This window comes from Pseudomonas sp. NPDC089758, from assembly GCF_044748705.1.
Classification (GTDB): domain Bacteria; phylum Pseudomonadota; class Gammaproteobacteria; order Pseudomonadales; family Pseudomonadaceae; genus Aquipseudomonas; species Aquipseudomonas putida_X.
Genome location: NZ_JBIVGN010000008.1, coordinates 1 through 113,848 on the forward strand (window position 1 = coordinate 1; position 113,848 = coordinate 113,848).

Sequence of the window (113,848 nt, forward strand, 5' to 3'; positions counted from 1 at the left end):
TATACGTGGCTGCGCCACGTACTTGAGCGCCTGCCGTATGCGTCGTCGGTCTCAGACTACGAAGCCTTGCTGCCATGGAACTGCTCGCCAGAGATACCACGGTAAGCTGAGGCCCTATCTTTTAGAAGGTGGGGTTCATGGATCGCACTCGATACAGATGCTCTTGATATCAATAGCAGCCGTCAAGTGTCCAATGACCAACTCAGCGCCGGGCGCGGGAAGGTGTGCAGCCGAAATTTGAACGGGTTCCTTTGTTGGGCCTCGGCGAGCTTCAGAGTATGCAGGTAGGCGTTGGCCAGATACTCATTGCCGGCAATCTACTTAAGACTACCTCAATGGCGGTTTCCGATCAGCTGCCTCCCCCGGAAGGCATCATTTTCCCGGGGGAGGTCTATCATTTAGGCTTTACTAAGTGCTTTCTGATCCTGGAGCTTACGGAAGCCGTACAGAACGACCGAGAGGAAGAGGATACCGATACCAATCAGCAATTCTTTGGTACCGCCGTAGCCAAGCAGTTCAGTGGAGGCTGCACCCACGAGTACGATCAAGCCGGTTAGCAGGCTAAGAGCCCACGCGATCGGGATCCATCCACGTCCCAATCGCACTGGCCTATCGACTCCTGATGCATCTTTTCTCAACCAAAGGAAGCCGCTCAATGCAAAGAAGATCGACACAACGTATCCGATGTTAGCTGTTACCAGGATCGCGAGGGGAGAGGAAAGGAGGAGAATCATCGCGATATTCAAAATCACAGCAACCATCATGCATCGACCTGGAACCTGATGCCTGTTCAGCACCCCCAGTTGACGAACTGTCAGACCGTCTAGCGCCATCCCATAAAGCGCACGCGAGCCATCAGCAAGCGAAGCGTTCAGGCCCATAAACAGCCCGACCAGCAGAGTTCCCACGAAGAAGCTGCTGTATTGACTTCCGAGAATGGCATTGAACGCGCCGATGAAGAAACCATTGGGGTTTTCAATTGCGGCTTGTTGGTCGGCCAATCCGCCAAGACTGAAGGCCACCGCAGCGAAGACTGCTACGGTGTAGAGGCCCGATGTCACCAGTGCTAGGCGCATGTCTTTTTTGCTTCGGTACTCAGGCCCAAAAGCGGCGCACATCTCAGTACCATATGCGCTCCAAGCGATGAGGAAAAGCCACATAAGCGCTGTGCGACCGGTACTCCAGTCGGCAGTTGGCGCAACCTCCCATGCTTTACGGAAGTGCTCAAAGTTCCAAGCGTCACTGTAGAGTGGAGCGAAAGCTAGAACTAGTATAGGTATCAGCAACAGCACCCCCATATATTTGGACACCGACGCTGCCATCTGCACCCCCAGGCGATTGAATTGCCAGAACAACACTATCAGCCCGATGCCTATAAATTGGGCGAGGCCAACGTTGACTGACCCTACTTGATAGCTCCAGGTTTGCTCGGAGAACCACTGTGCCTGGATCAACGAGCCAGCACTCACTCCGACGATTGCCAGAACGGCTGACCAGCCTAACCAATAGCCGAAGGAGGCAACAGGACCCACGATCGGGAGGCGGCGCTTCCAGCCTTCAGTAGCGATCATGGCGATTCCTCCAGGTTTATCTGGAAACATCGCGCTGACTTCTAGAAAAATCCAATTCTGGCAGGCGCCGATAGCAGCAGAGCCGACCCAGAGAAGTAGGGCACCTATGGGACCCAGTGCGCCCAATGCGAATCCAAACGATGCAAAGATTGAACCTGATACCGCCATCGAGAGCGCGAATGCGTCGGTCCAGCGGAGCGTTTGGGACAGATGGGAGGCATTATTTTCGTTGTTAGCCATCGAGGTTTGTCCTGAGGGGAAGAGATACAGATCTATTAAAGTCATTTTGGGGTGCGTCTGGAATGCCCTGCCGCGACTGTTATTTGAATTTGGGTGACAGCGGAAATTCTTGGGCGCGAATCAAAATTACTCAGCATTAAGGCGCTGAGCAATCAGTAAATGGACTAAGGTAGTCAGATCAGGAAGAGAGGGGTAAAACACACAGGAGGATGTATAAGTGTAGAAGGTTGGAGTGTGGCGGCGCCCAGTCGCAGCCACACTCACGGTGTTTCAGAAGGAGATTTCGCCCTCGGCGTACATATCAGCAATAAGGCGCCACTCGTTGAAAGTACGCTGCCAAATAAACAGAGATTTCATGTTGAATACATCACCATCCTTTGGAACGACCTCCCATGTGACCCAAGTGTAAGCTGCCGAATCGCCGAGAGGCTGTGTGTGGTCGATCCGAATTTTTGCTGCGCTGGCCCCTTCTACCAACGAAGAAACCAATTCGGTGAGCTGTTCTGTGCCCTGCACCACAGGATCAGACCCAGGCCCGGTGATTTGTGTATTAGCAGCGTAAAGCTGGTCTACGATCGAACGCGCATCACCCGCTGCCCAAAACTTTTCTAGTGTATCCAGCCGCTCGCGAAGGGCAGCGTTCAATTGCTCAGACATTGCATTTTCTCATTTTGGGAATTGATTGAATTTAGCGTCGGCCGTTTCCGTAGCCTTCAACTTGGTGTACGACTTTACCTAGAGTGCAGATCAGGTTTCGCCAGTTTTCCTTCCCAATGACTCGCTTCCGTGGAATCGAACTCATAACATCCCAATGCCGAGAACCATTTGTCATGCCCTCAGCGATCACTCTAGAAACAACATGGCTTGGGGTAACTCCAAACCCAGAATAACCCTGAACAAAGAAAGCATTAGGGCGACCAGGTAGAGTTCCGATTTGTGGGAATAGGTTGGCGGAACACTCCATCGGGCCACCCCAGGCGAGGTCGATCTTCACATCCTTCAAGTACGGGAAGATATTGAGCATGAGACCTCTATTCCACTCTTTTAGATTGTTAGGTATGTATTCAACTAGTTTTGTGGCGGAGCCAAAGAGTAGGCGGTTTTCATTTGTGACACGATAATATTCGATGACGGGGCGGATATCACTGAAAGCTCCACGAATAGGGCTGATCTGCTCAATCAGGCTATCGCTCAATGGCTCGGTTACTAACTGATAGGCATAGGTGTTAATAGTGGTTTTGTGCAGCTCGGGTTCGAGGCGGTCAAGGAAGGCGCCACAGGACCATAGGATCTTTTTAGCTTTAATCGATCCCTTTGCAGTTCTTATGGTAATAGTCTCACCATAGGTGACCTCTACTACAGGTGTATTTTCAAAAATTTTGCCGCCTAAGCTAGCTAGTGCCTTGGCTGAACCAAGCAACATATTGAGAGCATGAATGTGGCCGTTGCCCATATGTTTGAGAGCACAGGTATAGGCCTTTGAACCAACGATGTCACGTACTGCTGAGCCTTCAAGGTACTCAATTTCATCGTTTGGGTTAAGCTCACGGAATTCCTTTTCCCAAGTCTGTAGCAATTTGCCCTGACGCTTATTGAAACCTAGGTAGCCGTAGCCATGGCGAAAGTCGGCTTGGATATCATATTTTGCGATACGTTCGCGGATGATAGTTCCGCCAAGATCACTGATCTCGAAAATCGCTTTGAGGCCGTCCTCCCCAACACTTTTACGTATGCGCTCAAGATCATGGCCAATACCAGCCATTACATGGCCACCGTTTCGGCCAGAACCACCAAAGCCTAGGTAGCGAGCTTCAAGCAGTACAATGTCCTTCACACCGCGCTCGGCTAATTCTAGCGCTGTATTTACACCGGAAAATCCCCCGCCAATAACAACGACTTCTGCCTCGATGTCCCCCTCAAGATCGGGAAACTTTAGGTCATATTTTCGGGTGGCGGTATAGTAGGTAGTGGGGTTCTCAACGGAAAGCATGGAGTGACCTTCTTAGATTTATTGATCTATTCACTGAAGAGCTGAGGCTCTTGAGCGCCAACCTTGCCAGCAGGGACGAGCAGAGGGCTTGAGGTCTTACCTCCGGGCACCCGTGTCCACAGGCACGTTGGATGAGTTAATTGAAGCACAGCTTTACGGCTTGGTCTGTGCCCGCGCTGTCATCTGCATGACAAATCGTGCCAAGGGGGGCTTGGTAGGGAGGGGCTTGCGAGGGCAGAGCTGGCGCTTGTGCTCAAGGCGGGATCAACCTATGGAAGGTAGAGATCGTGCCCGTATATGCGGTTTGAGCGTAATGGCGCTAATCAGTATGCGAATGGAACAGGTAAGCAAATATATCATCAAAGGGTTATATAGGATATGTGGCAACTGGAAGGGATTTCGGTTTGCTGAGTTAAGTCCAGCGGTAGATGGCGCCTGAATCTGCTTTAGGTGCATGAGATGGGGAATTAGCTCTTCTTGGCGTGTCTGTATTCTGAAGAGCTAAGAGGATGGTGAGTCATTGCTTTTAAGATATTCATCAGGTCCTTGGCACCTCGGCTTGGCTGGCATTCGAAAGAATGTCAGCTTTTTTATTACCCCAAGGAGTATCTGCGATAGCGTGATTCTTAAGGCGTAAGCGTCTGAGGCAAGCGCCCCGATTTTGTGCAAAGGCTGAAAACTTTTTGCAGTGCTGATCAGAAAATTTGTTAAGATTTAATGTTCGCCGTGAGGGTTTCCTTTGCTCCGAAAGCATCGCGGTGACACGCCAAATCGAGTTTTAAATGCTCGCGAGAAATGACTTACATCATTGAATCCCCATGCGAACGCGACAGCGGATATTTTTTGGATGTCCGTTTCGGATTCAAACTCGGATGCACATCTGTCTAGCCTTCTGTCGAGGATGTAACGGCCAATTGACAACCCTTGCTGTGCAAATATTCTTTGCAAGGTTCTTTTGGATGTACCCAGCTCGCCTGCGATCATGTCAGGATTCAGTTCAAAGTTGGCAAGGCGTGCATCAATGTAGTGCAGTGCCTTTTCAAAGTATGTCTGTTGGACTTTGGCGCTGTAAGATAAGGGGGCGTTCTCAGAAGAGGCTACTGATGGCCGGATAAGGGAGATTAGAGCATCCATAAGTGCTTCAAGCTCTTTGTCTTCATCGCTCCTTTCAAAAAATTGATGGGTGATGAGACCTGCGACAACCCCCGTCCGAGAAGTGGCATTAATTTTATTGTTTAGTTTGAGCTTTTGGCCTTTGCCCTTAACCTCGATTCTATGTCGAGGAATAACAAGAGAGATTTGCTCTGACATACCCGAGAAATAAAAATCGCTTGGTCGCGAGCTATCCAATAGAACTAAGTCTCCTGGGTTCAATGTGCTTTGATTCTCGCAATGCACCATGGTCGAGTTTCCAGCCACTTGATGTACGAGATAAAAGAAATCATGACCGTCTCGCTTGATGTCCTTTATATCACGATGTATGTGTGGGCAGTTCGTACCGATTTTCGCACCGGCGTACCCAGGAATGGTCATCTGCGCGGGCATTATGGTGCCCTCAAAACTCTCAATGCCCTCGTTGAGCGGGGGCTCAGGATGAAATGCGCCGCATTGTTCCGCTAGGGTTGACTCCCATAGCTGGTAACCAGCAGAACCTTTAAGGCGTTCGTTGAGGGTAGGGTAGGTCATAAGGGTACCTCTCTTTTTATACAGATCTGCATCTTCGCGCAGGTGTATCGCTAGATAGCAATTTCGGTGCCATTTGGCTATGGCCTGCGTAAACCGTCGCGCCCGCTGGTGAAGGGGTGGTTCGAGTTCCAATGCCGCCCTGGCGTCGGTGTCTCGCCGTGGTATTTAGTAACATGTTAATAGATCGATTGTCACGTGAATGAACGAGAGGGGGGCTACTCGAATGCGCATGGGGCAGTTGGTGGATCAGCAAGGTGCCCAACGCCGAATGGGGTACGCCCGTACTCTGCTCTGTTTGTAGGGCTTATTGCTAACCTGCCTCGGATGTGTCGCCCTGCACGACTCCGTCTCGGTCGTCTCGGCTGTTCTGTCACCAGCACGCAGGTCAAATTTAGGTAGTCCCATGCCTGTCGTCGATGTACGAAAAGATTTCTTAGTAGCTCTTAAAGTAGCTCGTCCAAGGTCGCGGCACTTTCATCCAGATTTTCACAACGATGATGCAGCGATAAATGGGTGGTGTCCTATCCCTGCGCGAGTTCACTGACACGCTGTGCTGCTGCTTTAGCGCACAGGCCATCATTGGCTTCACTCGCTCCGGACACCCCGATGGCGCCAACGACTTCCTCATCTACGAGAAAGGGTTCGCCTCCGCCAAATAGAGCCATGCCTGGTTGAAGAGGCAGACCTGATTGCACAGCAGCAGAGCAGCTTTTTAGGCGATCAGTCCACTCTGACGTAGATCTCGCGAACCCGGAGGCGGTTATCGCTTTATTCAACGCGATTGCTTGGGATGGGCGTAAGCGTCCGGCGAACTCACCTTCCGAACTCCAGCATTAAGGGCGATGGTGTCCGCGTATTTTTAAGCGGACGCGATCACCCTTATCGCCAGGATTTCCATGCGCCAACGAAGCTCTTATCCGAAACCGTTCAAAGCCCAGGTCGTTCAGGAATGCCTGCAACCTGGCGCAACCGTGTCCAGTGTCGCCATCAACCACGGCATCAATGCCAACGTCATCCGCAAATGGCTGCCGCTCTATCGAGATCTGCCCGCAGCGGCTTCACTACCAGCTTTCGTCCCGCTAAAAGCCGCACCTAAACGGCCAGTCGAAGCGTCAGTGATCATCGAGTTGCCCGTGGCCGGGCAAGTGATCACGGTGAAATGGCCAGCCTCGGATCCCGAGGGTTGTGCGCAATTTATTCGGGCTTTCGCTCAATGATCCGCATCGATGCCATCTGGCTGGCCACCGAGCCGATGGACATGCGCGCTGGCACCGAGACAGCATTAGCCCGGGTGATTGCGGTGTTCGGTGCGGCGAAGCCGCACTGCGCTTATCTGTTCGCCAATCGCCGGGCTAACCGGATGAAAGTGCTGGTGCACGATGGCGTCGGTGTCTGGCTGGCAGCGCGTCGACTGAACCAAGGCAAGTTCCACTGGCCCGGCATTCGCCACGGCTGCGAGGTCGAACTCGACAGCGAACAACTCCAGGCGTTGGTGCTGGGCCTGCCGTGGCAGCGCGTCGGTGCAGGCGGTGTGATCAGCATGCTGTAAACGCCGGCCATTTGGCCGGTCTACTTGTCGTCGCCCCGCGCCTGCTCTGGCACAATCGGCGGCATGACTTTCTCGCCCAACCTCGACCAGATGACCCCGGAACAGCTTCGTGCCTTGGCGGCACAGGCGTTGCAATTGCAATCCCAGGTCGAGGCGATGAGCAGGAAGATTCAGAACGATGAAATCCTCATCGAACAGTTCAAGTTCGAAATCGCCCTGCTCAAACGGCACAAGTTTGCCAAGCGCAGCGAGCAAATCAGCCCGGCGCAAAGCAACTTGCTGGATGACCTGCTCGACACAGACCTTGAAGCTATCGAGGCCGAGCTAAAACAGCTTCTCCCAGATGCGCCACAGGCCGAACCACGACAATCCCCGAAACGTGCGCCTTTGCCGCCGCAGTTTCCACGCACGGTGATTCGTCACGAACCCGAAAACACCCAGTGCGTCTGTGGCTGCCAACTTCAAGGCATCGGCGAAGACGTCAGCGAGAAGCTGGATTACACGCCGGGCGTGTTTACCGTCGAGCAACATGTGCGGGGCAAATGGGCCTGTCGCCAGTGCGAAACCCTGATCCAGGCCCCGGTGCCAGCCCAGGTTATCGACAAAGGTATCCCGACCACAGGTTTGTTGGCCCACGTGATGGTGGCCAAGTTTGCCGATCACTTGCCGCTGTACCGGCAGGAGAAAATCTTTGGCCGTGCCGGGCTGGCAATTGCTCGCTCGACCCTGGCGCAGTGGGTCGGACAAACCGGCGTGCGGCTTCAGCCACTGGTCGATGCACTGCGTGAAGCCGTGCTGAATCCGGGCGTGATCCACGCTGATGAGACACCGGTGCAAATGCTTGCGCCAGGCGAGAAGAAAACCCACCGGGCCTATGTCTGGGCGTACAGCACGACGCCGTTTTCAGGGCTCAAAGCGGTGGTTTACGACTTCAGCCCAAGCCGTGCTGGCGAACATGCGCGCAACTTCCTGGGTGACTGGAACGGCAAGTTGGTCTGCGACGACTTCGCTGGCTACAAAGCCGGTTTCGAACAAGGCATCACTGAAATCGGCTGCATGGCCCACGCCCGGCGCAAGTTCTTTGATTTGCACGTGGCGAACAAAAGTCAGCTGGCTGAACAGGCCCTGCACTCGATCAGCGGCTTGTACGAGGTCGAACGTCAGGCGCGGGACATGAGTGATGAAGAGCGCTGGCGAATACGACAAGAATTGGCGGTGCCGATCCTCAAAAAACTGCATGACTGGATGTTGGCTCAGCGAGACCTGGTGCCCAATGGATCAGCCACGGCCAAAGCCCTCGATTACAGCCTGAAACGCTGGGTAGCGCTGACGCGCTACCTGGATGATGGGGCTGTGCCCATCGACAACAACCAGGTCGAAAACCAGATACGGCCATGGGCACTCGGGCGCTCGAACTGGTTATTTGCGGGATCCCTGCGCAGCGGTAAGCGGGCTGCGGCAATCATGAGTTTGATCCAGTCGGCGCGCATGAATGGGCATGATCCGTATGCCTATCTCAAAGATGTGCTGACGCGGCTGCCGACCCAACGGGCCAGTGAGATCGGACAGTTGCTGCCGCATCAGTGGGTGCCGGCCTGACTTACGCAAGGTGAGTTCGCCGGACGCTTACGGATGGGCGTGGGGCGCCGTCCATATGGGACATATGAACAGTCATGCCATCAGCGTCAACGATGACTAGGCTGACTTTAACGTTCAATAGTTGCGCTTGATCGATGGCAGCTTGCATCCCCTGGATGGCCAGGTCGAGCGTAATCGTCGGTTGTTGTCTCAACCAAACAGTCATTCTGTTGTACCTCGTTGACGAGTGAATACGTAATGGCGCTAACAAATGTCGCTGCGTCGGTGCCGTGGGAATGTGGGATCACTTGGCACATGAACCATTCGCGATCGCGAGTAGACGGTAGCTCTGAATGCGATCATCTAGGCTATGTGTCACGGTCACGATTCCAACTTCGTCGCTGCCGAAAGCACGAGCCAGTTCCTGGATTTTCTTATGGCAGTTTTCGGGTGATCCAACCACCATGTCGCCGAGCGTGGCATCGAATTCTAAGCGCTCTAGTTGGGTCATTTTCTGGTAACGCGTCCTTACCTCAGAAGGGGACAGAAGACGCTCCCGTGGAGCCCCCGCCGCCATCATTTTTCGGTACACAGCGGTACCGGCTATAAAACGCGCTTCTTCGTCTGTCGGCGCGCAAATTACCGCCAAGGCGAGGAGCCGAGGAGGGGACGCCCCATGGCCGGCCTTCTGGTAGACGTCGGCGTGATACTTGAAAATAGCGGGTGAGCAAAACCGGGGAGCAATGAACTTCGCTAGCGCCAACCCCATTCCCAGTTGACCGGCCAGATCCGAGCTTCCGCCACCAGATCCGAGCATCCACAGTGAGGGCATGGTTGACGCTTCAGATGGGATCGCCAGCGCTGAATATGGGTGTTCAGTTGGAAAGCTACTCCGGATGAAGGCGCAGAGTTCGGCCGCCTGCTGAGGAAAGTGATCCTGCTGAGTGAGAGTTCCTGGCGCCGCCAACGCCGCAGAGCTGAGGTGATTTCCTCCAGGTGCGCGTCCGATTCCTAGATCGATGCGGCCTGGAAACAATCCTCCTAGCAGAGAAAAGGTCTCGGCCACCTTGTAAGGGCTGTAGTGGGTTAGCATCACGCCACCACTACCGATTCGCATCCGACTGGTGGCGCTCGCAATTCTTGTCACCATGATTTCTGGAGCCGAGCCCGCGAACTGAATGCTGTTGTGATGCTCAGCCAGCCAGTAGCGGTGATAGCCCAGTTGCTCACATTCTATTGCGAGATCTACTGACGTCGCCGGCGCGGTTCCAAGGGTGCAATTTTCATGAATAGGTGTTTGATCGATTACGGTCAGTTGCAAGGTCACAGACGTGCTTCCGTCATACGGGAGGTTGTGCGCAGATTGCAGCACGCAGCCCGAATTTGACTGATCTGGCTTGGAGTCCGCGAATCTACTGCTTTGTTCAAATGTTAACGAAATGAGCGCAGAGCTGCGATGGGGTACAGCGAATTCCCATGGAAAGTACAATTTTCTGCTCGTAACGTGCATTTCGGACGCGGAGATGCCGTCACATACTGGAATGGTCATCGATTACAAGGCTGACTGATCAGACTAACGCAGGTAGTGCGAGGTGATCAGAAGCCTGGAACGAATTCTCCAATAATAAAGAGACCATCCATGAAAAAGCCCAACCCGCTGCTGGAAGATCTGAAATCTGTCCTGCCTGCCATCGCAGCCAATGCACCACAGGCGGAAAAAGATCGTAGCGTGCCGGCCGAGAACATTGCCTTGCTCAAGGGCATCGGTATGCACCGAGCCTTCTTGCCCAAAAAATTCGGCGGCATGGAAATTTCACTGCCTGAATTTGCCGAGTGCATTGCAGTGCTTGCGGGCTCCTGTGCAAGCACTGCCTGGGCAATGAGCCTGCTTTGCACCCACTCGCATCAGATGGCGATGTTCCCAGCCAAGCTCCAGGAAGAAGTATGGGGCAGCGATCCTGACGCGACAGCGAGTAGCAGCATCGCTCCCTTTGGGCGCACTGAAGAAGTCGAGGGCGGGGTGACCTTCAGCGGTGAAATGGGCTGGAGTTCGGGCTGTGATCACGCTGAGTGGGCGATTCTGGGATTCCGGCGTAAAAACGCCGAAGGGACCCAGGACTACTGCTTCGCGATCCTTCCTCGCAGCGATTATCAGATTCGTGACGACTGGTATGCGATCGGCATGCGCGGCAGTGGTAGCAAGACGCTAATCGTTGAAAATGCCTTTGTCCCGGAACACCGTATTCAGAAAGCAAAGGACATGATGGAGGGCAAATCCGCTGGCTTTGGTCTCTACCCGGACAGCAAGATTTTCTCTGCACCCTATCGCCCGTATTTTGCAAGCGGCTTCTCCACCATTAGCTTGGGTGTTGCTGAGCGCATGCTTGAAGTCTTCCGTGAGAAGACCAAAAACCGAGTTCGCGCCTACACCGGCGCGGCGGTTGGCGCTGCTACCCCTGCACTGATGCGTCTGGCTGAATCCACTCACCAGGTCGCCGCCGCGCGTGCCTTGCTTGAGAAGAGCTGGAACGAGATTGCAGAGTACAGTGAGCGTCATGAGTATCCATCCCGCGGCACGCTGGCCTTCTGGCGGACCAATCAGGGCTACGCAACCAAGATGTGCATCCAGGCGGTAGATCGGCTGATGGAAGCGGCTGGCGGCGGTGCATGGTTTGAAAGCAATGAGATGCAGCGCCTGTTCCGCGACTCTCACATGACCGGTGCACACGCTTACTCCGATTACGATGTGTGCGCACAAATTCTTGGTCGCGAGCTGATGGGCCTGGAGCCCGACCCTTCAATGGTCTGAAGACGCCCCAACGACCCAACTGACCCATAAAAACAATGAGAGCAAGCCTTGCGGGGCTTGCTTGGGAGTCTTGCATGTCTACCGAAACTACAGAACTTGAGTTCGACTCACGCGCATTCCGTCGCGCCCTGGGTAACTTCGCTACCGGTGTTACCGTGATTACTGCCCGGGATCCAAGTGGTCGCCAGGTAGGAGTGACTGCCAACAGTTTCAACTCAGTGTCGCTGGATCCACCTCTGATCCTGTGGAGCATCGACAAGCGTTCGAGCAGCCATGAGGTGTTCGAAGCAGCGTCCCATTTTGCAGTCAATGTGCTGGCAGCCGACCAGATCGACTTGTCCAACAATTTTGCCCGGCCGAAGGAAGACCGCTTCGCAGGCATTGCGTATGAAGCCGGCGTGGGTGGTGCACCTGTATTTGAAGACTGCTCCGCGCGCTTCCACTGCGAGAAGTATCAGCAGCTGGACGGTGGAGACCACTGGATCCTGGTGGGCAAGGTGTTGGCATTCGATGATCTCGGCCGTGCACCGCTGCTCTATCACCAAGGCGCCTACTCCATGGTGCTACCTCACACCCGCATGACCAAGCGTGAGGAAGGTCAGCCGCCTAGCAGCAATTTCCAAGGGCGCTTGAGCCATAACATCTATTACCTCATGACCCAGGCACTCCGAGCCTATCAGGCGAGCTACCAGCCTCGTCAGCTCTCGACAGGCCTGCGCACTAGCGAAGCACGGATGTTGATGGTTCTAGAGAACGACGCAGGCCTCAGCCTTCCAGATTTGCAGCGGGAAGTCGCGATGCCAGCCCGAGAGATCGAGGAAGCGGTCGCGAACCTTAAGCGCAAAGGTCTGGTTGAGGATACTGGGGAGTGCGTGAAGTTGACGGTCAAGGGCGTAGATGAGACCGAAGCGCTTTGGACTATCGCGGGTGAGCAGCAAGAGAAAGTATTTGGCCAGTTCAGCAAGGAGCAGGTTGATACTTTCAAAGAGGTGCTTAAGGCCGTAATCCGGAGCTGATGCCCTATGTACTAGGAAACGGCGCTTAGGCGCCGTTTTTTTGTTGGGTCCGTGCAGAACCCTTTAATTAGATGGACGCTTCCAATGATCAAATCCAGGCCATCGCTGACGCTCAACTTACTCCAAGCCAGGGAAGCTGCTATGCGTTTTTTTCGTCCATCTTTGAACGAGCATGGGTTGACTGAACAGCAGTGGAGAGTGGTACGAATTCTCCACGAGCAGGGGCCAACGGAAGTCCTCAAACTCGCCGCCTTGGCCTGCATTCTTCCTCCGAGCATGACGGGTGTCGTTTCACGTATGCAGAAGGCTGGGCTTGTGAAGAAGCAGAAGATTCTTCATGACCAGCGAATCGTCTTAGTTGATCTGACCGACGCAGGGTGTGCCTGTTTTGTGAGCATGAGCCAGTGTATGGAGGAGAGTTACCTACAGCTACAAGCGAGCCTGGGCGAAGCTAGGCTGCGCGAATTGATGGGGCTTTTACATGATTTAAAGCAGCTCCAGCGTTGAGCTAGACGCTCGGTAGACGCTCATTGGCTCCACTGATAGCATAGTGCCTCTTTTTCTGGGGTTTTTGACAAGGAGTTAGATGCGAGATGAAGAAGCTCGAAGAAGTATTTGGCGTCAGCAGTGAGGATGTACTCAGCTATGTTGAGAGAGAACATGTCGATGACAAATTTACCTCCGCGCTTGAGGCAGGGCATCAAATAATTGTTTATGGGGCCTCTAAGCAAGGTAAAACCGCCTTAGTAAAAAAACATTTGAACTACGATGATAATATCGTCATTAGTCTCTCTCCGAAAACAACCCTCAGGGATATATATCAGTCAATGCTGAGGAAGTCAGGCGTGACCCTGAAGACCTCTTACACGGAGGGTACCGGTGACGTTACAAAGGTAAAAGGCAAAGCATTCATTCAAGGTGCGATTGCCATGGTCTTGAAGGGGCGCGCAGAGCTGGCAGTTGAGGGGGAAAATAATTACAAGCTTGAGGATAAATATGAAGAGATCGAGTTTAACCTGGATCTCCCGGATGACGTAGCCAGCCTGATGGTGAGGCTTGGTGAGCGGAAGACAGTTATCTTAGAGAATTTCCATTATCTCCCGGAAAAAATCCAGCGTGATTTTGCCTTTGACTTAAGGACTTTCCATGATTTGAAGGTCAGATTTGTAATTCTTGGTGTATGGAAAGAAGCAAATCGCATGATTCAATTCAATGGTGAGTTGCAAGATCGAGTGGCTGAGGTTCCAGTCGAACCATGGCTTGAAGATGATTTCTTGAGAATCGTTGAAAGGGGATCTCCTGAGCTAAATATTCAATTCTCCCGAGTCTTGGTCCAAGAATGCATAGAGAATGCTTTTAAAAGTGTCGGTGTTTTCCAAGAGCTTTTGAAGGCAACTTGCCTTGAGGCGGGAGTAGTAGAGACTCAAGAAAACAATGCGTTTATCGATGATATGGAGGTCGTCGCTCGTGCAATATCCCGAAAGTCGGAGGACTACTCCGGTCGTCACTTGAAAAATTTAGAGGCGATCGCATCGGGCAATACTGCTGTTATTGATAAGACGAAACCGCTTCCGTATTTCTTGAACTACTATATCGTTATGCACATCCTCGAAGTCGGCTTTGCAGGCATCAATGGAGGTATCAGTAAAGAAGCTTTGTTGCATGCGATAAAACAAGTCCATCACCGGAAGGAGGATTTGAAGGGGTCGCAGCTAGTTTCCGTTTTGAATGGCCTAGCGGAGATTCAGTCAGGAAAAGGAATCAGTCCGCCGGTGCTAGCTTATGATTCGAACTCGCGACAGTTGAAAGTAGTCGATTCTACCTTTTATTTTTTCTTGAAAAACTCTGACCTGGCTCAGGTGCGGGATGAAATTCTCCATCCGCTGGATGGTTTGGATCTATAGCAAGTAAAATTAGTTACGGTTATATTGATGTTGAAAGGTAGAGGAGGCGCATAAGCGCCTCTTCTGTTCTTCGCGAAAATTAATACACACCACCACCGGTGTTGTTAGTCACGACACTTTCCTTAAAATTGCCCGCTAAGGTTTGCAGGCCCCGCATGAGCACCGTCGTGTCCACACCTACCGCCACGAAGGCAGCACCCAGCTCAATGTAGCGGCGAGCCAGCTTCTCTTCAGCACTTAGGATGCCGGCGGCTTTGCCTGCCTTCCCAATTCTCACAATCGCGTCTTCAATGATTGCTTGGACCTCGGGGTGGCCAGGATTGCCGCGGTGCCCAAGAGCAGCGCTCAGGTCGGCTGGACCAATGAACACACCATCGACACCTTCAACAGACAAGATTGCGTCCAGGTTTGCCAGACCTTCTTTGTTCTCGATCTGCACCAGTAAGCACATTTGCTCGTCCGCACGATCGAGATAGCCCGGAATGCTGTTCCAGCGCGAGGCACGAGCTAGTGCACTGCCAACGCCCCGAACACCAGCGGGTGGATAGTGCACGGCTTTCACCAATTGGCGGGCTTGTTCGGCACTCTCCACCATCGGCACAAGCAATGTCTGTGCACCGAGGTCCAAAACCTGTTTGATGAGAGCGGTGTCGCCGATAACCGGCCGAATAACAGCCTGGCTAGAGTAGGGGGCCACGGCCTGTAACTGCGCGAGCATGCCGCGCAGGTCGTTGGGCGCGTGCTCCCCGTCGATCAGCAGCCAGTCGAAACCGGCATTGGCTGCCAGTTCGGCGCAGTACGCATTGGCGAGGCCCAGCCAGAGGCCGATCTGTGGCTCCCCGCTGCGCAGGCGTTGCTTGAAGTGGTTGATGGGCATGTCCATGGGCAAATCCTCAAACGAAGCGGCAGGCAATCGAACCGAGCATGTCGTAGTCCACGTGGAAGGTGTCGCCGGCGCGTGCGGCCACCGGGCGGGTGAAGGAGCCGCCGAGGATGATCTGGCCTGGTTGCAACGTGACGTCATACGGCGCCAGTTTGTTGGCCAGCCAGGCAACGCCCTTGGCTGGGTGATTGAGCACGGCGGCGCTGACCCCGGACTCCTCGATCACGCCGTTGCGGTAGAGCACAGCGGGTACCTTGCGCAGATCAATCTCGTTGGGGCGTACGGCACGACCGCCCATGACAACGCCTGCATTGGCGGCGTTGTCGGAAATGGTATCGAAGACCTTGCGGGTAGCCTGGGTTTGCGGGTCGACTTGCTGGATGCGGGCGTCGATGATCTCCAGCGCCGGGATCACCCACTCAGTGGCGTCGAGTACATCGAAGACGGTGACGTTTGGGCCCTTCAGTGGCTTGCCGAGGATGAACGCCAGTTCCACCTCGACGCGCGGCACGATGAAGCGCTCGAAGGGGATGTCGCTGCCTTCGTCGAACAGCATGTCGTCGAGAAGGGCACCGTAGTCAGGTTCAGTGATGTTCGACGAAACTTGCATGGCGCGCGAGGTCAGGCCGATCTTGTGGCCAACCAGCTTGCGCCCCGCTGCGATTTTTTTCGCCACCCAGGCGCGCTGGATGGCGTAGGCGTCTTCGATGGTGATGGCGGGTTGTTCCAGGGAGAATTGGCCTACCTGCTCGCGGGAGCGCTCGGCCTGGTCGAGGCGTTCGGCAGCTTGTTGAATGAAAGCATTGTCTAGCATGGTAAAGGTCTCTTGATTCAAGGGTTGACGATGGAGGCCCGGGTGCGCAGCACCAGCAGGCCGCCCAAGGCGATGAACACGGCGAGGACGTACAACGCCAGGCTGGCGCTGTGGGTGGTGTCGCGGACCCAGCCGATGAAGTAGGGGGTGAAGAATGAGGCAATACTGCCCAGTGAGCTGATCAGGGCAATGCCGGGGGCCTGGGTACGGGTGTTGAGAAATGCCGGTGGCAGCTGCCAGAACATCGGCAGCGCGGCGCTGGCGCCCATGCCTGCCAGCACCAGGCCTGCCAGCACTGGCACTGCCTGTTCCGGGGCGATGGCAGCAATGGCGATACCGGCAGCGGCCATCAGCAGAGGCACGCACAGGTGCCAGCGGCGTTCGCGTTGGCGGTCGCTGGAACGCCCACAGGCTAGCATGAACACGCAGCCGGCCAGGTACGGCACGGCGCTGAGCAGGCCGACACTGGCGTCGCTGCCGACCCCGGCGCTGTGGATCAGGCTGGGCATCCAGAACGCCAGGGTGTTCACCGCCAGCATCACCGCGCAATACACCGCCACCAGCAGCCACAGCGCGCGGCTGGCGAAGATGGCGCCGAACGAGGTAACCGGCTTGCGCTGTTCCTCCTCACCGAACTGTTTACGCAGGGTGGCCTTCTGTTGCGCACTCAGCCAGCTGACGCGCTCGAAGTGTTCGGGCAGTACGGCCAGCACCACGAGGCCCAGTACCACCACCGGGGCGCCTTCGAGCAGGAACATCCACTGCCAGCCACGCAGCCCGCCGGTATCGTGCATGAACGCCAGGATCGCGCCTGACACTGGCCCGCCAACCACCCCGGCCAGTGGCACGGCAATGGCGAATAGCGCGGTTACCTGAGCGCGACGACCAGCCGGATACCAGCGATTGAGGTAGACCAGGATGCCGGGGAAGAACCCTGCCTCAGCCGCGCCCAGGGCAAAGCGCAGCAGGTAGAAGGCGCTGCTGCTTTCGATCAGCAGCATGCCGGTCGACAGCAGGCCCCATACCACCATCAAGCAGGCGATCCAGCGGCGTGGGCCGACCCGGTCGAGCATCAGGTTGCTGGGTACGCCGAACAGTGCATAGGCAATGAAGAACAGACCGGCACCCAGGCCGTAGACCGTGTCAGATAGTTGCAGGTCCTGACTCATCTGCATCTTGGCAAAGCCGATGTTGATGCGGTCCAGGTGGGCGAACAGATAGCACACCAGCAGCAGCGGCATCAGCCGCCAAGTGACTGCCCGGTGAGTACTGTCGGCGCTTTCAACTTGCGCCTCGCGCTGCGAGGCTTGATCGAGTGTGCTCATGTTTTTGTACTTGTTCTGTAATGAGTCAGTGAGCGTTTTGGGGGCTAGCGGTTGAACAATGGGTGTAAGGTGCTGTGCTTGGCGTCGTAGACCTGGGCGGTGCTGTGGTCGATCTGCATGGTGATGCCGACCGGGCGTTGTTGCAGCACTGGATCGAGGCGGGCCTTGAGCACTGCCAGCAGGCTGTCGCCGACTGCCTTGTGTACCTCGGCGCTGCGGCCGGTGCCCATGCGTAGGTTGGCGTACAAAAAGCCGTACTCGCCCTTGCCATCGGCGACCGCGCAATGGGCGGCGGGGTAGGCGAGCACCCGGGTGCCGCCGGTTGGGAACACGGCTTTACCATCGGCGTCGCGTTGCTCCAGCATGGTGTTGGCCAGGGCGCGGCACAGACCTGGGATGTCGGCGTCGGTTTCCAGGTCGGGGGTGTAGAGCAGAACCAGGTGTGGCATGAGGGCATCCTCAGCGAGCGGCGCCCGGCCATTGCAAGAACGACCAGGCGCAAGCGGGTGGATTACAAGCGGCTGGTGGAAACTACAGAGGCCGGATTGGCGGACTGTGCCGCAGGAATCGCCGAGCCGTCCTGGGGGGTGACCGGGAAGATCGCATTGATCTGGCCAGTGCCCGAAGAACCGAAGTAGGGGGTCACTACCTCAGCCTTGCCGTCATACTTCGACCAGCCCAAGGCGCCAAGAAGCATCGCCGTGTCATGCATGAAGCCTTCGCCATGTCCTTTGGCGGCGTACTCAGGGAGCATCCCGCAGAAGTCTTCCCATTCGGCGTTTTCCCACATCTTCACCACGCGGTGATCGAGGGTTTCCAGGAACGGGCTCCATACCTTGGTGGCGAAGTCCGGCGCCTGGCCGTTCTGGGCGAAGCGGTGCGACAGGGAACCGCTGGCAAGGAACGCTACGGTGCCGTCGTAATGCTCTTCCACTGCCTTGCGCATGGCCCAACCGAGACGGGCGCTGTCGGCCAGGTAGTGCGAGGTGCACAGCGCCGAGACCGATATCACCTTGAAGTGCTGGTCCTGGTTCATGTAGCGCATGGGCACCAGGGTGCCGTATTCCGGGCCGAGCGTTGTCGCATGGTGAGCCATGGTCTCGACGTTGAGGCGATTGCATTCCTCGGCCAGGATCAGCCCCAGTTCCTTGTTGCCCGGAAACTCGTATTCCATGTTGCTGATGAAGTGCGGCAGCTCGTTGGAGGTGTATACCCCTTTGAAATGCTCTCCACACAGAACGTGGTAGTTGGCGTTGACCAGCCAGTGGGTATCGAACACGACGATGGTGTCGACGCCAAGCTCACGGCATCGGCGGCTGATTTCGTAGTGCCCATCGATGGCAGCCTGGCGAAAGCCTTGACGAGGGCCAGGCAGCTCAGACAGGTACATGGAGGGTACGTGGGTGATTTTGGCTGCAAGTGCCACTTTTCCCATGATGAGACTCCTTATTGTTGTGAGTCCCGCGGCACCGGGCTGATCCAGCGGTCGTCAGAACAGCAGACCGCCCGGTGCGTTGGGAAAAGGTCACACGCCCCAGCGCGGGATGTGGTGGCTGCCCATGGAAATGCAGACGTTCTTGATCTCGGCGAACACTTCGAAGCTGTACTGCCCACCTTCACGGCCGGTACCGGAGCCTTTCACGCCGCCGAATGGCTGACGCAGGTCACGCACGTTCTGGCTGTTGATGAACACCATGCCGGCTTCGATGCCACGCGCCAGGCGGTGGGCCTTGCCGATGTCCTGGGTCCAGATGTACGAGGCCAGGCCGTACTCGGTGTCGTTGGCCAGTTGCAGCGCTTCTGCTTCGTCCTTGAACGGGATCAGGCACACCACCGGGCCGAAGATTTCTTCCTGGGCAATGCGCATCTTGTTGTTCACGTCGGCGAACACGGTGGGCTGGATGAACTGCCCCTTGGCCAGGTGCGCAGGCAGGTTTGCTGGGCGCTCAAGGCCGCCAGCAACCAGCCGTGCGCCTTCTTCCATGCCGATCTTGATGTAGCCGGTGACCTTGTCGTAGTGCGCTTGAGTGATCATCGAGCCAACCTGGGTTTTCGGGTCGGTCGGGTCACCAACGATCAAGCGCTTGGCGCGGGCGGCGAACTCGGCGACGAACTGCGGGTACACGCTCTCCTGGATGAAGATACGACTGCCGGCGGTGCAGCGCTCGCCGTTCAGCGAGAAGATGGTGAACAGCGCCGCGTCCAGCGCGCGCTCAAAGTCGGCGTCTTCAAAGATCAAGACCGGCGACTTTCCGCCCAGCTCCATCGAGTACTTTTTCAGGCCGGCGGTTTGCATGATCTTGCGCCCGGTGGCGGTGCCGCCGGTGAACGAGATGGCCCGCACATCCGGGTGGCGCACCAGCGCGTCACCGGCAGTGGCGCCGTAACCCTGGATCACGTTGAGCACGCCGTTGGGGATGCCGGCTTCCACGGCCAGGCGGCCCAGCTCGTTTGCCGTCAGCGGCGACAGTTCGCTCATCTTCAACACCGCGGTGTTGCCCAGCGCCAGGCACGGCGCGGTCTTCCAAGTAGCGGTCATGAACGGCACGTTCCACGGCGACACCAGGCCACATACACCGACCGGCTGGTACATCGTGTAGTTGAGCATCTGGTCGTCGACCGGGTAGGTGTGGCCGTCCATGCGCGTGCACACTTCGGCGAAGAAGTCGAAGTTGTGCGAAGCACGCGGGATCAGCACGTTGCGGGTCTGGTGGATCGGCAAACCGGTGTCGAGGGTTTCCAGTTCGGCCAGCTTCGGCACGTTCTGGTCGATCAGCTCACCCAGCTTGCGCATCAGCCGCGCACGTTCCTTGGCCGGGGTATTGGCCCATTTCGGGAAGGCTTCTTTCGCCGCGGCCACGGCCTGGGCCACTTCTTCGGCACCGCCACTGGCCACTTCGCAGATGGCGTCGCCGGTGGCCGGGTTGTAGTTGACGAAGGTGTCTTTGCTTTCGACCTCACGGCCGTTGATCCAGTGCTTGATCATGCTGCTCATGCCTTGTTGTTCTTGAAGAAGTCAGCTTCGCTGACGATACGGTTGACCAGGCGACCGACGCCTTCGACTTCCACCACAACTTCATCGCCCGGTACCACATCGGCCAGGCCTTCCGGCGTGCCGGTGGCGATCATGTCGCCTGGTTGCAGGGTCATGAAGCTGGAGAAGTATTCGATCAGGTGCGGGATGTCGAAGATCATGTCCGCGGTGGTGCCTTCCTGCTTCAGCTCACCGTTGATCCAGGTGCGCAGCTTCAGGTTGCTGACATCCGGCACGTCGGCGGCATCGACGATCCACGGGCCGACCGGGGTGGTGGCGTCGCGGTTTTTCACCCGCAGGTTGGGGCGGTAGTAGTTTTCCAGGTAGTCGCGAATGGCGTAGTCGTTGCACACGGTGTAGCCGGCGACATAGTCCAGGGCGTCTTCGCGCTTGACGTTCTTTGCTGGCTTGCCGATGACCGCGACCAGTTCGCACTCGTAGTGCATGTATTCGACGTTGTCCGGGCGCCAAGTAACCTGGTTGTGGCCGGTGTAAGTGCCCGGCGACTTGATGAAAGCCAGGGGCTCGGTAGGTGGAGCGAAAGCCAGTTCCCGAGCGTGGTCGGCGTAGTTCAGGCCCAAGGCAAACATGCTGCCGTTGGCAGGTGGAAGCCACTCGACTTGTTCTGCGGCGATAAGTCGCCCGTCTTCCAGGCGAACGGCACTGTTGTCCTCGACGGTGACAGCATGAACGCTGCCCTCATAGCGAATGCGCGCGTGTTTCATGCTTGGCCCTCTGTGTCAGCCACGATGGTATTTGCCAACCGCCCAAGGCCGGTGATCTCGACCTCGACGAAGTCGCCAGGCTGCACATCCACACGGCCCTCGGGGGTACCTGTGATCAGTACGTCACCGGCGTGCAGCGTCATGAATTCGCTCAGCTCGGCAATCAGTTGGGGAATGCTGCGCACAAAGTTGGCCGAGGTGTTTTCCTGCACGACGTTGCCATTGACGTAGAGCTTCAAGGTCAACTGATGAGGGTCTTTCACCGCATCGGCGGGGACCAGCTCAGGCCCTATCGCGCAGAACCCGTCGCGGCACTTCGCCTTGACTGCCGGGCGGTAGTAGCTGTCTTCCGGCAGGCTGTATTCGTTGACGATGGTGTAACCGGCTACATGGGCTAGTGCCTCGGCGGCGCTCACCCGGGTGGCGTCTTTGCCGATCACCACGCCCAGCGCAGGGCCGGGTTGCAGGCGCTCGCCGGCCGGCTGGATGACGTCGGCGCCATGGGCGTTACGGGTGTTTGGGGTCTTGATGAACAGCACCGGCTTGACCGGCGCCTGCTTGTACGGCGGCTGTTCGAATTCAGTGAGACGTTGCTTCAGCAGACCGTTGTAGTTCAGCGCAACGCCAAACAGGGTGCCGTTCGCAGCGTCATGCAAGGCATGGCTCATGCTTCTCTCCTGGCAGTGGTAGGGCGGAAAAGCCTTACCCGTAATTCGTTAATGTGTTAACGTTATATTTACTATGTTAACGATCGTCAAGCGCTTATGCGTAGCGCTGCTTGTCTGGTCGGTGCAACATAGGCAAAGCGGTCAGCTGAGACGGCGACAAGAATGAGTACGAACTGATGAGCGATCGGCAACCCATCCCGAACATCAACATTGGACAGGTGTACGACCAGCGCTATAGCGACAGCGAGGTCCATTACGATCGACTGGGCAACCTTGCCGGCTTTTTCGGTAGGAACATGCCGGTTCACCGGCATGATCGATTTTTCCAGGTCCATTACGTGAAAACGGGCACCGTGCGCGTGTACCTCGATGATCAGCAATACATCGAGTCCGGCCCGATGTTCTTCCTGACGCCACCGACGGTCGCGCATTCCTTCGTCACCGAGGCAGATAGCGATGGGCATGTGCTGACCGTGCGACAGCAGTTGGTCTGGCAATTGATCGAGGCGGACGGAAGCCTGGTGTCCTCGGGGCTTCAGGTTGCACCTGCGTGCGTGGCATTGTCCGACCTTGCGCCGATGTACCAGGCCGAGGCCAGGCGCGTTGAACTGTTGTTCGAAGAACTGAGTTCCGAGATAGCCGAACAGCGAGCCGGGCGCAGTGCAGCCCTGGAAAACCTGACCCGGTTGATCATGATCAGCCTCCTGAGGTTGTGCTCCAACTCCGCTAAAGCGACCCCCGCGCGAAGGGAAGATCTGAAAATCTTTCACCGGTTCAACGAGCTGATCGAGGCTCATTACCGGGAGCACTGGCCGTTGTCGCGCTACGCGGCGGGTATCGGCGTCACGGAACCGAGGCTCAACGATGTCTGCCGCCGGATTGCCGACCTTCCTTCCAAGCGGCTGATACAGGAACGGCTCATGCAGGAAGCCAAGCGACTGCTGCTTTTCAGCGGTAGCTCGGCAAACGAAGTCTGCTATCAGCTGGGTTTCAAGGATCCGGCCTATTTCAGTCGTTTCTTCCAGCGCTATGCCAGCTTGACGCCTGGGGACTACCGACAGCGGCACGCGGGATTGAACTGATCTGGACACGGTTGGAGTGCTCCGGTCATCTTGATTGTTGTAACCAGATGGTCGCAGCTACGTCTCCCACGGAAAATGAGGTTTTCGTGGGAGAAATTGTACTTTTCATGGGTTATGCCCGAATCAGGTCGGTGACCTGGCCAGAATGATTTCCAGGGGCACGGGTTTCCCATCGATGACTTTCGCGACACCTATACGGGCATGCTGATGAGCTGCCGTTTCGCTTACTTAACGTGGTTTGATCATGGCTAAACCTAGACCTTCTCTTACTTTGACTCTACTGCAAGCCAGGGAGGCTGCGATGGCATTTTTCAGGCCGTCGCTCAATGAGCACGACCTCACAGAGCAGCAATGGCGGGTCATTCGGATTCTCAGCCAGCAGGGCGAGTTGGAGAGCCACCAACTGGCGCACCAGGCATGCATTCTGAAACCGAGCATGAGCGGTGTGCTCAGCCGGTTGGAGCGTGATGGCATCGTTCTGCGTCAGAAATCCCAACAGGATCAGCGCAGGGTATTCGTGAGCCTCACTGAACGCGGGCAGGCGCTCTTTACCGCCATGAGCGGTGACATGGAAAGAAACTACCAGAAGATCCATGCGCAGTTCGGCCAAGAGAAAATGGACCAGCTGATCTCTCTACTTGACGACTTGAAGAGAATAGAGCCATAGGAGCACAGCGCTTGCAGAGACAGAGTGCGCGGCATAACGTTAAGATGTTATCGTTTTGGCGACCTTTGAAATCTCTGTGGAGCGCACATGCTGGACAACCCGCGACGCCTGATCATTTTGCTGGCTGCCCTGGTGGCGTTTGCACCGTTATCGATAGATACCTATCTGCCCAGTTTGCCCTCCATCGCGGAGGATTTGAATGCCAGCGCTGCGAGCGTACAGATGACCATTGGCGTCTTCCTGGCGGGTCTATGCATTGGCATGCTCTTCTACGGCCCGCTTTCGGACCGTTACGGGCGCAAGCCACTGCTGCTGGGGGGGATGGCGCTGTATCTGGTGGCTTCGCTGGGATGCATGCTGGCGACTTCGGTGGAGCAACTTATCGCTTGGCGTTTCCTCCAGGCGCTCGGTGGCGCCGCAGCATCGGTGCTGGCGCGTACCATCGTCAGGGATCTTTTCACTCTGGGCGAAGCCGCAAAAACCTTGTCCTTGATGCATCTGGTCACCATGCTTGCCACGCTCGTGGCTCCGCTGGTGGGCAGTTTCCTGATGCTTATCGATGGCTGGCGGGTGATTTTTGCCGGGCTATTCGTTTTCGCGACCACTTGCCTGCTCGCTTCTATATTCAGCATCCGTGAGACGCATCATCCCGACAATCGCAGCCAGTCGGTCGCCGCTGCGCTGCTGGGTTACTGGCGCATCGCGACCGACCCGACGGCAGTCGCCTACATTCTGTGCATGGGGCTTTCGTTTGGTGGAATGTTCGCCTTCATCACGGCGTCTCCCTACGTTTACATCGGATACTTCGGCGTCTCGCCCCATGGCTACGGCTGGTTGTTCGCACTGAACATTGGCGGCGTGATCATCATGACAGTGGCTAATGCCCGCTTGGTGAGCCGGCTCGGCGCCCTGCCGATGCTGGGGATCGGGGCGACATTCGCAGCCTTCTCCGCAGTGGGTTTGATCGTGCTTAGCAGCAGCGAAACGATGACGCTCTGGGGTATTGTTGGTTTCGTGATCCTGTACGTCAGTGTCACGGGGCTAATGGGCGCGAACTGTGTTGCGAGCTTGCTCAAACGCTTTCCGGAGAACGCGGGAGCCGCCGCGGGACTGGCGGTCTCGACCCAGTTTGCACTGGGCGCCGTGTTCAGTGCCTGGGTTGGAAGCCTCGCCCATGACTCACCACGACCGATGTGTATCGTGATTGCTGCCGCAGGTATAGGCTCTGCGCTTAGCTACCTGATGATCAGGTTGCGATCCACCCGTGCACTGGCTCAGGCATGATAAGACACCAACGAACACGAGCATCGTGAGGCGCTGCCGAATGGCCGCTTGGCTCAGGAGGGGAGTATGGAAAGGCTGACATTGGAATCATGCTTTGCCGAGAAAGAGCTGCCTGCCATTCACTCGACGATGCAAGGTTTGCTTTGGAAAGTAGAGCTACATACGCTCGATGGGAATCGTAGCTTCAAGGGGCAGTTCAGTACTCAATCCATAGGGGCCTTGAAACTGACTCGCTCTGAAGTCTCGCCCCATCTGATCCGCCATCAGGCTGACCATACCGGTACAGCACCCTATGCGGTGACGGTTAAGTCATCAGGCAAGGCAAGTCTCAATGTAAATAGCCAAGCGGTCGAGTTGAAAGATGGTGAGATTTTTTTTCTGGATACCGCATTCGAATATGACTTTTTCTGTCAGAAGTCTGCGACCTTCACATCGTTGATAATCCCCCGGTCAAAATTTGATCGGCGATTTCCCTGTGCAAAGATGCTGTCGGGTAAAGCGCTGCCTGACTCCGGGAGCAGCCGAATCATTCATGAGTTGATGGAGTCGATTTTTTCTAATGGCCCATCTTCTCAAGAACTGGACAGTGATTTCCTGGCAGAAATGCTGTTGGCTACCTGTCAGACCGCGTTTACGTCATATTTGTCTAACGGTAATAGACAAGCTTCTGTCTCTAACTCAATGCTTCTGGCGTCAGCCGTCCGAGAAATCGATAGCCGGCTTCGAGATCCCGAGCTAACGCCCGAGCAAATCGCCATGGTATTGGGTGTGAGTTGCCGCCATTTGTATACCGTCATGAAGCAAATCGATACCTCGCCCGCGAAGTACATCAGGGAGCGAAGATTGGACCTGAGCAGGAAAATGTTGCGGGAGCCAGCATTCAGGCATTTCACCATCAGTGAAGTGGCGTATCACTGCGGTTTCAACAGTAGTACGCACTTCTCCCGAGAGTTTCGTCAGCGATTTGGCATGCCCGCAAAGGCGTGGCGCCAAGGTGGGGCCTTGGCGCTTTACTGAGGTGAGTTTCGCTTCAAAGTGTCATGACGCTCGGCTCAAAAGTACCAGGGCCAGTGAGGCTGAACACAGAGCGGCTGAGCCCAGGAGGGTGAGGGTATAGCTGCCCTGTGCCTGGATCAGTTGCCCGGCCAGGGCGGGCCCCAGTGCCAAACCGCCGCCCACCACCAGATTGGTGACATTCATCAAGCGGCCGGATGGGTCGAGGTCCGCAATACACGCCATCACCAAAGGAAGAACGAAAGTCCAAGTGAACTTGAACGCCAATGCCGCGAAGGCGAAGCGCAGCAGGTCAGGTTTATCGACGAGTAACAGTACCGAGGTGATCAGTGCGACATAGCCCATTACAGTCATAGGCATCCTCGATGGGCGGCTGCCGGTAAGCGAGGCGGCACCGGCACCGGCAACCCCCATGAGCGTAGCTACCGCGAGGATGGTACTGCTGCTTTGAATCGAAATATCACTGGCGGCAGCGATGCTTCCAATGAATGTCCATACGCCGCTTATGCTCAAATCAAACACGAAGACTGCAAGCAATACGAGTATGACGCTCCCCTTATGTGCCAGTGAATGGGTTGTTGCCGTTCCACCCGATAAGGATCTGGGGAATGCTTTTGTCAGCGTCAACGTGGCGGCCATCAGGGCTGCCATCAGCATATATCCAACAGCAAGGCCAAATCGCTCGAACAGCCCCGGTAAGAGCTGGATGCCTATGGCGCCCATGAGCAGTTGCCCGAGAACCCAAAGCTCATAGGCTTTAGTAGGGTTGGGAAGGGTCGCGGCGGTACTCATGCAAATGATCATGAGTGACCCGCCACCTAGGGCCGTGAAGAAGCGTAGAGGCAGTAAATAGCCGTAGCTGGGAACAGTGGCGGATAGCAGGTTGCCAGTCAAAAATATCAAGCTTGAAACCACCGCGGCGGTGCGAAGATTCACGCGCTTGATCCAGAAGAGTGCAGGCAGGGTGGCAAGGCTCATCGCACCTAGTTCCGCCATGAAGAGGCTGCCGATCTGAGCAGGATTCAATGCCAACTGTTTAGAAAATTGAGCAGTGAAGGCCGGCGCGGTCATCATGACAAGCGGAAGGAAGGAAGCCAGTACGATAATTGCTGTCAAGCGAAGCGTTGCAGAAGAGGACACCTCTGTATCTGCATGCTGTCCGGTTGTGCTATTTATAGTCATTATGGTATTCGCTCAGATCAGTATACATGGACAAAACGAAGCAAGGCTTGCGCGCCCTGGAATGCATTGCTTGAATACAAGTCTTTTGTTAATGCGAGCATGAGCTGGTTTTTTTGATCGAGCTTGTGTCCAAGTTCAAGACCGAATTGGGTATAATCCTGCTCGGTATCAGAAAGGGTCGCGCCATCAAACCTAGTCTCTCCACCATGCCCCTGAATGAAACGAAGTGCGCCATAGGTGTTGTCGGTAAATGCATAAGACAGAAAAGTCTGGAGCCGAAACACTGGCTTTTGCTCCAACGATTCGCCGTAGTAATCGTCGTTTTTACCAAATAGCAGAGCTTCTATATCAGCTTCGACGACCCAGCGTTCGCCCAACCCTTGAGTGTAGTTGTAAAGAAGATCAAGCACCCACCTGTTTCCACCAGGAGAAACATCAGGACTTTGCGAGTGATATTCACCAATCGGAACCGTCAGCAGCGTCATGAAGCCGCTGTAGGTCTGCGTGCTGGGGTTGTTGATCAAAAATAGTGTGCCGCCAATTTGAGGGTCGCCCACGCCGCTACTATCCCCGCTCCCCATTTGACCCGGTGATCGGCTGTCAATATCGACATAGGGAATGACGAATTGCGGTGTACAGATAACGCCGCAGAGATCGGTATACAAAACCTGGCGGAAAGCGAAGGCTGAAACAGTAGCTTTTGCATTTTTATAGGTGTCACTGTCACCGCGATAGCGGGTCGAGTGGGAGTAGGACAGGTAGTAGGCGCTTAACACTGTGCCATCAGGTGCCGTTATGAAATCTCGTGCGTTCATGTCGGCTGCAAGCGTATTGAGAGATGCAAACATTGCAATAAAGCAAGTGATGAGGGTGCGCATTGTCATAGCCTTTGCTTGTAATTGATTTAGGCTTGTACGCAAATCTGCGTAATGAGTTGGGTGGTGCTTGAATTGGCAGTATCCTGCGATAAGAAAACGATCGCAGTTGGTATGTCGATATTCTTAATGAGTTGGCAAAGCTCTAGTGTGTGGCGTGTACGATAGAAGGGTATGGGTATCTAAACGAGCAATCGCTGGCGTAAGTGCTCGGCAATGACGTTTGCATCGGCTCCAAGGCTGATCAAGGTCAGGCTCGTATGGGTATCATCTTTAATCGCAAGGGCTTCCGGCTGCATAAAAATCCCGCGCACACCATGTATTACAACTGGAGTACTCACTCCCTTGATATTGACAACGCCCTTCACTCGCAATAGGTTTTGTCGGTAGGTTTCGCTCAGTTCATCCAGTGCGCTTGCCAAAAATTCCCAAGGTAGGGCATCTGCAATCGGGATGTTAGCCGCACTATATTCCAGAAGATGATCCACTGGTGGTTGGCTAATTTGGCGCTTGGCGTGTGTACGATTGGGACCTTGAAAATAGTCAGCTGCTGACTTGATACCCTTGCTGTCGGTTCCTTTGATCTTGACGCGAGGATTTATCTTCAGTACGCACTTGGTGAGAAGCACGGATTTTTCAGCGCTAACTTTGTCTTGTTTGCTCAGAATTACAGTATCGGAATAGATCACCTGATCAACCGCAAGCTCAGTGGACGTCAGGGTTTCCAGGCCGAATTCGCAGTCAATGATTCCAATGACCTGCGAGAGTCGGAATCGACCTCTCAACCACTGATCTTGAGCCAGTTGAAGGATGACGGACGCAGGGCTTGCAAGGCCGGATGTTTCGATCACAATCTTGTCAATCGGCGGCCTGGTTCCTTCGGGCCATTTGAGGTACAAGTCTCTCAGTGTATAACCGAGGTCATTTTTCATCTCGCAGCACAAACACCCCCCTGATAGCAGTATGGGATCATCAGCACCGGAGGCTTGGAGCAGTTGTTGATCGAGGCCCACTTCGCCAATTTCATTGACGATGAACAGTGTTTTTTTAAGTTCGCCTGCTTCGATCAAGGTGCGTAGAAAGGTTGTTTTCCCTGCGCCTAGAAATCCGGTGACCACGACAATAGGAATGGGTGAATTCATCATGGTAAACCTCATGCCTCCAGTGGATAGCACATGACGGCTTCGCACAGCCACTGCTCGCCGGCCCACGTCCAGAAGAACAGTGCTCTGAATGTCCAAGGTTGAGCATTGCTGTCCATGGGGGTGACATGCCAGTTTCGGCAGTCCCACCCCGTATTCTCCCCGAACGCGCTTGGGCCTTGGCTATGGGACACCGTCTGCGCGGTGACGACTTCGCAGAACATCTCCCTGAGTTGCTCGTGACCCCGGCGTTCCGGAAGCCCGGCGCCGCTCCAGAACGCATCGATCGTGAAAAAGTCAGCAAGTAGTTCATCGACCTGGCCGGAATTGAAGTGCGTGCAATGCCGGTCGTATTTCTCAATGACCCGTTGGGGAACAAAATTTGTAGTTTTCATCGAGAGCCTGCGTCGGCCGAATAAACGGTTTTGCCTTTGAACACGGTCTGCAATACCTGGGTATCGCCAACTTCACTTTTTTCAATTTCGAAGAGGTTGCGATCAAGCACGATGAAGGCAGCGGACTTTCCTGCCTCAAGCGAGCCAAATTCATCTTGTCTACCAACCGCTTGTGCACCTGCCATAGTCATCATGAACAATGCGGTTTCCAGATCCACACTTTCAGTATCACGGAGTAACATGCCTTGGAGGGCAGGGAATAGATTAGGATTCTCAGTAATGATCCAATCCGATCCCACTGTGACGTGTGCACCCAACCTGTGCATCGTATTGAACTTGAAGCCGGTGCTCAGAGATTCAAATTCAGGTGAAGTATTGTGCCAGAGCGCTGGTGACATCTCGGCGACCACGCGAAGCCCTGCCAATCGATCTCTGTCTTCCACGTGAATGAAGCCGGCATGCGCTATTTCGTGAAGCGGCCCTCGATTCCCGTTGTGCTCCCGCATGCGTTCAACGGCATTGAGCGCGATGCGAGCAGCCCCCTCTCCAGCGCAATGCATCTTCAACGTCAGGCCATCTCGGTCAAGTCTGATCAGGGCAGCAGTAAGATCATCTTCGCTGATGACGATTTTGGAGAGATCGACTTTATTTTCGTTGTCTATTCGAGACTCAGTGAAATGAGGGGGAAGCGGCGCTCCATCCAGCCAGCACTTCACAAAGCGAGTGTCGACATGCGGCGCCAGATGTTCCCTGTGCCTCGATATAAGGTCATCCTGTTACTCAAGCGAGGCGCCACCCGAGAAGGTGACTTCTTGCCACACCAAGTGGGCGGCAACATGCAGGTTGAGTTCATCGATTGTGTCCAGTGCCTTCAGTGCTTTTAGCTCAGGCAGTGACGCAGACGCTTCCTGAACGGAAGTGATGCCGTATCGATGGGCCATGCTCACTGACCAGCGAAGTGCATCCTCGTAGATATCCGATGAGTACTCGGGAATAGCGGCACTTACGGCCCATCGCGCTCGCTCGACGAGTTCGCCAGTGAGTTCACTGCTTCCTTCGCGTCTGACGAATTGGCCGCCATGAGGATCCGTAACGTCGCTACTCAAACCCGCGATTTCTAGCGCCTTGGAGTTCACCAATGCATTGTGGATGGTGTAATCGGATATGAAAACCGGCCGGTCGGGGAAGTGCTCATCCAGCAGTTTCCGGTCAAGGTGGCCTTTCTCTATTGCAAACGGATTGTATTCGCCAGCAATGACCCAGCTGCTAAGCGTCCCGCTTTTGCATTTTCGGCAGTCGCAGATGTCTTCGATAAGTTGCTTGCTGTTGGCGTTTGGTCGGATGCGGCACTCAAATCCAAATTTCAACCCGCTAAGCAGCAAATGGATGTGAGCGTCATGAATCCCAGGCATTACCATTTTTTGCTTGAGATCAATTGCAGGGTGATCCTGAATTATCTCTTGCAGGTCTGCCGCGTACCCTACAGCTGCAAGCTGACCCTCTTCGACGACCAGAGTGTCTGCCCATGGATGGGAAGGGCTGCCGGTATAGATCTTGCCATTCGTATAGATTATTTTTTTTGACATGAAAGGACCTTATTTCGCGCCTGTTGTTATAAAGCGCTCTTTGAGAAAGCGCCCATGCCTTACGCGATGTGGCCTACCGATTAGGCGCCATCCGGCCTATAAATGTCTTATCCATGCTCGCTGAATATGTTATCCATCGCTGCGGGGTGTTTTCAGCGCCCAGGCGCGGGGGCGCGATGCTCCGGTATTTCAGCGTTAGGTTAGGTTGGGTGAGAATCAATGGCGGGATTCCAGGATGATGTGAGCTATCCACGTTCACAGGGGTAGCGATCGATCTGGATCAGGTGCTTCTATTGAGCGGGCTGAAGCGACCTCCGTTTCAATGACGGGGCACGCGAGGCATGGCGGGCGCGAGTCAACCGTGTTTGTCGAATCAAGTCAATAGCGCCAGGCCGCCGGCGTAGTGCCTGCGGCGGCATGTGGGATAAAAGCTAAGAGATAATCGCGATACTCAACGGCGCCCGTTGGTGTAGCCAGCCATTTGGTGGCTGATCTTACCCAAGGTACAAATCACGTTCCGCCAGTTTTCTTTGCCCACTACCTTGGCGGGCTTTATGGAACTCATGACGTCCCAGTGACGAGACCCTCCTAACATTCCCTGCGCAACGACCTGGCTCACCACATGGCTTGGGGTGACACCGAAGCCCGAGTAGCCCTGGACAAAAAACGCATTAGGATGGCCGGGGAGTGTGCCGATCTGAGGGAAGAGGTTGGCGGTACATTCCATCGGTCCGCCCCATGCAAGGTCGATCTTCACATCCTTCAGATAAGGGAACACCTTCAACATCAGGCCGCGGTTCCAAGCCTTCAGGTCATTTGGAATGTATTCAAGGACCTTGGTCGCCGACCCGAAGAGAACGCGGTTTTCATTAGTGACGCGGTAGTAGTCAATCACAGGGCGGATATCGCTGAAAGCGCCGCGTATTGGACTGATTTGCTCAATGAGGCTGGTTGGGAGTGGTTCTGTCACCAGCTGATAAGCGTAAGTGTTGACGATACGCTTATCCAAGTAGGGCTCCATGCGATCGAGGAATGCGCCGCAGGACCACAGAATCTTCTGGGCCCGGACTACACCTTTTGCAGTCCGCACCGTGATGGTGTCACCGTAGGTGACTTCCAGAGCAGGGGTGTTCTCAAAAATGCGGCCACCCAAGCTGATCAGCGCCTTTGCAGCACCCAGCAGCATGTTCAGGGAGTGAATGTGACCATTGCCCATGTGCTTCAGGGCGCATGTGTAGTAGTCCGATCCGATAATCGATTTGACTGCGCTGCCTTCCAGGTACTCGATGTCCTGATTGGGGCTAAGCTGTTTGAACTCCTTTTCCCACGATTGCAGGAGCTTCCCCTGGCGCTTGTTGAAGCCCATGTAGCCGTAGCCGTGACGGAAGTCAGCATCAATGTCGTACTTGGCTATCCGTTCCCGAATAATCGAGGCTCCGAGGTCGCTTATCTCGAAAACGGCTTGCAAGCCTTCATCACCTACGCTTTTCCGAATTTTCTCCAGATCATGTCCAATACCTGCCATAACGTGGCCACCATTACGCCCTGAGCCACCGAAGCCGAGGTATCGAGACTCCAGCAGTACAATGTCTTTTACGCCTCGTTCCGCCAGCTCAAGCGCCGTGTTCACTCCGGAGAATCCGCCGCCAATCACGACAACCTCCGTGTCGATCATCTGGTCCAGGTCGGGAAACTTCAGGTCGTACTTTCGCGTCGCGGTGTAGTAGGTGGTGGGCGTTTCGACAGATAGCATTTCGGATACCTCTTGCCGATAAACTCGTCCAGAGGCAGCTTGTTGGACGCATCGGCGCATCTTTTGTTGGAGTGATGGGACCACGCCGACGCGTGGGCCATTTTCCCCATATTTAACGCCTGGTCAGCGCCAGACAACATGACTCCAGATGCAAGCTGTTGTCTGAGAGTGCCAAAAACTGAAATGTTCGTGTTGACCCTTACCTAGAAAGCGAAAACCCGGCTTACGCCGGGTTTCCGAGAGCGCCTGTTCAGCGTCAGTAGCGGATCATTACCGACTTCAATTCGGTATAGTCATCGATGAAGGCAGCGCCAAATTCACGGCCGATACCAGACGCTTTCGCTCCTCCAAATGGAACGGCCGGGTCAAGCATGGTGTGCATGTTCACCCACACGGTGCCTGCCTCAATTTCAGGCACCAACCGCAGGGCTTTGGAGAGGTCGTTTGTCCAGATGCTCGCGCTCAGGCCGTATGGCGTGTCGTTCATCAGGTGAAGCAGTTCTTCCTCGGTGTCGTAAGGAAGGAAGGTGGCGATTGGCCCAAACGTCTCTTCGGTCAGCAGTGTATCTTGAGCTGAGTTTGCGAGGATGATGGTTGGCTCTACGTAGCAGCCGGGGCCATGAATTGCATTGCCACCATGGACGATGCGGTTGCCTTCATCTCGGGCAGTGTTGAAGAACGCCTCCAACTTTTGTTGGTGTTGCTTGTTGGTGACTGGACCAAACTGGGTCGATTCATCCAGAGGCGAGCCAATCTTCAGCGTCGCCAGGCGCTGCGCCAATTTTTCCATCAGTGGTTCAATCTGAGAGCGGTGCGCATAGAAGCGCTCGGCAGCCGCACAGATCTGGCCCGAATGGAGAAAGCCCGCTTCGATGATCCCATCTGCGGCTTTGTCGAGATCAACATCACGCAGGAAGCCTACGGCGTTTTTCCCTCCAAGTTCCAAAGTGGCTCGGGTCAGCTTGGCTTCCATGGCGCTCTTGCCAACCGCGATACCCGTCGGCACCGAACCAGTGAACGAAACCTTGTTGGTGCCGGGATGGTCAATGAGCGTTTTTCCAGTCATGCCGCTGCCCGTTACCACGTTCAGAGCGCCGGCTGGCAGGCCCGCTTGAGTCGCAAGTTCTGCAATACGAAGAATCGTAAGCGGCGTGAACTCACTGGGTTTGATAATGATGCTGCATCCGGTGGTCAGCGCGGACGCCAACTTCCAGATGGCGATCATGGTCGAGAAATTCCACGGCACGATACCGACTACAACGCCAACCGGTTCACGCAACGTGAATGCGGTGTACCGCTCCCCAGCGAAGGAGGGCAAGGAAGGCGTGATCGTTTCACCGCTGATCTTGGTCGCCCAGCCAGCATAGTAGCGAAGGAAGTGAGCAGCCTGGTCAACTTCGAATGCACGAGAAATCTGGATGATCTTGCCCGATTGAATGGTCTCAAGCTGAGCCAGCTCCTCGCGGTTCTGTTCGAGCAGATCCGCAAGCTTGAACAATACAGCCGCCCTAGCTGCCGGGCTCGTCCTGGACCAGGTCTTGAAGCCTGCCTGAGCGCTGACTACCGCCTGATCGACATCACTCTGGGCACCTTCGCTCACCTGAGCGATAGCTTCGCCATTTGCAGGGTTTATGACTTTTATCTTGGCAGTGGACGAGCTGGGCGCGTAACAGCCATTGATGTAGTGGCCATGGTCTCGGGCAAGAAAGGCGCTAACGCTTGGGAGGAGGGTGACATCGCTCATTTCGGGCAGGCTCCAGCAATGAGGCAGAACGGCTATGCCGTGCAGCAGGAAGATTAATTCGTGACGGTACTCTGGGCGGTCTCAGCTTTCTTGGCTAAGGCTGTCATCAGCATGACTGACGGTGCCAATCCGGAGGTCGCGCAGCTGTCTTCAGACCTTGAATTGATCCATGAGCTGTTTTTGATGGTTCGCCAAAGCGTTGAGCTGGCTGCTGATATGCGCTGACTCATTGGCTTGTCCGGTAAGCGACTCAGTCACGGAACGAATTGCGAAGACGTTACGGTTGACTTCCTCGGCGACGGCGCTTTGTTGTTCAGCGGCGCTGGCGATCTGCAAGGTCATGTCACCGATCAGCGTGATGGACGCCCCTACTTTTGCCAGCGCTTGTGCCCCCCGTTGAATTTGAGACGCGTTGGTCTGCGCCAGTATCTGGCTGGAGTGCATGGATAATACAACGCCCCGCGTAGCGTTCTGGATGTGCTCGATCACCCCACGAATCTCTTCAACAGAGTCTTGGGTTCTCCTGGCCAGGTTTCGTACTTCGTCCGCTACGACCGCAAAACCTCTTCCGCTCTCGCCAGCGCGTGCGGCTTCGATGGCGGCATTCAACGCCAGGAGATTGGTTTGCTCAGCGATGCTGCGGATGACTTCCAGGACTGAGCCAATTTCGTCGCTGCTCGATGCGAGCGCCTCCACTTCGTCAACGGCTCTGCTGACCTCAGCCGCCAGCGCCTCAATGTCGAGAGTACTGCGATCAATAATCGCTATCCCATCCTTTGTCGCCGTATCGGCTGCAATTGCAGCCTGGGCTGCATTCGAGGCACTGTTCGCAACATCGTGGGCGGTAGCACTCATTTCATTGGCTGCGGTGGCAACCTGATCCACCTCCCGAAACTGCACCTGCATACCCGTGCTGGTTTGACGGGCAATTTCGGCCGACAGATCAGCGGTATTTCGTGCATCACTGATACTTTGTTTGATGTCGCTGATTGTAGGCTGGAGTTTCTCCAGGAACCGATTGAACCATCCAGCCAGGTTACCCAGCTCATCCGCCTTTGTGTACGACAGCCGTTGGGTCAGGTCACCGTCGCCGCTGGCAATATCCTTGAGCATGGCAGCCACGGTGTTGATTGGACGTGTCACGCCAGTTGCGGCGATCCAGATGAGTAACAGGCCTACTGCCGCGGTGAGGATCGCAACCAGAACTGTTTTTGAGACGCCGTCCACCTGTACCTGATCGAGGAGGCTTTGAAGGTTGTTGGAGTCAGCCAGAAGCACTTGCTCCGGTAGCTGGATGCTAACCGCCCAGTTCTGCCCATCCGGGATTGGCTTTATGGGATGTACCGCACTGATTGCGCCATGTTCATTGATGATTGATGGAGCCTGCTGCTTCATGCTTTCCAGGACATAACGCCCATCGGCACCCAGCACATCTTCCAACTGCTCGCCCACTTTGTTCGGGTCAGGGCTGAATCCAGCTATCACTCCGCTCGCGGAGGTGATGACAATGCGGCCAGCTCCATCAAAGATTTTACTCTGCTCTTGGCTGATCAAGGCCTGGAGGGCATCCAGCGCAATGTCTACGCCGATTACTCCCAACAGTTTCCCGTCAGAGATCACCGGCATCGACAGGCTCGTCATCAGCTGTCGCTTACCTGCGATGGTGTCTGAATACGGCTCCATCAAGCAGGGCGTCTTGGCCTTCAGCGGGCAGGTGTACCAGCTGTTGTAAGGTACTCCGCTGAGTGTGCGCTCTGTCTTGGTAAGATCTCCCTCGGTCATGATCAGGTGAACTGCCTGGCCGCTACCTCGGTTGAAAACCCTGGCAAATCTGCCAGCTTCGTTGGATGCACGAGCCGCATCTCCAATGAAGTTGCTGTCTTGACCATCCAGAGCGTCAGGTTCATAGGTGAGCCAGAGTCCCACGAGGCCTGGATTGTGCTCGAAAGCCGTTTTGAGCTGCCTGTCCAGCTCTTCGCGAAGAACCCCCGCACCGAGATCACGATTTTTGACCATGATCCGCAGGTCATTGGCTTGATCAACGAGAGACTGCATCAGCTGTAGGCTTGAGTGAAAACTCTTTTGCAGTACCAGAGCCTGTTCAGCTGCCTTGGCTTGCAGTTGCGCCTGAGCACTGATGGTGAGCATCTTGCGGCTTTCGCTGCCGGTCAGGCGATTGCTGGTGCTGTTCTGGTAAAGGTTCATGCCCGTCGTGAGGCTTATCATGGCCAACAGACACAGGCCAGAAACAAGCACAATCTTCAGGCGGATGGACATCGAGTAATGCATGGGCGCTTTCTCGCGAATGGCAGCCCCGGCAGGAGGTGGCCTGAAATCGTCGAGATCAGGCGGGGCTGGATAGAGCGCGCCATGGCCAGGCGCGCTTATATGACTTAGAAATTGGTTACGAACAGCAGCTGAGCGTAGACGTTGGTCCGGTCGCTACCGAGTTGGCTACCGCCGTTTTCGGCGCTGTTATCCGGCTTGTAGAAGCCTACGAGCGGCAGCACCAACAAGTGCTCATTGACCGTCCACTCTCCGTAGATATCCAATTCTTTGCCTGACAGGTCGAGCGTGTCTTTCTTGATAGTGTCAAACTTGTAGAGGAGGGCACCTGCATTGAATGACGGGCTCAACGCCAGCTTCAGGCCAACCTGTTGAATGGTCGCGTTGGTATTGAAGGGGCCTGCGTAGTTGGCGGCAACTTCTCCTTGGAACCAGGTGCCCAGCTCGCGGCCGTTTCCGTAAAAAAGTGGATCGTAGGCTTCGGAAAATCGGCTGTAACGGTAGTTCACCTTGGGTGTGAAGCGAGCATCATTGAAGGTCCAGCCAGCTTCAAGGTACCAAGCATTTTCGTCCGTCGTGCTTTTGCCCTCCTTGGCATATTCACCGGCCAGGAACAGACCCGGTACTCCAGCGTCACCTTTGGCGCGCACACTGTAAATCTTCATGTCCTTTCGTTCAGGGTACAGGATCTCGGCGAACTCTTTATCAGTGTCCACGACCTTCACCGCAGTCAGGCCAACCGTGCCTTTTTCTGTAACGTTCTCCAACGTTGCAACCACGGTTTCGGGTGATGCCTGAGCCCGGTTATCCGATTTGAGCCACATCAGGTCACCGCGAAGACCTTGAGCACCCCCCAGGCGCAGTACGGCAGTCTGGTCGAAATTCTTACGTCCAGTAAGGTAATAGGCACCCCCGCGGTTGAGGTGGCCATCCAAAAGTCCCTTACCAAAATCAAGGGCATCGCCCGAGATAATGAAGCCGTCTCCGACCACAATGTTTTGTCGGCCAAAGGAGATTTCCATGCCATCCTCACCCAAGGTGGGCATCAGATTTCCTGACTTCCAACCTGCGTAGGCGTCCTCGATCTTGGTTGTGCGTTCGTCGCCGATAGACCAGCCTGCTGCGTCACCGTCTCCGAACGTGGCACTGGAAACCCAGTTGAGCGCAGCATACGTACGCCCGTAGTCTTCGCTGCTGTGCTTGATATCCAAGCCGTATTGGAAAACTGCTTCCTGCCACGTTGCCGAACCCTTCGTTTGATTCGGCGTTTGCGCATATTTTTCACGGCTACTGAAAATACCGAAAGAGGCTGCAAGCTTGGCGTCAATCGTTGTGGCGCTATCGCTGTACAGCGGAAGACTGTGCGCCGTCGATGAAATAACGGATAGAGCCGGCACAGCGCAAGCGAGTGCAATACGCATTACTAATGGGTTGTGGAGTTTATATTTCATCAACGCTACCTCTGCTGCATTATTAGAATTCTTGGAGAGCGAGTCACAATTCCTCGTGTGCTGGTGAAAGGCTATCGCCGTAAACCGGCCGCCATCTTGATTGTCCGAGCCAAACGCTGGCTCCACAGTGCCAACATCGTCCTGCCCAGTAATCGCTCAAGGCAGGTGAAGAAGCGCGGACCTGGGCAGCCGCCGAATGGTGGTGAGATTGACACCCTGAGCCAACGCTTGGAGCTGATAGCCAAGATTCGGGGGTCAATGGATTCTTATGATGGAGGCGTCTCGGCACAGCCGAAATCTCGACGAGGAATCACCCGTGACCTACCAGATTGAAGAAGAGATGAAGGCCCAGGCTTACATTCCAGCTGCGGATTGGCCGACGCTGGGTGAAATGGCTGAGGGCTTCGATGGGCACAAATATTCCAGCACCGATTGTTTGTCGGGAAAGACGCTGAACATCCGCTTCGAGAACGGTTGGCTGATCGAGCACCGCTTCGAAAGCGCGACTTCCCTGAGCTGGAAAATTCTGGAAGGCGAAGGCACCGGCTTGAGCGCCACTGAAACCTACGAAGCGATCGAGGTTCGCCCGGGCATCCTGTTTGTTGAATTCCTCAAACCAGCTCACCAAGAGTCTGCGACCCTCATCTGGAAGCTGGAGACTGGGGACATCCTCGCTGCCGTGTCGTCTTTCCATGAGCAAAATGGAGAGAAGCGCACACAGACGGGTTTCGCCGCGGCTGTTGTGGAAGGCATGCCGGGCGGGTCGCCGATCAAGAAATCGTCCAGCCTGTCGGGTAAGCGCGTCCTCTATCGCTACAGCGCAGACGACTGGTACGAACACGTTTACTTCAATGCTGAAACCATGGCTTGGAGCTGCGTCAATGGTGCAGAAAAAGGCATCGCCGACGTCGAGAAATGCGCTTACTACGACGTGGCGGACGATCTCTATGTCCTGTTCTGGACCGAAACTGTCATGCCCGTCGAGTCGGTTGTCGTGGTCGACCTCAAACAGATGCGATCGATTGGACGTTTCTTCTGTTGGGATCCGAAGCCGTCAGCGTTGCTGCACCTTACCTTTGGATCAAAAGCGACCCTGCTCAACGAAACAGCTTACCCGACATCCTTCGATGCCTAAGCACTGACACCTTGCGATGCCAAGTCCAGGCAGCCAGTGTTCTCCATCCTGCGTGGTTACCACGTGAAAAGAGGGCACGGCCTCCTGGCACCTTAAACAACAATTACAAAACTGGATTTACGAGGGCCTAATCATGGAGCAGACATCTACTCCTACAGGGACGCTGCGCAAAAATGCATTAGGGATGTGGAACATTGTCTTTTTTGTTCTTGCTACAAATGGACCTTTGACGGGTTTGATTGGTGTAGTGCCTACCGCTGTTTTGATGGGGAATGGTATCGGCTTACCTGGCGTGTTCTTGCTCGTAGGCGCTGTGTATTTGCTCTTCGCAGTCGGATTTGTAGCGATGGGCCGGAACATTCGCAATGCCGGCGCGTTTTATGCGTATGTCGCAACCGGTCTTGGTCGACCCATGGGAGCCGCGTCCGCATTCCTCGCAATCGTTGCCTATGCAGGCATGCAGATCGCTTGCTATGGGCTGATAGGATTCTTCACATCCGAAGCATTTCACCGCCTAGGCATCAATCTGGAATGGTGGATTGCAAGCATCGGGTACGCCATTCTGGTCCAGCTGTTCGGCACCCGAAACGTCGAGTTCAACGGCCGTTTTCTGGCCATTCTGATGCTCGCGGAACTGGTCGTCATTCTAATATTCGACATTGCAGTCGTTGGACATGGTGGTGGCCCGGAAGGCTTCAGCATGGTCTCGTTTGAACCGGCCGACGTGTTCGCGCCCGGCCTGGGGGCAGCGTTGGTGTTCGTTGGTGGCGCATTCATGGGCTTTGAGACGACGGCTATTTATGCTGAGGAGGCTCGGGATCCAGCCAGGACGCTTCCGCGAGCAACCTTCACCGCTTTGCTGCTGATCATGTTCTTCTATGCGGTATCGTCTTGGCTGATGCTGGTCGCAATCGGTCCATCTGTGGCGATTGATACCATCACACAAGATCCAGGTGGGATTTGGTTCCAGCTTTCCGCGAAAGTGGTGGGTGTGGCACTGTCTGACGCCATCAACATTCTGCTGATCACCAGTTTGTTCGCGGTCCTTCTGAGCTTCCACAACTCGCTCTCTCGGTACCTTTTCTCCATGGGGCGCGAGCGTATTCTGCCAAGCGTGTTGGCCATCACCCATAGCAAGCATCAAACACCGTTCGTTGCCAGCACCCTTCAGACCGTTCTCTGCCTGACTCTGCTGGTTATCTTCGGTGCCGTTGGCGCCGATCCAATCACCCAGGTTCTTCCTTTGGGTAGCGCTCCAGCAACCATCGGTATTCTTGCCGTGCAGTGTTTGGCCTCGGTCGCGGTCATTCGCTTCTTCCGCAGAAATCCGGTAGGCGTCAGCGCCTGGCAGCGCCTGATAGCCCCAGCTATCAGCGCGTGCGCGCTAGCGTATGGGGTGGTGTTGATCGTCAACAACATGTCTCTGCTGACGGGCGGCGAATCAGTGTTCAACACACTTATTCCGCTCGGCATGCTCGCAGTGGCTGCCGCCGGCATGTGCCTGGCGGGTTGGCACAAATGGCGCAATCCTCAGATCTACGCAAACCTTGGGCGAGTGCTCAACGAGGTGTAGTTCGATACAGTTCATATCTTCTGAGGACACTCACCTTTGGTACCTCAGCTTGGCCGACATTCGAAAGCATGTCGGTCTTTTTTTATCTTCAGGTCTGTTTTTGGAAGAGGGGGTAATGAGGGCGCAAGCTGGCTAAGAGATTGGCTGAGCTGCCAATATTGGGAGGCGGTATGCAGCGGCGATGAGCGCTGAAGCAGCAGCTGAGGGCGAGCAGGTTTTAAGGCCTGCTCAGTTGAAGCGTTGTCTTCAGTTCAAGGACTCTGCGAAAGGGTTGGATTTACTTCTATAACCCCTTGGCGATACGCCAAACCGGGATTTGAATGCCCGTGAAAAATGGCTTACGTCGTTAAATCCCCAGGCAAACGCCACGGCAGAAATTTTCTGAATATCGTCCTCGGTCTCAAACTCCGCGGCGCACTTGTCTAGCCGTCTATCGAGAATGTAACGGCCGATCGAAAGGCCGTGCTGCGCAAAAATGCGGTGCAGCGTTCGCTTTGATGTGCCCAGCTCATGAGCAATTTTTTCGGGTGTGAGTTCGAAGTTGGAAAGCTGCGCTTCGATGCATCGCTGCGCCTTTTCAAAATACGATTTTTGCACCTTCTCCTGGTAGGTAGACGGCCGGCTTTCGGTGGTTGTGAACGTAGGTCGTATCAGGCTGACCAGCGCTTCCATCATCGCCTCGATATCTTCCCCTGGGCCCGTGTCGCTGAAGAGTTGATGAGAGATGAAACCGGCTACTGCACCTACCCGAGAGGTAGAGCAAATTTTCTGATTCAGTATCAATCTCGTCTTTTGGAGGTCGTTCTCAAGCTTGTGACGCGGGATGATGAGCGATATCTGCTCTGACATATCTGAGAAATAGAAATCACTGGCGCGCGCACTGTCTAGCAGCACCAGGTCGCCAGGCGTCAGGATGCTCTGTGTGCCGCAATGATCCATCACCGCATTGCCGCTGACCTGATGTACGAGATAGAAAAAGTCGCGACCGTCACGCTTGATGTCATTCACACCGCGGTGAATGTGGGGGCAGTTGGTGCCGATTTTCGCACCGGCATAGCCTGGCGCAGCCATGTGGGCAGGTAGAATCAACCCTTCAAAACTCTCAATGCCACGACTGCGAGGCGGTTCGGGATGGAACGCGCCACATTGCTCAGCGAGCGTGGTTTCCCAGATTTGATAACCGGTGGACCCGGTCAAGCGATCATTGAGAGACGCGTGATGATTCATGATGCACCTTTATTGTGATCAGACTGCCTCAAGGGGCATCTGTTGGTGTGCAATTGTCAGGCCGCAAGGGCCCTGTACGCTAAGGCACTGATTGGGCGTGCAATTCGAGGTAGACCCACAATTTTCGATCAATGGCCGTCGCAAGCTTGTGGCCAGGGGTTACCTGTTGCACGCATCCCTCGGGGTGCTTTGGTAACATGTTAACCATTGGGATGGAACTTAGTCCAGCCTTTGCCCAATCCCAAGTCGGTGGTGGATCATACTTTCATGTCGGGGGCGTGAAGCATTAGGAGAAAGGGCGTTACGTCAGCTCGGAGACGTGACGTTGCCGGCTTGGCCGGCAACGCGGGGAGGGGGGTTAGGCCACAGCGAGGTAGTGCTTAACAAAGGTGTCGGTCAGAACCTCCCAAAGGACTGGCGTACCCTTGGTGACGAACCAGGTGTCCCCCGCTTCGAAGCGGGAAACCTGGCCGGTGGACTCATTGGTCAGCTGAACGGCGCCGGTGACCACTACGGCTTGTTCGTTGAAGGGGTAGGTCATTCGGAACTTGCCCCGGGTGATTCCAAAGTAAGCGCTGCTGACGGGGTCGGTTGGCGCCCCGAACGTCATTTTGCCGTATGCCTTTACCTCGCCCTCAAGGATTACCGATCCGAGATCGGCAACTGTTCCCCATGGCTCAAGCTCAGATAGGTCTACGTTTTTGCGAACTACGGTTAGGGTCATGGCTGTTTCTCCTCTAGTAATGGTTGCGGTTCAACGACGACCGTTGAACAACCCTGAAAATTGGTGTGCCGTTTTGCCGAAGGTAAGAAGGAGAGGGCGGAAGTGATCCTTCCCTAAGATGCGAGCATGCTTGACCGAGCTGAACAGCTCATATCGCGATGAGCCTTCATGCATTCCCTCTGCGAGAATTTTGCAGACGATATGGCTGGGCGTTACACCAAAGCCTGAGTACCCTTGAACATAAAACGCATTCGGACGTCCACTGAGCGTTCCAATCTGGGGGAAGAGATTGGCACTCGTAGCCATCGGGCCGCCCCATGCCAGATCAATCTTCACATCCTTCAAGTAGGGGAAGATTTTCAGCATCAGATTTCGATTCCAGGCCTTCAGGTCTTGGGGGATGTGCTCGACGAAAGGAGTGGCTGCGCCGAACAGCAATCGGTTTTCCTTGGTCACGCGGTAGTAATCGATGACCGGGCGGATGTCACTGTATGCTCCGCGTATTGGGCTGATTCGCTGGATCATTTCTTCCGAGAGCGGTTCAGTCATCAGCTGGAAGGCATAGGTGTTGACCGTTCGTGCGTGAAGCTCAGGCTCAAGCTTGTTGAGGAAACTGTCGCATGCCCAGAGCAGCTTGCTGGCTTTCACAGACCCACGCCCTGTGCGTACCGTAATTCGTTCTCCGTACTTCACTTCCAGAGCGGGACTGTGCTCGAAAATCTTGGCACCATAGGAAGTGAGTGCCTTAGCCTCCCCAAGTAGCAGATTGAGTGAGTGGACGTGCCCACCCCCCATGTGCAACAGGGCACTGGTGTAGCCATCTGACCCAATGATCTGCTTAACTTCACTGCCGGCTAGAAACCGGATCTCGTCCTTTTGGTTCACCGACTGGAATTGCTTTTCCCAGGCTCGTAAGGTTTTTTCCTGGCTAGCGTTGAAGCCCATGTAGCCATAGCCGTGACAGAAATCGGCATCAATGTCATAGCGTGCAATCCGGTCCTTGATGATCCCGGCTCCCAGTTCGCTGATTTCAAAGATCTCCTTGAGGCCTTGCTCACCTACGCTGGCTTTGATTTTTTCCAGGTCATGGCCAATTCCCGCCATGATCTGTCCACCATTGCGACCCGTGCCCCCGTAGCCCAGGTACCTGGCCTCCAATACGACAATATTGGTAATACCTTGCTCGGCGAGTTCAAGAGCGGTGTTAATGCCAGAGAAGCCACCACCAATTACAACCACATCTGCCTCGATGTCGTTTTCAAGAGTGGGATAGCTCAGGTTGTATTTTTTGGTCGCTGAGTAGTAGGTAGGGGTTTCAAGAGTGATCATGGCTCGTCCGCTACTTGGAATTATTAAGGGAGGGAGCAGTTCTGCCCGGTGCCGACGAGAATTAAGCGCCTACCGACCGGTTGGGTGCTTGATCCAGAGTGCCAATCACTTGATTTTCAGTGCCATGTGATCTGCGAATCTGACCGATGTGGATAGAGACGCTGGAAAGGGGGGGAGGGCTCACCGGAAGACTGGCTCCCTTGGCGGCAGCCAAAGCTACCCACCGGCAACAATGCGCCGATGGGCAGGCAGTGAACAGGAGGGTGATGACCGATTATTTACGCGACAACATCACCGCTGTAGCACCCAAAAGGATAACTCCAGTAACCATGTAGAGCCCGCTGTTCAGGGATCCGGTCATCCGCCAGCTCCTGAAAGACAACAAGATTGAGTCCCTTGCCCCCAAGGGAGCCACAATGGGAGACCTTAGCGACCTCCCAGTGTTTGACGATGACCATGTGGTTACGTTGTCACGAGAGCTTCTCATATTCAGCTTTGAGTGCTTCGCTTAACTCGCGATAAAAAGTATCGCGTATTTGGACTCTCTCTTCTGATTCGCCAGGAAAAGCCCCCGTTTCCGCCATCCTAATCAGAGCTTTTATATCTATGCTTTCAGTGTCGTCAAAGGGGAATTCAGATTCTTCACAGTGTTTGTAAAGCCAGCCAAGTTTTGACTTTGCGAGGCTGTATAGATGGTCTGAGTTAAATTCCTCGCTAACAGCAGTGAGGCTCAATATGTAGCCAGCGGTCAGCCTTCTATCCATATCATTTGAGTAGTCTGCTGAAGTGAGTGCGAACTTTCCAGATATGTATTCTAGGATTGATATGAAGTACAGAAGAACGTAAGGCAATCTGCTGTAAAGATAGGACCACTGGCTAATAGTGTCTCGGTAAGAAGAGAAGATGAAATTCGCTTGATAGGGTTTGGTTACGATTGCTGTTTTTGTTGTAAACAAGTGCGTGGCTTTGTTGCAAAAGCCGTCAAAGCTATCAGAGTTGTTTTTGTCGTATCTCAACTGGGTAAGAAAATCCGCATTGAATGCATCGGGCTTACCCACCTTGTCGAGTACTCTTTGGATTCTCGCCCTGTGTCCATCAAGGCCACCATTCTTACCGTGGTCGAGCTTCGGCGGGGAATGTGAGAATTTTTCAGCAAATGAATCGCGGTCATCAACAATTGTTTCGAGAACAAATAAATTATCCTGCAACGGTTTGCGCAGTAGTGTGTAGGCTACGGCAAGCTTCCCTTTGCGTGAAGCTTCTAGTGCTTCAAACACATAATGAAGCATGTCGGAAAGGATAGCTGGGAATATCCTGCTTATGAGTAGGTCTGGGATTTTTGACTTATCTGCAATGCTATCTAGCCAAGTTGAAATGTCTTCCGCCGGAACTTCGTGCGCTCGGAGATATTCATTGTCAATCGGGACGTCAAATATTCTTTGCTCCATGCCCGACTTTAGCATTTGTACAGCGATGTCGTGTGCGGTGAAGCAAGTTTCATAGCTAGAGTGAAATGTGGGCGGGAGTTGAGTATTTTGTTCCTTTAAGCGAGCGTTCATTTCATCCCTGCTATGTAGTTGATGGCTGTAAGTTTCAGATTTTATTTCTAATCAATCCATAAAACAATAACAGGTGCCCCCCCCAGGCGTGTCCTGGGCTGCCTTACGGTTTTGCCTTGGCTCGTTCCTGCGTGGGCCCAAGGAGTTTCTTTGCCGTATGGTTGACCGCGTTAAAGTCCGCCCCGCCCAGGAGGATTTTCGAAAGTTTATCTACTTGGCGTAGAAACACCTCCCGGCGGCGTAAAGGCAGTGGACGATGCCTGGGTAGGGGCATTGAAGGTCCAGACCGCGTTCTAGCTATCTTGGAATTGACCAATAGCAGGCTAAGCCAAGGCGCATGAGTGTGAATGATTGACCTGCATGGCCGGCGGCGCAGGTAGAGCCTAACAATCACCGCCCGCTAGCTTCATGCAAGGTCTCCAGAGCTTGCTGAACCTCCCTCAGAGGTTTTACGCGCGCATGACCTTGTTCCAATCGACTGGATGTCCTGCCGCCTGTAGTTCGCGCCCTAAAGCCTGCTTCCAGCCGCCAGCTTCATCCATTCGCTCCCACACTACACCGGCAAAATCACTAGGTATGTCCAGCTGGCCCCTTTTAAGAGCGCAAACCCTGCTGCGCCCAAGTCGCCCGATAAAGTACCCCAACTCTAGCAAGACATTCTGCCGTGCCCGAGGCTCTAAATCGCCTCCGTTAACACGGCCTTCGTCGTCAGGCGTCAACAGCACAACTGCGAAGCCTACATCTCCGTGGGCCTCAACTTTTTCGATCACCGTACGACCTTGATTGGCCTGCTCATGAAGGATGATAGCTTCAAACCCTATCCTTTCGAGAAAACGAGCAACCGACTCGCGCGCGCCGTCGTCATGACCGTGAACAATGAAAACTTTATTCGACATAGGTGGCCTCAATACTGGTTCTGATCTTCCTTTAGTCTCGATGTACAACTTGTAATCCCTGATGAAGGGGGTTATCAATTGCCTCGTTAGCTCTCGAATGCCAGCAATGATTTTGCTGCCTGAATAAAAGAAGTGATGCCCGAAATCTATTGCGAAATGTGGCTCTGCTGCAAGTTTATCAATCAATAGTAGTGTTAGGCCCAGCGTCTGCTGTTGATCATCGGGCCATAGGAGCGTTGCACTCCCAACCATGCTCCCCGCAGTATCTTCGCTAGTCTTTATAAAGCCATCTAAGTCAAGTCCGCTTTTTAGTGCGCTATTGATTTCTTCAAGGGCAGGGCTGTTGAGGAGTGCTGAGACTCTTTTCAGGGGGCGTTCAAACGTCTGCGGAGTCGCTCCTTGCAGGTCTAATAACGCGTTATTGAGCTGCGAGAAAAGGTCAACATACGTCATTCATCGGTCTCCAGCCCCGCGGCCGCAGCGCGGTCCAAAATTTCTGAGCGATAGCGCTCTTTCATTTCAGCTGCTAGCGGCTGGATGATCGGATTTGATCCGTGTCGACCAACAGCCTCATCAATGACGGCCTCTAACTGCTGGACTGCTTGCTCAATGCTTGCAGGGTCATGAGGATCGAAATTTACGGTACACAAATCACCGTCGAGCCGCTGTAGCACTTCCTGCGCATCCTTGAGTTGGCGTTGTAGCTTGTCTAGTCCTTTTAGCATGGTCCTGACCTCTTCCTATGGTTGCAGAACGATATCACTAATTTTGTGCATGTGGACAGACGCCCGTGGTAGTCCGGATCTTGATGGCAAGGTCCATGAGCCCACGCTAGAACGCAGCATGGAGAGCATGGCTTGGAAGACCGAAATTAATGTCGGCTTCGGGCTGTGCCTCACTTCTGCTTGCGGTGCAACCACCTCGGTTTCTTAATGGCTTCACTGAAATCCGGCTCTCAGCCGGCCATCCACTCGGCATAGTCTGCGTCAGTGGGGATCAAGCCCTCGTTGCCTTTGGCGGTGTTGGCCTTGCGGACCAAATACTTTTCGCCGGACAGTTTTTCGTACCGGTCACGGACCTTCACGCCTTGGTTTGTCAGGCAGTCAACCAGCTTATCAGCGAAAAACAGCACATCATCGGTGTAGCGCGCTGTCCCTCGAACCGATGTGCCGTATTGTGTGTTGACCACATCACCTACTGGAATTTCTAGGTAGTAATCTTCATGGGTGAACCCCGGTGGCAAGCCGCCGTGGAGGAACTTTTCTACGAGAGAGTTATAGCCTCCAATGATCCAGTTGAGATTCCCGACAGCATCGACCAAAGCAACTAGGGATTTCACACCGTTGGGGGACAGGCGGATACTTTTTAGGGCCAGGTCCTGTAGCTCCGATACAGGCGGCGCGGCACCAAGCCGGACAAGCGCAAGTGCCAGGATGAAAGGCACGGATTTCCCCTTAATTGGTGAACTCGGTGCGGCTGTTTACGACCCTGTACTTGAAACTCTCGACCCCTCGCGATTGTCTGTGATGGGGAGCAAATCATCTGGTCCCACTTCGAGCGTGCCAACGGCCAGAAGATTTCCTACACCGCGGGTGCGATAGAAAGCCCGGCCATCAACCAGCATGCTGTCAAAGTCCTGGAGGGTACCAAGCCTGCGTTTGATAACCGCAGGATCAAGTACCATTGAGGAGCGCATCGAGGGCCTAGAGCAGACTCCACGATGTCCGTTTTAAGGGCCCCATGGGTTGTCGATAGACACTGGACGCAAGATGAAAAACCGTCGCTGGCTTGCTCAAGTGAGTCTGTCAGCGACCCTTCACCCCTGCACTAACAGCCACAACTGATGAATGACACCGTACCGTTCCCTGTAGGTTCATTCAGCATTTACCTGCGATAATGCCTGCTGTCCTTCGACTGCGGAACGCACCAGTGTTTGACTTCAACGAGCTGTACTTCTTTGCCCAAGTGGTCGAGCACAAAGGTTTTGCTGCGGCCGCACGAAAGATCGGCATCCCTAAGTCCAAACTCAGTCGCCGGGTCCTAGCCCTTGAAGAGCGGCTGGGTGTTCGCCTCATCCAGCGCTCAACCCGCAAGTTCACCGTCACAGAAATTGGCCAGGACTACTACCGCCACTGCGTCGCCATGTTGGTCGAGGCCGATGCCGCGGAGAAGGTTATCGAAGAATCCAGGTCCGAACCCCATGGATTGATACGGGTCAGTTGCCCGCCGGCGCTCGCAGCGATGGGGGTAAGCGATGCTATGGCGAAGTTCATGGTTGCTCACCCCAAGGTCCAGATCCAGGTCGAGAGCACAAACCGGAGAGTTGATGTGCTTGGGGAGGGCTTCGACATTGCCCTGCGCGTACGGTTTCCACCGCTCCAGGACGAGAATCTGTTCCTCAAAGTTTTTGGCGAGAGCTACCAGAGGCTTGTGGCGAAGCCTTCATTGGTCGAAGGCATTGATTTGGAAGTCCCGGGTGATCTAATCGGATTGCCTAGCATGGACCTTGCCCCAGCCAACCGCGACCACCGCTGGGCCTTTATTGGTCCCTCTGGGGATCGAGTGGAAGTTCCTCACTCTCCACGTTTTGTCACTGTTGACCTAGACGCCCTACACCGAGCCGCAGTCCAGGGCGTAGGTGTCGTACAGATGCCTGAGGTAATGGTGAGGCACGATCTGGAGGCAGGTTTACTCGTGGAGGTGCTGCCGGCGTATCGACCTCCTAGCGGGCTGATTCACGCTGTTTACCCATCTAGACGTGGATTGCTTCCATCAGTGCGTGGCCTTATTGATCTTCTAGCCGAAGAGCTTGCGGCGAATGCTGACGCGGATAGGAAGGCCTGCTTAGCTGCTGGCAAGACGCTCTCTTCGAATTAATCGGATTGAGGGGGAGGCGAGCTAGTCGAGTGAGATGCCAGATCTAGGCATCCAATTCAGTTGACGCTGCTCGACGCTCAAGGTTTCAAGCGGGTACTGTTTAACCCCGCGACCTTTGCTTAGACCATCGGTCGCAACCGCTCGACCTCTACCCGTACCTCCGTATCGCTTCAATAGCGTGATCATGCATGGTGTGGCGGCAATCTCGACATTCAAGCGTCACCCTAAGGATCCTACAGCAATAAGCTGCTGACTCACTTCGGCGTTGGCCGGATTATTGCGTCAACAGGCAAAGTGAGAGCAGTGTTGTAGTTGGTTTGAGATAGCTGATGTCAAAGAATAATTTACCACCCGTCAGGATTTTTTCGATTGGGTTCCGGCTTATAATTTCAGTCACGAATACAAAAAACAGTGAAATTGTAATTAGTGTAGTTGGTTGCCTCAATTCTGTCATGTGAAAAAATCCAATCCTAGCAATGCGTTAGGGTTTGTAGTTTATTATTCTGAGAAAATGTCGCACAGAAAAACTGTGTGATTGGTGTCAATGTCATTTTTTTGGTGGATGAACAAAATTAACAAGGTCTGCCAAAAGAAAAAAACAGCTTGCATCAAGGTTTTCTATGAACTACAAATTTATTCAATTTTCTGTATTTTAGGTGACTCATGTGGTGTCGTGAGATCTGACTTCTTGCTAGCGATATTTGGAATGGAGCGGCCATGTTCAAAGTTACCGTGCTTATGCAGCTTTGCCCGGACCTCATGCCGGACGCCTACAAGCATGTGATGCGCAACTTGTTACCTCCTATTAACGACTATCAAGAAAGAATAGATCGCAGGTTGGAGGGCTGTTATTGCGCCCTGCTTGATATTTATGGGCTAAAACCTTACAGCTTTGGAGATGAAGTTGAAACGCTCGTGGAATTCATAAGCGACTTTACTGATGAATCTAGCATACGTGCAAGATCTCAAGCGATACGCTTTGAAAGTGTGAAAAAATTGGCTGACTGGGCGTGTGAGATAACTGCGGATCCAGCATGTGTCAAAATTTCTGATCTAAAACCTATAGAAGAAAAGTTAAGATACTATAAGGGGTGGTATATTCCAAGTGTCGGCATGGAAGGGCAGTACGTTGACCTATCGCGTATCTACAGGCATTTTGGTGAGTTTATGTGCCTGGAAATGCAGTCAAGTCTAATCGATTATACCTGTAAAATGCATCGTGAAACCGCCAGAGCTAAAACTCAATCAGTGATTATGGTTGGTGAGATATTCTCTGAATTATTTGCAGGTGCAGCAGATCTTAAATCCCGTTGGCATATGAGGATTGTGGATGTTTTAGAGAGAATATGGCTAAGATGCTTTGGGAGAAATGGGCGCAAAACAGACGTTGACACCTTATTCAGCAGAGCTATATCGGTGCTCAATGAGTTTTATGTGGCATATGGGTTTATTGATCGCTCTCCAACGCCACTTAGCACTCGGGTCGCTAAGGTATTGCTGAAAGGCGGCTTAAACGTAAGGCGGTTTAATTAAGCGTTGTCACCTACTAGGCTAAAGGATTTAACATGAGGCTCTATCGGCGAAGGAGTCTCGCAGGGCTATTGTAATCCTGGTGAAGATAAATCGCTCGGAGGCATTCGCTTGGGGCTAACAACTAACTCACCTTTGAAATCGGACCGCTTGCAATGTAACACCATTTCTCTCGTAAGAATTTGGTGGCCTTTGGCATCCACATTCGACAATGGATCATGCAGAAACGCGTGCCATTAGCAACTCTTAGCTTTTAGTCTTGGTAGCTTCTTCGGTGGAGATTTACGTGATGAGCAGATTGATTACGTGCGTCCAGATTACGAAATTCCCATTGACCGAAGATGGGAAGTTTATACGGAAGCATGTGCTTGAAACCTATTCAGCGCTGAATCAAACTTCCGAATCTACATGCCGAGTAGGATGTTCGCTATTTAGTGCATTTTTGCATATTACGGGTGTTCCGAAGGAGAGGTGGTTTGAGTTAGACACGCTCCTGGGGTTCAGAGGATTTCTTCTTGTGGATGTGGACGCAAGTCTCAATTACACAAACCTAATTTATTATACTGTTTCAACTATGCTGATTTCTCTAGGCTCTCCCCATGAAAGTCTGCGAAAGCTGCGCACAGAGGATCATAACGAAAGATGTAGGAAGGTATACGCTGGGATGTGGAAAGATCAGCGACTGCTTGATTACTATGCCGGATGGCCAGTTTATACGCAAGAAAAGACCATCGTTCATGTGGACTTAAAGGTGCTTCATAAAACGCATGGGCTGCCAGAATCACGCAGGTATTATGAAGCGCTGAAGGAATATGGTGGTAAGTTCAAAGATTCCACTTTTCGAGCGAAGAAGGGTTCTTTGGTAAAAATTATCAATGTGCTGTGTAAGCTACTCCCCGATTCTGAGTCTCTCAAACTGCTACAAATCCCAGAGTATGTAAATCAGATATTTGACGCGGCCAGGGGGGTGATGGAAGCTGAATATGAAATTACCAACTCTGAAAGGAATAATCGGCGGCTTTTCGACAAGCAGTGGAAGGCCGTGCGGAATGAGATTTACGCCTTCTTGATCGATAAGAATTTGATTGCCAAGCCGGCTTATCCCATTACAAAAGGGAGAGTTCGTGCACCGGCAAGCCGTGCAATGGAAGCTCAGTCGCGTAACGAACTCGACACCATAGGTACCTTTGGCGTCCTGACCCCAGTACCTCTTAACATCAAAGACGAAAAAGCGGCTAGCTTACTGTATGAACAGATATCAGCTGACTTTGAGTTGGTTAAAGAGGCTTGTGAAGAAGCTCGGGCTGAAATCTTATGCGCTTATAAATACAGGTTGGAACTAGCGGCGGCGGGTAGGGTCTGTGGGTCTGGTGATAGTATGGCTGCGCGTCGGAAGCTGGAAAATAGGTGCAGAACCTGGCAGGAATATAATTACCATGTCTTAGACCGCGTGGGAAGATATAGGCTCTACGCTGATCACCGAGGACTTAATCCTGAGCTGGCGTTATTATCTAACTCGACTCTACTTCCGTTCGTTTACCTACTCGTTGCCGAGCATCCAGCAATTACGAACTCGTGGCTTCATGGCTTCGAACTTTACGACAAGAATGGAAACTTTTCCGGTCTGCAAATGGACGGAGCAATTGCGGATAGTATTAAGCCTAGGCGCGGTCCGGCTTCTGCCCAGCAACCTATATATCTTAGCCCAAAGGCCAAGATATTGTTCAACGAAATCTTGATGCTGACAAAGCAGGCGCGTGACTATCTGAAGTCGGTAGGTAATGACCACTATCGATACCTTTTTCTAACCGCTAACGGCATTGGCGAGCCGATGCGAAGGCAGAACCTAATTCCGCCACTCAGTAACGAAGCGTATGCAAAATCTTTATTGCGAAAGATTGTAATGAGAAAGCTGGAAGGACGCTCTGATCGAAAAGAATTTTTCAATCGTATTACTCTCAAAGCAATGCGAACAACAGCAGCACTCAAAATTTACTTCGAGACTGGACGTCTTCGGGCGATGAGCGATGCCTTAGGTCATAAGACACTACGGTTGGGGCTTTTGAGTGAGTATCTACCATCTCAGTTAATGCGATTTTTTCTTAATCGCTGGATTAGGATATTTGAGACAGCTATCACTTATAAAGCTGTAGTAGGGCGGCCTTGCATGAATGAGGCACTAGGTATTCAGGACGAGGAGCAGCTTGCTGAGTTTCTTAAGAACCATGATCTTAAAGCGCTTCCGCCATACCTAATGGTTGGCAAGTACGGACTTCCCGAAATCAACGTCACTAAAGTCAAAGTGCACTCGCAAGTCGTGTTTCCTATAACGCCAGATAGGTGTGCACTGATACTTTCTATGCTTGAAGCTGCAAGGCGGATCAAGCTTGAAAATGGGGTTCTTACGGAGACTGCTGAGCACTGGTGGAGGACCGGTAAGTACCTTGAAATCGCGTCATCTCTGCAAGATGAGTCGGGTGTTCATTTGCATGCGAATGAAGTGGTCCAAATATTCAAAGCTGCTAGGTTTTCAGAGCCAGTGGTCCAAGTTTTGATTCCAGTCATGAAGGCGGCTTAGTGATGCCGAAAGGGGATGATGGCGATGTCGAGCGAAGGAAAAGATTATCCTCTGGATTGCAGCGAAGAAAAAACGCTCCAGGAGAAACTAGATGAAGCTTTGTCACTGCCATTTGCTGAGAAACTGATTGCCATAAATGCACTAGCGACTGAGGGCCTACACGGCGATATCAGTTTAGATGCCCCAGATTGGCTTGTTGATGGGACAAATTTCCATACCGCTTTCTGGTCGTGCAATTTTGGAACAGCGCACGGGAAAGAAGTACGTAAATTTGTGAACTTTGATATTGAATTGGCGGATGGATCTTCGTTGATTGATCCAAAGAATGAAGAGGTATGGAGATGGATAAGAACATATCTGGCCGTCCAAATCAATCCTAGGTTCAATGAAGGGTCACGAAAAAGCGGCCTTTACGAATTGCTGAGATTCACAAAGTCTTTACACAGCATAGATTACGTTCTTTTAAATGATGCGGAGCTTTTTGACATTGGCAGGCTCGGTTTAGGCATGGTGTCGCTGAGCGCTATAACAAGCTTTTTGACGAAAAGCGCAGCCACACCTGTATCAGACTACCTATATGAGTACCCTACAAGGCTGGTGAGATGGTTTAGGAACAAAATTTCTGAAGTAACGGACGCGGATATCGCGACAGCGGTAGCTCGATTTCCATTGATTCCAAAGATACCGTCTGTTGAAGATCGTATATTAGGCTTTAGCGATGAAGAACTGATCAAAGTTCGTACAGTTATAGCTTTGAATGGCTGGTACGATTCGACACCTGGTGGAAGGAGGTTTAACCCGCAGCCTTTTGTGATTTCTGAATATCGAAACACACTGCACGGGGTTTTCTTGAAACCACGTTCAATTGAGGAGTTAAACCTCGATGAATTTATGGCGCGAGAGTTTCCTGGCGTTCCGGTCACTAATGAACGCGCTGATGGGATTTCGCTGCACCATCTAGGGGCTATTTAAGCATCATCAAAAAAATACCAATTGTGGAATCAGTGTATGGCCTGAGAGGCATTCCAAGTGCGGGCCTCAATGAGTTAGATGCAAAAGTGCTTTTTAAGACAACGCTTCAAAAGTTTCGCGGCAGATTCGTAACCATTCCGTACGACGTTTTATTGCACATGCTTGGCAATAGCTTTGAGTATTATTTAAGTAATGGGCGGGCGATTTTGAGGGGCGTGCTCGATATGATGGATGCCGTGAAGCATCATCGATTTGAAAGTAGGCTTCGTTTTAATCAACTCAATGATGTTCTTGAACAACGCGTCCTTACTGATGAACTCAAAAGTATTGGTATTCGTGAGTGGTACCCTCAAAAGCAGGACGTAGGAAGGCCAATTTTTTTTGAAAAACTACGTAATGGTCAATTTCTGCTACAGAGCTATCAGGTACTACTAGGTTCATTTTTGATCGTTCTTGGTAGCCTTGCAGCGCGAAGACAATCTGAAATTATTGATCTTGATCCGACCAGTTGCCTCGAGCCGCGGATTAATCCTTATCTAGAGAGCAGTGCGGATACACTTTACTGTCTTCAATATTCTGCCAGAAAGACTGGATCAAGAACAAAACATTTTATCCTGAGCATTGGTATCACTCTGCCTCTTGCGAAAATGCTTTGGGATATGATGGAGTTTAGACGTGAGTGTGAGGCGCGAGAGCTTGTTACCAGTAAAGCTCGACTTCTTCTTTCCATCGATCATCGCAAGGTGCTTCCGTGCAAGCTAGAAGTGCATGCCTATAATAGCGTGCTCGATACGGTTTGCGACTTTTTTCAAAGTCCTACTGTAGTGATTGATGAAATTGAAAAAAGGTATTATTTGCGTCAGCATCAGTTGCGAAGAATCAGTGTGTTGATTTTCTATCATTCCTCCGGAGGTAACATAGAGGCTGCTCGGCATCTTCTTGGTCATGCGGATTTGGAACAGGTTTATATTTATTTGACTGAGAATGTGCCTGGCGCTTTGCTGGAGTCTGTGAAGGCGGAAGTGATAACAGATTGTATCTATAGCGGAGACGAAGGGCTCGAAGGTTTTGAGTGGCTCAAGCAGCGGATCATGGAAAAATATGATTCTAAAGACTTTACGGCTCGTACGTTGGGGGAGATTGAGAAATCCTACGAACCATTGGCTAAAAGAGGGCTGAAAAATATGAGCGTTTCATTCTCTGACGTGGTTAATCAAGAAAATTGCTTCGACGAGGTATGGGGCTTGATCAAAACTCACAAAATCGACTTGACTCCAGAGTTTTTTGTAGTAGGTACCGATGACGGTATGCCCGAAACGCGCTTCAGTCTCATCATCAAAATTATGGATCTATGATATGCACGGCGAACGCTCATTCAAGTCAATTCTGCAAGTTTACGCATTATTGCAGCGGATCTCTCACTCTCCAATGGATTATGCAGGCGATAGAGAGTGGCTTGGGATTCTCGCAACTCAGGGCAGTTTGGCAGAGTACTCTAATAAAGAGCTAGGTATTCGCAGCTGCGCAATGGGAACATTTCGCCGATCAGCGAGCAGGGCATTGTCAGTTGGGTTTAAGGGACTGGATGAGCTTCGGCGGGATGCGCATGCTAAGCTCCTTGCTACTTATGCTTCACCCAAACCCCAACGACCGAAAGGACGCAGGCAGTATCAATCTGAAATAGCAGATCTCAAAATGCGCTTGGATAAGGCCTCGAAGGATTTTATGCAAATGCAGATCATATTTCATAAATTTCGATACATAACTGAGCAGCTCGCCACCGATGATCACATACGAGATAGGAAGGTATGGTGGCTCAGGGAAATGCGCGAAATTGAAATAATATTCAGCGTGGTAACCAGTTGAGCCTATGCCTGTAGACAAGCAATGTTGGCGCAATTTATCTAAAGGCTCACGTGTCGCCGTTGATGTAGATTTCAGGAGCCTACAGACAAATTTTCAGGACGTGACGGGCTTTCCGATTTTGTATTTACCGGATGGCCGATACTCCTTTGAGTTCAACGCCTATCTTACTCATCGTTATCTTACGCGGCACCTGTCACTGGTTGGCGAACGGGGTGGCTCCTACACTCAATCCGCCGCGGACTTGTCACCACTTTTAAGATATATGCATAAAAACCGGATTAGCTCCATGTCAATGTCGGACTCAAGATTTCGGGCGTTCATCAGAGGGTTGAAGGTTGGTAAAAATGATCGTGGGAGCCCTGCCCGAGACTCGGAACGAATTAGGGTTATCGGTTCAAGCTGCCTTGATTTCCTCAACTTTATGGGGGAGTTCTATCGTCGACCAAATTTCGTTTGTCCAGATGGGGCTATCAGAGGAGTCAGGGTACGTGATGTTCGCGACGATGAAGAGCACGTGATCAAGGCCGCTAGGGGCCTGAGCTGGTACCATTCGAGTTTCCCTCACCCGGGAGCCAGGCGCCACCGTTTTCCAATTGGTGATATATCGCTCAAAAAGCTGTACGCGGCCGCTGAGTCATTGGGCTCATACGAAGTGCAACAAAGGAACAGAATAATTCTCTCCGTGTACGAGCATACCGGTGCACGGCGGGGGGAGGGTGCGAGCATCATGGTGGCAGACATCATTAAAGCCCTAGAATCAGGCACGATATCCCCCTTGATACGGATCATCACATACAAACGTGGAGGGCCGCACGAGCGCCTGGTTCCAGTCCCACGCATTTACGTTCAGCAGTGGATGGATTACATCGACACAATGCGCCTGCTCTGTGTCAATGAAAAAAATGTGATAGATGATGGTCACCTATTTATTAACACCAAGACAGGAAAAAGGCTCGCCAGCACGACGGTATCAAACATTATTCACGACTTGCGCGTTGCTGCCGGTCTCGACTCCCGCGCTCATGTGCACATGTTTCGTCACAGGTTCATTACCAATAAGCTGAAAATGATCATGCTTCAGTTTGATTTCGAGAATCAGGACAATTTTAAGCGTTCCCTGGCTGATTTCAGCGGATTCCGAGAGAAGCTAAAGCAATGGACTGGGCATGCCCGAATCGAATCGTTGGAGCGGTATATTCACCTGGCATGTAGCGAATTGTCGGAGGTAGGGCCGGCAGTGGATCACGCGCTTCAAGCGGAGGCTTTTCGAGCCATCAAGGTCGAGCTTGATCGGATACAGGAGCGGCTTGATTGGGGTGAGATTACCGACCGCGATTATGGGGAGCTTGTACAGAAAACCCTCCTTGATGGAACTGGGGCTATCTGGTAGCACAATCCACTTTGCCTGGCGGTGGGAGCGCTGACATTCAGGTACCGCGAACTGCGCAGTCCGTGGCGTTGTAAAAGCCAATTGCTTGTCCAGCCCTAACCCAACTCAAGGCGTCTGCCGAACCCTGGACTGACAGCCACGGACATGGCGGCTGCCAAAGGTCGGAGCAGCAAAGCATCGAGAGCGTCTCCTAGAGCTTCGGAATGAAAGGATGGAGGAGGGGAGGGGGCCTCTTCGTGCTGACCATATGGTCCATGGAATGGTGTTCCTAACAAAACGTTGAGGTCTTGCATGAAGGCTGTCTCACTGTTCTATCAGTGGGACAAACTAACGCATTTTTGCTGGCTTATCAGCTATTCGACGGCCCGGTAGGATTCTCTCCATCCTGATCGCCCAATGCTGCGGTCTTCATTCACAGGAGAGTCCCATGAAACTGTTGCACATTGATTCGAGCATCCTGGGTGACAATTCCGCCTCGCGCCAATTGAGCCGTGAAGTGGTTCAGGCCTGGCAAGCCGCTGATCCGAGCATCGAAGTGGTCTACCGTGACCTCGCCGCGGATGCCATCGCCCACTTCTCTGCAGCCACCCTGGTTGCAGCCGGCACTCCGGAAGACGTTCGCGATGCAGCCCTGGCTTTCGAAGCCAAGCTCAGTGCCGAAACACTGGACGAGTTTCTTGCCGCCGACGCCGTAGTGATTGGCGCGCCGATGTACAACTTCACCGTGCCGACCCAGCTCAAGGCATGGATCGACCGCGTTGCAGTGGCCGGCAAGACCTTCCGCTACACCGAAGCAGGCCCTGAAGGGCTGTGCGGTGACAAGAAAGTAGTACTGGTGTCCACTGCTGGCGGCCTGCATGCCGGTCAGCCGACTGGCGCGGGCCACGAAGACTTCCTCAAGGTGTTCCTGGGCTTCATCGGTATCACCGACCTGGAAATCGTTCGCGCCCACGGCCTGGCCTATGGCCCGGAGCACCGCAGCAAGGCCATCGATGCTGCTCAGGCGCAGATTGCCAACGAGCTGTTCGCCACGGCTTGAGCAACCTGTATCACAACAAGCGGCTGTCGCTTGCGCGGCGGCCGTTTTCATAGGTGACGCTCAGGCGCGACGGCTGCGATGCGCCAGCAACAACGTCAGGCCAACCCCGCTCAAGGCCAGCAGGGCCGCGACGCAGAATATCGACGCGTAACCAAGGTGTGCCGCCACAGCGCCCATGACCGGGCCGGCGATGGCCAACGCCATGTCGAAGAACACTGCATAGGCCCCCAGGCCGGCACCCCGGCTGCTGCTGGGCACCTGCTTGATGGCCTCCACGCCCAGGGCTGGGTACACCAGCGACAGGCCGAAACCGGTGAGGCCGGCCCCCACCAGTGCCCACAGCGGGGAGGGCGCGAGCCACAACAGGCTCAGGCCGAGCACTTCCGTGGCCATGCAGGCTACCGCCACGTTGTAACCGCCAAAGCGGTTGACGGCGTTGACGAACAGCAACCGCGAAATGATGAAGCACACACCGAAGGCACTCAGGCACAACGCGGCGCCTACCCATCCACGTTCCAGGTAATAAAGCGTGACGAACGTGGTCAGGGTGCCATAGCCGATCGAGGCCAGGGTCAGGCCAACGCCGCAAGGCGCAACACGGCTGAACGCCGACCAGAACGGCAGGCGCTCACCGCGCACCACTACCACATCCGGGCGTTTGCGCAGCGCCAGCATGGCCAGCACGGCGAGCAGCACCAAGGCGGGGCCGAGCACGCTGAAGTTCAGGCTGTCGACGGCGAGCACGCCAACGGGGGCGCCAATGGCGATGGCTCCATATGAGGCGATGCCGTTCCAGGAGATGACCCTCGCCGTATGTTCAGGCCCCACCTGGCTGATCCCCCAGCTCAGGGTGGCAACGCCGATCAGGCCTTGTGCGAGCCCGAGCAGCACGCGCCCACCGAGCAGCAGCGCGAGGCTCAGCAAGGGCGCTGACAAGGTCCAGGCCGAGGCCAGCGTCAACACTCCACAGGCCGCGATGCCCAACAAGCCGTAGCGGATCGCCTGCTTGCCGCCCAGCGTATCGGCCACTCGGCCCGCGAAAGGCCGGCTGAGCAGGGTGGCCAGGTACTGCAGGCCGATGGTCAGCCCGGCGATTACCGCGCCGAAGCCCAGTTGGTCATGTACATAGCCGGGCAGCACCGCGATCGGCAGGCCGATGCAGAGAAACGCGATGAAAGTGTAGAAAACGATCGAGAGAATTTGCAGGGTGATGGAGGCGGTGCTGCTGGCGGGGGCGGGCTGTGGCGCGGTCATGGGCTCGTTCGCGGGCGGGCGGTGGGCGTGGCCCCATCATGGCCGTTGCGCGAAGGAAATGAAAGCAGGCTAACGAACTATTCAAGTGGCAACCGCTTCCACAGGCACTGCGCAGTGCCTGTGGAAGCGGTTAACCGCAACAGAGACCGGCCTGGTCACCTGAGAGGGCCAGGCCAGCTCAACGATTTCAGACCAGCACACCCTGGCTGCGCAGGTAGTCGTCGTAGGTACCGCTGAAGTCCACCACACCGTCCGCCGACAGCTCGATGATGCGGGTCGCCAGCGACGACACGAATTCACGGTCATGGCTCACGAACAGCAGGGTGCCTGGGTAGTTTTCCAGCGCCAGGTTCAGCGCCTCGATAGATTCCATGTCCAGGTGGTTGGTCGGTTCGTCCATCACCAGCACGTTGGGCTTCTGCAGGATCAGCTTGCCGAACAGCATGCGGCCCTGTTCACCACCGGAAATCACCTTGACCGACTTGAGGATCTCGTCGTTGGAGAACAGCATGCGGCCCAAGGTGCCACGGATGACCTGCTCGCCAGAGGTCCATTGGCCCATCCAGTCGAACAGGGTCATGTCTTCTTCGAAATCGTGCGCATGGTCCTGGGCGTAGTAGCCCACTTCGGCGCTGTCGGTCCATTTCACCGAGCCCGCATCCGGCGTCATTTCGCCGACCAGGGTGCGCAGCAGGGTGGTCTTGCCGATACCGTTGGGGCCGATGATCGCGACGCGCTCGCCGGCTTCGACCGTGATGTCGAAATTCTTGAACAGCACCTTGTCGTCGAAGGCTTTGGCCATTTTTTCCACGACCACAGCCTGGCGGTGAAGCTTCTTGGTCTGCTCGAAGCGGATGAACGGGCTGACCCGGCTCGAAGGCTTGACCTCGGCCAGCTGGATCTTGTCGATCTGCTTGGCCCGCGAAGTGGCCTGCTTGGCCTTGGAGGCGTTGGCCGAGAAGCGGCTGACGAAGGTCTGCAGTTCTGCGATCTGGGCTTTTTTCTTGGCGTTGTCCGACAGCAGCTGCTCACGCGACTGGGTGGCCGCGGTCATGTACTCGTCGTAGTTGCCTGGGAACAGGCGCAGCTCACCGTAGTCCAGGTCGGCCATGTGCGTGCACACGCTGTTCAGGAAGTGCCGGTCGTGGGAAATGATGATCATGGTGCTGTTACGCGCCGTCAGAATCGTTTCCAGCCAGCGGATGGTATTGATGTCCAGGTGGTTGGTCGGTTCGTCGAGCAGCAGCACGTCCGGGTCCGAGAACAGCGCCTGAGCCAACAGCACCCGCAGCTTCCAGCCTGGGGCCACTTCGCTCATCGGGCCAAAGTGCTGTTCCAGCGGAATACCCAGGCCCAGCAGCAGCTCGCCGGCGCGCGATTCGGCGGTGTAGCCGTCCATTTCGGCGAATTCGGTTTCCAGCTCGGCGACGGCCATGCCGTCTTCCTCGGTCATTTCCGGCAGCGAGTAGATACGGTCGCGCTCGGCCTTGACCTTCCACAGTTGGCCGTGGCCCATGATCACCGTGTCGATCACGGTGAATTCCTCGTAGGCGAACTGGTCCTGACGCAGCTTGCCCAGGCGGGTGTTCGGCTCGAGCATGACCTGACCACCGGAAGGCTCCAGGTCGCCGCCGAGGATCTTCATGAAGGTCGACTTGCCACAACCGTTGGCACCGATCAGGCCATAGCGGTTGCCGTTGTTGAATTTGACCGAGACGTTTTCGAACAGCGGCTTGGAGCCGAACTGCATGGTGATGTTAGCGGTGGAGATCAAGGAACTTACCTATCAATAACTTACGTGGCTTCTTCGCAGCTGCGGACCAATTTCGGACCCATCTGGAGCGTTTCCAGCTCCTGCCAGTCGTTGGACGAGTTAATCCAGCGCGCATAAGTCGATGAGAGCATCTGCACGCCATGCCCGAGCTGTTGGGCGATAAATGTGGGGTTGAGACCAGACATTGAGCGTATTGTCGCATAGGTGTGGCGGCATTGGCGCATCGCGGGCACCGTTTTATTCATCGCAATCTTCTTTCTGGCCGTACAGATCGGCGCAAGGCTCTCAGGGAAAGCCGCTTTTGGCGAGGTATTTGACGGCATCGTCTTAACGACGTTCGCCGGAGGGATGTACTACCTGGCAAGCCGAGGGTGACCCTCCCTGGTGAACTACCCTGCAGACACTTCAGGGCTTGTACTCAATGGTGTACGCCGCATCCGTTTGAGGGTCAAAGGTAATCGGCATGCCGAATATTCCCTATAGCACCAGCTTAGCCCCACCCAGCCAGAACCCCGGTTGGTGGTGCCCTGTCTCGCTGCGATAAAAGCGCTTCATCAGCTATGGACATGCTTGCCCAACTTGCCACTAGGGCGTTGCGCGTCACCGAACCTGGCAACCGCCCGGTTTCTTGCCATTTCGCTCACCTCGTTGTTTACCCTGATCTCCCTGCCAAAGGCGTCCAATACATGGGGTATGGACGCAGATGCCCTATTGTGCACCGTCATCGCTGACCCAGCACCAATCGTCTGGGTAGAACGGCAGCCACACGCGGATTGCCTGGCCTGTGTCGTCACATTCCGCCTTGCTGGGTAGCCGGCCTTAGACACCCACCACCCACGTCGGTGAAGCTGTCGGTGGTAAGCGAAAAACGCTGTCAATGGGACGACCGTCACAGTTTGTCAAATTCTGACTTGCCCCGATGGGGTTGATCCTCCGGGGCCCTGTGATACTTTCCGCAGCTAGTTTTAACAGGGAGTAATATCGTTGATGGAATTGACGAGTATCTTTGCACCACAGAACCGCCGGCTGATCAAACTCACCACTCCCATCCCAGATGACCAGGCGTTGTTGCTGGAGCATTTCAGCGGCAGTGAAGGGTTATCCACGCTGTTCAGCTTCGAGCTGTCGTTGATCAGCCAGGATGCCAGGCTCGAACTCAAATCGTTGATCGGCCAACCTGCCTGTCTCGACATCGAGCTGGCCAACGGCGGCGTACGCCACATCCATGGTCACATCACCCGGTTCAACCTGCTGGGCAGCGACGGTGGCCTGGCGCGTTACAGCGCGACACTGAGCCCGTGGCTGTGGATGCTGACGCGACGCGTTGACTCGCGGATCTTTCAAGAGCAGACCATTGAAACGGTCATCCGCACCGTTTTCGAGCATTACGGCGGGCTGGGCACATTCGAGTTCCGCCTGCTGAAGCCTCTCAAATCCCACAGTTACATAACCCAGTATCGCGAGATCGACCTGGATTTCGTGTTGCGCTTGCTGGAGCAGGACGGCCTGTTCTTCTACTTCGATCACGGCAGGGACGGGCACAGCCTGATCATCATGGATGAATCCCAGGCACTGCAGGCGTTGCCCGAACAACCGCAAATCCGCTACCACAGCGCCTTTGTCACCGAAACCAGTGACTCGATCACCCAATGGCGCAGCCACCGGGTATTGCAATCGGGCAAGATGGCCATCCAGACGTTCGATTACAAGCAGCCAAGAAATCCGCTGCCCATCCACATGGGCAGCCTCAATGAACAGGGCGATGTTGCGCCCTACGAGGTGTACGATTTCCTCGGGGCCTACAGTCATCGCCTGCCTGACGAGGGCGAGGCGCTGGTCCGCCGCCACCTGGAGGTCATCGAAGCCCAGGCCAAGACCTTCACCGGCACCAGCAACTGCCGGGCCATGCGTGCGGGCTACACCTTCGAACTGACCCAGCACTTCGACCATGAGGACGGTGCGCCAGAAGATCGCCAGTTCCTGCTCGTGTCGGTCGAGCACCGGGGGCGCAACAACTATTTCTCGGATGAGCCTGCAGGTTACGACAACCAGTTTGTCTGCATTCGCCGAAGCATCCCTTACCGCCACCCGCTCACCGTGCCGCGCCCCACCGTCAACGGGCCGCTCAGTGCGATCGTGGTCGGGCCGGAGGGCGAAGAAGTCTTCACCGACGAGCTGGCGCGGATCCAGGTCAGGTTTCACTGGCAGCGCGGCGACAGCCTGCCGCAGGGTACCACCTGGGTGCGTGTGGCGATGCCCAGCGCTGGCGGGGGTTTTGGCCATCAGTTCTTGCCACGGATCGGCCAGGAAGTGCTGGTCACCTTCCTGGCAGGCGATATCGACCGCCCCGTGGTCACCTCTGTGCTGTACAACGCCGAGCAGACACCGCCGCGCTTCAGCAAAGCTTCGGGCCTGCCAGGCAACCGCGCGCTTTCCGGCATCCAGACCCAGGAGCACAAGGGCCGCGGTTTCAACGAGCTGTTGTTCGACGACACACCGGGCGCTTTGCGTGCCCGCGTCGGCACCACGCACCAGGCCACAGCGCTCAATCTGGGCAAACTCACCGAGCCACGTACTGACGGCCAGGCCAAGGCCCGTGGCAACGGTGCCGAATTGCGCACCGACGCCGCGATTGCGCTGCGCGCCGCCCAAGGCATGTTGCTGACCACCTATGCACGGCAGGACGCCAAGGGCGCGCAGCTGGACCGCGAAGAACTGCTCAAGCTGCTGGCCGAGTGCGGGGAGTTGTTCAAAAGCCTCGGGCAAACCGCCGCCGCGCGAGGCGGGGCAGCGGTGCACAGCGAGGGCATGGACGCCTTGAGCCAGGCGCTGAAACAGTGGCCAGCGCCCGACAGCGACGGTGCGGGCGAGCCCGTCATGGCCGTTGCGGCCCAGGCGGGTATTGCCAGTGCCACACCGCGCTCGCAAATCCACTATGCCGGCGCCAACCACGACACCACCGCACAGGACCATCTGCAGTTGACCAGCGGCGCCGCCATGCGCCTGCAAGCCGGCAAGGGCATCACTGCCTTCGCCCAGGATGAGGGCATCAATGCCATCGCCAACCGCGGCAAAGTGCTGATCCAGGCCCAGGAAGACGACATCACCGCCAACGCGCAAAAGAACCTGCACCTGTCGGCCGCAGAAGGCGAGGTAGTCGTCACCGCACCCACCATTCGCCTGGTGGCCGATGACGGCAGTTACATCAAGATCGGTGGCGGTGTCGAAATCGGCAGCCAAGGCAAGGTGATCGTCCATGCCAGTGAGCATGACTGGGTCGGCCCCAACACCGACAGCGCCCAGGTGCCGGCATTCACCCGCGACCCGGCGGCGCAACGCCTGGCCTTCCACTACCCGGGGCACGCCGACGACAGCGTGCGAATGGCCGTTGACCACGCCTACCAAATCAAGCTCGAAGACGGCAGCACCGTGCAAGGGTTGACCGACGCCAGCGGGCTCACCGAACACGTCGAGCGCGAAGCGATGCACCAGGCGCAAGTAGCTGCCTTGCGCAGCGTCGGTAGCAAAGGAGGCAGCCAATGAGTGGCGATCAAATTACCGTGGCTGAAAGCGTCACCCGGCTGGTACCCAATTTCAGTACCGAACGCAAAATGGAGGTCCCCGCCGACCTGCCAGGGGTGGTGATCTTCTTGCACGGCGTGAATGACCCGGGGGCTTCGTACGAATCGGTGGAGACGGGGTTGTGTCAGGGGGTGAATGAGCGTTTGGATCGGCCTGATCTTAAGGCGGGGCGGTATGGGGCTGACTACAATGCTGCAAAAAAAATTCCGATTCAGGACCTCGGTGAAGATCACAAAGCCACACTCGACGATCCAGACACGTTTCTTTATCAGCGAGACACGGCCGACCCCAATACCCGCAGCCTGATGATCCCGTTTTATTGGGGCTATCGCGCCGAGCCTGGCGAGATCAAGCGCGATAAAAATAACGACCCGACCAAACTGCGCGACCAATATCAGGACGTGTTCGAGAACCGTCTGGACCGGCACTTTGCCAAGGGCGGCGGTTTTTTCGCCAACGCCACCAACAACCTGCTGGAAATGTACAGCCAAGGCTTTGCCAAGCTTATCCGGCACGTTGCGCAAGTCACACTATCCAACACCCAGTACATGGGAAAAGGGCCCCACCGGCGTTACTTTGTGTTCGCAGCAACGCGTTTGGCCATGTTGGTCAGTGAGATCCGCCGTGTATCGCCTGATGAAACCATCACCATCATGGGCCACAGTCAAGGCACCTTGATTACCCTGCTTGCTCAAGCCATGCTGATCGACAAGGGCCAACGCTGTGCCGACACCATCATCATGGTGGACACGCCTTACAGTGTGCTGCCAAAGGCCACACCCAAAGGCCACGACACACTCGCGACATTGATCAACATCACCACCGCAGTCACCCAGGCACCCCATGCCCAGCCGCCGTTGTCCGCGCTCAGGGACAGCAAGACCTACGGCGGTCGCACGGGCCCCAAGTGGTCACCCACACAGGGCTCGCGCAAGGACAAGGTGGGTAACCTGACCGTTTTCCCCGAACGTGACAACCGCGGCAAGGTGTACCTGTACTTTTGCCCGGACGACACCACGGTCGCCCTGGACGACGTTCATGGCATCGGTACCTATGGGGTACCCAATGCCTTGGCTGACGGTAAACCGGCGATGGCGGCGTTGCAGTCCTTGCGCTTTTACCAGCGCATGTGGACCAAGCGTCATCGCAACGGCGAGCCGGTACTGGTCGGCGAAGCCATTCAACAAACCGTGCTGCGTGCCGAGGGTGAACCCCGCTACCCTGGCGGCTGGTCGGCCGCCGCCGTGGCCTCACAAGCATCAATTGCGAAAGGTGAAGAGCGCCTGATCAATGCCGAACCCTTGAACCCGCCCCATGCGCCACAGATGTTTGGCGGCGAGGCAGTAACCGGCACCCCCACTCAGGCAGGCCTGGACAGCCCTGATGACGTGAGCATCCGCTCCGCGCTGGGCAACCCGGAGGCCAAGTTCAAATGGTTCAAGGTGCGTACCAACCCTACCCGAATCGACCTGGAAGAAGAACGTGCCCGGTGGAACAGCGGCAAAGAGCCCGGCGATCAAACTGCAGCCATACGTCAAAAACCGGTATCGGGTAATGCAATGCTGAAGACCCAGGATCATTACGTCATTTTCCGCGAAGAAACGCCCAATGAAATCAAGGCCCGAATGCCCGTAGATCCGGCCGAGATGGACCCTAACAGCTACCACTCAGCCGTTCTGCGCAGCCCGGAGAACCAACGCTGGGTAACGGCGATGGACATTGCTATTGGCCAGGCGCATAGCCTCGATGATCCGGCTATGCGGGAGGTGTTGGTAGCGATTGCAGATTGGAAGATGGATGAAGCCGCCTTCACAAAAACCTCTACATTACCGGCTTGGGAAAGACTGAGTGAAGAAGCCCAAGCATTGGTGACTGCGAGTTATCAGTATTATCAGAGCGGCCTGTTTCCGCCTTCTGGACTGGTATCACTTAAGCCACCTACCGCAATAGCCAATGCTCCTGACAAAGGAGTACGCCGATGAAGATCAACCAGCCCTCCCCTAAGACAAGACCCAACCTGAAACCGTATCAGATGATCGCTGGGGTGCTAATTGTGCTCTGGCTCAGCTTTATCTGGATTGTCCAACTCAAAGCACAGGAAACCGGCATGGTACTTCGCGACATGAAACCCGTCATGGCTTGGGGCATTGCCGCTATTGTCGGCCCGCTGCTGGTGATCTTTGGCACTCACTGGTGGGGCAATGTCCTGGCCAGTGAGAAGGCAGAGCTTGCCAATTATCGAAAACAGATAGAGGCCAAAAACGCCGAACAGCAGGCCACACAAGCGCGGACCTACGCCCTGGAAATTCGGGGAGTGGGACTTGGAATTTACACAGACGGCCAGTCCAAAATCTGGCAGTTCATAAAAAAGAAAAACGACAATTTTTCTTCGATTTACTCGCAGGACGCGAAAGACTACAACCCTTCACTAACCTCCAGGAGAAACTCTGCAGGCATCAAAGTCCGTATCGCATTCAAAAATTCAGCGGGTGAATCAGTGGCATACTGGCCAATCCCGGTGTTTGCGCTAGGGCCGCCTGATCCTTACGCAAGCGGTTTCAGTGCATCGGGCCTGATCAGTTCAGGTCGTAATGCTGCAACCTTGGGCGTTACCCAGTTCCTGTGGCAAGACGATGAGAGCACGGCCCATGCGCAAGGCATGATCGAGCGGCTGTTCACGTTTTTTGACGATAACCCCAAGGTGCCACAGGCCTTGATCGCAAGCCGTGACGGTGACGTAACACGAGACCCTTACCGCAAACCCGGCACACCGGGATTGCAGGATGGCCATGTGGTTCCGACGATCTACGAGAGTATGACTGGCCTTCTGGTCACGCGCTCAGACCGGGTTGACCGCTACGTGCGCCCTTTCGTCACCCAAGACGCCGAGGATAATCAGGACAAAAACACTGACCTGGGCAAGCTGTGGGCATTTTATTGGGACCGGAACAGAGCATTTACGGAGTGGTATGTAGCGGCCGAGCGTGCCAAAGGCGCTAAAGTCTCTATCCCCCCCAGCACTATGTCGACCGCCTACTGGCAATCGCAACTACCCAACTTGTGGAAAACCATCGACAACCGTGGCCCAGGCCATTTCGAACCGTCCCCCTGGCTGCCCGTGCGTTGGGCCGAACACCAACTGAAAGAGTTCGACGCAGCGCCAGTGCTGGGCTACCTGCACCGTCCGATCAAGGTTTCCATGCAGGACGAGCACGGCAAGCGCCTCAAACCCGCGTTGCAGGCCAAGGCCTTGCAAGCAGGTTGGCTCAAGGCCCTCGACACGCTGCCCGCTGGGCAAAAACCGGTGCGCGTGTTCTACGACACCACTAACAACGCTGAGGCAGAAATCGCCCTGACCAACGCCTTGCACAGCCTCAATACCGATGGCCATGGCCTGGACGTGGGCAATGTCGATGAGGGCTATGACATCGGTCGACGCCTGGGCAATACCGGCGTCAGCAGCGCGTTGGTGGAAATCAACCTGGCCACCATCGCCAGCTACCACGACGGCGGTGCCAGTGCCGTGCTGTACGCCGGCAGCGACGGCAGCCTCACCGTGCAGATGATCAGCCCGCCCGATGAGGCACGCAAAGCGAAAAACCAGCAGAACCGTGGCGCTGACCCCTTCAAGTATGGCCTGCCAAGTTTCGGACGATCCTAGGCATGAACCATCCCATCTGCCTGGGCGACCCCACCAGCAGCGGGGGCAGCGTGCTGTCATGCCAACTGGCTGGCACCCACACCGTCAACGGCAAAACGCCAGCGGTGCTGGGCGACAAGGCCAGTTGCCCGCTTCACAAAGGGGTTTTTGCCTTTGTCGAAGGGCATCCAAGCCGACGCATGAATGGTAAGCCGGTGGTGCTGCAAGGCCATCGGCTGGCATGCGGGTGCCACGGCGTGGCCAGCCATGCGCTGACTGTGAGCGTCGAGTAGTCACGAGTCAGACCGCCCGACTTCAAACCTCATCAGCGGATCGCCGGAGTGCAGCTTGTGCTCTGGCTCTGTTGGATTGTCCAAAAAAGCACAGGAGTGCGACATGGTACTTCGCAACATGAAACCCGTCATGGCCTGGGGCATTGCCGCTATTGTCGGCCCGCTGCTGGTGATCTTTGACACTCACTGGTGGGGCAATGTCCTGGCAAGTGAGAAGGTAGAGCTCGCCAATTATCGAAAACAGATAGAGGCCAAAAACGCCGAACAGCAGGCCACACAAGCGCGGACCTACGCCCTGGAAATTCGGGGAGTGGGACTTGGAATTTACACAGACGGCCAGTCCGAGATCTGGCAGTTTATCCAGAAAAAGAACGACAATTTCGCTTCGATCTACCCGCAGGACGCGAAAGATTACGATCCGTCATTAGACACTAGGCGAATCTCAGCAGACATCAAAGTCCGTATCGCGTTCAAAAACTCGGCAGGTGAGGCAGTAGCGTACTGGCCAATCCCGGTGTTTGCGCTTGGGCCGCCCGACCCCTACGCAAAAGGGTACAGAGCGGCTGGCCTGATCAATGAAGGGCGTAATGCGGCGACCTTGGGCGTTACACAGTTTCTGTGGCAAGACGATGAAAACACTACCCATGCGCAAGGCATGATCGAACGACTGTTCACGTTTTTCGACGATAACCCCAAGGTGCCACAGGCCTTGATCGCGAGCCAGGATGGTGATGTTGCGCGGGACCCTTATCGCAAACCGGGCACACCGGGATTGCAAAATGGCCACGTGGTACCGACGATCTACGAAAACGCGACTGGCCTGCTGGTCACGCGCTCGGACCGAGTGAATCGCTACATTCGCCCGTTCGTCACCCGTGACGCCGAGGACAATCAGGACAAAAAAACTGACTTTGGCAAGTTGTGGGCGTTTTACTGGAACCGGGACAGGGCATTTACAGACTGGTATGAAGCCGCCGAGCTCGCCAAAGGCACCGAAGTCTCGGAGGACCCGAGCACCATGTCCAGCGCCTACTGGCAATCGCAACTACCCGACTTGTGGAAAACCATCGATAACCGTGTCCCAGGCCATTTCGAACCGTCCCCCTGGCTGCCCGTGCGTTGGGCCGAGCACCAACTGAAAGAGTTCGACGCAGCGCCAGTGCTGGGCTATCTGCACCGTCCGATCAAGGTTTCCATGCAGGACGAGCACGGCAAGCGCCTCAAACCCGCGTTGCAGGCCAAGGCCTTGCAAGCAGGTTGGCTCAAGGCCCTCGACACGCTGCCCGCTGGGCAAAAACCGGTGCGCGTGTTCTACGACACCACTAACAACGCTGAAGCAGAAATCGCCCTGACCAACGCCTTGCACAGCCTCAATACCGACGGCCATGGCCTGGACGTGGGCAATGTCGACGAGGGCTATGACATCGGTCGACGCCTGGGCAATACCGGCGTCAGCAGCGCGCTGGTGGAAATCAACCTGGCCACCATCGCCAGCTACCACGACGGCGGTGCCAGTGCCGTGGTGTACGCCGGCAGCGACGGCAGCCTCACCGTGCAGATGATCAGCCCGCCCGATGAGGCACGCAAGGCGAAAAACCAGCAGAACCGTGGCGCTGACCCCTTCAAGTATGGCCTGCCAAGTTTCGGACGATCCTAGGCATGAACCATCCCATCTGCCTGGGCGACCCCACCAGCAGCGGGGGCAGCGTGCTGTCATGCCAACTGGCTGGCACCCACACCGTCAACGGCAAAACGCCAGCGGTGCTGGGCGACAAGGCCAGTTGCCCGCTTCACAAAGGGGTTTTTGCCTTTGTCGAAGGGCATCCAAGCCGGCGCATGAATGGTAAGCCGGTGGTGCTGCAAGGCCATCGGCTGGCATGCGGGTGCCACGGCGTGGCCAGCCATGCGCTGACTGTGAGCGTCGAGTAGTCACGAGTCAGACCGCCCGACTTCAACCCTCATCAGCGGATCGCCGGAGTGCAGCTTGTGCTCTGGCTCTGTTGGATTGTCCAAAAAAGCACAGGAGTGCGACATGGTACTTCGCAACATGAAACCCGTCATGGCTTGGGGTATTGCCGCTATTGTCGGCCCGCTGCTGGTGATCTTTGGCACTCACTGGTGGGGCAATGCCCTGGCCAGTGATAAGGCAGCGCTTGCCAATTATCGAAACCAGATAGAGGGCAAAAACGCCGCACACCAGGCCACACAAGCGCGGACCTACGCCCTGGAAATTCGGGGAGTGGGACTTGGAATTTACACAGACGGCCAGTCCAAAATCTGGCAGTTCATCAAAAAGAAGAACGACAACTACGCTTCGATTTACTCGCAGGACGCGAAGGACTACAACCCGTCATTAACGTCCAGGGAAAACTCCGCGGACATCAAAGTCCGTATCGCATTCAAAAACTCGGCAGGTGAGGCAGTTGCATACTGGCCAATCCCGGTGTTTGCGCTGGGGCCGCCCGCCCCCTACGACAGCGCATCTAGCGCAGCGAGCCTGATCAATTCAGGCCGGAATGCTGCGACCTTGGGCGTTACCCAGTTCCTGTGGCAAGACAACGAAAGCACGACGCATGCTCAAGGCATGATCGAGCGACTGTTCACGTTTTTTGACGATAACCCCAAGGTGCCACAAGCCTTGATCGCAAGCGAAGACGGTGACGTGACGCGAAATCTCTATCGCAAACCCGGCACACCGGGATTGCAAAATGGCCACGTGGTTCCGACGATCTACGAAAGCATGACTGGCCTGCTGGTCACACGCTCGGACCGAGTGGATCGCTACATTCGCCCATTTGTCACCCATGACGCAGAGGACAATCAGAATAAAGGCTCTGACCTAGGCAAGCTGTGGGCGTTTTACTGGGACCGGGACAGGGCGTTTATAGACTGGTATGAAGCAGCCGAGCACGCTAAAGGTGTTAAATCCTCGCTAGCCCCGGGAACCATGTCCAGCGCCTACTGGCAATCGCAACTACCTGACTTGTGGAAAACCATCGACAACCGTGGCCCAGGCCATTTCGAACCGTCCCCCTGGCTGCCCGTGCGTTGGGCCGAACACCAACTGAAAGAGTTCGACGCAGCGCCAGTGCTGGGCTACCTGCACCGTCCGATCAAGGTTTCCATGCAGGACGAGCACGGCAAGCGCCTCAAACCCGCGTTGCAGGCCAAGGCCTTGCAAGCAGGTTGGCTCAAGGCCCTCGACACGCTGCCCGCTGGGCAAAAACCGGTGCGCGTGTTCTACGACACCACTAACGGCGCTGAAGCAGAAATTGCCCTGACCAACGCCTTGCACAGCCTCAATACCGACGGCCAAGGCCTGGACGTGGGCAATGTCGACGAGGGCTATGACATCGGTCGACGCCTGGGCAATACCGGCGTCAGCAGCGCGCTGGTGGAAATCAACCTGGCCACCATCGCCAGCTACCACGACGGCGGTGCCAGTGCCGTGGTGTACGCCGGCAGCGACGGCAGCCTCACCGTGCAGATGATCAGCCCGCCCGATGAGGCACGCAAGGCGAAAAACCAGCAGAACCGTGGCGCTGACCCCTTCAAGCATGGCCTCCCAAGTGTCGGGCGACCCAAGGCATGAAGCGTCCCATCTGCCTGGGTGACTCATCAGCGGATCCCCGGAGTGCAGCTTGTGCTCTGGCTCTGTTGGATTGTCCAAAAAAGCACAGGAGTGCGACATGGTACTTCGCAACATGAAACCCGTCATGGCTTGGGGCATTGCCGCTATCGTCGGCCCGCTGCTGGTGATCTTTGGCACTCACTGGTGGGGCAGTGCCCTGGCAAGTGAGAAGGCAGAGCTTGCCAATTATCGAAACCAGATAGAGGCCAGAAACGCTGAACAACTGGCCACGCAAGCGCGGACCTACGCCCTGGAAATTCGCGGAGTGGGACTTGGAATTTACACAGACGGCCAGTCCAAAATCTGGCAGTTCATAAAAAAGAAAAACGACAATTTTTCTTCGATCTACTCGCAGGACGCGAAAGACTACAACCCGTCACTAACCTCCAGGAGAAACTCTGCAAACATCAAAGTGCGTATCGCATTCAAGAATTCAGCCGGTGAATCAGTGGCATACTGGCCAATCCCGGTGTTTGCGCTTGGGCCGCCCGACCCCTACGCAAAAGGGTACAGAGCGGCCGGCCTGATCAATGAAGGGCGTAATGCGGCGACCTTGGGCGTTACACAATTTCTGTGGCAAGACGATGAAAACACTACCCATGCGCAAGGCATGATCGAACGACTGTTCACGTTTTTCGACGATAACCCCAAGGTGCCACAGGCCTTGATCGCGAGCCAGGATGGTGATGTTGCGCGGGACCCTTATCGCAAACCGGGCACACAGGGATTGCAAAATGGCCACGTGGTACCGACGATCTACGAAAACGCGACTGGCCTGCTGGTCACCCGCTCGGACCGAGTGAATCGCTACATTCGCCCCTTCGTCACCCGTGACGCCGAGGACAATCAGGACAAAAAAACTGACTTTGGCAAGTTGTGGGCGTTTTACTGGAACCGGGACAGGGCATTTACAGACTGGTATGAAGCCGCCGAGCTCGCCAAAGGCACCGAAGTCTCGGAGGACCCGAGCACCTTGTCCAGCGCCTACTGGCAATCGCAACTACCTAACTTGTGGAAAACCATCGACAACCGTGGCCCAGGCCATTTCGAACCGTCCCCCTGGCTGCCCGTGCGTTGGGCCGAGCACCAACTGAAAGAGTTCGACGCAGCGCCAGTGCTGGGCTACCTGCACCGTCCGATCAAGGTTTCCATGCACGACGAGCACGGCAAGCGCCTCAAACCCGCGTTGCAGGCCAAGGCTTTGCAAGCTGGCTGGCTCAAGGCACTCGACACGCTGCCCGCTGGGCAAAAACCGGTGCGCGTGTTCTACGACACCACTAACAACGCTGAAGCAGAAATCGCCCTGACCAACGCCTTGCACAGCCTCAATACCGATGGCCATGGCCTGGACGTGGGCAATGTCGACGAGGGCTATGACATCGGTCGACGCCTGGGCAATACCGGCGTAAGCAGCGCGTTGGTAGAAATCAACCTGGCCACCATCGCCAGCTACCACGACGGCGGTGCCAGTGCCGTGGTGTACGCCGGCAGCGACGGCAGCCTCACCGTGCAGATGATCAGCCCGCCAGATGAGGCCCGCAAAGCGAAGAACCAGCAGAACCGTGGCGCTGACCCCTTCAAGCATGGCCTCCCAAGTGTCGGGCGACCCAAGGCATGAAGCGTCCCATCTGCCTGGGTGACTCATCAGCGGATCCCCGGAGCGCAGCTTGTGCTCTGGCTCTGTTGGATTGTCCAAAAAAGCACAGGAGTGCGACATGGTACTTCGCAACATGAAACCCGTCATGGCTTGGGGCATTGCCGCTATTGTCGGCCCGCTGCTGGTGATCTTTGGCACTCACTGGTGGGGCAATGCCCTGGCCAGTGAGAAGGCAGAGCTTGCCAATTACCGAAAACAGATAGAGGTCAAAAACGCCGAACAGCAGGCCACGCAAGCGCGGACCTACGCCCTGGAAATTCGGGGAGTGGGACTTGGAATTTACACAGACGGCCAGTCCAAAATCTGGCAGTTCATAAAAAAGAAAAACGACAATTTTTCTTCGATTTACTCGCGGGACGCGAAAGACTACAACCCGTCACTAACCTCCAGGAGAAACTCTGCAAACATCAAAGTGCGTATCGCATTCAAAAAGTCGGCAGGTGAGGCAGTAGCGTATTGGCCAATCCCGGTGTTTGCGCTGGGGCCGCCTGCCCCCTACGACAGCTCCTATAGCGCCGCGGGCCTGATCAATTCAGGCCGTAATGCTGCAACCTTGGGCGTTACCCAGTTTCTGTGGCAAGACGATGAAAGCACTACCCATGCGCAAGGCATGATCGAGCGACTGTTTACGTTTTTTGAGGATAACCCGAAGGTGCCACAGGCTTTGATCGCGAGCCGAGACGGTGACGTGACACGAAACGGTTACCGCAAACCCGGCACACCGGGATTGCAGAATGGCCATGTGGTTCCGACGATCTACGAAAACGCGACTGGCCTGCTGGTCACGCGTTCAGAGCGAGTGGATCGCTACATTCGCCCCTTCGTCAGCCATGACGCCGAGGACAATCAGGACAAAGAAACTGACTTCGGGAAATTGTGGGCGTTTTATTGGGACCGGAGCAGGGCATTCATGGACTGGTATGAAGCCGCTGAGCATGCCAAAGGCGTTAAAATCTTGCTAGGCCCGACCACCATATCCAGCGCCTACTGGCAATCGCAACTACCTGACTTGTGGAAAACCATCGACAACCGTGGCCCAGGCCATTTCGAACCGTCCCCCTGGCTGCCCGTGCGTTGGGCCGAGCACCAACTGAAAGAGTTCGACGCAGCGCCAGTGCTGGGCTACCTGCACCGTCCGATCAAGGTTTCCATGCAGGACGAGCACGGCAAGCGCCTCAAACCCGCGTTGCAGGCCAAGGCCTTGCAGGCAGGTTGGCTCAAGGCCCTCGACACGCTGCCCGATGGGCAAAAACCGGTGCGCGTGTTCTACGACACCACTAACAACGCTGAAGCAGAAATTGCCCTGACCAACGCCTTGCACAGCCTCAATACCGACGGCCAAGGCCTGGACGTGGGCAATGTCGATGAGGGCTATGACATCGGTCGACGCCTGGGCAATACCGGCGTAAGCAGCGCGTTGGTAGAAATCAACCTGGCCACCATCGCCAGCTACCACGACGGCGGTGCCAGCGCCGTGGTGTACGCAGGCAGCGACGGCAGCCTCACCGTGCAGATGATCAGCCCGCCAGATGAGGCACGCAAAGCCAAAAACCAGCAGAACCGTGGCGCTGACCCCTTCAAGTACGGCCTGCCAAGTGTCGGACGACCCAAGGCATGAACCGTCCCATCCTCATCCGCGGATCGAAAGCATGACTGGCCAACTGGTCACGCGCTCGGACCGAGTGGATCGCTACATTAGCCCATTTGTCACCCATGTCGCATTCACGATTGCCATGGCCAGTTACACGCCCTGCACCGCGACATCAGCGCCATGGCTACGCCTTCATCATCCCCACGCTGAAACGCCCAAACGCGTGGCCAAGTCAGGATGAGCTATTCGTTAACGCGCCTTTCGCAAGCTCGACGGCGGCGGTCACCGCTGCTTTTGCTTGAGGACTATTTTTCCAGCATGTCGACCCTATGGCAGCGGATGCCCGGGCCAAGATGTCGGTAACGCTGGCCCTGCTCAGCTCGAACATTGATTCGATACCCAACTGCTCAAGTCTGCTGATGACAGTGGGGCCTACGCCCTTAAGGGCTAATAGTGCAGCACGTTCCTTCGGTGAAAACGGCATCCATGCAATCCTTTTATGCGATGTTGACCGCCCGAATATTGCCTTATGCTGAATGGCGCCGCTACAAGCGCTACAAGTGCGTGCAGGCAGAACATCACGGCTGAGCCAACACCGCCCAAGGATCGATGCGAGTCTCTGCCGCAGGCCAGCGAACATGGACGCTGACCAGGCCAGGAATTTGCCCATGGCCATCTACACCGCCAGTGCGGGCGCGCCGACCGGTTGGTCTTAACGCGGACTACAGACTTGATCCACTCTTTGCCGACTCTTACTGAAGAACGCCCGCACTTCACCGTACGCTGTTTCTCTTCCAGTATTCAGTGACTCCACCCCCTTGGCCGTACCTTCAACGGTAAAGTAGTCCACGTGATTCAGCCCAATGGTGGCGAGGACGGCGGACAGGTAGGGGCGCAGAAAATCGGGTTGCCGGGCATTAGGGCCGCTGATGGCGCCACCGCTGGCTATGGCGACGTAAACCGGCCGATCCGCCAGCGTGCCCACCTTGCCTTTGGCGGTGCCGAGAAACGTTTTGCCCACGCGCACCACTTGGTCGATCCACGTCTTGAGCGAGGCGGGCACGCTGTAGTTGTGCATCGGCGTGGCAATCAGCAGTACGTCGCAGGCCAGCAGTTGGTCGATCAATTCGTCGGAACGGGTCAACGTACCTTCCTGGCCGCTTGCTACGGCCACGCCCTGATTGGCTAACGCCTGGGCATATGGCGCATCGACTGGGGCCAAGGTGTTGAGGTCAAGATTGGTCAACTGGATGCCCCTTCTGCCGGACTGGTTGGCCAGGGCGAACAGGATCTGCTGGGACAGTTTCAAACTTTCAGAAGCGTCTGCATTGGGGCTGGCGCTCAGGCGAAGAATACGCACAGGAGCAAGTGGCTGCTGGGACGGTGTCATGCTGGTTGCCTCCTTGGAAGCGTAGGGGGGTTATGGCGTAACGAACTGTTTTTGAAAGCGCAGAGCACCGGTCAACAGGCCTTCGCGGAAGTAGAACCGTTGTGCGCGGGCGTTAGCCAAACCCGTGTCGAGTACCAGGCGTGCACAACCGCTGGCACGGGCCAGTCGTTCCAAGCCCTGCAATAAGCGCGAACCCCAATGACCACCGCGCTGAGCCTCGGCGGTTACCAGGTCATCGACATACAGGAATGCGCCGTAGACCAGGTTTTCCTGGAGGCGGTAACCCGCCAGCGCCACGAGAACGCCTGAGTCGTAGGCGCCAATCAGGCGATAGCCTTCAACGCGCATACGCTCGATGCGGCTGATGAAGTCGGCTTCGCTGGTCAGGTGTGGGCGCAATTGCTGCATGACCGGGAATGCGCTGCGCAGGTCTTGGGTGCTGTCCAAGGGACGCAGGGCGGTGTCGTTCAGATCAAGCACGCTGGGCACGAAGTTGTGCGAAGTGAATGTCATGGGGGTTAGCCTCATCAGTAGCTGATGGCGCTATAGTGAACGTGCAATGACCCACTTGCCTGAGCCAAGAAACGGGATATGAACTAGGCCATGATGACTCCCCCCACGCCGCCTTTTGCGCCCTTGCAAGAGCAGTCCGGTTTACCTCTGTATCGTCAACTCTACGACCGCGTGCTGGCTGCCGTTGCCGCCGGCACGTTGTCTCCTGGTGACCGCTTGCCGTCGGCGCGCGCCATGGCCAAGGACCTGGGGGTGGCCCGTGGTACCGTCGAACTGGCCTATTCGCTGCTGGCCAGCGAGGGTTACCTTCTGGCGCTCGGGCAGAAAGGCACCGTGGTCAACCCCGGACTGCAGAAGCCTGTATTGACGGCCACCGCGTTACCGGTCAGCAGCCCAGTGATCGAAGACTGTGCTGATTCGCTCTGGCGTCCGCCGCAACTGTTGCCGTTCCAGATGGGGGTGCCGGCGCTGGATGCATTTCCGCGCAAGATATGGGCGCGCCTCGGTGCTCGGTATCTGCGCGGGATGCGCCTGGGGGACCTGGACTATCCGGCCCCCCACGGCCTGGCGGCGTTGCGCAGCGCCATCGCCTCGTATCTGCAGGTGTCCCGAGGTATCGATTGCGGTGCTCATCAGGTGTTCATCACCAGCGGTTGGCGCAATAGCCTGTCGTTGGTCGCGCATACCTTGTTGCAGCCAGGCGAGCGCGCCTGGGTGGAAGACCCGGGCTATCCCACTACGCGCCAGGTGCTTCGCCAGTTCGGCTTGGCGCTCGAAGCGGTGCCGGTCGATGCCGATGGAATGAATGTGGAGCAGGCCATCGCCGCTTCTCGGCCGGCTCAGGTGGCCATGGTGACACCGGGGCATCAGAGCCCGCTGTCCATGGCGCTGTCGCTGCCGCGCCGACAGTTGCTACTGGATTGGGCTGCCCGCACCGGTGCCTGGATCGTCGAGGACGATTACGATGGCGAGTATCGCTACGTCAGTCGTCCACTTCCTGCGCTGGCCAGCCTGGATCGCCATGGGCGCGTGCTGTATGCCGGCACCTTCAGCAAAGTGCTGTTCCCTGGCATTCGGCTGGCTTACCTGGTGGTGCCGCAGGCTCAAGTGGCAGCGTTCGAGCGCGTGGGCCGAGCCTTGTTCGCGGCCGGATCACCGTCCATTACCCAGGCCATGGTGGCGGAGTTCGCTGCCGAGGGGCACTTCGCTCGGCATATTCAACGCATGCGCCGACTGTACAACGAGCGACGGGCAGTGACCATCGAAGCGCTGGAGCGAACATTGCCCAGGGGTATGCAGGTGGAGCGCTCGCCAGGCGGCATGCACCTGGTACTGCGTTTGCCGGAGGAGGTGAGCGACACAGCCCTGGCCGAGCAGCTGCTGGCCAAGGGCATGTCGGTACAAGCGTTGTCGCGCTGGGCTGCCTCATCGCAGCGCCAATCAGGCCTGCTGCTGAGTTTTACCAACTGTGCCACGGCTGCTCCGGGCGAGCAGCTTGGCACTTTGATCAGCCAGCTCCTCAGTTGAGGTTGGCCTTGTTCAGGCCGAACAGCTCATCGGACGAGCCCGGGACCGCCTGGAAAGCCACATTGAGGCGATTCCAGCCATTGATGGCAACAATCAGGAACGTCAAGTCCGACAGCTCCTGCTCGGAAAACTGCTCGCGCACACGTGCATACAGGCTGTTGGAAACACCATGAGGCGGCAGCTGGGTCAGGGCTTCAGTCCACTCCAGCGCCGCTCGCTCCACTGGCGAGAACAGCTGCGACTCACGCCAGACGGCGACATGGTGAAGACGCAGCTCGCGCTCGCCATGGATCTTGGCCTCTTTCACATGCATATCCACGCAGAACGCGCAGCCGTTGAGCTGCGAAGCCCGTAGCATGATCAGGTGGGCAAGCTCGGCCAGTGGCGGCTTCTTGCTCAGCTGCAGGGTGAGCTCGACCAATTTGTTGGACGCTTGGGGAGACAGCTTGAAGTAGTCAAGGCGGTTGTTCATGGGGAGTTACTCGCAGTGGGTTGGTGTTCGTTGGCGCCCACTGTAGCTACGCTTGGACTAGCCCCACAGGGCCAAGAGAGTGATTTCGAACTAGGCCATGTCTGTATCGATGCGCGCGTCGGGTTATCCTGAGCCCATCAGTGAACACGAAAGGAGGCATGCATGCTGTGGTTCGGAACCGACAAGGCCAGGTTCAAGGTTCAGCGCCGCATCGCGGGCGCCGTGTTATTCATCGCAGTCTTTTTCCTGGCCACGCAGATCGAGGCATGGTGTTCAGGTAAAGCCTCTTTTGGCGATGTGTTTGACGGCATCGTCTTGACGGCGCTTGGGGGAGGGATGTTCTACCTGGCAGGCAGATGGTGACCCTCGCTGGCAGGCTACCCTGCAGCCGCGTCAGGGCTTGTATTCAATGGTGTACGACGCATCGGTTTGCGGGTCGATGATGACCGGCAGGCCGAACAGCTTGCCTTTACACTCACTGACGACGCAGCGGTAAATGGACCCCTGCTTGAGCTGAGCCCACAAGCCTTCGTCATGTATCACGATACACAGGACGCGGGCTTCTGGATCCTCTCTGACCTGAGCGACGTGGTGGTCCAGGTCGCAACCGAAATCAGGGGTGGTGAACTCTGGATCGTAGCCAATCAACACGCCATGCCTTTTCAGATCTTCCCTGATACGCTCAATCACGTCGTCTGCTTCTTGTTTTAGCATGATCGTCATCTCACGGTGCGTGGACATACCAAAACTCTAGCTCACCCTGCCTGTGTTCGCCGGCTTCCGGTACTGCCCACACGATTTTCTTTGACCACCCAAACACCCAGCCGATTGCGAGTACTGCTGGCGTCAGGGCGGCAGGGCGGGGCGTGGGGTGGAGATCAGCAATCGCGAGTGTCCAAGGCCTCATAGCTCAGCTGAGTGAAGGATATTCATCTGATCCTGGCCTGATCATGAGCAGCGCTAACGATCCTTTGAAATCAATTCATTAGCCACCGCTCAACCTCGCTCTATAAACTGCCCCTCAATTAGCGCCAGTGACCCACTAATTAGCTGATCAGAAAAGCTATACGGTGCACTGAACGGATTACGAGATCAGGACGTCAGGCCAACATGAGCAATGAATTTGCATTTGCCCTCAAAAGCATTCGCTTCGATGAGCATTATCAGCCATCGGACAATACGCGCACAACGACCAATTTCGCCAACTTGGCGAGAGGGGCGAGTCGTCAAGAGAATTTGCGCAATACGCTGAAGATGATCGACAATCGCTTCAATGCCTTGGCGCATTGGGACAACCCCAATGCTGATCGTTATACGCTCGAGCTTGAAATCATTTCCGTTGAAATGAATATCGGTGCTGTACGCAGCACGCCTGCCTTGCCATTGATCGAGATCTTGAAAACGACGGTCGTTGACCGTCACACCAATGAGCGTATCGCCGGTATGGTGGGGAATAACTTCTCCTCGTACGTCAGGGATTATGACTTCAGCGTGCTGTTGTTGAGCCACAACAAGGGCCAGGCGCAATTCAGCACCCCCGACAAGTTTGGCGACCTCCACGGCAAGCTGTTCAAGTCCTTCGTCAGCTCGGACACGTATAAGGCGCATTTCAGCAAGCCGCCGGTCATCTGCCTGAGCGTCTCCAGCGCCAGGACCTACCAGCGCACAGAGAATCAGCACCCCGTGCTCGGCGTCGAGTACCGGCAGGACGAGTATTCCCTGACCGATGAGTATTTCAGCAAGATGGGCCTGAAGGTTCGCTACTTCATGCCGCCGAACAGTGTTGCACCGCTGGCCTTCTATTTTGCCGGTGATTTGCTGGGTGACTACACCAATCTGGAATTGATCAGCACCATCAGCACGATGGACACGTTCCAGAAAATTTACCGGCCTGAAATCTACAACGCGAACTCCGCAGCCGGGAAGTCTTATCAGCCCAGCTTGCAACACCAGGATTATTCGCTGACGCGTATTGTTTATGATCGTGAAGAACGCGGCCGGCTCGCTATCGAGCAAGGGAAGTTTGCCGAAGAGCACTTCATCAAACCCTATTACGCCATTCTTGAGCAGTGGTCTGCCAGTGACGCCGCTTGAATCGTCTAACGTACAAGGTCTTTTATTGTGAAAAAATTGCTCCCCACTTCAACGGCTGGCAGCTTGCCTAAACCGTCCTGGCTCGCAGAGCCTGAAAAACTTTGGTCCCCGTGGAAGTTGGAAGGTGATCAACTGATCGAAGGCAAGCAGGACGCGCTGCGCTTGTCTTTGCAAGAACAGCAACATGCCGGTATCGACATCGTCAGCGATGGCGAGCAAACACGTCAGCATTTCGTCACGACCTTTATCGAGCATCTCGATGGCGTGGATTTCGAACAACGTGAAACCGTCAGGATTCGCGATCGCTACGATGCCAGCGTGCCAACGGTGGTGGGCGCCGTTGCGCGGCGCAAGCCGGTCTTCGTCGAGGACGCCAAGTTCCTGCGTCAGCAAACCTCGCAACCGATCAAATGGGCGCTACCAGGCCCCATGACCATGATCGACACGCTGTACGACGCGCATTACAAGAGCCGCGAAAAGCTGGCTTGGGAATTCGCCAAGATCCTCAATCAGGAAGCGCGCGAACTGGAAGCCGCCGGTGTCGACATCATCCAGTTCGACGAGCCCGCCTTCAACGTCTTCTTCGACGAGGTGAACGAGTGGGGCGTCGCCACCCTGGAGCGCGCCATCGAAGGCCTCAAGTGCGAAACCGCCGTGCACATCTGCTACGGCTATGGAATCAAGGCCAATACCGACTGGAAAAAGACCTTGGGCTCGGAATGGCGTCAATACGAAGAGGCCTTCCCCAAGCTGCAGAAGTCCAGCATCGATATCGTCTCGTTGGAGTGCCACAACTCCCACGTGCCCATGGAATTGATCGAGCTGATCCGTGGCAAGAAAGTGATGGTCGGCGCCATCGATGTGGCAAACCACGCCATCGAAACCCCGGAAGAGGTGGCAAACACGCTGCGCAAGGCCCTGCAGTTCGTAGATGCCGACAAGCTCTACCCCTGCACCAACTGCGGTATGGCGCCGCTGCCGCGTGAGGTGGCAAGAGGCAAGCTCAATGCGCTGAGCGCGGGCGCGGAAATCGTCCGTCAAGGGCTCCTGAACAAACGCTGAGCCCAAGTCGAAGGTGCTCAGCGAAGGCTCAGGTAAGGTTCAGCCCGAATGCTCGGGCTGACTAGGCTTTTGCTGCACCTTCGAGCGGTAATCAATACCCAGGACCTACTATGTCATTCCCTAATGCTATCGAGCCGACGAGCTTGCGCGAAGCGCTTGGGCACTACGCCTCCGGCCTCACGGTGATCACCACCCACATGGGTGACGAGCCGATTGGCTTCACGTGCCAGTCGTTTTACAGCGTGTCGATGAACCCGCCGCTGGTGTCATTCAGCGTAATGTCCAACTCGGCCAGCTATCCGAAGATTCGCCAGGCAGGTCGCTTCGCGGTCAACATTCTGTCCGGTGATCAGGTCGGGATCTCCAACCAGTTCGCGCGGCGAGGGACGGATAAGTGGCACGGGGTCGAGTGGCAGCAATCGCCTTTGGGCAACCCGATCATTGCTGGCAGTCTGTATTGGCTCGATTGCGAAATTCACGCAGAGCACGAAGCCGGCGACCATCTGATCGTGATCGGTGAAGTGAAGGCGCTCAACCTGCACAAAGCCGGTGATGCGCAGCCATTGCTGTATTTCAAGGGACAATACTGCAACCTCGCCGAACCCATCGCGGTTTGAGCACGCCGCTTGCAAATGTAAAAAAATGTAACCTTGTCGTTCCTGCCTGGATTCCCCGGTGCAGCTGTGTATGCTGTCTTCCCGGTCAGGAATATGAAAGGTGAAGGTCCGCTCCATGCGCAATCGCGGCAAGATTTATTGGGACTGGGCCAGTCCAGAATTACATGTGCGCAACTATGACGAGCGGCTCTCCTGCGGCACCTTGATCAATATCCAGGCACGGCTTTCAAGGGATAACGTCACGCAGCTGTTCCTGGGCATCTATGGGAAAAAAGGCGTGCTCCTGCTCGAGGAGAGCTTTACCGATTGCCCTGGACAGAAGCTGTCCGCAGCCATGGCCTGGGCGCTGGACAGGGCTCGCGACTGGGTTGCCCGCACGTTTCCAGCTCCACAGCCACCCGCCCCAGAGCCGCTGCCGCGAAAAGGCTCGCGACTTTCCAGGTAACCCCACTGGAAAACGGAACGCACGCGTGAACGCACCAGTCGTATTTGCAGTAGAGGTGCAATCAGGGCGCCCGTTGGAGAATCAGATGAACCTTCAGTCCACCAATCATGACCTTTATGTGCATTCTTACCTGGGCTACCAGGCATCCATTTACGTTCTGTGGGAATCGTGCACTGAATCACCCACCGGCATGCTGGTAGAGGTCGGCCGACCAGGCAGTGTTTCAAGAACGCTGCGAGTGAGTCGGGCATTTTCGTCCTCCACGGAGGCCATCCTCGAAGGCAAGGTGATGGCTGAGCAGTATGTCCAGAGCCAGGCAGGCAGAGCCTGATGCCTGCCACTCGATCGAGCGCATGCATGGCCGGCAAGGGCCCGGCACCTGGAAGGTCGAATGGACATTGCTGACCAATACCAACTGATAGCCGACGCCTCCGGCCTCACCATTGGCCAAGTGGGTAGCTACCTGGCCCACGTGGCTGTTCAGGCAGACGGTGCCTGGCTCGTCTGTTTCGCACATGAAGTGGCGCGTGACCCCGATGTCGCCAGCAAGCTTCCTGCTTCAAGGACTGTGCTGATCCTGAAGCAGCAGGTGGACGCTTACGAGCGTGCCAGAGGCTGAGGGGCCTGGCGGGCAGCTTCGACGGCCTTGTCAGGTTGCAGGCGCGCGCGCTCACATTCGTCTATGCCTATAACTGAGGTTGTATCCGGATCAGGAGGTTTGAATGAAGCGGCCACTGGTGGGTGTTTTTCTGATTGCTGTTGCAGGTATGGCCAACGCAGGCATCCCATTGGTGAATGCCACATGCCCGGGCGACATCGAAGTGCACGCGGATGAAGGCGGCCCTGTCTACATCAATGCCAAGGAGGCAAAGGTGAAGAAATTCAGTGACGCGTATTACGAAGCCAAGGGCGCTGGGGTTACCGTCTCCATCATGGTCAACCCGGATGAGTCTGTCGGAGTTTCGTACACGGGCAAGGGCGGTGCAAATGGCGTTTGTGAACTGACCGAGCAAGATTGAGCGCTGCGGTTGGCACTCCTCATGCCGGGTGCTCGTCAGCAGCATACCAGCTAGGACGGTGTCGCCAGCCATATAGCGAAGAAGAATATTGCCCTGCTAATAGTGAGGGTTAATATGAGCAGGGCAAAATAAAAACAGGGCGTTTCTCATTAGCTGTTTTTCGAGGGTTGTTGACGGGGGCGCCGGAGCGTGTCGCGTGAAAAACTCTAGATCGTTCGCAAGCGCAATACTGATGTCAGCCTTGGCTGCAACTTTTTTGGCCGGGTGTGCACATAACCCCGATGTTCGGGATGGGCATGATCAGACCTCTGGTATCACTGAGAAGAGCCCGCCGGATTATCTGGGGTGCGTCAAGGAGGAATTGCATGGGAGTGCTACCACCTATGAGGTGGGTAGTGGCGACTCGGTCCGCCTGTTCGTCGACAGTACCGACCCCAACACAGCCAATGGCCTTGTAGAGTTGCGTAGCTACGGCACGCGTCACCAGTTCATGGCTTATCAGCGTGATGCCTGGTATGACCACGGGCGGCTGCTCGACGCAGCGCTCATGTGTTCGAAGGCCTAATTCGCCAACTGCAACCCTGAGCATGAAAGCCCGCACCACACAAGTGCGGGCTTTTCATTCTCAGCGCCCACGCCTGAGCTGGCTTGATTGCATGCGGCACGAGTTCGAGTCCTACCTTGGTGCATTAGTGCTGATGCAAAACCGTGGTTAAAATGCACCCTGTTCACTTGAGTCAAATGCAAATGCCTAACTTTCGCATCTTTTTCTGCTCCGTCCTGATGATGAGCCTGGCCGGTTGTGCCAACCCCGGAAAGCCGACAGCCAGCAAGCTGACCCGCAAGTCGCCAGAAGGCTATGTCGCCTGTGTATTGCCCAAATGGCAAGCGCTGGCGCCAATGACGACGCAAAAATCCATTTCCCACGGCTACCGCCTGACCGCACCCAGCGCAGTGACTTCCGATGAAGTCCTTGAAGTGGTGGAGTCCGGGGAGGGCAGCCGGGCGACGTTCTACAAAGGTAGTTTCCTCTCGGGCAACAAACTGCGCCTGGCGGCCAGGGAGTGCCTGGATTGAGGTGACGCCTGGCTCCTGGCACTCCCATGCCTTCTAGGCCTTCAAGTTCATCTGCCGGCATTGCACCTGCGCATCCTCTTTGCTGGAGTAACTGGGCTTGAGACGCTCCTTTGCTTGGTTGTCGTAGATGTCGTAGCCGCCGCAGACGGTTGCTGCGTAATAGCGGCCGGCGACACGGAATGATTCCTTTTCGATAGGTACTGCGGGAACGATAACGAATCTTGGTTGCATTGTTCGTGCCTCCCCAGGCAGAGAGTTAAGTATTAGTACCGCCAGGGGTAACCAGCAAGGAGACTCATGAATAAATGACGCCGGCGCTCGATACGCAGGGCCAGACATTGGCCAGGTGTGAGCGCTCTGTAGAAATGATCGTAAGGTGCCCCGGGGTATTGTGTTTTAGGTACTCCAAACCGATGATGACACGATGAATACATCTCCTTCACGGCTCAACGCCGAGCGTGGCGCGTTCTCAAGTTTCGAGGCGTGCCGAAATACCCAGAAAGGGCCTGTGGTGATTCTTGCGTCGGGCGCTTCTGCCAAACAGTTCCCCTTGCTTGAATTTGCAAACCTCCCTGTGATTGCCATGAATGGTTCGGTTTCCCTCACCGATGCGTGTGGTGTGAAGCCGTTCTTTTACCTCTGCACCGACAAAAGCTTTCCCACGCAGCAGCCAGCGTTGTTTGCCATGGCGTTGCGCGATAGCCAGCGCTTGGCTTTGTGGCCAGAGCAGTTCATCGGCGCGGATATCCCGCTCGGCACCGCGTGTTACCCACTGCATAAAGCCGACAACCCCGGCATGCTCGACGGGTTGCGCGGGCACGGCGCAACCCATGTCTGCAGCAGGGCGTTGTGGAGCAAACGGGCGCGATCGATCGCCTTCAGCAAAGACCTCTCAAGGGGCTACTACGATGCCCGGACAGTGGTTTATGTAGCGCTGCAACTGGCCTATCACCTGGGTTTCGAGCAGGTGTTGCTGGTCGGTGTTGACCTCGACCAGTCACTCGGGCGCTTTTACGAGAAGGCCGAGGGGCAGCATTCCCCCTGTGGGCTCGATCAGCACTGGGAGAGCCGCATACTGCCGTCGCTGACGCTGATGGCCGAGCATGTTGTCAGCGAGCGGTTCCGGGTTTACAACCTGTCCGAGGTTTCTCGCATTCCCGCGACGTTGATCCCGAAAATCGACCTGGCCCAAGCCCGCCGCATCGCGAGCTGCGTGGATGCCTGAGCAAGAAAACGGATGCGTGGTGCCAGGGCCGACGCTACAGTGCCCGCATCCAGCCTTGCAGCGAGAAAGACCCATGTCCAGTGCCTTCACCTTGATGCAGTCCCCGGTCGGCACCTTGACCCTGGTGGCCCGCGGCGAGTGCCTGGCCGCTGTACTGTGGGAACAGGAGCGGGAGAACCGCGTGCGCCTGGGTGAGGTGCATCGCGATGACGAAAAGCCAATACTGCGCCAAGCCGCTGGTCAGTTGGATGAGTATTTTGCTGGCAAGCGCCAACGTTTCGAGTTGGCACTGGACTTTGCCGGCACCGCGTTTCAGCGCCAGGTGTGGGCGGCGTTGCTCACCATTCCGTTCGGCCAGACCCGAAGCTACAGCGACATTGCCCGGCAGATCGGTAACCCCAGCGCCGTACGCGCGGTCGGTGCGGCCAACGGCCGTAATCCGATCTCGATCATTGCCCCATGCCACCGGGTGATCGGCGCATCCGGGAGCCTGACCGGGTTTGCCGGGGGAATACCGGCCAAGCAGTACCTCCTGGCGCTGGAAGGCCAACAGAGCCAGGCTTGGGACTTTTAGCCAGGTATTGGCGGTGAAGGGTCGCGACTGAACCTGGCCACTCAACTGACCCAGTATGCGATCAGGCAAACCACCACTGCCAGCGTCGAGCCTGCCATCAGCGTGTACTGCCGATGCGCCCGGCGGGCCTGGGGCCTTACTTCGCGCAGGTACTGGCCGGGCGGTGGCGCATCCGGGCGATGGCGCAACCCCTCGGCCAGCTCATTCAGATGGCTGTCGATCAACAGGCCAACCAAATGGTAGGTGCTGGCAAAACAGGCCACTGTCAAAAGCAGATACTTCATGGCGACGGCATGCTCAGCGATACGCTGATGGCGCTGGCGTTCGTGGTATCCAGCAAGAGGATGCCTTCCTGACGGCCGTCCAGCGCTGCCAGCAGGTTGCCCTGGCTGTCCCAGGCCGCCGAGCCGCCGGCCCCCACGAAGTTGTCGGCCGGTCCCACGCAGTTGGCCATCAATACCGGCATACCCAAAGTGCGAGCGACTTGGGGGTAGTGCTCATGGCCTTCACGGACGCCCTTTGCCGTTTTCGCCACGCTCACCAGATACAGTTCTGCGCCGCTGTCGCGGGCTTGTGCTGCGTGCGCGAGGAACATCGACTCGTAACAGATGGCGGGCGCTATCTGCAGTTGCCCTGCGGCGAAAACCAAGGGCTGATCGCCCGCGGAGAAAAACGCCAACTCGTCCTCGTGCAGCCGTTGTTTGGCGTAGGCCAGCCGCGGCTGACCGGGACGTAGGATCGGCATTGCGATCTGAATGCCATCAGCCGTGGGCAGCGGCAGGCCCACGGCTACGCAGATTTCCAGGCGGTCGCAGAGTTGCTGTAACGGATCGAGCCGGGCCGAGGTGATCGGCAAGGCCACCTGCCGTGCCAGGGTAGGCTCGTAACCGGTCAGCGACAGCTCGGGGAATACCACCAGTTCGGCGCCCAGGCCTGCGGCCTGCTCTATGCAGTGCAGGTGACGGTCGAGATTGATTTGCAGGTCGCCTTTGACGGATGCCAGCTGTACGGCACAGAGTTTCATGGGTAATCCCTTTCCCTGGTACAGGTCGAAGGCCGAGCATACTACCGCCACGGATGCCTGTACCAGTGAAGGGTATTTCAGCGGGCCGCAGGCGGGGCGAAACTTGTGCCATGCTGTTGCTTGACAGGGGCATGAGCACGTCATGGACGAGCGCGGCACCCATCGTCCGCTCCCCAGCGTGCAGTAGCAGAGGAAGAATGCAATGAGCCGGTTTCGGCGGGTAGCCGCCAACAGCCACGGCCGTGATCTGGCAGTTGGCGATATTCACGGGCATTTTCGGCGGCTTGAGCAATGCCTGGCGGCGGTAGGGTTCGACCCAGCAGTGGACCGGCTGTTCAGCGTCGGCGACCTGGTCGACCGTGGCCCTCATAGTCTCGAGGCACTGACGTGGCTGACCAAGCCGTGGTTTTACGCTGTGCAGGGCAACCACGAATCGTTGGCCATCACCTGTCATTACGGGGGGCGGCTGGATCTGGACATGTATCGGGCAGCGGGCGGCGGTTGGTTTCTCGACCTGCCAAAAGATGAGCAGGCGGTGTTCGTCGAACACTTTCTGCAGCTGCCGATAGCCATGGAAGTACAGACAGAGGCCGGACTGATTGGTGTGCTGCATGCCGACAGCCCCTTTACAGACTGGGCCGAGCTGCGCGCCAGTCTGCTGGAAGATGATGACCCGGGCGTGCGTGAAGTGTGCCAATGGTCCCGGCGGCGGCTCAAAGAAGGGGACACCGGCGCCGTTGAAGGCGTGCGTGCCCTGCTGGTGGGGCATACGCCGGTGCTCCAGGCCAAGCGGTTGGGCAACGTCTGGCACCTGGACACCGGGGGTTGGGCAAGCGGGCATTTCAGCTTGATGGGCTTGGCCGACCTGGCACTGCTCAACCCCGCGCCAGTCTGAACAGCAATGCACCTGCCAGTATTATCAGCATCATCCCCGAGGCCCGCTCCAGCCAGGGCAGGGCATGAGCAAAGCGCCGCAGAAGGCGCTGGTTGCCGATCGCTGCCGCTACCAGTAAGTCCCACAACAGAACGATGCTGAACATCCAGACACCATAGGCCCATTTCCAGCCAACACTGCTGCTGGCGACCATGCTGGCGAGGCTGGCGTAGAACAGTCCGTTCTTGGGGTTGAGCCCGCCCGATACGAAGCCCATGCCCAGCCCTCGCCACCACCCGCTCACTGCCCCTCGGGTACCGACCGCAGCCAGGCCGGATCGTCCGGCGTGGCGCAGGAACAGCGCGCCTATGTAAAGCAGGTAAAGCGCGCCGGCCAACTGCAGGGCGATGAACACCGGGCTGCCTTCCTGCAGTACCGCCAGGCCTGCGAAAGCCAGGCTGATGAACAGGCCATTGGCCAGGGCGATGCCCAGGCAGGCGCCGCTGGCAACGCGCCAACCGGCGCTGATCGAGGTGCGGGCGACCAGGAAGAAATCCGGGCCAGGGGACAGCAGGGCCAGGAAGTGGGCGAGGGCGACGATCAGAAACTGCTCCATGGGGCGGCTTTCTCAAGGGGTGGAGCCGCAGTGTGCAGGCGCGTCAGAAGCAGGTATTGAAGATTATTGCAGGTTGCCCAAGGCGGCTAACCCCGGCGCAGCCGATACTGACCCGGCGTCACGCCCACATGCGCCTTGAATACCCGCTGAAAATGGCTCTGATCGGCAAAACCCAATCGATAGGCCACCTCGGCCAGCGCCAGCCCGTCGCTTAGCAGCCGGCGGCCACGGTTGATGCGGGCATTGATCAGGTAGGCATGCGGCGTCAGCCCGGTGGCGGCGCGAAACGCACGGATCAACTGATAGCGGCCAAGGCCTGCTTGCCGGGCAAGCACTTCAAGGCTGAGCCGGGCAGGGTCCTGGGCTTCGATGCACTCAATCAGGCTACCCAGGGCCGGCAGGCCTAACACGGGCGCTGGCGCGGCTTCCAGGTGCGGATGCTGGGCAAAATCATGATCACCCATGAAGGCGATAAGGGCGGCTTCCTTTTCGCCGGTGCTTGCAGCCGAGAACAGCAATTCATTCAACCTACAGAATTCCCGGTACAAGGCAGGCAGCCGGCTTATCCGTGCCGGGGCCCCCGGCGCGGCCGCATCGACCCCCGACTCCAGCCGCAGCTGCGCAAGCCACTGGGCCTCGACATGCAGCATCTGGTAGCTCCAGGCCTGACCGGGTTCGGGGTTACAGGCATGCACCCGCTGCGCCGGCACCAACACCAGCGTGCCTGGGGTCAGGCGCTGTTGCCCATCACCCGCGCCGGTAAAGAGGCTGTACCCCGCGTCCACCGCTCCAATGGAGAAGGTCGGATGACTATGGGCCTTGTAGCAGGCACGGCTGTGGCAGGCCCGGCGGCTTTCCACCCAGGGCAGGGCCGGATCGCGCCAGAGTGAGGAGCGGGTAGGGGGCATGCTGAAGTCCTTGGTCTGGCTGGCAGCTTAACAGCGCCGAACGCACTGCCGTACAGTTTTTGCCTGTGGCTGTACCTTGACCCGGTACCGCTTGAGCATCGAAATTGGCGGCAGATTTCCAGGAGAACGAAATGGACCTGTCGAGCCTGCTGTTATTCATCCCTGCCTGCTTTGCCCTGAACATGGCACCTGGGCCGAACAACCTGTTGTCGTTGCACAATGCCAGCCGCTACGGCCTGCGTACCGCCTGCGTGGCAGGTGGCGGGCGCATCATCGCCTTCAGCGGCATGATTGCCTTGGCGGCGATGGGCCTGGCGGTGGTGCTGCACACCAGCGAATACCTGTTCCTGGTGATCAAGGTGGTGGGTGCGGCCTACCTGTTCTACATCGCCTGGCAGCTGTGGTGCGCTCCGGTGGGCGAGGCGCTGGTGGCCAGCGAGCAACCGCGTGGCAGTTGGCGCCTGGCGCGGCAGGAGTTCTGGGTGGCCGCGGGCAACCCGAAAGCGATCCTGATTTTTACCGCTTTCCTGCCACAGTTCGTCACGGTAGGCAGCACCACCCCGGTCAGTGAGCAGTTTCTCTGGTTGGGGGTACTGTTCCTGCTGCTGGAATGGGTGGCGATTGCCCTCTATGCCGGCCTTGGCGCCTACCTGCAGCGCTGGTTCAGCCAGCCGGGCCCGCGCCGGGTGTTCAACCGGGTCAGCGCCGGCCTGCTTGGTTGCGCAGGTCTCGGCTTGCTGGCCGCGCGCCGTTAACGGCGGGTTTCAGTCGCGGTAGAACGTCTGCACCAGGTGGTAGCCGAACTTGCTTTTTATCGGCCCGTGCACCACACGCAGGGGTTTCTTGAAAATCACCTGGTCGATCGCCCCGACCAGTTGCCCTGGCCGCACTTCGCCCAGGTCGCCGCCGCGCTTACCTGAAGGGCAGGTGGAGAACTTCTTGGCCAGCACGTCGAAGGCCTCGCCATTGGCGATGCGCTGTTTGAGCTTTTCGGCCTCTTCAGCGGTCTTGACCAGGATGTGGCGGGCTTGAGCTTTCATGAGATACCTGTGCTTCGGGGTGAAAAAAAGGCGCCATTATGCCTGAACGTGCAACTCCGTGCGGTCACGAAAGTATTCGAGCGCTTCGGGGTTGGCCAACGCGTCGGTGTTTTTCACGGGTAGCCCGTGCACCACGTTGCGCACCGCCAGCTCCACCAGCTTGCCGCTGATGGTCCGTGGAATATCACCGACCTGTACGATCACCGCCGGTACATGGCGCGGCGTGGTGTACTGGCGGATCACCTGGCGAATGCGCTGTTGCAAAGCGTCATCGAGCGTGAGGCCATCACGCAGGCGCACGAACAGCACGACACGCACATCGCCTTTGCACTGCTGGCCGATGGCAACGCTCTCCAGCACCTCTTCGACCTTTTCTACCTGGCGGTAGATTTCCGCCGTGCCGATGCGCACGCCCCCTGGGTTGAGCACGGCATCGGAACGCCCATGGATCACCATGCCGCCTGTGCTGAGCTGCTCGGCGTAGTCGCCCTGCGCCCAGACACCGGGAAATTGACTGAAGTAGGCCTCGCGGTAGCGGCTGCCATCGTCGTCGTTCCAGAAGCCCAGGGGCATCGACGGGAAATGGCGGGTGCACACGAGTTCGCCTTTTTCACCGGTCACCGGGCGACCCTGCTCATCCCATACTTCGACAGCCATACCCAGGCCCTTGCAGGCGATTTCGCCTCGGCGTACCGGCAGCGTGGGGTTGCCCAACACGAAGCAGGACACGATATCGGTGCCCCCGGACATGGACGCCAGGCACACTTCGGCCTTTATCTTGCGGTAAACATAGTCATAGCTGTGCGGCGACAGCGGTGAGCCAGTGGAGAGGATCAGGCGCAGGCTGTCCAGTCGATGACTGCGTGCCGGCGCCAGGCCCTCCTGTTCGAGCGCGGCCAGGTACTTGGCGCTGGTGCCGAAGGCCTGAATGCCTTCGGCGTCGATCAGGTCGAGCAGGCGCTCGGGGCCCGGGTGGAAGGGGGAGCCGTCGTACAGTATCAACGTAGCCCCCACTGCCAGGCCGCTGGCCAGCCAGTTCCACATCATCCAGCCGCAGGTGGTGTAGTAGAACAGCACGTCATCGGCCTTGAGGTCATTGTGCAGGCCGTGTTCCTTGAGGTGTTGCAGCAACACACCGCCTGCGCTGTGGACGATGCACTTGGGCACGCCGGTGGTGCCGCTGGAATAGAGAATGTACAGCGGGTGATCGAACGGTAGCGGGGTGAAGCCTGGCTCACCGCCTGCCTGGTAGAAGTCGCCCCACAGGCTGACCTTTGCAGGGGTACTGAATTCGTCGGCTTGGGTCTGCTCGCGCGTGTAGGGCACCACGATCAGTTGCTGCAGCCCGGGCAACTGCGCGCAGACCTGGTTGATCTTGTCGACCTGGTCGATCTGCTTGCCGGCGTACTGGTAACCGGCACAGACGATCAGCAGCTTGGGCTCGATCTGGCCGAAGCGATCGATGATACCGTGCAGGCCAAACTCCGGCGATGACGTCGACCAGATGGCGCCGAGGCTGGTGCAGGCCAGCATGGCCACGAGGGTTTCCCAGGTGTTGGGCATCACCGCGGCAATACGGTCACCTGGCTCGATGCCGGCATCCTTGAAGGCCGTTTGCAGCCCGGCCACTTCCGCGGCCAGTTGCGCGTGGCTCAGTGACCTGCGCTGGCCGTCCTCGCGCAGGGCTGTCACCGCAGTGTGATCGTCACGCCGGCGTAGCAGGTGCTCGGCGAAATTGAGCGTGGCGTCGGCGAACCAACGCGCATCGGGCATGTGCGCACCTTCGCTCAGCACCTGGCTGGGCGGGGTATGCCACAGCACCTGAAAATAGTCGGCAATGGATTGCCAGAACGCGGCGCGTTGCTCGATGCTCCAACGATGCAGGGCTGCGTAATCGTTGAGCTGCAGGTTGTAGCGCCGGTTGATCCAGCGGCGAAAGGCATCCATCGTGCTGGCCTCGATTTGCGCCGCAGCAGGACTCCAAAGCACATCATTCATGCCATACCTCCCAGTGCCATGACGCACCTGATCAGCGGCTTGCCGGCGATCAGGTACCGCTACGCTTGAATTTACTCCACCTTGGCCGTTTGCACCTCCTGCGCTGCCGACCACACCCGGTAACGCACCTGCACGCCTTCGGGCACATACACCACCACAGGCAACTTGCTGTTGTAGCGCAGCAGGAAGCCTTCACCGACCACTGGCACGAATGCCTCGGTCTTTTTGCCATCCGGGCAGGCCATCAGGGTGCTGGCCGGCCCGCCGACTTTGTCCAGGCGGTAATAACTGTAGCCCCAGCCTTCAAGGGTGTGTTCCTCCAGGCTGCCGGCCAGGCGCTGGCGGTTGCAGTCCACCTGGAGCGTCTTGCCAGCGATGATTTCAAGTTTGTGGGCTTGCTCGTCGGCTTGCGTGGGCAGGTGGATGACCTGCCGGGTAAAGCCTTTTTCGGCCTCGGGGTAAGGTGCGACGTCCTTCAGGCTGGCGGCCATCGCCGGGGCAGTGGCCGCCAGGGTCAGGGCCAGGATCGCGGATGGGGGGATCGGGCGCATAGGGCCTCCTTGCAGTTGAACGATGGCAAGCTCCGCGCCAGGCCGAGGCCACCCATCACTGGGCCAGCCAGCCACCATCGACATTCCAGGCGGCGCCGCGGACCTGGCTTGCGGCCTCGCTGCAGAGGAATAGTACCAGTTCGCCGAGTTGCTCAGGCGTGACGAAGGCCAATGACGGTTGCTTCTCGGCCAGCAAGTCCTCTTGCGCCTGCTGCGGGGTGACACCCTTGGCGGCACGTTCGTCGATCTGCTTTTGCACCAGCGGGGTCAGCACCCAGCCTGGGCAGATGGCGTTGCAGGTGACATTGCCGGTGGCGGTTTCCAGCCCCACGACCTTGGTCAGGCCGACCACGCCATGCTTGGCCGCCACATAAGCTGCTTTGCCGGTGGAGCCGACCAAGCCGTGCACCGAAGCGACGTTGACGATGCGCCCCCAGTTGCGCGCACGCATGCCGGGCAGGGCCAGGCGCGTGCCATGGAATACTGCCGACAGGTTCAGGGCGATGATCTTGTCCCAGCTTTGCAGCGGAAACTGCTCGACCGGCGCCACATGCTGGATGCCCGCGTTGTTGACCAGGATGTCGACACCGCCGAAGGTCTGTTCGGCAAACGCGAACAAGGCTTCTATCTGGGCGACATCGCTAAGGTCGGCCGGATGGTGCGCAACCTTCGCTCCCTGTTGCGCAACCTCGGCCAGCGCCGCTGCCGGGTCGCCGAAACCGTTGAGCAGGATGTTGGCGCCGGCGCGGGCCAGCACCTGGGCGATGCCCAGGCCAATGCCGCTGGTGGATCCGGTGATGAGTGCAGTCTTGCCTTTGAGGGTCATGCAAAAGCTCCTTAGACGATGCCGGTGGCGTAGAACGTGGCGATGACCACGAAGACCGCCAGGGTCTTGATCAGGGTAATCCCGAAAATGTCCTTGTAGGCCTCGCGGTGGGTCAAGCCGGTGACGGCCAGCAAGGTGATCACCGCACCGTTGTGCGGCAGTGTGTCCATGCCGCCGCTGGCCATCGCGGCCACCCGGTGTAGCACCTCGAGCGGGATGTTGGCGGCGTTCGCCGCGGCGATGAAGCTGTCGCCCATGGCCGCCAGGGCAATGCTCATGCCGCCCGAAGCGGAGCCGGTGATACCCGCCAGCAGCGTCACGGTGATGGCTTCATTGACCAGCGGGTTGGGGATGCCGCGCAGGGCATCGGCCAGCACCAGAAAGCCTGGCAGCGAAGCGATCACTGCACCAAAGCCGTATTCTGACGCTGTGTTCATGGCGGCCAGCAAGGCGCCACCGACAGCACTTTTGGTGCCTTCGGCCAAGCGCTCACGGATGGCGCCGAAGGCGCAGACCAGCACCATCAGGATGCCCACCAGAAGCGCGGCCTGCACTGCCCAGATTGCCGTGAGCTTGGCCACGTCGCTGTTCACCGGCGCACTCATGCCCGGCAGCTGCAGGGTATGGCTGGCGCCGTACCACTGCGGGATCCAGTGGGTGAACAGCAGGTTCATCACACCCACCAGCACCAGCGGCGAAAGCGCCAGCCAAGGGTTGGGCAAGGTCAGGTCGGCGGCAGTCTCCGGTTCGTTGCGCAGGTTGCTGCCATAGCCCTCGCCGGCCCGCTGGGCTTTGTTGCGCTGGCGTTGCAGGTAAAGCATGCCGCTGCAGAACACGAACACCGTGCCGATCAGCCCCAGCCAGGGCGCGGCCCAGGCGGTGGTGTTGAAGAAGGTGCTGGGGATGATGTTCTGGATCTGCGGGGTGCCGGGCAGGGCGTCCATGGTGAACGAGAAGGCGCCCAAGGCGATGGTCGCCGGGATCAGGCGCTTGGGTATATCGCTTTGACGGAACATTTCTGCAGCGAACGGATACACCGCGAACACCACCACAAACAGCGATACCCCGCCATAGGTCAGCAAAGCGCAAACCAGCACGATCACCAGCATGGCCTGTCGCGTGCCGAGCAGGCGGATGGCCGCGGCGACGATCGAGCGCGAGAAACCGGACAGTTCGATGAGCTTGCCGAACACTGCGCCAAGCAGGAACACCGGGAAGTACAGCTTGATGAAGCCGACCATCTTTTCCATGAACACCCCGGTGAAGGCGGGCGCTACGGCGGCGGGGTCGGTCAGCAGCACCGCGCCGAGGGCGGCGATGGGCGCGAAAAGGATCACGCTGTAACCGCGGTAGGCGGCCAGCATCAGCAGGGCCAAAGCGGCGAGAGCGATGAGCACGGTCATCGGGTAGATCTCCTGGGTAAGTCTTGTTGTTATCGGTAGCCGGGAGATAGCGGGAATCGTGCCAATATTTAAGTCATTGATGTGTAAGGGTTTTTAAAGGAAAGAAGATGGCTGTGTCTCGCATTCGAGACTCACTTGGGCAAGTATCCGACCCAAACGCTGCGCCTGTCTGCGCGCTAAGCGCTGTCTCCGATTAGAAACATCAGTCCCCAAAAAGAGACTTACACCCCCAAAGCCACCCGTTTCTTGTAGAACGTCGAACGACCCAAGCCCAATGCTTTCGCTGCTTCGACCACATTTCCGGCGTGCTCGGCCAAGGTATCGGCAATCAGCTTGCGCTCGAATTGCGCACAGGCATCGCGGTAGCTTTGCCGCTGGGGTGGCGTAGCAACGGGCGTCACCGGGCCAAGTGCCTCGCCCACGTCCATGGCGGCAAGGCGCGGCTGGTCCGCCAGCAGCGTCGCCCGCTCCAGCACGTTGCGCAGCTCACGGATGTTCCCGGGCCAGGCATGGCGTGCCAGCAATTGCAGCGCATCGGGCTCCAGCTCGAACTGGCTGCCCAGTTCGGCGAGGATCGCCTCGCACAATGCCGGCAGGTCTTCGAGGCGCTCGCGCAGCGGCGGGGCCTGGATTGGCAGCACATTCAGGCGGTAATACAGATCGGCACGGAACGCCCCGCGGGCGATGGCCGCCTGCAAATCGATCGAAGTGGCAGCGATGATACGCACGTCGCTGCGCAGCATCTGGTTCGAGCCCACCGGTTCGTATTCCTTCTCCTGCAGCACTCGCAGCAGCTTGCTTTGCAGGGCCAAAGGCATGTCGCCGATTTCGTCGAGGAACAAGGTGCCGCCTTCGGCCAACTGCAACTTGCCGCTACGCCCCTTGCGGTCAGCGCCGGTAAAGGCGCCTGGTGCCGTGCCGAAGAACTCGGCCTCCAGCAGCGCCTCGGGAATCGCTGCGCTGTTGATGCTGACAAAGGCTTTATGTGCACGTGCCGACGCTGCGTGGATGGCGTGGGCCAGCAGCTCCTTGCCGGTGCCGGTTTCGCCAAGCAGCAACACGGGGGATTCGCTGGCCGCGCCACGCCTGGCCCGGCGTTTGGCCTCAAGGCTCGCGGCGCTGCTGCCGACGAACTGGGCAAAACTGTATTTGGCCTGGCGCGCGCGCAACTGCGAGCGTGTCGTGGCCAGTTCCTGCTGCATGCTCGAATAGCGCTTGAGCAGTGGCGACAGGCTGCGCAATTGGTCGAACAGGGCAAAGCCGATGGCACCGATCAGCGCCCCTTGGGCATCGTGGATAGGCAGGCGCATGACCACCAGTGGCTCGTTGGGGGTGTCGAGCATGTCCAGCAGGATCGGCCGGCCGTTACTCACGACCTCGCGCATCAGGCTGCCCGGAATCACCGTTTCGCATGGCTGGCCGATGGCACTGGCTGCGTCGGCCAGGCCAAAACGCCGGGCGTAGCGTTCGTTCATCCACACGATTCGCGCGTCGCGGTCGACGATCACCGTGCCTTCGCTGGACTGCTCGATGATTTCGAACAGCGAGCGGATCGCCAGTTGCCGTACCTGAGGGTAGTCCTTGAGGGTGTTGCTTTCGTGCATGGCAGTTCCCTGAAACCTGTGATGGCCGCGCCAGCCTAAACGCGCGGGTCGAAAGCCTCGCGCATGGCATCTCCGATAAACACCAGCAATGACAGCACCAGCGCCAGCGCAAAGAACGCGGTGAAGCCCAGCCAAGGTGCCTCCAGGTGCTGTTTGCCCTGGGTGACCAACTCGCCCAGCGAAGCACTGCCGGCCGGCATGCCAAAGCCGAGGAAGTCCAATGCCGTCAGGGTAGTGATGGCCCCGGTGAGCATGAATGGCACATAGGTCAGCGTGGCATTCATCGCATTGGGCAGGATGTGCCGCAGCATCACCTGGCTGTCCGGCAGGCCCAGCGCGCGGGCGGCCTTGACGTACTCCAGGTTGCGCCCACGCAGGAACTCGGCACGCACCACATCCACCAGGGTCAACCACGAGAACAGCGCCATGATCCCCAGCAGCCACCAGAAGTCCGGCTCAACGAAACCGCTGAGGATGATCAGCAGGTACAGCACCGGCAACCCTGACCACACCTCCAGCACGCGTTGCCCGAGCAGGTCCACCCAACCCCCGTGATAGCCCTGCAGGGCCCCGGCGGTGACGCCGATCAGCACGCTGACCACGGTCAGGGCAAAAGCGAACAGCAGCGATACCCGGGTGCCGTACAACACCCGCGCGAGCACGTCGCGGCCCTGGTCGTCGGTACCCAGCCAGTTGCTGCTGCTCGGGGGGCTTGGCGTGGGGACTTGCAGGTCATAGTTAGGCGTGTCGGCACTGAACGGAATCGGTGCGAACAGCATCCAGCCCCCCTGGCCCTCGATCAACTGGCGTACATACGCGCTACGGTAGTCCGGCTGGAACGGCAGTTGGCCACCAAACTGCTGCTCGCTGTAGCGCTTGAGCGCAGGCATGTACAGCTCGCCCTTGTAGCCCAGCAGCAAGGGTTTGTCGTTGGCCACGAGCTCTGCGCCGAGGCTGAGCAGTAGCAGCCCAGCGAACAGCCACAACGACACCCAGCCACGACGGTTGCGACGAAAGCGTTGCAGTCGGCGACGCGAAACCGGCGAGAGCATCAGTGCGCCCTCGCGTCGAAGTCGATGCGCGGATCGAGCAAGGTGTACGACAAATCACCGATCAGGCGGATCAATAGGCCGGCCAGGGTGAAGATGAACAGCGTGCCGAACACTACCGGGTAATCACGCGAGACCGCTGCCTCGTAGCTCATGCGGCCGAGGCCATCGAGTGAGAAAATCACCTCGATCAGCAGGGACCCGGCAAAGAACACCGTGATCAGCGCCTGCGGCAAGCCGGCCAGCACCACCAGCATGGCATTGCGCAGTACGTGGCCGTACAGCACCCGGCGCTCGCTCAGGCCTTTGGCCCGCGCTGTGACCACGTACTGGCGGGAGATTTCGTCGAGGAAGGCGTTCTTGGTCAGCAAGGTCAGCGTAGCGAACCCGCCGACCACCAGTGCCCCCACCGGCAGCACCAGGTGCCAGAAGTAGTCGGCGACTTTGCCCAGCAGGCTGAGCTGGTCGAAGTGCTCCGAAACCAGGCCACGTACCGGGAACCAGTTCAACGAGGTGCCACCGGCGAACAGCACGATCAGCAACAGGGCGAACAGGAAGGAGGGCAGGGCGTAACCGATCACGATCAGCGCACTGCTCCAGGCGTCGAAGCGGCTGCCGTGGCGCACCGCCTTGCGGATGCCCAGCGGGATCGACACCAGGTAGGTGATCAACGTGGCCCAGAACCCCAGTGACAAGGTCACCGGCAGTTTGTCCAGGATCAGGTCGGTGACCTTGGCACCGCGGAAGAAGCTCTGGCCGAAATCCAGCCGCGCATATTGGCCGAGCATCAGCCACAAACGCTCGGGCGCCGATTTGTCGAAGCCGTATTGGCGCTTGATCTCTTCGATCAGTTTCGGGTCCAAACCACGGGTGGCGCGGGATTGGCCTTGAACCACCTCGGCCCGCGCGCCCGGTGCCCCGCCGCCGATGCCTTGCAGCCTGGCCACGGCCTGCTCCACTGGCCCGCCAGGGGCAGCCTGGACAATGGCGAAGTTGACCAGCAGGATCGCCAGCAGCGTGGGAATGATCAGCAGCAGGCGGCGCAGAATGTAGGACATCATGGCGCAGCCTTCTGGCGCTCGGCCATCTGTGCGTTGGTCAGGGCGGTAGGGCTGACTTCCCACCAGCTGTCCAGCCCTTCGTCATAGGCAGGCTGGACCTTGGGCAGGCCGAAGCGGTTCCACCACACGGTCGAGCTGCCTGGCGGGTAGTAGTTGGGAATCCAGTAGTAGTTCCATTGCAGCACACGGTCCAGCGCATGGGCGTGATGGAGCATGTCAGCCTGGGTGTCGGCGCGCACCAGCCCGTCGATCAGGCTGTCCACCGCAGGGTCCTTGAGCACCATCAGGTTGTTCGAGCCTGGGTCGTTGGCTGCCGCAGACCCGAAATAGTTGTAGAGCTCGGCACCCGGCGACAGGGTGACCGGGTAGCCGGTGACGATCAGGTCGTAGTCACGGGCCATCAGGCGATTGACGTACTGGGCCGAGTCGACATTGCGGATGTTCAGGGTAACCCCGATCTGCGCCAGGTTACGCTTCCAGGGCAGTAGCAGGCGCTCGAGGCCGGCCTGGCCATTGAGGAAAGTGAATGTCAGCGGCTGGCCTTCGGCGTTGACCAGGTGATCACCCTCAGGCTGCCAGCCGGCCTGCTGCAGCAGGGCCAGGGCCTGCAACTGCTGCGTGCGCACGATCCCCGAACCGTCGGTTACCGGTGCCGTGAAGACTTGGGTGAACACTTCGTCCGGTACCTTGCCGCGCAGCGGCTCAAGCAATTGCAGTTCACCGGCGTCCGGCAGTTCACGCGCCGCCAGCGGGGTGTTGGAAAAGATACTCTGCTGGCGGATGTACAGGTTGCGCATCATCTGCCGGTTGCTCCACTCGAAGTCCCATAGCATGGCCAGCGCCTGGCGCACGCGGCGGTCCTTGAACTGCGGCCTGTCCAGGTTGAACACGAAGCCCTGGGCGGTCTGTGGCTTGGCCGGGCCCAGGTGGGCGCGCTGCAGGCGGCCGTCATCCAGTTGTGCACCGTTGTAGCCCAGGGTGAATGCCGTGGCCGAGAACTCGCGGTTGTAGTCGTAGCCACCGCCCTTGAGCACCTGGCGCGCCACTTCGGTATCGCCAAAGTATTCGACGCGAATGCGCTCGAAATTGAAACGACCGCGGCTGACGGGCAGGTCCTTGGCCCACCAGCGCCGGTCACGCTCGAAGGTGATGCTGCGGCCATTGTCGATCCGCCCGATGCGGTACGGGCCACTGCCGACCGGGGTGTCAAAGCCGGCGCCGTTGGCGAAGTCGCGGTTTTTCCAGTCGTGTTCGGGCAGGACCGGCAAACTGGCAAGGTCCAGGGGCAAGGTGCGGCCATGGGGCTGCTTGAAGTCGAAGCGCACGCGGTGTGGGCCTTCGACCGTCACACCCGCCACATCGGCGAACTGGGTCCGGTACTTGAGGCTGCCCTCGCTCATCAGTTTGGCGTAACTGAAGCGCACATCCTCGGCACGCACGGGTTTGCCGTCGGCGAAGGTTGCCCTGGGGTCGATATCGAAACGCAGCCAGGCGTCCTGGGGGCCGCGCTCCATGCGCCGGGCGATCAGGCCATACACGGTGTAGGGCTCATCGAACGAACGCACTGCCAAGGGCGCGTACAGCCAGCCATCGACCTCACTGACGCCGATGCCTTTGTCGATGTACGGCAGAATGTGGTCGAACTGACCGATTTCGGTAGCTGAGCGGCGCAGGGTGCCGCCCTTTGGGGCGTTGGGGTTGACGTAGTCGAAGTGGCGGAACGTCTGGGCGTAGCGCGGGGTTTCACCGTAGACGGTGAGGGCGTGGGTCGGTTCGGCTAGGGCAGTAAAACCCATGCAGGCCAGGACGAGCCCCAGAAACGCCTGGGGGAGCTGGCTTGCCCGCGAAAAGGCCTGGCCAGGCAACGGTGTTGCCTGCACGGGCGCATTCGCGGGCAACGCCGCTCCCCCAGAGGTGGTCATGGTCAGCGTGGACTTAGTCCTGGCGGCTGGTCACTTCCAGCAGGTGGTAGCCGAACTGGGTCTTGACCGGGCCTTGCACGGTGTTGACCGGGGCGCTGAACACAACGGTATCGAACTCCTTGACCATCTGGCCTGGGCCGAACGAGCCCAGGTCACCGCCCTGGCGGCTGGACGGGCAGGTGGAGTTGGCTTTGGCGATTTCAGCGAAGTCGGCACCGGCTTCGATCTGGGCTTTCAGTTCGTTGCACTTGTCTTCGCTGCTGACGAGGATGTGGCGGGCAGTGGCGCGTGCCATGGGTACTACTCCTTGGGTAAAAAGGGCAAGCCTAGCGCACTTGCTTGGGAAAAGTCTCGCAAGGCTTGCTGTACAGCTCCTACATACGTGTCGCAGCCTCGCGCAGCAGGGTTTGTGTCGCTTCCCAGCCCAGGCAGCCATCGGTGATCGACACGCCGTACTTCAGCGGGCCTTTGCCCAGCGCCTGGCAGCCGTCGAAAAGGTGGCCTTCAAGCATCACCCCGACGATCGATGTGTCGCCGGCCATGCGCTGGGCCAGCACATCCTCGAACACCGCCGGCTGACGCGCGGGGTCCTTGCCACTGTTGGCATGGCTGCAATCAACCATGATCCGCGCCTGCAATCCCGCTTTGGCCAGCCCTTGGCGGGCTTGGGCAATGCTGGTGCTGTCGTAATTCGGGCCTTTGTGGCCGCCGCGCAGCACCAGGTGGGTGTCCGGGTTACCCAGGGTCTCGATGATTGCCGGGTGCCCTTGCGCATCCATGCCGAAATGGCGGTGGGCGGCGGCGGCGCTGCGCATTGCGTCGCACGCGATGGCGACACCGCCATCGGTGCCGTTCTTGAAGCCGACCGGCAACTCCAGGCCGCTGACCATCTCACGATGGACCTGCGATTCGGTGGTACGCGCGCCAATCGCCGCCCAGCCCAACAGGTCATCGAAGTAACCGGCGACCAGCGGCTGCAGCAGCTCGGTGGCGATCGGCAGGCCGCGTTCGATCATGTTCAGCATCAAGCCGCGGGACAGGGCGATGCCGCCATGCATGTCGTCGCTGCCATCGAGGTGCGGGTCGTAGGCCAGGCCTTTCCAGCCCACCGTGGTGCGCGGTTTCTCCACATAGGCGCGCATCACCAGCAGCAACTTGTCGTCGACTTCGCGGCTCAGGGCCGCCAGGCGGTCGGCGTATTCAAGGGCCGAGCGCGGGTCGTGGATCGAGCACGGGCCGACGACCACCAGCAGGCGCGGGTCGCGGCCTTCGAGGATGGCGCGAATGGCCTGGCGCTGGGCCTGGACTTGCTGGGCATGTTCGATTGGAAGCGGCATCTGCTGCTTGAGCAGGTGCGGGCTGGGCAGACGACGGCTGACGGTGGTGTTGGCAGCGTTTGGCTGGGTCAGGGGCAGAGCGAGGTTCGAGGCTTGCATGGCGTAGGTTCCCTGGGCGGACGGCGGGTTCTGACCCGCGCAGTCGGCCCCTATCGAGATGTTCGACTGATCGTTGAATTCTGATTGGCTGCAGCATTGCCACCGTGGACGAACCGGTCGGAGGCGGCAGGCTGGCCCGAGCGGGATTGGCTAAATCGCCAAGCGTAGGTGCTTGCGTAGTAATAAGTGGCGTAGTTCATGAAAGTGTCCTCAGTGTGATTCGGTAATGTTCAAAGGCCAGAAAAGCAAAACCCCCGGTCGGGGAGCCGACCGGGGGTTTGAGTATTCTCATGTTCGGCGGCCCCTCGAAGGTGGGCGCCGTGTGGGTATCAGCGGCGCCTAGTGGCTAAACCAATACCCAAAATAAAAGCAGGCAACAGCCTTGGAGCCGGCAACGGCCAGCACAGGGCGCAGGTTGCGACCGGTGTGGTTGGCGTGGTTGCGGGGGTGTTTCGGCATGTTGCTCTCCAGTTGATGTGCCCGAGCTTACTTCAGGTGGCACGGCGCGTTCAATGGATAATTGCGATGGCTGCACAAACGTCATTCGCCTTGGCCGGGCCAAGGCGCCGCACCCAGCGGGCCACAGGCCTGCAGGAACTGGATAGCCACGTGCACGATCTGGATATTCGCCCTCGAATCTCTGCCCTAACCTGACCCGGTCTGAACGATAACAATGGAGACCCTGGCCATGTCCCTGGGATTCGACTACCTCAATGCCATGCTCGAGGACGACCGTGAAAAGGGCATCTACCGCTGCAAGCGCGAGATGTTCACCGACCCACGCCTGTTCGACCTGGAGATGAAACACATCTTCGAGGGCAACTGGATCTACCTGGCCCACGAAAGCCAGATCCCCGAGAAAAACGACTTCCTCACCCTGTCCATGGGGCGCCAGCCGATCTTCATCGCGCGCAACAAAGACGGTGAGCTCAATGCGTTCCTCAATGCCTGCAGCCACCGCGGTGCCATGCTCTGCCGGCACAAGCGCGGCAACCGCGCAAGCTATACCTGCCCGTTCCATGGCTGGACCTTCAACAACAGCGGCAAACTGCTCAAGGTCAAAGACCCGAGCAACGCCGGCTACCCCGACAGTTTCAACTGCGACGGCTCCCATGACCTGACCAAGGTTGCCCGGTTCGAATCCTACCGTGGCTTCCTGTTCGGCAGCCTCAATGCCGATGTCAAACCGCTGGCCGAACACCTGGGCGAGTCGGCCAAGATCATCGACATGATCGTTGACCAGTCCCCCGAGGGCCTGGAGGTGCTGCGCGGGGCCAGTTCGTACATCTACGAAGGCAACTGGAAGCTGACCGCCGAGAACGGCGCCGATGGCTACCATGTGAGCTCCGTGCACTGGAACTATGCCGCCACCCAGAACCAGCGCAAGCAGCGCGAAGCGGGAGAAGAGATCAAGACCATGAGCGCGGGCGCATGGGCCAAGCAGGGGGGTGGTTTCTACTCCTTCGACCACGGCCACCTGCTGCTGTGGACCCGCTGGGCCAATCCCGAAGACCGCCCGGCTTTCGAGCGCCGCGAACAACTCGCCGCAGACTTCGGCCAGGCGCGTGCCGACTGGATGATCGAGAACTCGCGCAACCTGTGCCTGTACCCCAACGTCTACCTAATGGACCAGTTCAGCTCGCAGATCCGCATCGCGCGGCCGATATCGGTGAACAAGACCGAAATCACCATCTACTGCATCGCGCCCAAAGGTGAGAGCGCCGACGCCCGGGCCAGCCGGATTCGGCAGTACGAAGACTTCTTCAACGTCAGTGGCATGGCCACGCCGGACGATCTCGAGGAATTCCGCTCCTGCCAGACCGGTTACGGCGGTGGTACCGGATGGAACGACATGTCGCGTGGCGCGGCACACTGGGTCGAGGGCGCCGACGAGGCCGCCCGCGAAATCGAACTCAGCCCGTTGCTGTCGGGCGTGCGTACCGAGGACGAGGGCCTGTTCGTTCTGCAGCACAAGTACTGGCAGGACACCATGCTCAAGGCCCTCGAGGACGAGCAGCGACTGATCCCCGTGGAGGCCGTGCAATGAGCCTTCATGAGACCGTGCGCGACTTCCTGTACCGCGAAGCGCGCTACCTGGACGATGCACAGTGGGACCAGTGGCTGGAATTGTATGCCAGCGACGCAAGCTTCTGGATGCCTGCCTGGGATGACGACGACCGCCTGACGACCGACCCGCAAAGCGAGATCTCGCTGATCTGGTACGGCAACCGTGGCGGCCTCGAGGACCGGGTGTTCCGCATCAAGACCGAGCGTTCCAGCGCGACCGTGCCCGACACCCGCACCTCGCACAACATCAGCAACATCGAGATCGTCGAGCAGGGCGAGGGTCATTGCCAGGTGCGCTTCAACTGGCACACGTTGAGCTTTCGTTACAAGACCACCGACAGCTACTTCGGTACGAGCTTCTACACCTTGGACCTGCGCGGCGAACAGCCGCTGATCAAGGCCAAGAAGGTGGTGCTGAAGAACGACTACGTGCGCCAGGTCATCGACATCTACCACATCTGAACCGAGGTTACGCGAACGGCCCGGTGTGCCCCATGGCGCACCGTGGCCAGGTTCGCCCGCGAGGTGCAACATGAGCTTCCAGATCGCGCTTAATTTCGAAGACGGGGTAACCCGCTTCATCGAGGCCAGCGGCCATGAAACCGTGGCCGACGCCGCTTACCGCCAAGGCATCAATATTCCGCTGGACTGCCGCGATGGCGCCTGCGGTACATGCAAGTGCAAGGCCGAATCCGGCCGTTATGACCTGGGCGACAACTTCATCGAAGACGCCCTCAGTGAAGACGAAATCGCCGAAGGCTATGTACTGACCTGCCAGATGCGCGCCGAAAGCGACTGCGTGGTACGCATCCCGGCATCTTCGCAACTGTGCAAGACCGAACAGGCGAGCTTCCAGGCCGCCATCAGTGATGTACGCCAGTTGTCAGCCAGTACCATCGCCCTGTCGATCAAGGGTGAATCGCTGAACAGGCTGGCTTTCCTGCCCGGGCAGTACGTCAACCTCACAGTGCCAGGCAGCGACCAGAGTCGCGCCTACTCCTTCAGTTCGTTGCAGAAGGACGGTGAGGTCAGTTTCCTGATCCGCAACGTGCCGGGCGGGCTGATGAGCAGCTTCCTCACCAGCCTGGCCAAGGCCGGCGACAACATGAGCCTGGCCGGGCCCCTGGGCAGCTTCTACCTGCGCCCGATCCAGCGCCCCTTGCTGCTGCTGGCCGGTGGCACGGGCCTGGCACCGTTCACGGCGATGCTGGAAAAGATCGCCGAACAGGGCAGCGAGCATCCCCTGCACCTGATCTATGGGGTGACCAATGATTTCGACCTGGTCGAGCTGGACCGTTTGCACGCCCTGGCTGCGCGCATCCCCAACTTCACCTTCAGCGCCTGCGTGGCCAACCCCGAAAGCCAGTACCCGCAAAAGGGCTACGTGACCCAGCACATCGCGCCGTGCCACCTCAACGATGGCGATGTCGATGTGTACCTGTGCGGCCCGCCACCGATGGTCGAGGCGGTCAGCCAGTACATCCGCGAGCAGGGCATCACACCGGCCAACTTCTACTACGAGAAGTTCGCTGCAGCCGCAGCCTGAGTTTCCTTGGGGCCACCCCATCGTGCGGGTGAAGGTGGCCTTTTTTTCTTCCAAAGCCGGCAGTTGGGCCTGATAGCACCGCTGTACCTGTGGACGCCGGCTTGCCGGCGATCGGGCCAGTGCAGGCAAGGTTGCGCCTGAAAACAGGATAAGGAAGTAGCAGATGAACAACCGATTCCATAACAAAGTAGCCCTGGTCACCGGCGCCGCCCAAGGCATCGGCCGTGGCGTGTGCTGGCGGCTCAAGGCCGAGGGCGCGCAGGTGGTTGCTGTGGACCGCTCCGAACTGGTTCACGAACTGGCCGGGGAGGGCGTGCTGACACTCACCGCCGACCTTGAGCAATACACCGACTGCGCCCGCGTCATGGCCTCGGCGGTAGAGGCGTTCGGTCGCATCGACATTCTGGTCAACAACGTCGGCGGCACCATCTGGGCCAAGCCGTTCGAACACTATGAAGTGGCGCAGATCGAAGCCGAAGTCCGCCGCTCGCTGTTCCCCACGCTGTGGTGCTGCCACGCGGCGCTCCCCTACATGCTCGAACGCGGCAGTGGCGCCATCGTCAACGTTTCCTCGATCGCCACCCGCGGCGTCAACCGTGTGCCCTACGGCGCAGCCAAAGGCGGCGTCAACGCACTTACCGCGTGCCTTGCGTTCGAGACCGCCGGGCGCGGCATCCGGGTCAACGCCACCGCCCCTGGCGGCACCGAGGCGCCACCCCGGCGGGTGCCACGCAATGAGGCGGCGCAGAGCGAGCAGGACAAGCGCTGGTACCAGCAGATTGTCGACCAGACCCTGGACAGCAGCCTGATGCACCGCTACGGCAGCATTGACGAACAGGTTGGCGCGATCCTTTTCCTGGCCAGCGACGAAGCGTCCTACATCACCGGTGTGACCCTGCCGGTGGGGGGCGGCGATCTCGGCTGAGCAGCACCCCAAAGGCAGTTTTACTCCACAACAAAAACAACAGAGACACATGCCATGCGAACCCTTGACGTTCACCCGATCATCGACAACGCCCGTTTCGCCGCCTTTCACTGGATGGTCATGGCCTGGTGCGGCCTGCTGCTGGTCTTCGACGGCTACGACCTGTTCATCTACGGCGTGGTGCTGCCGGTCATCATGAAAGAATGGGGCTTGACCCCGTTGCAGGCCGGCGCCCTGGGCAGCTATGCGCTGTTCGGCATGATGTTCGGTGCCCTGGTCTTTGGCAGCCTGGCCGACCGCATCGGGCGCAAGAAAGGCATTGCCATCTGTTTCGCCCTGTTCTCAGGGGCGACCATCCTCAACGGCTTCGCCAGCAGCCCCAGCGAGTTCGGCATCTATCGCTTCATCGCCGGCCTTGGCTGCGGCGGCCTGATGCCCAATGCCGTAGCGCTGATGAATGAATACGCGCCCAAGCGCCTGCGCAGCACGCTGGTGGCAATCATGTTCAGTGGCTATTCGCTGGGCGGCATGCTTTCGGCAGGCGTGGGCATCTTCATGCTGCCGCGCTTTGGCTGGGAGTCGATGTTCTTTGCCGCCGCAGTGCCGCTGCTGCTGTTGCCGTTGATTCTGTATTACCTGCCCGAATCGATCGGCTTTCTGGTGCGCCAGGGCCGTACCGACGAGGCGCGCACGTTGCTCAAGCGCCTCGACCCTGACTGCGATGTGCATGCCGACGACCAGTTGCAGGCCAATGACCGTAAATCCAATGGAGGGTCTGTGCTGAACCTGTTCCGTAACGGCCTGGCAACCCGCACCCTGGCCCTGTGGCTGGCGTTTTTCTGCTGCTTGCTGATGGTCTACGCGCTCAGCTCGTGGCTGCCGAAACTGATGGCCAACGCCGGTTACAGCCTGGGCTCGAGCCTGTCCTTCCTGCTGGCACTGAACTTCGGCGGCATGGCCGGGGCAATTCTTGGGGGCTGGCTGGGCGACCGCTACAACCTGGTGAAAGTGAAAGTCGCGTTTTTCCTGGCAGCTGCCGTATCGATCAGCCTGCTCGGGGTCAACAGCCCAATGCCGGTGCTGTACCTGCTGATCTTCATCGCCGGCGCCACCACCATTGGCACGCAGATCCTGCTGTACGCCGGTGCTGCCCAGCTTTACGGCCTGGCGGTGCGCTCCACCGGCCTGGGCTGGGCCTCGGGCATAGGCCGCAACGGCGCCATTGTCGGGCCACTGCTGGGCGGTGCGCTGATGGGCATCAACCTGCCGCTGCAACTCAATTTCATCGCCTTCGCCATTCCCGGCGCAATCGCCGCCCTGGCCATGGCCGTGCACCTGGCCAGCAGCCGGCGTCACGCCTTGTCCGTGACGGCCTGAACCTTCTGTGTCCCTGAAGGGACATCCTGCTCGACGGCCTGTGTCGTCACTCGTGGTCGATCCACGGCGACGACTGCTGCAACACGCCTTAGGCACAACAACAAGACGAGATGAGCATCATGACCGTGAAAATTTCCCACACTGCCGACGCCCAGAAGTTTTTCGAGGAGGCAGCAGGCTTTGGCAACGACGACGGCAGCCCACGCCTCAAACGTATCGTTCAGCGTGTGCTGCAAGACACCGCACGCCTGATCGAAGACCTGGAAATCAGTGAGGACGAGTTCTGGCTGGCCGTGGACTACCTCAACCGCCTTGGCGCACGGGGCGAGGCCGGGCTTCTGGTAGCGGGGCTGGGCATCGAGCACTTTCTCGACCTGCTGCAAGATGCCAAGGATGCCGAGGCAGGCCTGAGCGGCGGCACCCCGCGCACCATCGAAGGCCCGCTGTACGTTGCCGGTGCGCCGATTGCCCAGGGCCAGGTGCGCATGGATGACGGCAGCGAGGAGGGTGTGGCCACGGTCATGTTCCTCGAAGGCCAGGTGCTCGGCCCACAGGGCCAGCCGCTAACCGGCGCCGTGGTCGACCTGTGGCATGCCAACACCCGAGGCACTTACTCGTTCTTCGACCCTGGCCAGTCCGACTACAACCTGCGCCGGCGCATCGTCACCGACGCCGAAGGCCGCTACCGCGCGCGCTCCATCGTGCCCTCGGGCTACGGCTGCGACCCGCAGGGGCCGACCCAGGAATGTCTGGACCTGCTGGGCCGGCACGGCCAGCGCCCGGCGCATGTGCACTTCTTCATCTCGGCGCCGGGGCATCGGCACCTGACCACCCAGATCAACCTGTCTGGCGACAAGTACCTGTGGGATGACTTCGCCTATGCCACGCGTGATGGGCTGGTCGGTGAGGTGGTGTTCCGGGAGGGGGCCGACGGCCGTTTTGCCGAACTGACGTTCGACTTCCAGTTGCAGAAGGCGCTGCAAGGCGCGGATGAGCAGCGTAGCGGACGGCCGCGGGCCTTGCAGGAAGGCTAAGCCGCGATCGCGGGCACGTCGGCGTCTGCAGGTACAGCCCAGGCATTCGACTCAGCGGCGTCTGAGTCGCAGGCGCCTAGCCGGCGATCGAGCGCAAAGCCCTTGCAACCCACCACTGCAGCGAGAGGCCCATGAAAAACCTGATCAAGGACTGCTCCCTTTCCGCCATCGTCGCAGGTTGCCTGGCGACGATGATTTCCTACGCGGGCCCCCTGGTGATCATCTTCCACGCCGCCGAAGCGGCCGGTCTGTCCCAAGGCCTGCTCTCTTCCTGGGTGTGGGCCATCTCCATGGGCAGCGCGGTACTCGGCGGCGTGTTGAGCCTGTACTACCGGGTGCCGGTAGTGATCGCCTGGTCCATCCCGGGTTCGGCACTGTTGGTCACGGCCTTGCCCCAGCTAGGACTGGAGCAGGCGGTAGGGGCGTATCTGATGGCCAACCTGGTCCTGCTGGTGATCGGCATCAGTGGGGCCTTCGACCGCATCATCGCGCGCCTGCCGGGCTCGATCGCCGCCGGCATGCAGGCCGGCATTCTGTTCAGCTTCGGCATCGAGGTGTTCCGGGCATTGCCGCTGCAGCCGGGGCTGGTGCTGGCGATGTTCGTTACCTATGTGCTGATGCGCAGGCTGCAACCGCGCTACGCCGTGGCTGCGGTGTTGGGGGTCGGTGCCGTTGTCACCTTTGCCAATGGCGCACTGCGCAGCGAGGCGCTGGTATTGCAACTGGCCTCGCCGCAATGGATCACCCCGCAGTTCAGCCTGGCGGCGCTGTTCAGCCTGGCACTGCCAATGGTGCTGGTGGCGCTGACCGGGCAATTCATGCCGGGCATCGCAGTGCTGCGTAACGCCGGCTATGCAACGCCTGCCAGCCCGTTGATCAGCGCCAGTGCCATCGGTGGAGCCTTGTTGGCGCCGTTCGGTTGCCATGGGCTGAACCTCGCTGCCGTCACCGCCAGCCTGTGCACGGGCCACGAGGCCCATGACAACCCGCGCCGGCGCTATGTGGCGGCGGTCGCCGGCAGTGCGCTGTACCTGTTGCTGGGCATCGCCGGGGCGACGCTGATGTCGCTGTTCGCCGCTTTTCCTGCTGCGTTGATTGCCGCGCTGGCCGGGCTTGCGTTGTATGGCGCGATCAGCGACGCCTTGGCCCGCAGCCTGGCTGAGCCGCAGGAGCGCGACGCTGGCTTGTTCACCTTTCTGGTCACCGCTTCGGGGGTGTCTTTCCTTGGCCTTTCGGCCGCGTTCTGGGGGCTGCTGTTCGGCCTGCTGGCCCACGCGCTGCTCAGGCTGCGTCGCCCCCATGCCCGCGAGGCCCTGCGCCGTTCACTGTGAAGTCCGTACCGCCAACGCTTTACCCATAACAACAAGATCAAGAGAGCTTCGGAATGAACCCAACCCCTTGCGTCGCCATCGGGCTGACCCTGCTCAGCCAACCGTTACTCGCCGCCGAAGGCGGTTTCTTCACGGATGCCAAAGCTAGCCTCAGCGCCCGTAACTACTACTTCAGCCGTGACTTTTCCGACATCGTCGGCGCCAATCAGCAGTCCAAGGCCCAGGAGTGGGCTCAGGGCTTCATTCTTGATTTCAAGTCTGGTTACACACCTGGCACCGTAGGTGTTGGGATCGACGCGCTGGGCGTGCTCGGCATCAAGCTCGACAGCAGCCCGGACCGGGTCAATACAGGGCTGCTGCCGGTGCACGGTGATGGCAGAGCCGCCGACGAGTACAGCCGCCTGGCACCTACGTTCAAGGCCAAGGTGTCGAAAACCGAGCTGCGCGTCGGTGAACTGCAGCCCAACCTGCCGGTGCTGACCTTCAGCGATATCCGCCTGTTGCCGCCCACTTACCAAGGCGTCAGCCTCAGCTCAAACGAACTGGACGGCCTGACGGTGCAGGCCGGGCACCTGAGCGGCTCGCACCTGCGTAACGAAGGCGGCGACGGCAAAATGAACGCCATGCTCGGCCATGTGCCCCAGCGCCAGGTCGAGAGCGACGCGTTCAACTATGTGGGCGGCGACTATGCCTTCAATGGCAACCAGACCAGTGCCAGCCTCTGGTACGGGCAACTGCAGGACATCTATGCCCAGGGCTTTGCCGGGTTCAAGCACAGCAAACCGATCGGCGACTGGGTGCTCAGTGCCAACCTGGGCTATTTCACCGCCCGTGAGCAAGGTGACGCCTTGCTGGGCAGCATCGACAACCA

Annotated in this window: 104 protein-coding genes and 6 pseudogenes (1 of these 110 cut by a window edge); 54 read left to right on the plus strand and 56 right to left on the minus strand. The window is 57.3% G+C overall.

Going from position 1 to position 113,848, the window contains the following annotated elements; all coding sequences use genetic code 11:
- On the plus strand, positions 1 to 105 hold a 105-nt coding region (locus ACIPZH_RS12825; protein ID WP_400636514.1), incomplete at its 5' end, for a transposase domain-containing protein.
- Between the two features lie 293 nt (positions 106 to 398).
- Here the strand turns inward: ACIPZH_RS12825 and ACIPZH_RS12830 are convergent.
- From ACIPZH_RS12830 to ACIPZH_RS12850, 5 genes are all read right to left on the minus strand, one after another.
- On the minus strand, positions 399 to 1,811 hold the full coding sequence (locus ACIPZH_RS12830; protein WP_400636357.1) for an APC family permease: 1,413 nt from the start codon (positions 1,809 to 1,811) through the stop codon (positions 399 to 401).
- Between the two features lie 270 nt (positions 1,812 to 2,081).
- Positions 2,082 to 2,468 carry a DUF4440 domain-containing protein gene (locus ACIPZH_RS12835; RefSeq protein ID WP_400636358.1) on the minus strand — a complete coding sequence of 129 codons (387 nt, stop codon included), beginning with the start codon at positions 2,466 to 2,468 and terminating at the stop codon, positions 2,082 to 2,084.
- A gap of 31 nt (positions 2,469 to 2,499) precedes the next feature.
- Complete coding sequence (locus tag ACIPZH_RS12840) at positions 2,500 to 3,801, minus strand: NAD(P)/FAD-dependent oxidoreductase (RefSeq protein ID WP_400636359.1); 1,302 nt, start codon at positions 3,799 to 3,801, stop codon at positions 2,500 to 2,502.
- Positions 3,802 to 4,515: 714 nt separating this feature from the next.
- Complete coding sequence (gene feaR / locus ACIPZH_RS12845) at positions 4,516 to 5,487, minus strand: transcriptional regulator FeaR (RefSeq protein ID WP_400636360.1); 972 nt, start codon at positions 5,485 to 5,487, stop codon at positions 4,516 to 4,518.
- A gap of 521 nt (positions 5,488 to 6,008) precedes the next feature.
- Entirely contained in the window at positions 6,009 to 6,269 is a 261-nt protein-coding gene (locus tag ACIPZH_RS12850) for a heme-binding protein (protein ID WP_400636516.1), read from the minus strand.
- Between the two features lie 114 nt (positions 6,270 to 6,383).
- Between ACIPZH_RS12850 and tnpA the strand changes: the two genes are divergently transcribed.
- The 3 genes from tnpA (at position 6,384) to tnpC (ending at position 8,635) form a co-directional block, all read left to right on the plus strand.
- Entirely contained in the window at positions 6,384 to 6,704 is a 321-nt protein-coding gene (gene tnpA, locus ACIPZH_RS12855; protein ID WP_010954781.1) for an IS66-like element accessory protein TnpA, read from the plus strand.
- Positions 6,701 to 7,036, plus strand: coding sequence for an IS66 family insertion sequence element accessory protein TnpB (tnpB, locus tag ACIPZH_RS12860; protein ID WP_004575513.1), 336 nt, complete (start codon positions 6,701 to 6,703; stop codon positions 7,034 to 7,036). Before tnpA ends, tnpB begins: the two co-directional genes overlap by 4 nt.
- A gap of 63 nt (positions 7,037 to 7,099) precedes the next feature.
- A complete protein-coding gene (gene tnpC, locus ACIPZH_RS12865; protein WP_400636361.1) occupies positions 7,100 to 8,635 on the plus strand; it encodes an IS66 family transposase in 1,536 nt (511 codons plus the stop codon).
- A 283-nt stretch (positions 8,636 to 8,918) separates the two neighbouring features.
- On the opposite strand, the gene ACIPZH_RS12870 is transcribed toward tnpC, so the two are convergent.
- The gene (locus ACIPZH_RS12870) at positions 8,919 to 9,941 is read right to left on the minus strand and encodes an MsnO8 family LLM class oxidoreductase (protein ID WP_400636362.1); all 1,023 of its coding nucleotides are present in this window, start codon (positions 9,939 to 9,941) and stop codon (positions 8,919 to 8,921) included.
- A 312-nt stretch (positions 9,942 to 10,253) separates the two neighbouring features.
- Here ACIPZH_RS12870 and ACIPZH_RS12875 point away from each other — a divergent pair, with 312 nt between their 5' ends.
- The 4 genes from ACIPZH_RS12875 (at position 10,254) to ACIPZH_RS12890 (ending at position 14,343) form a co-directional block, all read left to right on the plus strand.
- Positions 10,254 to 11,423 (plus strand): p-hydroxyphenylacetate 3-hydroxylase oxygenase component, encoded by a 1,170-nt coding sequence (locus ACIPZH_RS12875; protein WP_182366497.1) that lies wholly within the window; start codon positions 10,254 to 10,256, stop codon positions 11,421 to 11,423.
- A gap of 74 nt (positions 11,424 to 11,497) precedes the next feature.
- Positions 11,498 to 12,439, plus strand: coding sequence for a p-hydroxyphenylacetate 3-hydroxylase reductase component (locus tag ACIPZH_RS12880; RefSeq protein WP_400636363.1), 942 nt, complete (start codon positions 11,498 to 11,500; stop codon positions 12,437 to 12,439).
- Positions 12,440 to 12,523: 84 nt separating this feature from the next.
- A complete protein-coding gene (gene hpaR, locus ACIPZH_RS12885; RefSeq protein WP_400636364.1) occupies positions 12,524 to 12,946 on the plus strand; it encodes a homoprotocatechuate degradation operon regulator HpaR in 423 nt (140 codons plus the stop codon).
- An 86-nt stretch (positions 12,947 to 13,032) separates the two neighbouring features.
- Positions 13,033 to 14,343 carry a hypothetical protein gene (locus ACIPZH_RS12890; RefSeq protein ID WP_400636365.1) on the plus strand — a complete coding sequence of 437 codons (1,311 nt, stop codon included), beginning with the start codon at positions 13,033 to 13,035 and terminating at the stop codon, positions 14,341 to 14,343.
- Positions 14,344 to 14,422: 79 nt separating this feature from the next.
- Here the strand turns inward: ACIPZH_RS12890 and hpaI are convergent, their stop codons facing one another.
- The 8 genes from hpaI to ACIPZH_RS12930 all read right to left on the minus strand — a co-directional run bounded on the left by hpaI (position 14,423) and on the right by ACIPZH_RS12930 (position 21,792).
- Complete coding sequence (hpaI, locus tag ACIPZH_RS12895; protein ID WP_400636366.1) at positions 14,423 to 15,226, minus strand: 4-hydroxy-2-oxoheptanedioate aldolase; 804 nt, start codon at positions 15,224 to 15,226, stop codon at positions 14,423 to 14,425.
- A gap of 10 nt (positions 15,227 to 15,236) precedes the next feature.
- Positions 15,237 to 16,040 carry a 2-oxo-hept-4-ene-1,7-dioate hydratase gene (gene hpaH / locus ACIPZH_RS12900; protein WP_400636367.1) on the minus strand — a complete coding sequence of 268 codons (804 nt, stop codon included), beginning with the start codon at positions 16,038 to 16,040 and terminating at the stop codon, positions 15,237 to 15,239.
- 17 nt (positions 16,041 to 16,057) lie between these two features.
- On the minus strand, positions 16,058 to 17,365 hold the full coding sequence (locus tag ACIPZH_RS12905) for an MFS transporter (RefSeq protein ID WP_400636368.1): 1,308 nt from the start codon (positions 17,363 to 17,365) through the stop codon (positions 16,058 to 16,060).
- A gap of 44 nt (positions 17,366 to 17,409) precedes the next feature.
- Complete coding sequence (locus ACIPZH_RS12910) at positions 17,410 to 17,814, minus strand: 5-carboxymethyl-2-hydroxymuconate isomerase (protein WP_400636369.1); 405 nt, start codon at positions 17,812 to 17,814, stop codon at positions 17,410 to 17,412.
- Positions 17,815 to 17,876: 62 nt separating this feature from the next.
- Complete coding sequence (hpaD, locus tag ACIPZH_RS12915; protein ID WP_400636370.1) at positions 17,877 to 18,800, minus strand: 3,4-dihydroxyphenylacetate 2,3-dioxygenase; 924 nt, start codon at positions 18,798 to 18,800, stop codon at positions 17,877 to 17,879.
- Positions 18,801 to 18,890: 90 nt separating this feature from the next.
- A complete protein-coding gene (hpaE, locus tag ACIPZH_RS12920; protein ID WP_400636518.1) occupies positions 18,891 to 20,351 on the minus strand; it encodes a 5-carboxymethyl-2-hydroxymuconate semialdehyde dehydrogenase in 1,461 nt (486 codons plus the stop codon).
- Positions 20,352 to 20,356: 5 nt separating this feature from the next.
- A complete protein-coding gene (locus ACIPZH_RS12925) occupies positions 20,357 to 21,124 on the minus strand; it encodes a fumarylacetoacetate hydrolase family protein (protein ID WP_133971337.1) in 768 nt (255 codons plus the stop codon).
- Positions 21,121 to 21,792, minus strand: a complete 672-nt coding sequence (locus ACIPZH_RS12930; protein WP_400636371.1) for a fumarylacetoacetate hydrolase family protein — start codon at positions 21,790 to 21,792, stop codon at positions 21,121 to 21,123. The genes ACIPZH_RS12925 and ACIPZH_RS12930 overlap by 4 nt, the downstream gene beginning before the upstream one ends.
- A gap of 176 nt (positions 21,793 to 21,968) precedes the next feature.
- Between ACIPZH_RS12930 and hpaA the strand changes: the two genes are divergently transcribed.
- From hpaA to ACIPZH_RS12950, 4 genes are all read left to right on the plus strand, one after another.
- Complete coding sequence (hpaA, locus tag ACIPZH_RS12935) at positions 21,969 to 22,874, plus strand: 4-hydroxyphenylacetate catabolism regulatory protein HpaA (protein WP_182366432.1); 906 nt, start codon at positions 21,969 to 21,971, stop codon at positions 22,872 to 22,874.
- A gap of 244 nt (positions 22,875 to 23,118) precedes the next feature.
- Positions 23,119 to 23,541 (plus strand): homoprotocatechuate degradation operon regulator HpaR, encoded by a 423-nt coding sequence (gene hpaR, locus ACIPZH_RS12940; protein ID WP_182366429.1) that lies wholly within the window; start codon positions 23,119 to 23,121, stop codon positions 23,539 to 23,541.
- A gap of 87 nt (positions 23,542 to 23,628) precedes the next feature.
- Entirely contained in the window at positions 23,629 to 24,825 is a 1,197-nt protein-coding gene (locus ACIPZH_RS12945) for a Bcr/CflA family multidrug efflux MFS transporter (protein ID WP_400636372.1), read from the plus strand.
- A gap of 66 nt (positions 24,826 to 24,891) precedes the next feature.
- Positions 24,892 to 25,842: a helix-turn-helix domain-containing protein gene (locus tag ACIPZH_RS12950; protein WP_400636373.1), complete on the plus strand. Its 951-nt coding sequence runs from the start codon at positions 24,892 to 24,894 to the stop codon at positions 25,840 to 25,842.
- Positions 25,843 to 25,863: 21 nt separating this feature from the next.
- On the opposite strand, the gene ACIPZH_RS12955 is transcribed toward ACIPZH_RS12950, so the two are convergent.
- The 10 genes and pseudogenes from ACIPZH_RS12955 to ACIPZH_RS13000 form a co-directional block, all read right to left on the minus strand.
- Complete coding sequence (locus ACIPZH_RS12955; protein ID WP_400636374.1) at positions 25,864 to 26,955, minus strand: MFS transporter; 1,092 nt, start codon at positions 26,953 to 26,955, stop codon at positions 25,864 to 25,866.
- A gap of 83 nt (positions 26,956 to 27,038) precedes the next feature.
- A complete protein-coding gene (locus tag ACIPZH_RS12960) occupies positions 27,039 to 27,899 on the minus strand; it encodes a transporter (protein ID WP_400636375.1) in 861 nt (286 codons plus the stop codon).
- Positions 27,900 to 28,078: 179 nt separating this feature from the next.
- Positions 28,079 to 29,041, minus strand: a complete 963-nt coding sequence (locus ACIPZH_RS12965; RefSeq protein WP_400636376.1) for a CobW family GTP-binding protein — start codon at positions 29,039 to 29,041, stop codon at positions 28,079 to 28,081.
- 8 nt (positions 29,042 to 29,049) lie between these two features.
- Positions 29,050 to 29,433 carry a hypothetical protein gene (locus tag ACIPZH_RS12970; protein WP_400636377.1) on the minus strand — a complete coding sequence of 128 codons (384 nt, stop codon included), beginning with the start codon at positions 29,431 to 29,433 and terminating at the stop codon, positions 29,050 to 29,052.
- Positions 29,430 to 31,019, minus strand: a pseudogene (locus ACIPZH_RS12975) (amidohydrolase). The gene ACIPZH_RS12970 and the pseudogene ACIPZH_RS12975 overlap by 4 nt, the downstream one beginning before the upstream one ends.
- Before the next feature lie 451 nt (positions 31,020 to 31,470).
- Entirely contained in the window at positions 31,471 to 32,772 is a 1,302-nt protein-coding gene (locus ACIPZH_RS12980) for an NAD(P)/FAD-dependent oxidoreductase (RefSeq protein ID WP_400636378.1), read from the minus strand.
- A 256-nt stretch (positions 32,773 to 33,028) separates the two neighbouring features.
- A complete protein-coding gene (locus ACIPZH_RS12985; protein ID WP_400636379.1) occupies positions 33,029 to 34,516 on the minus strand; it encodes an aldehyde dehydrogenase family protein in 1,488 nt (495 codons plus the stop codon).
- Between the two features lie 150 nt (positions 34,517 to 34,666).
- A complete protein-coding gene (locus ACIPZH_RS12990) occupies positions 34,667 to 35,422 on the minus strand; it encodes a methyl-accepting chemotaxis protein (RefSeq protein ID WP_400636520.1) in 756 nt (251 codons plus the stop codon).
- 102 nt (positions 35,423 to 35,524) lie between these two features.
- Positions 35,525 to 36,805: pseudogene (locus ACIPZH_RS12995) on the minus strand (HAMP domain-containing protein); the annotation flags it as partial.
- A gap of 104 nt (positions 36,806 to 36,909) precedes the next feature.
- The gene (locus tag ACIPZH_RS13000) at positions 36,910 to 38,223 is read right to left on the minus strand and encodes a hypothetical protein (protein ID WP_400636522.1); all 1,314 of its coding nucleotides are present in this window, start codon (positions 38,221 to 38,223) and stop codon (positions 36,910 to 36,912) included.
- A 346-nt stretch (positions 38,224 to 38,569) separates the two neighbouring features.
- Here ACIPZH_RS13000 and ACIPZH_RS13005 point away from each other — a divergent pair, with 346 nt between their 5' ends.
- Positions 38,570 to 39,388 (plus strand): MoaF C-terminal domain-containing protein, encoded by an 819-nt coding sequence (locus tag ACIPZH_RS13005; protein WP_400636380.1) that lies wholly within the window; start codon positions 38,570 to 38,572, stop codon positions 39,386 to 39,388.
- Between the two features lie 133 nt (positions 39,389 to 39,521).
- Positions 39,522 to 40,961 (plus strand): APC family permease, encoded by a 1,440-nt coding sequence (locus ACIPZH_RS13010; protein WP_400636381.1) that lies wholly within the window; start codon positions 39,522 to 39,524, stop codon positions 40,959 to 40,961.
- Positions 40,962 to 41,207: 246 nt separating this feature from the next.
- Here the strand turns inward: ACIPZH_RS13010 and feaR (ACIPZH_RS13015) are convergent, their stop codons facing one another.
- The 7 genes from feaR (ACIPZH_RS13015) to ACIPZH_RS13045 all read right to left on the minus strand — a co-directional run bounded on the left by feaR (ACIPZH_RS13015) (position 41,208) and on the right by ACIPZH_RS13045 (position 48,140).
- Positions 41,208 to 42,188 carry a transcriptional regulator FeaR gene (gene feaR, locus ACIPZH_RS13015; protein ID WP_400636382.1) on the minus strand — a complete coding sequence of 327 codons (981 nt, stop codon included), beginning with the start codon at positions 42,186 to 42,188 and terminating at the stop codon, positions 41,208 to 41,210.
- 358 nt (positions 42,189 to 42,546) lie between these two features.
- Complete coding sequence (locus ACIPZH_RS13020) at positions 42,547 to 42,912, minus strand: cupin domain-containing protein (protein WP_182366306.1); 366 nt, start codon at positions 42,910 to 42,912, stop codon at positions 42,547 to 42,549.
- A 30-nt stretch (positions 42,913 to 42,942) separates the two neighbouring features.
- Positions 42,943 to 44,241 (minus strand): NAD(P)/FAD-dependent oxidoreductase, encoded by a 1,299-nt coding sequence (locus ACIPZH_RS13025; protein ID WP_400636383.1) that lies wholly within the window; start codon positions 44,239 to 44,241, stop codon positions 42,943 to 42,945.
- Between the two features lie 470 nt (positions 44,242 to 44,711).
- A complete protein-coding gene (locus tag ACIPZH_RS13030) occupies positions 44,712 to 45,800 on the minus strand; it encodes a hypothetical protein (RefSeq protein WP_400636384.1) in 1,089 nt (362 codons plus the stop codon).
- A 449-nt stretch (positions 45,801 to 46,249) separates the two neighbouring features.
- A complete protein-coding gene (locus ACIPZH_RS13035; RefSeq protein WP_400636385.1) occupies positions 46,250 to 47,149 on the minus strand; it encodes a TIR domain-containing protein in 900 nt (299 codons plus the stop codon).
- The gene (locus ACIPZH_RS13040; protein ID WP_400636386.1) at positions 47,146 to 47,421 is read right to left on the minus strand and encodes a hypothetical protein; all 276 of its coding nucleotides are present in this window, start codon (positions 47,419 to 47,421) and stop codon (positions 47,146 to 47,148) included. The genes ACIPZH_RS13035 and ACIPZH_RS13040 overlap by 4 nt, the downstream gene beginning before the upstream one ends.
- Positions 47,422 to 47,651: 230 nt before the next feature.
- Positions 47,652 to 48,140, minus strand: coding sequence for a hypothetical protein (locus tag ACIPZH_RS13045; RefSeq protein WP_400636387.1), 489 nt, complete (start codon positions 48,138 to 48,140; stop codon positions 47,652 to 47,654).
- Between the two features lie 485 nt (positions 48,141 to 48,625).
- Here ACIPZH_RS13045 and ACIPZH_RS13050 point away from each other — a divergent pair, with 485 nt between their 5' ends.
- From ACIPZH_RS13050 to ACIPZH_RS13085, 8 genes are all read left to right on the plus strand, one after another.
- Positions 48,626 to 49,573, plus strand: a complete 948-nt coding sequence (locus tag ACIPZH_RS13050; RefSeq protein WP_400636388.1) for a LysR substrate-binding domain-containing protein — start codon at positions 48,626 to 48,628, stop codon at positions 49,571 to 49,573.
- Positions 49,574 to 50,290: 717 nt separating this feature from the next.
- Positions 50,291 to 51,106: a hypothetical protein gene (locus tag ACIPZH_RS13055; protein ID WP_400636389.1), complete on the plus strand. Its 816-nt coding sequence runs from the start codon at positions 50,291 to 50,293 to the stop codon at positions 51,104 to 51,106.
- A gap of 661 nt (positions 51,107 to 51,767) precedes the next feature.
- Positions 51,768 to 53,681 carry a hypothetical protein gene (locus ACIPZH_RS13060; protein ID WP_400636390.1) on the plus strand — a complete coding sequence of 638 codons (1,914 nt, stop codon included), beginning with the start codon at positions 51,768 to 51,770 and terminating at the stop codon, positions 53,679 to 53,681.
- A gap of 24 nt (positions 53,682 to 53,705) precedes the next feature.
- Positions 53,706 to 54,653, plus strand: coding sequence for a hypothetical protein (locus tag ACIPZH_RS13065; RefSeq protein ID WP_400636391.1), 948 nt, complete (start codon positions 53,706 to 53,708; stop codon positions 54,651 to 54,653).
- Between the two features lie 23 nt (positions 54,654 to 54,676).
- Positions 54,677 to 56,008 (plus strand): hypothetical protein, encoded by a 1,332-nt coding sequence (locus tag ACIPZH_RS13070; RefSeq protein ID WP_400636392.1) that lies wholly within the window; start codon positions 54,677 to 54,679, stop codon positions 56,006 to 56,008.
- Position 56,009: 1 nt separating this feature from the next.
- Positions 56,010 to 56,519: a hypothetical protein gene (locus ACIPZH_RS13075; RefSeq protein ID WP_400636393.1), complete on the plus strand. Its 510-nt coding sequence runs from the start codon at positions 56,010 to 56,012 to the stop codon at positions 56,517 to 56,519.
- 421 nt (positions 56,520 to 56,940) lie between these two features.
- A complete protein-coding gene (locus ACIPZH_RS13080; RefSeq protein WP_400636523.1) occupies positions 56,941 to 57,909 on the plus strand; it encodes a tyrosine-type recombinase/integrase in 969 nt (322 codons plus the stop codon).
- 427 nt (positions 57,910 to 58,336) lie between these two features.
- On the plus strand, positions 58,337 to 58,948 hold the full coding sequence (locus ACIPZH_RS13085) for an FMN-dependent NADH-azoreductase (RefSeq protein WP_267816121.1): 612 nt from the start codon (positions 58,337 to 58,339) through the stop codon (positions 58,946 to 58,948).
- 60 nt (positions 58,949 to 59,008) lie between these two features.
- Here ACIPZH_RS13085 and ACIPZH_RS13090 read toward each other — a convergent pair whose 3' ends face one another.
- The 3 genes and pseudogenes from ACIPZH_RS13090 to ACIPZH_RS13100 all read right to left on the minus strand — a co-directional run.
- Entirely contained in the window at positions 59,009 to 60,202 is a 1,194-nt protein-coding gene (locus ACIPZH_RS13090) for an MFS transporter (protein ID WP_400636394.1), read from the minus strand.
- A 187-nt stretch (positions 60,203 to 60,389) separates the two neighbouring features.
- The gene (locus tag ACIPZH_RS13095; RefSeq protein WP_241803514.1) at positions 60,390 to 61,976 is read right to left on the minus strand and encodes an ABC-F family ATPase; all 1,587 of its coding nucleotides are present in this window, start codon (positions 61,974 to 61,976) and stop codon (positions 60,390 to 60,392) included.
- 20 nt (positions 61,977 to 61,996) lie between these two features.
- A pseudogene (locus ACIPZH_RS13100) lies at positions 61,997 to 62,191 on the minus strand (site-specific integrase); the annotation flags it as partial.
- A 772-nt stretch (positions 62,192 to 62,963) separates the two neighbouring features.
- Between ACIPZH_RS13100 and ACIPZH_RS13105 the strand changes: the two are divergent.
- The 9 genes and pseudogenes from ACIPZH_RS13105 to ACIPZH_RS13145 all read left to right on the plus strand — a co-directional run bounded on the left by ACIPZH_RS13105 (position 62,964) and on the right by ACIPZH_RS13145 (position 76,397).
- Positions 62,964 to 65,519, plus strand: a complete 2,556-nt coding sequence (locus ACIPZH_RS13105) for a type VI secretion system Vgr family protein (protein ID WP_400636395.1) — start codon at positions 62,964 to 62,966, stop codon at positions 65,517 to 65,519.
- Positions 65,516 to 67,540: a DUF3274 domain-containing protein gene (locus ACIPZH_RS13110; RefSeq protein WP_400636396.1), complete on the plus strand. Its 2,025-nt coding sequence runs from the start codon at positions 65,516 to 65,518 to the stop codon at positions 67,538 to 67,540. The genes ACIPZH_RS13105 and ACIPZH_RS13110 overlap by 4 nt, the downstream gene beginning before the upstream one ends.
- The gene (locus tag ACIPZH_RS13115; RefSeq protein ID WP_400636397.1) at positions 67,537 to 69,219 is read left to right on the plus strand and encodes a DUF2875 family protein; all 1,683 of its coding nucleotides are present in this window, start codon (positions 67,537 to 67,539) and stop codon (positions 69,217 to 69,219) included. The genes ACIPZH_RS13110 and ACIPZH_RS13115 overlap by 4 nt, the downstream gene beginning before the upstream one ends.
- A gap of 2 nt (positions 69,220 to 69,221) precedes the next feature.
- Positions 69,222 to 69,491 (plus strand): PAAR domain-containing protein, encoded by a 270-nt coding sequence (locus ACIPZH_RS13120; protein WP_400636398.1) that lies wholly within the window; start codon positions 69,222 to 69,224, stop codon positions 69,489 to 69,491.
- Positions 69,492 to 69,530: 39 nt separating this feature from the next.
- Positions 69,531 to 71,148 (plus strand): annotated as a pseudogene (locus ACIPZH_RS13125) (DUF2875 family protein).
- Positions 71,149 to 71,150: 2 nt separating this feature from the next.
- On the plus strand, positions 71,151 to 71,420 hold the full coding sequence (locus ACIPZH_RS13130; RefSeq protein ID WP_400636398.1) for a PAAR domain-containing protein: 270 nt from the start codon (positions 71,151 to 71,153) through the stop codon (positions 71,418 to 71,420).
- A 39-nt stretch (positions 71,421 to 71,459) separates the two neighbouring features.
- A pseudogene (locus ACIPZH_RS13135) lies at positions 71,460 to 73,083 on the plus strand (DUF2875 family protein).
- Positions 73,084 to 73,180: 97 nt separating this feature from the next.
- Positions 73,181 to 74,740 (plus strand): DUF2875 family protein, encoded by a 1,560-nt coding sequence (locus ACIPZH_RS13140; RefSeq protein WP_400636399.1) that lies wholly within the window; start codon positions 73,181 to 73,183, stop codon positions 74,738 to 74,740.
- 97 nt (positions 74,741 to 74,837) lie between these two features.
- The gene (locus ACIPZH_RS13145) at positions 74,838 to 76,397 is read left to right on the plus strand and encodes a DUF2875 family protein (RefSeq protein ID WP_400636400.1); all 1,560 of its coding nucleotides are present in this window, start codon (positions 74,838 to 74,840) and stop codon (positions 76,395 to 76,397) included.
- Between the two features lie 205 nt (positions 76,398 to 76,602).
- Here the strand turns inward: ACIPZH_RS13145 and ACIPZH_RS13150 are convergent, their stop codons facing one another.
- The 4 genes and pseudogenes from ACIPZH_RS13150 to ACIPZH_RS13165 form a co-directional block, all read right to left on the minus strand.
- Entirely contained in the window at positions 76,603 to 76,854 is a 252-nt protein-coding gene (locus tag ACIPZH_RS13150; RefSeq protein WP_400636401.1) for a helix-hairpin-helix domain-containing protein, read from the minus strand.
- Between the two features lie 118 nt (positions 76,855 to 76,972).
- Positions 76,973 to 77,077, minus strand: a pseudogene (locus ACIPZH_RS13155) (IS30 family transposase); the annotation flags it as partial.
- 5 nt (positions 77,078 to 77,082) lie between these two features.
- Complete coding sequence (locus ACIPZH_RS13160; protein WP_400636402.1) at positions 77,083 to 77,760, minus strand: FMN-dependent NADH-azoreductase; 678 nt, start codon at positions 77,758 to 77,760, stop codon at positions 77,083 to 77,085.
- Positions 77,761 to 77,790: 30 nt separating this feature from the next.
- Positions 77,791 to 78,273, minus strand: a complete 483-nt coding sequence (locus tag ACIPZH_RS13165) for a GNAT family N-acetyltransferase (protein WP_241803511.1) — start codon at positions 78,271 to 78,273, stop codon at positions 77,791 to 77,793.
- 90 nt (positions 78,274 to 78,363) lie between these two features.
- On the opposite strand from ACIPZH_RS13165, the gene ACIPZH_RS13170 reads away from it, so the two are divergent.
- The gene (locus ACIPZH_RS13170) at positions 78,364 to 79,800 is read left to right on the plus strand and encodes a PLP-dependent aminotransferase family protein (RefSeq protein ID WP_400636403.1); all 1,437 of its coding nucleotides are present in this window, start codon (positions 78,364 to 78,366) and stop codon (positions 79,798 to 79,800) included.
- Here the strand turns inward: ACIPZH_RS13170 and ACIPZH_RS13175 are convergent.
- A complete protein-coding gene (locus tag ACIPZH_RS13175) occupies positions 79,793 to 80,272 on the minus strand; it encodes a carboxymuconolactone decarboxylase family protein (RefSeq protein WP_241803509.1) in 480 nt (159 codons plus the stop codon). The two genes, ACIPZH_RS13170 and ACIPZH_RS13175, sit on opposite strands and share 8 nt — an antisense overlap.
- Before the next feature lie 162 nt (positions 80,273 to 80,434).
- Here ACIPZH_RS13175 and ACIPZH_RS13180 point away from each other — a divergent pair, with 162 nt between their 5' ends.
- Entirely contained in the window at positions 80,435 to 80,635 is a 201-nt protein-coding gene (locus ACIPZH_RS13180; protein WP_267816099.1) for a hypothetical protein, read from the plus strand.
- A 30-nt stretch (positions 80,636 to 80,665) separates the two neighbouring features.
- Here ACIPZH_RS13180 and ACIPZH_RS13185 read toward each other — a convergent pair whose 3' ends face one another.
- Positions 80,666 to 81,013, minus strand: coding sequence for a hypothetical protein (locus ACIPZH_RS13185; protein ID WP_267816097.1), 348 nt, complete (start codon positions 81,011 to 81,013; stop codon positions 80,666 to 80,668).
- Between the two features lie 369 nt (positions 81,014 to 81,382).
- Between ACIPZH_RS13185 and ACIPZH_RS13190 the strand changes: the two genes are divergently transcribed.
- The 9 genes from ACIPZH_RS13190 to ACIPZH_RS13230 all read left to right on the plus strand — a co-directional run bounded on the left by ACIPZH_RS13190 (position 81,383) and on the right by ACIPZH_RS13230 (position 86,586).
- A complete protein-coding gene (locus ACIPZH_RS13190) occupies positions 81,383 to 82,366 on the plus strand; it encodes a DUF1852 domain-containing protein (protein ID WP_400636404.1) in 984 nt (327 codons plus the stop codon).
- A gap of 27 nt (positions 82,367 to 82,393) precedes the next feature.
- Positions 82,394 to 83,428, plus strand: a complete 1,035-nt coding sequence (locus tag ACIPZH_RS13195; protein WP_400636405.1) for a methionine synthase — start codon at positions 82,394 to 82,396, stop codon at positions 83,426 to 83,428.
- A 110-nt stretch (positions 83,429 to 83,538) separates the two neighbouring features.
- Positions 83,539 to 84,045: a flavin reductase family protein gene (locus tag ACIPZH_RS13200; RefSeq protein ID WP_400636406.1), complete on the plus strand. Its 507-nt coding sequence runs from the start codon at positions 83,539 to 83,541 to the stop codon at positions 84,043 to 84,045.
- 115 nt (positions 84,046 to 84,160) lie between these two features.
- Entirely contained in the window at positions 84,161 to 84,490 is a 330-nt protein-coding gene (locus ACIPZH_RS13205) for a hypothetical protein (RefSeq protein ID WP_241803503.1), read from the plus strand.
- A gap of 85 nt (positions 84,491 to 84,575) precedes the next feature.
- Positions 84,576 to 84,821 (plus strand): hypothetical protein, encoded by a 246-nt coding sequence (locus ACIPZH_RS13210; protein WP_241803502.1) that lies wholly within the window; start codon positions 84,576 to 84,578, stop codon positions 84,819 to 84,821.
- 60 nt (positions 84,822 to 84,881) lie between these two features.
- Positions 84,882 to 85,109: a hypothetical protein gene (locus ACIPZH_RS13215; protein WP_400636407.1), complete on the plus strand. Its 228-nt coding sequence runs from the start codon at positions 84,882 to 84,884 to the stop codon at positions 85,107 to 85,109.
- A 103-nt stretch (positions 85,110 to 85,212) separates the two neighbouring features.
- A complete protein-coding gene (locus ACIPZH_RS13220; protein WP_400636408.1) occupies positions 85,213 to 85,509 on the plus strand; it encodes a hypothetical protein in 297 nt (98 codons plus the stop codon).
- A 232-nt stretch (positions 85,510 to 85,741) separates the two neighbouring features.
- Entirely contained in the window at positions 85,742 to 86,074 is a 333-nt protein-coding gene (locus ACIPZH_RS13225; RefSeq protein WP_241803499.1) for a hypothetical protein, read from the plus strand.
- Between the two features lie 182 nt (positions 86,075 to 86,256).
- Positions 86,257 to 86,586 (plus strand): hypothetical protein, encoded by a 330-nt coding sequence (locus tag ACIPZH_RS13230; RefSeq protein WP_400636409.1) that lies wholly within the window; start codon positions 86,257 to 86,259, stop codon positions 86,584 to 86,586.
- A 33-nt stretch (positions 86,587 to 86,619) separates the two neighbouring features.
- Here ACIPZH_RS13230 and ACIPZH_RS13235 read toward each other — a convergent pair whose 3' ends face one another.
- Positions 86,620 to 86,817, minus strand: coding sequence for a hypothetical protein (locus tag ACIPZH_RS13235; RefSeq protein WP_241803497.1), 198 nt, complete (start codon positions 86,815 to 86,817; stop codon positions 86,620 to 86,622).
- 193 nt (positions 86,818 to 87,010) lie between these two features.
- Here ACIPZH_RS13235 and ACIPZH_RS13240 point away from each other — a divergent pair, with 193 nt between their 5' ends.
- Together ACIPZH_RS13240 and ACIPZH_RS13245 are read left to right on the plus strand one after the other, a co-directional pair.
- Positions 87,011 to 87,811: a lipopolysaccharide biosynthesis protein gene (locus ACIPZH_RS13240; RefSeq protein ID WP_400636410.1), complete on the plus strand. Its 801-nt coding sequence runs from the start codon at positions 87,011 to 87,013 to the stop codon at positions 87,809 to 87,811.
- A 73-nt stretch (positions 87,812 to 87,884) separates the two neighbouring features.
- Positions 87,885 to 88,385 carry a methylated-DNA--[protein]-cysteine S-methyltransferase gene (locus ACIPZH_RS13245; protein WP_267816079.1) on the plus strand — a complete coding sequence of 167 codons (501 nt, stop codon included), beginning with the start codon at positions 87,885 to 87,887 and terminating at the stop codon, positions 88,383 to 88,385.
- 41 nt (positions 88,386 to 88,426) lie between these two features.
- On the opposite strand, the gene ACIPZH_RS13250 is transcribed toward ACIPZH_RS13245, so the two are convergent.
- Both ACIPZH_RS13250 and ACIPZH_RS13255 read right to left on the minus strand, forming a co-directional pair.
- Positions 88,427 to 88,669, minus strand: a complete 243-nt coding sequence (locus ACIPZH_RS13250; protein WP_241803494.1) for a hypothetical protein — start codon at positions 88,667 to 88,669, stop codon at positions 88,427 to 88,429.
- Positions 88,666 to 89,409, minus strand: coding sequence for a carbon-nitrogen hydrolase family protein (locus ACIPZH_RS13255; protein ID WP_400636411.1), 744 nt, complete (start codon positions 89,407 to 89,409; stop codon positions 88,666 to 88,668). The genes ACIPZH_RS13250 and ACIPZH_RS13255 overlap by 4 nt, the downstream gene beginning before the upstream one ends.
- 202 nt (positions 89,410 to 89,611) lie before the next feature.
- On the opposite strand from ACIPZH_RS13255, the gene ACIPZH_RS13260 reads away from it, so the two are divergent.
- Positions 89,612 to 90,304: a metallophosphoesterase gene (locus ACIPZH_RS13260; protein ID WP_241803492.1), complete on the plus strand. Its 693-nt coding sequence runs from the start codon at positions 89,612 to 89,614 to the stop codon at positions 90,302 to 90,304.
- On the opposite strand, the gene ACIPZH_RS13265 is transcribed toward ACIPZH_RS13260, so the two are convergent.
- The gene (locus ACIPZH_RS13265; protein ID WP_400636412.1) at positions 90,285 to 90,899 is read right to left on the minus strand and encodes a LysE family translocator; all 615 of its coding nucleotides are present in this window, start codon (positions 90,897 to 90,899) and stop codon (positions 90,285 to 90,287) included. The two genes, ACIPZH_RS13260 and ACIPZH_RS13265, sit on opposite strands and share 20 nt — an antisense overlap.
- Before the next feature lie 86 nt (positions 90,900 to 90,985).
- Positions 90,986 to 91,807 carry an AraC family transcriptional regulator gene (locus tag ACIPZH_RS13270; protein ID WP_400636413.1) on the minus strand — a complete coding sequence of 274 codons (822 nt, stop codon included), beginning with the start codon at positions 91,805 to 91,807 and terminating at the stop codon, positions 90,986 to 90,988.
- A gap of 131 nt (positions 91,808 to 91,938) precedes the next feature.
- Between ACIPZH_RS13270 and ACIPZH_RS13275 the strand changes: the two genes are divergently transcribed.
- On the plus strand, positions 91,939 to 92,562 hold the full coding sequence (locus tag ACIPZH_RS13275; RefSeq protein WP_241803489.1) for a LysE family translocator: 624 nt from the start codon (positions 91,939 to 91,941) through the stop codon (positions 92,560 to 92,562).
- Positions 92,563 to 92,571: 9 nt separating this feature from the next.
- On the opposite strand, the gene ACIPZH_RS13280 is transcribed toward ACIPZH_RS13275, so the two are convergent.
- From ACIPZH_RS13280 to ACIPZH_RS13330, 11 genes are all read right to left on the minus strand, one after another.
- Positions 92,572 to 92,847 carry a peptidylprolyl isomerase gene (locus ACIPZH_RS13280; protein ID WP_046786145.1) on the minus strand — a complete coding sequence of 92 codons (276 nt, stop codon included), beginning with the start codon at positions 92,845 to 92,847 and terminating at the stop codon, positions 92,572 to 92,574.
- A 36-nt stretch (positions 92,848 to 92,883) separates the two neighbouring features.
- Entirely contained in the window at positions 92,884 to 94,845 is a 1,962-nt protein-coding gene (locus tag ACIPZH_RS13285; RefSeq protein ID WP_400636414.1) for an acetoacetate--CoA ligase, read from the minus strand.
- Positions 94,846 to 94,916: 71 nt separating this feature from the next.
- Entirely contained in the window at positions 94,917 to 95,396 is a 480-nt protein-coding gene (gene eco / locus ACIPZH_RS13290; protein WP_267816063.1) for a serine protease inhibitor ecotin, read from the minus strand.
- 55 nt (positions 95,397 to 95,451) lie between these two features.
- A complete protein-coding gene (gene hbdH, locus ACIPZH_RS13295; protein ID WP_241803486.1) occupies positions 95,452 to 96,222 on the minus strand; it encodes a 3-hydroxybutyrate dehydrogenase in 771 nt (256 codons plus the stop codon).
- A gap of 11 nt (positions 96,223 to 96,233) precedes the next feature.
- Complete coding sequence (locus ACIPZH_RS13300; RefSeq protein WP_012314567.1) at positions 96,234 to 97,625, minus strand: GntP family permease; 1,392 nt, start codon at positions 97,623 to 97,625, stop codon at positions 96,234 to 96,236.
- A gap of 221 nt (positions 97,626 to 97,846) precedes the next feature.
- Positions 97,847 to 99,229, minus strand: a complete 1,383-nt coding sequence (locus ACIPZH_RS13305; protein ID WP_400636415.1) for a sigma-54 interaction domain-containing protein — start codon at positions 99,227 to 99,229, stop codon at positions 97,847 to 97,849.
- A gap of 35 nt (positions 99,230 to 99,264) precedes the next feature.
- Positions 99,265 to 100,281: an ABC transporter permease gene (locus tag ACIPZH_RS13310; RefSeq protein WP_241803483.1), complete on the minus strand. Its 1,017-nt coding sequence runs from the start codon at positions 100,279 to 100,281 to the stop codon at positions 99,265 to 99,267.
- A complete protein-coding gene (locus ACIPZH_RS13315) occupies positions 100,281 to 101,339 on the minus strand; it encodes a microcin C ABC transporter permease YejB (protein ID WP_400636416.1) in 1,059 nt (352 codons plus the stop codon). The genes ACIPZH_RS13310 and ACIPZH_RS13315 overlap by 1 nt, the downstream gene beginning before the upstream one ends.
- On the minus strand, positions 101,336 to 103,261 hold the full coding sequence (locus ACIPZH_RS13320; RefSeq protein WP_400636417.1) for an extracellular solute-binding protein: 1,926 nt from the start codon (positions 103,259 to 103,261) through the stop codon (positions 101,336 to 101,338). Before ACIPZH_RS13320 ends, ACIPZH_RS13315 begins: the two co-directional genes overlap by 4 nt.
- A 13-nt stretch (positions 103,262 to 103,274) precedes the next feature.
- A complete protein-coding gene (locus ACIPZH_RS13325) occupies positions 103,275 to 103,556 on the minus strand; it encodes a peptidylprolyl isomerase (RefSeq protein ID WP_003248318.1) in 282 nt (93 codons plus the stop codon).
- Between the two features lie 79 nt (positions 103,557 to 103,635).
- Positions 103,636 to 104,697 (minus strand): 3-deoxy-7-phosphoheptulonate synthase, encoded by a 1,062-nt coding sequence (locus tag ACIPZH_RS13330; protein ID WP_400636418.1) that lies wholly within the window; start codon positions 104,695 to 104,697, stop codon positions 103,636 to 103,638.
- A gap of 688 nt (positions 104,698 to 105,385) precedes the next feature.
- Here ACIPZH_RS13330 and benA point away from each other — a divergent pair.
- From benA to ACIPZH_RS13370, 8 genes are all read left to right on the plus strand, one after another.
- The gene (benA, locus tag ACIPZH_RS13335) at positions 105,386 to 106,744 is read left to right on the plus strand and encodes a benzoate 1,2-dioxygenase large subunit (protein ID WP_400636419.1); all 1,359 of its coding nucleotides are present in this window, start codon (positions 105,386 to 105,388) and stop codon (positions 106,742 to 106,744) included.
- Complete coding sequence (benB, locus tag ACIPZH_RS13340; RefSeq protein ID WP_267816046.1) at positions 106,741 to 107,226, plus strand: benzoate 1,2-dioxygenase small subunit; 486 nt, start codon at positions 106,741 to 106,743, stop codon at positions 107,224 to 107,226. Before benA ends, benB begins: the two co-directional genes overlap by 4 nt.
- 70 nt (positions 107,227 to 107,296) lie before the next feature.
- Positions 107,297 to 108,310: a benzoate 1,2-dioxygenase electron transfer component BenC gene (gene benC / locus ACIPZH_RS13345; protein ID WP_267816044.1), complete on the plus strand. Its 1,014-nt coding sequence runs from the start codon at positions 107,297 to 107,299 to the stop codon at positions 108,308 to 108,310.
- 163 nt (positions 108,311 to 108,473) lie between these two features.
- Positions 108,474 to 109,235 (plus strand): 1,6-dihydroxycyclohexa-2,4-diene-1-carboxylate dehydrogenase, encoded by a 762-nt coding sequence (locus ACIPZH_RS13350; protein WP_400636420.1) that lies wholly within the window; start codon positions 108,474 to 108,476, stop codon positions 109,233 to 109,235.
- Between the two features lie 54 nt (positions 109,236 to 109,289).
- Entirely contained in the window at positions 109,290 to 110,612 is a 1,323-nt protein-coding gene (locus ACIPZH_RS13355; RefSeq protein ID WP_400636421.1) for an MFS transporter, read from the plus strand.
- A gap of 119 nt (positions 110,613 to 110,731) precedes the next feature.
- Complete coding sequence (gene catA, locus ACIPZH_RS13360; RefSeq protein ID WP_400636422.1) at positions 110,732 to 111,646, plus strand: catechol 1,2-dioxygenase; 915 nt, start codon at positions 110,732 to 110,734, stop codon at positions 111,644 to 111,646.
- A gap of 131 nt (positions 111,647 to 111,777) precedes the next feature.
- Positions 111,778 to 112,977 (plus strand): benzoate/H(+) symporter BenE family transporter, encoded by a 1,200-nt coding sequence (locus ACIPZH_RS13365; RefSeq protein ID WP_400636423.1) that lies wholly within the window; start codon positions 111,778 to 111,780, stop codon positions 112,975 to 112,977.
- A 53-nt stretch (positions 112,978 to 113,030) separates the two neighbouring features.
- A protein-coding gene (locus ACIPZH_RS13370) for an OprD family porin (RefSeq protein WP_400636424.1) crosses the window boundary here: on the plus strand, positions 113,031 to 113,848 show its 5' portion. The gene runs 433 nt beyond the window's last position; 818 of the gene's 1,251 nt are visible here — the first part of the coding sequence; the start codon lies at positions 113,031 to 113,033; its stop codon lies off the right edge, out of view.

Excerpts from the sequence above, each read along its gene's own strand:
- ACIPZH_RS13185 (WP_267816097.1), bottom strand. The coding sequence starts at position 81,013 with ATGTCCACGCACCGTGAGATGACGATCATGCTAAAACAAGAAGCAGAC.
- ACIPZH_RS13210 (WP_241803502.1), top strand. The coding sequence starts at position 84,576 with ATGAACCTTCAGTCCACCAATCATGACCTTTATGTGCATTCTTACCTG.
- ACIPZH_RS12990 (WP_400636520.1), bottom strand. The coding sequence starts at position 35,422 with ATGCAGGTGCAGTTTCGGGAGGTGGATCAGGTTGCCACCGCAGCCAAT.
- ACIPZH_RS13130 (WP_400636398.1), top strand. The coding sequence starts at position 71,151 with ATGAACCATCCCATCTGCCTGGGCGACCCCACCAGCAGCGGGGGCAGC.
- ACIPZH_RS13110 (WP_400636396.1), top strand. The coding sequence starts at position 65,516 with ATGAGTGGCGATCAAATTACCGTGGCTGAAAGCGTCACCCGGCTGGTA.
- ACIPZH_RS13030 (WP_400636384.1), bottom strand. The coding sequence starts at position 45,800 with ATGAACGCTCGCTTAAAGGAACAAAATACTCAACTCCCGCCCACATTT.
- ACIPZH_RS13200 (WP_400636406.1), top strand. The coding sequence starts at position 83,539 with ATGTCATTCCCTAATGCTATCGAGCCGACGAGCTTGCGCGAAGCGCTT.
- ACIPZH_RS13325 (WP_003248318.1), bottom strand. The coding sequence starts at position 103,556 with ATGGCACGCGCCACTGCCCGCCACATCCTCGTCAGCAGCGAAGACAAG.
- ACIPZH_RS12950 (WP_400636373.1), top strand. The coding sequence starts at position 24,892 with ATGGAAAGGCTGACATTGGAATCATGCTTTGCCGAGAAAGAGCTGCCT.
- ACIPZH_RS13235 (WP_241803497.1), bottom strand. The coding sequence starts at position 86,817 with ATGCAACCAAGATTCGTTATCGTTCCCGCAGTACCTATCGAAAAGGAA.
- hpaD (WP_400636370.1), bottom strand. The coding sequence starts at position 18,800 with ATGGGAAAAGTGGCACTTGCAGCCAAAATCACCCACGTACCCTCCATG.
- tnpC (WP_400636361.1), top strand. The coding sequence starts at position 7,100 with ATGACTTTCTCGCCCAACCTCGACCAGATGACCCCGGAACAGCTTCGT.
- benA (WP_400636419.1), top strand. The coding sequence starts at position 105,386 with ATGTCCCTGGGATTCGACTACCTCAATGCCATGCTCGAGGACGACCGT.
- ACIPZH_RS13120 (WP_400636398.1), top strand. The coding sequence starts at position 69,222 with ATGAACCATCCCATCTGCCTGGGCGACCCCACCAGCAGCGGGGGCAGC.
- ACIPZH_RS13020 (WP_182366306.1), bottom strand. The coding sequence starts at position 42,912 with ATGACCCTAACCGTAGTTCGCAAAAACGTAGACCTATCTGAGCTTGAG.
- ACIPZH_RS13320 (WP_400636417.1), bottom strand. The coding sequence starts at position 103,261 with ATGACCACCTCTGGGGGAGCGGCGTTGCCCGCGAATGCGCCCGTGCAG.
- tnpB (WP_004575513.1), top strand. The coding sequence starts at position 6,701 with ATGATCCGCATCGATGCCATCTGGCTGGCCACCGAGCCGATGGACATG.
- ACIPZH_RS13115 (WP_400636397.1), top strand. The coding sequence starts at position 67,537 with ATGAAGATCAACCAGCCCTCCCCTAAGACAAGACCCAACCTGAAACCG.
- ACIPZH_RS12830 (WP_400636357.1), bottom strand. The coding sequence starts at position 1,811 with ATGGCTAACAACGAAAATAATGCCTCCCATCTGTCCCAAACGCTCCGC.
- hpaI (WP_400636366.1), bottom strand. The coding sequence starts at position 15,226 with ATGGACATGCCCATCAACCACTTCAAGCAACGCCTGCGCAGCGGGGAG.
- ACIPZH_RS12970 (WP_400636377.1), bottom strand. The coding sequence starts at position 29,433 with ATGAAAACTACAAATTTTGTTCCCCAACGGGTCATTGAGAAATACGAC.
- ACIPZH_RS13315 (WP_400636416.1), bottom strand. The coding sequence starts at position 101,339 with ATGATGTCCTACATTCTGCGCCGCCTGCTGCTGATCATTCCCACGCTG.
- ACIPZH_RS13250 (WP_241803494.1), bottom strand. The coding sequence starts at position 88,669 with ATGAAGTATCTGCTTTTGACAGTGGCCTGTTTTGCCAGCACCTACCAT.
- ACIPZH_RS13305 (WP_400636415.1), bottom strand. The coding sequence starts at position 99,229 with ATGCACGAAAGCAACACCCTCAAGGACTACCCTCAGGTACGGCAACTG.
- ACIPZH_RS13215 (WP_400636407.1), top strand. The coding sequence starts at position 84,882 with ATGGACATTGCTGACCAATACCAACTGATAGCCGACGCCTCCGGCCTC.
- ACIPZH_RS13035 (WP_400636385.1), bottom strand. The coding sequence starts at position 47,149 with ATGACGTATGTTGACCTTTTCTCGCAGCTCAATAACGCGTTATTAGAC.
- ACIPZH_RS13225 (WP_241803499.1), top strand. The coding sequence starts at position 85,742 with ATGTCAGCCTTGGCTGCAACTTTTTTGGCCGGGTGTGCACATAACCCC.
- ACIPZH_RS12960 (WP_400636375.1), bottom strand. The coding sequence starts at position 27,899 with ATGCGCACCCTCATCACTTGCTTTATTGCAATGTTTGCATCTCTCAAT.
- feaR (WP_400636360.1), bottom strand. The coding sequence starts at position 5,487 with ATGACCTACCCTACCCTCAACGAACGCCTTAAAGGTTCTGCTGGTTAC.
- ACIPZH_RS13090 (WP_400636394.1), bottom strand. The coding sequence starts at position 60,202 with ATGACCGCGCCACAGCCCGCCCCCGCCAGCAGCACCGCCTCCATCACC.
- ACIPZH_RS13300 (WP_012314567.1), bottom strand. The coding sequence starts at position 97,625 with ATGACCGTGCTCATCGCTCTCGCCGCTTTGGCCCTGCTGATGCTGGCC.
- ACIPZH_RS13205 (WP_241803503.1), top strand. The coding sequence starts at position 84,161 with ATGCGCAATCGCGGCAAGATTTATTGGGACTGGGCCAGTCCAGAATTA.
- ACIPZH_RS13180 (WP_267816099.1), top strand. The coding sequence starts at position 80,435 with ATGCTGTGGTTCGGAACCGACAAGGCCAGGTTCAAGGTTCAGCGCCGC.
- ACIPZH_RS13055 (WP_400636389.1), top strand. The coding sequence starts at position 50,291 with ATGTTCAAAGTTACCGTGCTTATGCAGCTTTGCCCGGACCTCATGCCG.
- ACIPZH_RS13280 (WP_046786145.1), bottom strand. The coding sequence starts at position 92,847 with ATGAAAGCTCAAGCCCGCCACATCCTGGTCAAGACCGCTGAAGAGGCC.
- ACIPZH_RS12880 (WP_400636363.1), top strand. The coding sequence starts at position 11,498 with ATGTCTACCGAAACTACAGAACTTGAGTTCGACTCACGCGCATTCCGT.
- ACIPZH_RS12835 (WP_400636358.1), bottom strand. The coding sequence starts at position 2,468 with ATGTCTGAGCAATTGAACGCTGCCCTTCGCGAGCGGCTGGATACACTA.
- ACIPZH_RS13255 (WP_400636411.1), bottom strand. The coding sequence starts at position 89,409 with ATGAAACTCTGTGCCGTACAGCTGGCATCCGTCAAAGGCGACCTGCAA.
- ACIPZH_RS12965 (WP_400636376.1), bottom strand. The coding sequence starts at position 29,041 with ATGATGAATTCACCCATTCCTATTGTCGTGGTCACCGGATTTCTAGGC.
- ACIPZH_RS13330 (WP_400636418.1), bottom strand. The coding sequence starts at position 104,697 with ATGCAAGCCTCGAACCTCGCTCTGCCCCTGACCCAGCCAAACGCTGCC.
- hpaE (WP_400636518.1), bottom strand. The coding sequence starts at position 20,351 with ATGATCAAGCACTGGATCAACGGCCGTGAGGTCGAAAGCAAAGACACC.
- ACIPZH_RS12945 (WP_400636372.1), top strand. The coding sequence starts at position 23,629 with ATGCTGGACAACCCGCGACGCCTGATCATTTTGCTGGCTGCCCTGGTG.
- ACIPZH_RS13175 (WP_241803509.1), bottom strand. The coding sequence starts at position 80,272 with ATGAACAACCGCCTTGACTACTTCAAGCTGTCTCCCCAAGCGTCCAAC.
- ACIPZH_RS13365 (WP_400636423.1), top strand. The coding sequence starts at position 111,778 with ATGAAAAACCTGATCAAGGACTGCTCCCTTTCCGCCATCGTCGCAGGT.
- benB (WP_267816046.1), top strand. The coding sequence starts at position 106,741 with ATGAGCCTTCATGAGACCGTGCGCGACTTCCTGTACCGCGAAGCGCGC.
- hpaH (WP_400636367.1), bottom strand. The coding sequence starts at position 16,040 with ATGCTAGACAATGCTTTCATTCAACAAGCTGCCGAACGCCTCGACCAG.
- ACIPZH_RS13190 (WP_400636404.1), top strand. The coding sequence starts at position 81,383 with ATGAGCAATGAATTTGCATTTGCCCTCAAAAGCATTCGCTTCGATGAG.
- ACIPZH_RS12930 (WP_400636371.1), bottom strand. The coding sequence starts at position 21,792 with ATGAGCCATGCCTTGCATGACGCTGCGAACGGCACCCTGTTTGGCGTT.
- ACIPZH_RS13230 (WP_400636409.1), top strand. The coding sequence starts at position 86,257 with ATGCCTAACTTTCGCATCTTTTTCTGCTCCGTCCTGATGATGAGCCTG.
- ACIPZH_RS13165 (WP_241803511.1), bottom strand. The coding sequence starts at position 78,273 with ATGACATTCACTTCGCACAACTTCGTGCCCAGCGTGCTTGATCTGAAC.
- ACIPZH_RS13060 (WP_400636390.1), top strand. The coding sequence starts at position 51,768 with ATGTGGAAAGATCAGCGACTGCTTGATTACTATGCCGGATGGCCAGTT.
- ACIPZH_RS12910 (WP_400636369.1), bottom strand. The coding sequence starts at position 17,814 with ATGCCACACCTGGTTCTGCTCTACACCCCCGACCTGGAAACCGACGCC.
- ACIPZH_RS13150 (WP_400636401.1), bottom strand. The coding sequence starts at position 76,854 with ATGCCGTTTTCACCGAAGGAACGTGCTGCACTATTAGCCCTTAAGGGC.
- ACIPZH_RS12980 (WP_400636378.1), bottom strand. The coding sequence starts at position 32,772 with ATGCTATCTGTCGAAACGCCCACCACCTACTACACCGCGACGCGAAAG.
- ACIPZH_RS13040 (WP_400636386.1), bottom strand. The coding sequence starts at position 47,421 with ATGCTAAAAGGACTAGACAAGCTACAACGCCAACTCAAGGATGCGCAG.
- ACIPZH_RS12840 (WP_400636359.1), bottom strand. The coding sequence starts at position 3,801 with ATGCTTTCCGTTGAGAACCCCACTACCTACTATACCGCCACCCGAAAA.
- benC (WP_267816044.1), top strand. The coding sequence starts at position 107,297 with ATGAGCTTCCAGATCGCGCTTAATTTCGAAGACGGGGTAACCCGCTTC.
- ACIPZH_RS13220 (WP_400636408.1), top strand. The coding sequence starts at position 85,213 with ATGAAGCGGCCACTGGTGGGTGTTTTTCTGATTGCTGTTGCAGGTATG.
- ACIPZH_RS13275 (WP_241803489.1), top strand. The coding sequence starts at position 91,939 with ATGGACCTGTCGAGCCTGCTGTTATTCATCCCTGCCTGCTTTGCCCTG.
- ACIPZH_RS13350 (WP_400636420.1), top strand. The coding sequence starts at position 108,474 with ATGAACAACCGATTCCATAACAAAGTAGCCCTGGTCACCGGCGCCGCC.
- ACIPZH_RS13140 (WP_400636399.1), top strand. The coding sequence starts at position 73,181 with ATGGTACTTCGCAACATGAAACCCGTCATGGCTTGGGGCATTGCCGCT.
- hpaA (WP_182366432.1), top strand. The coding sequence starts at position 21,969 with ATGAGCGATCGGCAACCCATCCCGAACATCAACATTGGACAGGTGTAC.
- ACIPZH_RS13355 (WP_400636421.1), top strand. The coding sequence starts at position 109,290 with ATGCGAACCCTTGACGTTCACCCGATCATCGACAACGCCCGTTTCGCC.
- tnpA (WP_010954781.1), top strand. The coding sequence starts at position 6,384 with ATGCGCCAACGAAGCTCTTATCCGAAACCGTTCAAAGCCCAGGTCGTT.
- ACIPZH_RS13075 (WP_400636393.1), top strand. The coding sequence starts at position 56,010 with ATGCACGGCGAACGCTCATTCAAGTCAATTCTGCAAGTTTACGCATTA.
- ACIPZH_RS12985 (WP_400636379.1), bottom strand. The coding sequence starts at position 34,516 with ATGAGCGATGTCACCCTCCTCCCAAGCGTTAGCGCCTTTCTTGCCCGA.
- ACIPZH_RS13010 (WP_400636381.1), top strand. The coding sequence starts at position 39,522 with ATGGAGCAGACATCTACTCCTACAGGGACGCTGCGCAAAAATGCATTA.
- ACIPZH_RS13170 (WP_400636403.1), top strand. The coding sequence starts at position 78,364 with ATGATGACTCCCCCCACGCCGCCTTTTGCGCCCTTGCAAGAGCAGTCC.
- ACIPZH_RS13000 (WP_400636522.1), bottom strand. The coding sequence starts at position 38,223 with ATGCGTATTGCACTCGCTTGCGCTGTGCCGGCTCTATCCGTTATTTCA.
- ACIPZH_RS13080 (WP_400636523.1), top strand. The coding sequence starts at position 56,941 with ATGGGGGAGTTCTATCGTCGACCAAATTTCGTTTGTCCAGATGGGGCT.
- ACIPZH_RS13085 (WP_267816121.1), top strand. The coding sequence starts at position 58,337 with ATGAAACTGTTGCACATTGATTCGAGCATCCTGGGTGACAATTCCGCC.
- hbdH (WP_241803486.1), bottom strand. The coding sequence starts at position 96,222 with ATGACCCTCAAAGGCAAGACTGCACTCATCACCGGATCCACCAGCGGC.
- ACIPZH_RS13105 (WP_400636395.1), top strand. The coding sequence starts at position 62,964 with ATGGAATTGACGAGTATCTTTGCACCACAGAACCGCCGGCTGATCAAA.
- ACIPZH_RS13245 (WP_267816079.1), top strand. The coding sequence starts at position 87,885 with ATGTCCAGTGCCTTCACCTTGATGCAGTCCCCGGTCGGCACCTTGACC.
- ACIPZH_RS13025 (WP_400636383.1), bottom strand. The coding sequence starts at position 44,241 with ATGATCACTCTTGAAACCCCTACCTACTACTCAGCGACCAAAAAATAC.
- hpaR (WP_182366429.1), top strand. The coding sequence starts at position 23,119 with ATGGCTAAACCTAGACCTTCTCTTACTTTGACTCTACTGCAAGCCAGG.
- ACIPZH_RS13285 (WP_400636414.1), bottom strand. The coding sequence starts at position 94,845 with ATGAATGATGTGCTTTGGAGTCCTGCTGCGGCGCAAATCGAGGCCAGC.
- feaR (WP_400636382.1), bottom strand. The coding sequence starts at position 42,188 with ATGAATCATCACGCGTCTCTCAATGATCGCTTGACCGGGTCCACCGGT.
- ACIPZH_RS12890 (WP_400636365.1), top strand. The coding sequence starts at position 13,033 with ATGAAGAAGCTCGAAGAAGTATTTGGCGTCAGCAGTGAGGATGTACTC.
- ACIPZH_RS13265 (WP_400636412.1), bottom strand. The coding sequence starts at position 90,899 with ATGGAGCAGTTTCTGATCGTCGCCCTCGCCCACTTCCTGGCCCTGCTG.
- ACIPZH_RS13260 (WP_241803492.1), top strand. The coding sequence starts at position 89,612 with ATGAGCCGGTTTCGGCGGGTAGCCGCCAACAGCCACGGCCGTGATCTG.
- ACIPZH_RS13310 (WP_241803483.1), bottom strand. The coding sequence starts at position 100,281 with ATGCTCTCGCCGGTTTCGCGTCGCCGACTGCAACGCTTTCGTCGCAAC.
- ACIPZH_RS13160 (WP_400636402.1), bottom strand. The coding sequence starts at position 77,760 with ATGACACCGTCCCAGCAGCCACTTGCTCCTGTGCGTATTCTTCGCCTG.
- ACIPZH_RS13240 (WP_400636410.1), top strand. The coding sequence starts at position 87,011 with ATGAATACATCTCCTTCACGGCTCAACGCCGAGCGTGGCGCGTTCTCA.
- ACIPZH_RS13270 (WP_400636413.1), bottom strand. The coding sequence starts at position 91,807 with ATGCCCCCTACCCGCTCCTCACTCTGGCGCGATCCGGCCCTGCCCTGG.
- eco (WP_267816063.1), bottom strand. The coding sequence starts at position 95,396 with ATGCGCCCGATCCCCCCATCCGCGATCCTGGCCCTGACCCTGGCGGCC.
- ACIPZH_RS12905 (WP_400636368.1), bottom strand. The coding sequence starts at position 17,365 with ATGAGCACACTCGATCAAGCCTCGCAGCGCGAGGCGCAAGTTGAAAGC.
- ACIPZH_RS13145 (WP_400636400.1), top strand. The coding sequence starts at position 74,838 with ATGGTACTTCGCAACATGAAACCCGTCATGGCTTGGGGCATTGCCGCT.
- ACIPZH_RS12875 (WP_182366497.1), top strand. The coding sequence starts at position 10,254 with ATGAAAAAGCCCAACCCGCTGCTGGAAGATCTGAAATCTGTCCTGCCT.
- catA (WP_400636422.1), top strand. The coding sequence starts at position 110,732 with ATGACCGTGAAAATTTCCCACACTGCCGACGCCCAGAAGTTTTTCGAG.
- ACIPZH_RS13065 (WP_400636391.1), top strand. The coding sequence starts at position 53,706 with ATGTCGAGCGAAGGAAAAGATTATCCTCTGGATTGCAGCGAAGAAAAA.
- ACIPZH_RS12925 (WP_133971337.1), bottom strand. The coding sequence starts at position 21,124 with ATGAAACACGCGCGCATTCGCTATGAGGGCAGCGTTCATGCTGTCACC.
- hpaR (WP_400636364.1), top strand. The coding sequence starts at position 12,524 with ATGATCAAATCCAGGCCATCGCTGACGCTCAACTTACTCCAAGCCAGG.